Here is a 115,343-nt window from a genome sequence, read left to right as displayed (position 1 = left end):
ACCGACACCTGCGACTGGTGGAATTGTCAGGTGTACGGCGGTGCCGCGCGCGACGGGCAGGCGCTCGACCATGGTTCCCGCTACATCCACACCAACACGGCGATCCTCAACACCGCCGGACATATCCGTGTCCATGACAACGGATCGATCGCCTTCGCCGAGTATCACGCTTCGAGCGGCGGCTGGACGGCCGGGCTCGACGAGGGCTCGCGATTTCCCGGCGTTCAGGATCTCGGCGACTCGACGGCCGGCAATGCCAACCATGCATGGGAGATCCGGATCAGCAGATCGGATATCGAGGCCGCCTACCCGAGCATCGGCAGCCTCGTCTGCATCCAGGTCACGCACCGCAATGGCAATGGCGCGTGGGGCGGGCGGACCCGCGGCATGCGCATCGTGGGCACCGACGGCATCGAGGACTTCGAGGGGCACTCCGGCGTGGAGAACGGGCAGTGGAATCGCTGGGCACGCGATCCTTTCCGCAAGAGGTTCTCCCTGCGGTCTGACTGGTACCGCTTTCCCCAGTTTCCTGACGGCCAGCCCTGCGAGCGTCCTGTGTCCGCGGACCCGGATCCGACGACGGAGGCGACTGACCCGGGCCTCTGGGTGCTGAAGTCAGACGGCACCGTTCTCGCCGACGGATCCGCGGAGCATCTCGGCAACGGCACGCCGCCGTCTTCGTCTGAACGGTTCACCGCAATGGCTGCGCATCCGGCCGGTGACGGCTACTGGCTCGCAACCTCCGGCGGCGACGTCCAGTCGTTCGGCAGTGCCACCTATCACGGAAACTCCGTCGGTGCGGGGAGGGGCGAGCGCGTCGTGGCCATGGCTGCGCATCCGGCCGGTGACGGCTACTGGCTCGCGACCGGCCGGGGCCACGTGTTCGCCTTCGGCGCGGCCGGGCACTGGGGCGCCATCGCGCATCTCGGGCTGGCTGCGGACGTGGTCGACATCGAATCCTCGCCCACCGGCGACGGCTACTGGATGGCGCTCGATGACGGCCGCGTCCTGGCATTCGGCGATGCGCGGGATCACGGCTGTGGGCCGCTGCTGCGCGCCGGCATGGTCGGGATCGGTCTCGCCGCCGCACTGGACGGTGCGGGCTATTGGCTCGCCGGCGCCGACACGGCCGTGCACGCCATCGGCACGGCAGACCATCACGGCGATCGCGCCGACCGCCAGAATCGGCTGCGGACCGTCGGATTCGCCGCCACCGCCAGCGGCGACGGCTACTGGCTGGTGTGGAGCGACGGAACCAGCTTCAACTACGGAGACGCGCCCGACTACCGCACCTCACGGGCGGGACCCGGCGTCGTCGCTGCCGAATCGGTGCGCTGAGGGGGAGCGCGGCGGTGGGAGAAATGAGCTGCCCGTGAGTTCGCCGACATCGGAGGAGCTGCCGCTGCCCGTTGCAGCGGAACCGGCCGTGCCGGCGCCGCCGCCGGCGGTTGCTGCCATCGTCACCGCGGGCTCGCGTTGGTCCGATACCGAGGCTGCGTTGCGCGCGCTCGCGGCGCAGGATTACCCGCGGCTTGCCGTGCTGGTGTTGTGCGACGCGGCGGGCGAGCAGGGGCGTCGGGTCCGCGAGCTGCTCCCCACCGCCGCGGTCGCCGATCCGGTGTCGTCCCGCAGGGGTCGCCGCGGCGCGCATCGCCGGCGAATGGGCGCCGTAAACAATCGGGGATCGTCGCTGGTTCGTGGAGCCGACTACCTCCTCTTCCTGTCCGATCGCGTCGCGCTGGCACCCGATGCCATCAGCATCCTGATCGACGATGCCGAGAACGTCCCGGGCCGGATCGTCGGCATCGCCGGTCCCAAGCTGCTCGACGCCGAGGACGGCTTGACGCTGCGCGATCTCGGCGGCACCGCTGACCGTCTCGGCGTCCGGATTCCCGTCGCCGGACAGGACGAGCTCGACCAAGAACAGCACGATGAGGCCCGTGATCTCTTCGTGGCGCCCACCGAGGCGATACTCGTGCGGGAGGACATCTTCCGCATCGTCGGCGGCTTCGATCCAGCGCTCGAAGGCGACGGCGCTGTCGTCGATCTGTGCTGGCGGATCCAGCTCTCCGGCGCGCGGGTCCGAGTTGTGCCGTCTGCAACCGGGACAGTGCGGTTCCACACGGCGCCGCCCACCCACGGGCCCTCGGCGCGCCAGCACGAGCATCGGGCCCGCCTGCGCAGCATGGCGAAGTGCTACGGGTGGGTGCACTTGCTGCCAGCCGTGGTTCTCGCGGCAGTGCTCGCTGCTGGCGAGGTGCTCTTGGCCACGCTGCGCGGGCGGTTCGCTCAGGCCTCAGACGTCGCACTGGCATGGCTCTGGAACGCGCGCCACCTCGGGGGCACGTTTGCCCTGCGCGGCGCTGCCAAGCGCTACCGGCGGGTACGAGACGCAGATCTGCGCCGGCTGCAGCAGGGCGGCTCGGTACGTGTCGCCGACTGGTTCCGCTACCGCTTGAGTCCCGAAGGCGGCCTCGCGGCACGGACCACGATCGACGAGAGCATCCTGGGCACCTGGAGACGCAACGCGCACCGAACGGTGTGGGTGGTCTGGCTGGGGGTGCTCGGGCTGATCGCGTTCGGTTCACGCCACTTGCTCACCGGCGGTATCGGCGCATTCGGCCAATTCGCACACTTCCCCGATGTCGGCACCATGCTCGGGGCGTACTCGGATGGCTGGCGTGACAGCGGGGTCGGTGCCGCAGGGATCGGCCCTGCGGCGATGGGATTGCTCGGCGTCGGCGGCACTGTGCTGCTCGGTGCCGTCGGATTGCTGAGAAACATCGCCATATGGGGCCTCGTGCTCGCGGGCCCCGTAGGCATGTGGCGATTGTGTGCTGCCGGAGCAGATGGGGACGGGCCGAACCGCAATGGCCGGCTGATCGCTCTCGTGCTCTACGCCGTGTGCCCATTGCCGTACAACGCCCTGGCGGCCGGCCGCTGGGATGTGCTGCTGGCGTACGGAACTGCACCTGTGATTGTGCTGCTCACCAGCCGCCTGGTGGGCACGTCGGCTGCTCGACCGCCACGCGACGGATCTCGGCGCGGCACCGCAGCCAGAGTGGCATCGCTCGCTTTGCTGCTTGCTGTTGCGGCAGCTTTCGAGCCGTTCATCGTCGCGCTGGCCGCCGTCGCGGGGGTGGTGCTCACGGTTGTCGAACTGGTGCGTCGCGTGCCACGCCGCGAGCCGCTCGGTGCGCCGATTGCGGGATTGCTGCGGGTCGCGTTGGCTGTGGCGCTTGCGGGGGCGGCGCATCTTCCCTGGCTGCTCGAGTTCGGTTCATTGCGCGCCTACCTGGATGTCTCGCTCGGCGGCCGCACCTCGTCGACGCCGTCAACGCTCGGGGAGCTGCTGCGGTTCCAGACCGGCCCGCTTGGTGATCTGCCGCTCAGCTGGGGTTTGCTGGCTGCTGCCGCAGTGCCGCTTCTGGTCGGCAGCGGAGGCCGGCTGTGGTTGGCGGTGCGTGGCTGGCTAGTGGCGCTGGTCGGCTTCGCGCTCGCATGGGCCATCGTGGCCGGCTGGGCGGATGAGCTGATCGGCGGCGCGACGCCAGGGCTCTCGCTCGCCGAAGTGTCTCTGGCACTCGGGGCAGTCGGCTTGTGCTGGGCCGCCGCAGGAGGACCTGCAGCCTTGGCGATCGCCGACGGAGATGCACGACCCCGGATCCGCAGCGCCATGATATTGCTGAGCGGGATCGCGGTGGGCGCCATGGTGCTCCCCACGGCGTGGGCATCGATCGACGGCGATTGGTCGGCGCCGAGCTTCGACCACCGGGTGCCGCTGGGACTGGTTGATGACCGGGACGTCGGGCCTGACTACCGGGTGCTCTGGCTCGGCGCTCCTGAGGTGCTGCCGTTGCGAGGCACCGATGTCGGCGTGGAGGGACTCGCCATGGGGACGTCGGTGCGGGGGTATCCCGACATCCGGCACTCGTGGGCGACACCGCAGGCACCCGGCGATGAGCGATTGGCAAACGCCGTGCGGGTCGGGTTGGCAGGTGACACGCTGCGACTGGGACGGCTGCTGGGATCGTTCGGCGTCCGGTATGTCGTGGTGGTAGAACGCTCCGGGCCCTCCTATGCCGACGGATGGGTCCGGCCGGTGTCCGCGGCGGTCTCCGAAGCGCTCGCCTCGCAGATCGATCTGCGCCCGCTGGCAGCGGATCCCTCGGTGCAGGTGTTCCGCAACGAGGCGTGGTGGTCGTCGCGGTCGCAGTTCTCCCAACCGATCCCGGCGGGTTTCGCTGCGGACCCGGTAGATCTCGTCGTAAGCGATTTGACCGACGGGATCGGCGTGCTCACCGACTACCGGTCGGCGACGAGCCAGTTCGGACCGGTTGGTGCCGGCACCGTGCTGGTCGCCGACTCCTACGATCCGGGCTGGCGACTCCACATTGACGACGCGAACGGCGCGGGCTCTGCAGCAGTCGAACCGGCACCGGCGCTGGGCTGGGCGATGCGATTCGATCCGCCCCAAGCCGGCCCGGCTGAGCTGCGCTTCCAGCGGTCGGCCGTCGTGTCCAACCGGATCGCTGCACAGGTGTTGATCTGGCTGGCGCTGATCTGGGTGGCGATCGGCCAGCCCACCCCCCTCGTCGACCGCCTCTCTGTACTCAGGAGACGGGCGGCTGGGCAGTCGGAGCGGCGCGGCGTCGCTGGCGGGTCCGCGGTGGACAGAGGCAGGCACTGATGGGCGTGGTCCGGTGGCTGCCCAGGCTGCTGATTCCGCTGGCGCTGGCGACGGCGCTGGTGGTCGACGCGCGCGACGACCGGGCACCGGCCTCTGTTGCGGTCGAAGGGCCGCAGGCTCAGGCGCAGGTCGCAGTGCCACCGCCCGATGCGCTGACATCGAGTTGGTTCTGTCCCCTTGTCGGCCTGCGAGGACCTGTGCCGGGCTTCGGCGAAGTCACCACAGAGGTGCTGCTCACGAACATGACCGCCGAGGTGGCATCGGCGTCGGTCGAGTTCCGGGGACGCACAACGGGGCGGCAGTATGTGATGGCCGACGTTGCGCCCCACAGCACTGGGGTGGTCACGACGTCTGACTACGTGCGTGACGAGGTCACCGGAGCGCTAGTGGAGGCTTCGTCGGGCGGGCTGGCGGTGACGCGCAGGTTCGTGTCTCCGCTCGGGATTGACGAAGCTCGCTGCTCAAGCGTGCTTGCTCCGGATTGGTATGTGCCCGTCGGCGATACGCAGGCCGACGCACTGACCGTGCTGGCCATCATGAATCCGTTGCCACGTGATGCGATCGTCGATGTCACGTTTGCTTCGGAAGCAGAATTCGGCCCGTTCGTGGCACCGGCGCTGACCGGGGTGGTGGTGCCGGCGTGGAGCACCGTCGCCGTCAATATCGGTGAGCACGCGCGTCGTCGAGACGTCGTGGCGGCATCGGTGCGGGCCCGTGCCGGCCGCATCGCAGTGGACTCGCTCGTGGCCTACGACGGGAGCGTCGGTCGCCGTGGCCTCGCTGCGGAATTGGCCTCGGTGGCCACAGGCGAGCGCTGGCTCGTGCCGGTCGCCGGCATCGACGATGACACCCAGGTCTGGGTGCGGATCTTCAACCCCTCCGACGATGTGGCGGAGGTCGCTGCGTCGGTGATATCCGACGACCCGCTGGGCGACCGTCTGGCCTTTGCCGTGGCTTCGCACGACATCGTGGAGTTGAAAGTCGAGCCGCCTGGTGAGCTGACTCCGGGGCTGGAAACACTCCTCGCTGCTCCCGGACTCCCCTTCGGGGTGTCCGTCGCCTCGCAGAACGACGTGCCTCTCGTCGTGTGGGCAGAGACGCTGGTCGGCAGCGCGGCGAGTCCGCTCACCGACATCAGGACCGATTCGGATCTTGCCTCCGCCGCTGCGGAGCAGGAAGCAGAATCTGTCACCGTGGTTGCCCAAACCGGCGGTGCAACCGGCGACGCCGCGCCCGGCCGCGCTGACGGGGCCGTCGACGAACCGTCAGTCGAGGTCCGCCCGCCGGTGCTGCGGGCGCAGTCGGGATTGGCTTTCGTGCCGGGCGTCCTCCAGACGGGCGACCGGTGGCTGGTCGTCATTGCGCCGCAGTCCGGTGGTGAGGCGTTCCTGACGATCATGACCGACTCGTTCGCGGCCGGCAACGCCGGGGCTTTGGCTGACGTCGCTGAAGCAGCCCCCACGAACAGCGATCGTGGCCCTGTCCAACGCGTTCGGGTCGGAACGCTCAGCGGCGAGACGGTCGCGGTCATTGACGTGCCGGCATCGGGTGTCATCACTCACCGATTGGCCAGCGGCACAGCCCGACTCCTGGTGTCCGATACGCCGTTCGCAGTTCTGGTGTGGCAGGCTCGAGTCTCTGATGCAGGCCTGAGCGTGGCGCATCCGGTGGCCTGGTGAGCAACTGATGGAGCGTCTGGCAATTGCCGCAATCCTGATCGTGGTCGCGATCGCGGTCGCGTCGCTCCTCCAGCGCCGCCGCAGTGCATCGGCCACGGCGGTGCCGCGGTCGGAACTGCCCCCTGCCATCGATCTTGTGGGGGTCGGCGTCCCGGAAGGTCCGGCACTGGTGGTGTTCACTGAAGAAACCTGCCGCACCTGTCAGGCAGCCCTTGCCGTGGTGCGGGGTCCCGCCGGCGCCGGGCTGCCCGTCGCCGAAGTGCCGTTCGGCGCCGGGCGGGGATTGCATCGCCAGCACAGCATCGACACTGTGCCGACGACGGTGGTGGCCGATGCGGACGGCCGTGTGGTGGATGGCTGGGTCGGCAGCGTCGATCTGTCCGGCCTGGCCGCGGCCCTCGCGCAGGTCGCGCCCCGCGCCGACTAGCCGGCCACGAGCGCGGTGATCTGCTCGCCCGTGATGGTCTCGTGCTCGAGCAGAGCCGCTGCGATCCGGTCCAGCGCCGCCCGGTGCTCGACGAGCGCGTTGCGTGCCCGGTCCTGCTGTGTCCGCAGGATCCGCTCGACCTCCTCGTCGATGACCCGGGCGGTTTCGTCGGAGTAGTCGCGCCCAGACACGAGATCCTCACCGAGAAAGACCTGCGCGTGCGACCCCCAGGCCATTGGCCCCACGCGGTCGCTCATGCCCCATTCGGAGACCATCTTGCGTGCCAGCTCTGTGCCCTGCACGAGGTCGTTCGCCGCCCCCGTCGAAGTCACGCCGAACACGGTTTCCTCGGCCATGCGGCCGCCGAACAGCACTGCCAGCCGATCCTCGATGTACTCCTGGCTGTAGGCGTGGCGTTCCTCGGGCAGCTGCATGGTGACGCCGAGCGCCTGACCGGTCGGCAGGATCGTCACCTTGTGGACAGGGTCGGCGTGCGGGAACAGGGTGGCGATCAGCGCATGCCCGCCCTCGTGGTAGGCGGTGACTTCCCGCTCTCGCTCTGTCAGCGCCACCGACTCGCGACGCTGGCCCATCAGCACCCGGTCCCGCGCCGCTTCGAAGTCTGCCTGGGCGATCGATTCCGAGTCGCGCCGCACCGCGTGCAGGGCCGCCTCGTTGACCAGGTTCGCCAGGTCGGCGCCGCTCATGCCGGGCGTGCCCTTCGCCAAGGTGTCGAACTGCACGTCGGGGTCGGTCTTCTTGTCCTTCGAGTGCACCTCCAGGATGGCGAGCCGCTCGGAGAACTCCGGCAGCGGCACTACCACTTGGCGGTCGAAGCGGCCGGGACGCAGCAGAGCGGGATCCAAGATGTCGGGTCGGTTGGTCGCCGCCATCATGACGATGCCGCCGCTTTCCTCGAAGCCGTCCATCTCGGCCAGCATCTGGTTGAGTGTTTGCTCGCGCTCGTCGTGGCCGCCGCCGAGACCTGCTCCTCGCTTGCGGCCGATCGAGTCGATCTCGTCGATGAAAATGATCGCTCGCCCCAGTTTGCGGGCGCTCTGGAAGAGGTCTCGCACACGGCTGGCGCCGACGCCCACGAACATCTCCATGAAATCCGAACCGGTCACCGACAGGAAGGGCACACCGGCCTCTCCCGCGACCGCCCTGGCGATGAGCGTCTTGCCGGTGCCCGGCGGGCCCACCAGCAGCACCCCCTTGGGGACCTTGGCGCCAATCGCCGTGAAGCGTTCGGGAGTTCGCAGGAAGTCGACGACTTCGGTGATCTCCTGCTTGACGCCGTCGTAGCCGGCAATGTCGTCGAACTTCGTCGAGGGGCGCTCGGTGGTGTAGGTCTTGGCCTTGCTCCGGCCGATCGACATGATCCCCGACATCTGGCCCTGCGCCCGCCGCTGCATCCACCAGAACAGCAGGAATATCAAGCCGAACGGCAGCAGGAACGGCAGCAGGCTGACGAGCAGGTTGGGCCGGTCCGTGTGGAACTCGATGGATACTTCCTGCCCGCGCAGCAATTCCAGATCGGTCTCGGGCAGCTCAACAGGCCCCTCGGAGGAGAACCTCGTGCCGTCGGTGTACTCGCCGGTGATCGCGCCGGTGCCGTTGGTCACCTTGATGCTGCCGACGGTTCCCGACTGCACCTCGGCGATGAGTGCGCTGTAGTCGATGGGCTCACCACCTTCGCTCCGTAGCAGCCCGGGCAGGAACATCACCGACAGCAGCACCATCGCGAGCAGCCAGATCGACCAGCGCGGCCAACGCTCGCTGCGCCGGCGAGTCCCGGAACCGGCGGGCGACGGTCCGCTGTGCCGCGGCCCGTCGCTCGGGCTGTCATCGGCTGGCGCGTCAGGAGGCTCGCTGGCGCGCGGCTTGCGCGCGCGGGAGTGCCGCTCGCCCGAGGGCACCTCTGATGCCATGGGTTCATGCTAAGAGGCTGAGCCGCTATGCGGCGATGCCGTGGCCCGAGCGGCCCGTGAGCCCGTATCCAATCGAGATTGGGAACAAGAGCGGGGAATACGGGGCTTGGCAGTCACCGGACCCCTGTTGGGCGGTCCGTGTCGTTGCCCCTCCGCTCTGCCTCTAGCCTGCGCGGGTGGCCGCACTGACCACGCGCCCCCCCTGCGCGGGGTCGGTGCTGCGAGCGTGGGTCGAGGCTGCGGTGGTCGTGGCGAGCTGCGTGGCAGTGGTGGCGTGGCTCGACCCGGGCGGCATCGTGTCGGCGTCGACGCCGACCGGCGGCGACATGGGCGCTCACGTCTGGGGCCCGGCGTTCTTGCGCGAAGAACTGCTGCCGGCCGGCTCGCTGCGCGGCTGGTCGCCCGAGTGGTACGCGGGCATGCCGGCGATGCAGTTCTACATGGTGCTGCCGTACCTCATGATCGTGGCAGCGGATCTGGTGCTGCCCTACGGCGTTGCGTTCAAGCTGGTGGCGATCAGCGGCGTGGTCTCGATGCCAGCAGCTGCCTGGCTCATGGGTCGGCTGGCGGGGTGGGCGCAACCGCTGCGGATGCTGCTGCCTGTTGCGCTGCTGCTGTTCGTCTTCGATGTCAACTTCACGATCTACGGCGGGAACGCGGCCTCGACGCTGGCAGGGGAATTCGCGTTCTCGATAGCGCTGTCGGCGACGCTCGTGTACCTAGGCATGCTCTGGCGCTCTCTGGAGCGGGGGACCGGGCGCGCTCGGGCGAGCCTCGTGCTGGCATTCGTCGCCTTGTGCCATCCGATTCCGCTGGCGTTCGCGGTCGCCGCCAGCATCCTGATGGTGGCGGTGCGCGGCCTCCATGCGCTGCCTGATCGCATCGGCCCCCTCCGGTCGCTGGGTGCAGCCATCGCAGCAATCATGCTGTGGGCCGCCGTCTGGAATCTTGCTGAGTCTCCGCTGGCTCGTCTGGCCGTGCCAGCCGGTGCCGTTGCGGCGCTCGTGGTGTCGGAGTGGCGCCGGTCGTGGCACGCGCTGGTCATCGGCATCATCGGCGGCGCGCTGTCGGCATTCTGGACGGTGCCGTTCCTCGCCCGGCGGGCCTACCTCAACGACATGGGCTGGGAACGGCTCACGGAGGTGCGGGAGCACCTGTTCTTCACCGACGAGATCGGCGGCGACGGAGCGCACCACAGCATCACCTGGCTGCTCGTGCTGGCAGGCGTCGGCGCCGTCGTCGGCCTCGCACGCTGGTACCGCCCGGCGCTGATGTGGGCGTTCATCGCCTTCACGATGGCCATGGGGTTTGTCCACTGGCCCCAACACCGGCTGTGGAACGCGCGCATCCTGCCGTTCTGGTACTTGGCGGTGTATGTGTTGGCGGCGATGGGCCTGTGGCTCATCGTTGATGCACTGACCCGTCGCAGCCCCCCGGCTGCCGGTTCTCCGGAAGCGGACGCTCCGGCTGCCGGTGTCCCGGCTTCTGGTGGGCGGGCACCTGTGGCACACGGAGATCGCGCGTTGCCGTGGGTCCGTGTGTTTGTGCCGGTTGCCGCGCTGGCCGCGGTGGCAGGCCTGCTGTCACTGCAACTGGGCAATGCGCCCGGTGCGAGGCTCGACGCCGACGGCGCCTATCGCTGGGGCCCGTTCACGGTGTCCGCAGAGGACCGCAATTTCGTTTCCGGCTGGGCCCGCTGGAATTTCCGCGGCTACGAGGGCCGCCCGGCGTATCGGGAGTACCACGAATTCGTGACTGCGATGAGCGACATCGGCGAGACGCCTGCATACGGTTGCGGGCGCCTGCTGTGGGAGTACGACCGCGACATCGTGGGCGCGTACGGCACGCCGATGGCCCCGATGCTGTTGCCGCACTGGACGGATGACTGCATCGCCTCCATGGAGGGTCTCTACTTCGAGTCGTCGCCTACAGTGCCGTTCCACTTCCTCATGCAGTCGGAGCTGTCGGCGTCGCCGTCGCGTCCGATGCGCGGCCTTCCCTACAGCGCTCTGAACTTCGATTTGGGCGTTGCGCACCTGCAGATGTCGGGTGTGCGCTACTACGCAGCGTTCAGCACCGAAGCGACCGCAGCGGCCCAGGATTCTGCTGACCTGCAGCACATCGCCTCGGCGGGACCGTGGTCGATCTACCTGGTCGCCGACAGCGATCTGGTGTCACCGCTGCCGTTCGAGCCCGCCGTGGCCGAGGATGTGTCGCACGCTGGACGAGCGTGGACCGATCCGGCTGCCATCTGGTGGAACGACCCAGCGGCGTGGGCTGTGCCGATCGCTGCGGACGGACCGGAGCACTGGTCGAGGGTGTCGCTGCTGGCGCCTCCCAACCCAGACGGCGCGCCGCCTGCGTCGCTGACACGGTTCAGCGCGGCACCCCGGCACGCCCTGCCGCCGGTTCAGATCAGCAACGTCGAGATGGGAAGGGATTGGCTGTCGTTTTCCGTGGATCGGCCCGGCGTTCCGGTGCTGGTGAAGGTGTCGTATTTCCCGAATTGGTCCGTGCGCGGTGCTGAGGGTCCGTACCGGGTGACGCCCAACTGGATGGTGGTGATCCCCACCGATGAGCGAGTCGAGCTGACCTATGGCGCGACAGCGGTGGAGTATCTCGCCTGGCTGGCAACGCTGCTCGGCGCGGCAGCGCTCGCGCTCGTCGCCGTGCGGCCCCCGGTGCGATTCGACCGCTCGCGCTCAGCCCGATCGAGCGAGCGGCCGCCGGCCGGAACCGAGCGGGCAGGCGCGCTTCGGTCCTATGACGTCGAAGCACGGCGAGCGGCCGGCGAGCACGATGACCCCTGGTTGCCGGCGGTCTCGGTCGTGCTGCCGGCCTACCAGGCAGCGCACCTCGTCGGCGCTGCCGTCACAGAGATCAGCGCGGCCCTGGGCGGCCACGAAGCCTTAGACGGCCCGCTCGAGATCGTGGTAGTCGATGACGGCTCGACCGACGGCACGGCTGAGGAGGCGCGCCGGGCAGGGGCCGATGTGGTCGTGCCGCTGGAGGCCAATCGGGGCAAGGGTGCAGCGGTGCGCGCGGGGATGCTGGCAGCGAGCGGACGTCTGCGCCTGTTCACCGATGTCGATCTCGCCTACCCGCCTGGACAGCTCACCTCGCTCATCGATGCGCTCCGTGACGGGGCCGATGTCGCGCTGGGCAACCGGCGCCACGCTGAAGCACGCACGATCAGTCCGGCGCGGCCTGCCAGGGCATTCGCGAGCCGGACGTTCAACGCCTTCACGCGCCTCGTGCTCCTGCGTCGCTACCGCGACACGCAGTGCGGCTTCAAGGGCTTCACCGCCGATGCCGCGCAGGAGATCTTCAGCCGCGCTGTCATCGACGGGTTCGCCTTCGATGTCGAGGTGCTCTATCTGGTCGAGCACCTCGAGCTGACGGCCACCGAGGTGCCCGTCAGCGTGGATCACTCAGCCGATACCACCGTCCGGCTAGTGGCTCAGTCGCTCCAGGTCGTGGCCGACATCGGCCGCATCCGCCACCGCGCAGCGGCCGGCGCCTACGACTCGGCCTCACCTGCTCAGGCTTGGGCGTCCTGAACTGCGGGTGCCGGGCCGCTGGTTGGACTCTTGGGGTGCGGCCTGCGCTCATTGCTCGCAACGACGGCCATGAGCGGCGCAGGTCGTGCTTGAGGTGATGTGCGCCCCTTCGGCGGTGCATGGTGTCGTGATCGGGATCGCGGAATGGTCACGCCGCTGGGACGCTGCTGGGAGAACAGGCCCGCTTCGTCGAGCAGAACCCGGTCCTCGTATTCGTCGAACCACAGCGCTTCGGGGTTCCGCCCGACGATGGTGACTTTGCCCCGGTCTGGAGCATGAGCCGGATTTCGCAGGACCTTGAAGATCACCACGCCCTTCTCGGCGCCCGGCAAGCCGGCAATCGGCTCATCGGTCACCGCTGAGACCTCCGTCTTGCCCTTGTAGTGCACGATGGTGAGCCGGGCGTGCGATTCCACCCCCGACAACCCGCGCTGCGAATCGTTGAGGAGCTGCCAAGCGGTCTCGATGGGCACATTGAATGCCTTGTAGGCAACGATGTTCCGACCGCAGAAGAAGTAGTGGTTCTCCACGCCGACGCTCTTGAGCGTGCGCTGGAGGATCCGCAGTGCGTCAGCGTCGTCGTTGACTCCGGCGATGATCGGAGTCTGGTTCTCGACGCTGATCCAGCCGCGTTCGACCAGCGAATCGACTGCCTGCTTTGTGTTCGGACGCCACTGAAGGAATCCCTTCTGATCGGCGATATACCGCCCGTCGGCATCTTTCAACAGGAACTCGTCGGGATGGTTGAAGTGGATCATGAACCGCATGGCGACATCGGGATACACCTCATGGAAGCGGTCGATCATCGCGAAGAAGGCGTCATCGAAGCGATCCGGGTAGAACGCCAACTCCTTGGTGCCCACCCGGATGGCCTCGGCGCCCGCTTCGGCCAATGCCGTGAACCATGCCGCCAGCTTGGAATTCGGCAGCACCATGGGGTCACCGCCCGACAGGAGAATCTCACGCAGCTTCGGCCTGCCGGTTTCCGGATGAGTACCGCCGTTGGCTGCAACAGCGGCATTGTGTGTCTGGATGTACTCGGTGATCTCGCCGACTTGGGCGAGGCCCTTTTTCTTGACTGTGCCGTCCGAACGCTCAATCTCTTTGCGCCCAATCAATTCCTCGCGATAACAGAATCGGCAATGGGCTGAGCACGTCGAGATCACATACAACAGCGCCATTTCATACTTGTGCAGCAGTCCTTCGATAGGGCTGTAGTCAAGTTGATTCGCTGGGTCTGGATCACCCTCAAGATCCACTGTTTCATCAGGTGATGCCTTGACCAGCTTTTGTAGTGCTGGGCTCGACTTGGCCATTTCAAAATAATGCCGCGTCAGTTTGACGGGCATTCTTACTTCTACGTCACGATCAGTCCCACGCAGTTGGCTTAAATCGCTGAGCTCTTTCTCACTATAGAATGTGCGGAAATCCTCAGGCGCGGAGCCGCTCATGAAGGGTTCGAGACCATTGACAATTTGACGGTCGTACCTGGGGTTCTCGACCTCGTCAAGCACCAATTGTTCCCGTTCTGTTGGCTGGTATTTGCTCTTCGTCATCGCCTCTCTCGCTTGCTTCAGGCAGGGTCGCATCCCACTCTCTGCTCCCACCCTAGGGAAACGAAGGTGCAGATTGCAAGCGGCTTGTCCGCAAGGGCCGCGCACTGCTGCGCGGTCTTTTAGGCTTTGCGAGCGTATGACGGCCCGAATCGACCCGGTAACTGCTGGCGTATTGGCAGGCATTGTCAAGGCATATGACATACGTGGTATTTGCCCTGAGGAGCTCAGCCCGACAGTCGCGCGCGGCATCGGTTACGCATTCGGGGAGTGGTCGGCGGCACCGCAGATCGTCATCGCGCGGGACATGCGGCCAAGCGGGGTTTCGCTGGCTGAGGCGTTTGCCGATGGCGCCCAAGCTGCCGGGGTCGATGTGATCGACATCGGGCTGGCTTCCACGGATCTGCTCTACTTCGCCTCCGGCCACCTGGGCATGCCAGGCGCGATGCTGACGGCGTCGCACAATCCGGCGTCATACAACGGCATCAAGCTGTGCGGGCCGGGTGCCGCGCCGGTGGGCGCGGGCAGCGGGCTCGGCGAGATCGCTGAGCGAGCCGCACAGGGCGCCTCCTCGCCGCTTGGGGGCGGCCGGCTCAGCCGCCGCGATCTGCTCGAAACGTTCGCCGGCCATGTGCGCTCGTTCGTCGATGTCTCGGGGCTCAGCTCCCTGCGCGTCGTGGCGGACACTGCGAACGGCATGGGAGGCCTCGTGGTGCCCGCAGTATTCGACCCGCTGCCGTTCGAGTGGGAACTGATGTACGGCGAGCTCGACGGCACCTTTCCCAACCATCCGGCCGACCCGATCCAGCCGGAGAACCTGGTCGATCTGAGCGAGCGCGTGCTCAGTACCGGGGCCGACGTGGGCTTGGCATTCGACGGCGATGCCGACCGGGTGTTCCTTACCGACGAGCGCGGCAGGGCGGTCAGCGGATCGTTGCTCACTGCGCTGGTAGCCCAGGCCATGCTGCGCCGCGACGGGCCGGGCCCGATCCTGCACAACCTGATCTGTTCACGCGCCGTGCCCGAGGCAATTGTTGAAGCCGGCGGCCGACCCGTGCGCACCCGGGTGGGTCACAGCTTCGTCAAAGCAGAGATGGCGCGTACCGGGGCCGTCTTCGGCGGTGAGCACAGCGGTCACTACTACTTCGCAGGCAACTACCGGGCAGATTCCGGCCTCATCGCGGCGCTCATCGCACTTGAGCAGTTGAGTGCCGCGCAGGTGCCGCTCTCAGAACTGTTGGCGCCGCTCGACCGGTACGCATCCTCGGGTGAGATCAACACCCGTGTTGCTGATGTCGACGAGGTACTGCGGCGGGTCGGTGCACACTTCGCGCGGTTCGCCCACGACTGGCTTGATGGGCTGACGATTGACGGCGGCGACTGGTGGTTCAACCTGCGGCCGTCCAATACCGAGCCTCTGCTGCGGTTGAATCTCGAGGCGCCTGACAGCGAGGTCGTTGGGGAACGTGTGAGCGAGATCAGGGCGTTGCTGGCATGATCGCCGCATGGAACCGCAGACGCGGCCGCACGACAGCGTCACGGCGCGCCCGGGACGCACGCGTGGGCATTGATCCGGTCGTCGCGGGAATCTTGGCCTGTCCGCAGGACAAGGGACCGTTGTACTTCGTGCCCGGTGACGATCTGCTGTACAACCCGCGCCTGCGCAAGACGTACGCCGTCGACGGCGGCATCCCGGTGCTGCTGATCGACGAAGCGACCGATGCCGACCCGGCGTCCGCTGCGGCGCTCGACGCCCGCATTGCGAGCGGCGAACTCACCCCGACGCAAGATGCTGAGCCGGCAGGCGAAGCCGTGGCCCGAGCGGCCCGTGAGCGGAGCGAACAAGAGCGGGACGCAACCGGTGATGCGACCGAAGGTGCCGCCCGGTGACGACGGACCCCGAGGCCGCGGTTGATTCCCTCCGCTTGGCGCGAGCGGTGGCCGACCTGCCCGAGCAGATGGAGGCCGCGCTCGCTTCGTCACAGGCCACACAGGGCGCAGTCGACGGCAGCCGCATCGCCAACGTCGTGGTCATGGGCATGGGCGGTTCGGGCGTCGCAGGCGACGTCGTCTCGGCGCTTGCGGCCCCCCTGATGCCGGTGCCGGTCACCGTTGCCAAGGGCTACGAGTGTCCGGCATTCGTCGGCCCGACCACGCTCGCCTTCGCCGTCTCGTTCAGCGGCAACACCGAGGAGACGCTCATCGCGGCCACGGCGGCGCAGAATTCGGGTGCCTCGGTGGTCGCCGTCACATCAGGCGGGCGCCTGGCCGAGCTGGCTGGGGAGTGGGCTGCACCGCTCTACGAGGTGGACGCCACGATCCCGATGCCGAGGGCCGCGGTGGGCGCGATCTCCGTCGCCCCGCTCGTCGCTCTTGAGCGAGCCGGTCTGCTGTCCGGCATTGCCGGTTGGGTGGACGCGGCGGTCTCCCAGCTGCGCATTCGCCGGGCCGGTGCCGGGCCCGCTGCAGACTCGCTCGACGGCATTGTGAGCCCAGTGGGCCACGGCGAGATGACGCCCGTTTTCTACGGCGGAGGTCCGCTCGGTGCGGTGGCTGCGGGTCGTGCCAAGGCCCAGATCAACGAGAACGCCAAGATTCCCGCCTTCGCCAGCTTCATGCCCGAGCTGTGCCACAACGAGTTGGCCGGATGGGATCAAGCCGGTCGCTTGGTCGACGGCTCGCCGTTGGCGGTGATCGCGCTGCGCCACGACTTCGAGCATCCACAGCTCGGTCGTCGCTACGACTTCACCAGCGGTGTGCTTGACGGTGCCCGCATCGCCGTGCCGCATGCCGAACTGCACGCTGCGGGCGACGGCCCCATGGCCCAGTTGTTCGACCTCATTTACCAGGTCGACGTGCTGAGCCTTCGTGTCGCCGCAGCCGCTCGGCGCGACCCCGGCCCGATCCCCCTGCTCGAAGAGCTGAAGGCATTTCTTGCCTGAGACGGCAGGCTGTCGGCCGACTGCGAACGAGGTGATCCCATGACCCAGGCGTCGAGCCTGATCGATGATTTCGAAGTAGCTGATCTGAGCCTCGCGGCTGCAGGACGGCTCCAGATCGAGCTGGCAGAGACCGAGATGCCTGGGCTCATGGCTCTGCGCGCGCAGCACATGGATGCCCGGCCGCTGCAAGGCGCGCGCATCACGGGCTCCCTGCACATGACGGTGCAGACGGCGGTGCTGATCGAGACGCTGGTTGACCTTGGCGCACAGGTGCGCTGGGCGTCCTGCAACATCTTCTCCACCCAGGACGAGGCCGCGGCTGCCGTCGTGGTGGGGCGCGAGGGCACAGTGGACAGCCCGCAGGGTGTGCCCGTGTTCGCATGGAAGGGCGAGACGCTCGCCGAGTACTGGCGATGCAACTTCCGCGCGCTCCGCTGGCCCGACGGGCCCGGCCCGACGCTGATCGTCGACGATGGGGGGGACGCCACGCTGATGGTTCACCTCGGTGCTCGCTACGAGTCCCAAGGCGGCGTGCCGAGCCTGCCTTCCGACGGCCCGGATGCAGCATCGCCCGACGAGGTGGCGGTGCACGAGCTGCTCCACGAGATCCAGCGCACCGAGCCCGGCTTGTGGGCCGAGATCTCGGCGGGGCTGCGAGGAGTCTCCGAGGAAACCACCACCGGCGTGAACCGGCTCTACGAGATGGCCGCACGTGGGGAGCTGACCTTCCCGGCCTACAGCGTCAACGACTCGGTCACGAAATCCAAGTTCGACAATCTCTACGGCTGCCGGCACTCCCTGATCGACGGCATCAACCGGGCCACCGACGTGATGCTGGGCGGCAAGGTGGCCTTCGTGGCGGGCTACGGCGACGTCGGCAAAGGATGCGCGCAGGCATTGCGAGGCCAGGGTTGCCGGGTCATCGTCTCCGAGATCGACCCCATCAACGCGCTGCAGGCGGCCATGGAGGGCTTCGAGGTGGATCGGCTCGAGAACGTGCTCGACATCGCCGACATCTACGTGACGGCGACGGGCAACCGCGACATCATCTCGGCCGAGCACATGTCGGCCATGAAGCACCAGGCGGTGGTGGCCAACATCGGGCACTTCGACAACGAGATCGACATGGCGGGGCTAGCGGCGATGTCCGATGTCCAGCGTCGTTCGATCAAACCGCAGGTGGACGAGTTCGTGTTCCCGAGCGGGAACTCGGTGATCGTGCTGGCCGAAGGCCGCCTAGTGAACCTGGGCTGCGCGACCGGGCATCCGAGCTTCGTCATGTCGATGAGCTTCACGAACCAGGTGCTTGCCCAGCTTGAGCTGCACACCCATGCCGAGGAGCTCGAAGCGGATGTTCACGTGCTTCCCAAGCGGCTGGATGAGGAAGTGGCTCGGCTGCATCTTGATCGGCTGGGGGCGCGGCTCACGCGGCTGACGCCTGGGCAGGCGTCGTATCTCGGTCTGGACGTTGACGGTCCATACAAGGCCGACCGCTACCGCTACTGAGACACAAAATCGCTTCAGCGAGGAGCGGGGCTGGTTCTACGGTCGGGCAGTGCTGTTTGAGGTTCGCTGCCCTGGGTGTGGGTCATTGGGGTGGTGCCCGTGTGCAGGGTGCATCGAGGCGCTTGTTGATCCTGAGCCGGTGACGGTTTCTGGCGCAGACTCGGTCGCGCTGCTGTTCGCCCACGACGACGTTGGGCGCGAGTTCATTCATGCGCTGAAGTACCGGGGCGAGCGGGCCATCGCCCGTTGGCTCGGCGATTCGCTGGCGCTTGCTCATCTGGACGCGCGAAGGCAAGCGGCGCCCTGTGACATTGCGCAGGCTGGGCCGGCGGCTGTCGACACCGTGACGTGGGCGCCGACCACTGCGGCGCACCGGCGAGCCCGGGGCTTCGACCAGGCCGAGACGCTGGCGCGGGCCGCTGCCAAGGCCTTGCGCGTACGCCCAGTGCGGTTGCTCCGCCGGCTCGGCTCGACTGCACAGTCGGGTGCCGGCCGGGCAGAACGGCTAGCGGGACCTCGCTTCGATTGCCGCGCCCGCGCAGCGGGACGCCGGATCTTGCTGGTGGACGATGTGGTCACCACCGGTGCCACGCTGCGCGCCGCGACTGCTGCGCTGACCGATGCCGGTGCAGCGGCTGTCCATGTGGCAGCGTGTGCTCGACGGGGTCGCGACCGCGACGCCGCCGATGCCTAACATGGCACTCCCTTCAGTTCGGGCAGAACCGCAAACGCTGTGCAACTGCTCAGAAAGCCGAGGCAATGCAGATCACGATCACGGGTCGCAAAGTTCAGGTTCCCGACGATGTGCGGGCTGCGGTGGAGCGGAAGATCGGGGCACTGGATCGATTCGTCAGCGGGTTGGATCGTGCTGAGGTGGTCTTCCGTGAGGAGAAGAATCCTCGCATCGCCGAGCGGGAGCAGGTGGAGGTGACGCTGCTCGGCCACGGCCACCGTGTGCGCGCCTCGGTCGCCGGCGTCGATCAGCATCAGGCGGTCGATCTGGCGGTTGGCAAGCTGGGCAAGCAACTGCGCAAGCTCAAGACCCGCGTCGTGCGCCGGCACCGTCCCAATCTGCACCGCGACGAGGCGCATCACCCGCTTGCACGTCTCGAGAACGACCTCGTCAACGGTGCTCCGGCGCCTGAAACCACTGCCGGTCCTGACGATCCCGAGTGGGTGCCGCGGATTGTGCGGCGCAAGAGCTTCGACCTGGAGCTGATGGACCCCGCCGAGGCCGTCACCCGCATGCAGCTGCTGGACCACGAGTTCTTCCTTTTCGTGAACGCAGACACCAGCAAGCCCAGCGTGGTGTACCTGCGCTCCGACGGCGATGCCGGTCTCATCGAGATCGACGCCTGAACGCGCGAGCCGAATGGCACACATGTCATAGCGGCGGAGGCGGCAGGGAACTCTGCGAGGTTGGAACCTGCCGGATTCCCGGAGCAGAGGGCGCTGCCGCCTCCGCCGCGGTGCAGTCGTCGCAACGCGCGATAATCGTCGGCTATGGCGCCGGGGGGCAGCGGTAGCCTGCGATTGTGGCTCTGTTTCAGCGCGTGCTCCGTGCCGGGGAAGGCAAGAAGCTTCGCCTGCTGACCGAGTTGGTGCCCGAGATCAACGCCGTCGAGCCGGAAATCGAGCGCCTCTCCGACGACGGGCTGCGAGCTCGCACGAGCGAGTTCCGTGCTGAGATCGATCGTGGCGCAGATCTCAACGACGTCCTCGTCGATGCCTTCGCGGTCACCCGCGAAGCTGCCCGCCGAGTCATCGGCCAGCGCCACTACGACGTACAGCTCATCGGCGGGGCGGCGCTGCATTTCGGCTGGGTCGCCGAGATGCGGACCGGTGAGGGAAAGACGCTGGTATCGACGCTGCCGGTGTACCTCAATGCGCTCAGCGGCAAGGGCGTTCACGTGGTCACCGTGAACGACTACCTGGCCGCGCGCGATGCCGAATGGATGGGACGCATTCACCGGTTCCTGGGGCTCGACGTGGGGCTGGTGGTGCCCGGCCCCTACGACGCAGCCCACAAGCGCCGCCAGTACGAAGCCGACATCACCTACGGCACCAACAACGAGTTCGGCTTCGACTACCTGCGAGACAACATGGCGCCGTCGCGGGGCGCTCAGGTGCAGCGCGGCCACAACTACTGCATCGTCGACGAGGTCGACTCGATTCTCATCGACGAGGCCCGCACGCCGCTCATCATCAGCGGCCGGGTGGCGGACGCCGCCAAGCTCTACCAGCAGTTCGCGCGCATCGCCGCCACCATGACCCGCGACGTCGACTACGAGGTGGAAGAAGACAAGCGCAACGTTGCAGTGCTCGAACCGGGCATCTCCAAAGTCGAGCGCGCGCTCAACATCGACAACCTGTACGACCAGGTCTCGGCCAACCTCGTCCACCAGATGAACGCGGCGCTGCGGGCCAAGGAGCTGTACCGGCGCGACAAGGACTACGTCGTGTCTCACGGTGAAGTCAAGATTGTCGACGAGTTCACCGGCCGCATCCTGGAAGGGCGGCGCTGGAGCGAGGGCCTCCACCAGGCGGTCGAGGCCAAGGAGGGGGTGGCGATCAAGGAGGAGAACCAGACGCTCGCCACCATCACGCTGCAGAACTACTTCCGCCTCTACGACAAGCTCGCCGGCATGACCGGCACGGCCACCACCGAGGCTGCCGAGTTCAACGGCACCTACGGACTCGATGTGGTGCCGGTGCCGACCCACCTGCCCGTGGCGCGCGACGACCAGGGCGATCTGATCTACAAAACCACCGCAGCCAAGCTGGATGCGGTCGTCGACGACATCTCCGAGCGGATCGGCGCCGGACAGCCGACGCTGGTGGGCACGGTCAGTGTGGAGAACTCCGAGAAGCTGTCTGCGGCGCTCGAACGCCGGGGAATCGACCACAGCGTGCTCAACGCCAAGGAGCACACGCGCGAGGCCGAGATCATCGCCCAGGCAGGCCGGCTGGGTTCGGTCACGGTGGCCACGAACATGGCCGGACGTGGCGTCGACATCCTGCTCGGAGGCAACCCCGAGGGTCTGGCGCGCCGCGACATGCTGCGCGAGAAGCTCGACCCGGACGATCCGGACAACACTGCGGATCTCCTGTCCCGGGCCGAGCGCTACGAGCCCGAGTGCCGTGCCGAAGGCGACGAGGTGCGAAAGCTGGGCGGCCTGTACGTGCTGGGCACCGAACGGCACGAGTCACGGCGCATCGACAACCAGCTCCGCGGCCGTGCAGGCCGTCAGGGCGACCCCGGCGAGAGCCGCTTCTACCTCTCGCTGGAAGACGACCTCATGCGCCTGTTCGCGACGGGTGCCGTGAACTGGGTGATGGACCGCACCCTGCCCGACGACGTGCCGCTCGAGGCGAAGATGGTCACCAAGGCCATCGAACGGGCGCAGAACACGGTCGAGCAGAAGAACGCCGAGGTCCGCAAGAACGTCCTCAAGTACGACGAGGTGATGAACGAGCAGCGCAAGGTGATCTACGCGCGCCGTGAGCAGATCCTCGGCGGCGACGATCTTCGCACCGAGTCGATGGGGTATCTCCGCGATGCCGCCGAAGCTGCAGTGCTGGACCACTGCGCGAGCGAGGTCCCGAACGAATGGGACCTCGACGGGCTGCTGGCCGCGATCGGCACCTATTGGACCACCGAGCTCACGGCCGCCGAGCTCTCGGGTGATGGCGAGCGGGATTGGAGCGTCGACGACGCTGTGGAACTGGTGTGCGCCGACGGCGAGCGCCACTACGAGGCCCGCGAGGCCGAGATCGGTCCCGAGGCGATGCGCGAGGTGGAGCGCCAGGTGATGCTGCGGCTCATCGACCAGCGCTGGCGCGAGCACCTCGCCGACATGGACCATCTGCGAGAAGGCATCCACCTGCGCGGCATCGGCCAGAAGGATCCCGTGGCGGAGTGGCAGCGCGAGGGCTTCGACATGTTCGGCGCCATGCTCGAGCGCGTCTACCGCGACTTCGTGACCTACGTGATGCACGTGCAGGTCACCGCGGCGCCGCCTGACGCCGAGACAGCCACTGATGGCGCAGCCCCGCTGCGGGGATCGTCACGTTCGACTTCGGCGGACGGCGCAGCCGGGACGACCGACGTGCGGTACTCGGCGCCGGATCTCACGCCCTCCACGGTTGGCGCCGGCGACGGCGCAGCGGCCACTCGTGCGGGTCACGGCGCACCGGCCACTCGTGCCGGCAACGGCGCCGCGGCTGCCGGCCCCGCGCCGTCGACGCAGCGGGGTCCCAGCGGGCCATCGCAGTCGCGCCGGATTGCCGCCGCGTCGACCGGCACCGTGGTCAAGTCGGCGCAGGAAAAGCTGGGCCGCAACGATCCCTGCCATTGCGGATCGGGCCGCAAGTTCAAGCACTGTTGCGGTCGCTGAGGTGGGTCGATCGTTCAGTGATCTTGCCGACGCGCTGGCCGACTTGGACCGGCGCGCGAGCGAGGCGCATCAGTACCTCGGGATCGACGAGGCCCGTGCGGTGGCGAACGGGCTGGAAGCAGAGGCATCGGAGCCGTCGCTGTGGGACGAGCCCGACCGGGCCCGGGCGGTCACCACACGCCTGTCACGTGTGCGCGACGACATCGAGCGCTGGGAGCGGGCCCGAGCCGAGGTCGACGACGCTGCAGCACTGGTCGAGCTGGCAGCCGAAGAAGACGACGCAGAGCTGCTGGGTGAGATCGACGAGGTGGTCACCGCAGCCGAGGGCCGGCTCGCCGACATCGAGCTGATGGCGCTGTTCGGCGGCGAGCACGACCGCAACGACGCCGTGTGCGAGATCAACTCGGGGGCCGGGGGCACCGACGCCTGCGACTGGGCCGAGATGCTGCTGCGCATGTACCAGCGGTGGGCCGAGCGCAACGACTTCACCGTGGAGCTGACCGAGGCGACCGACGGCGGGGAGGCCGGCATCAGCTCCGCAACGTTTCTCGTCAAAGGGCGGCACGCGTTCGGGTTCCTTGCGGCGGAACGGGGCGTGCACCGGCTGGTGCGCATCTCGCCGTTCGACTCGCAGTCGCGCCGGCACACAGCGTTCGCATCGCTGTCGGTGGTGCCGTTCTTCGATGAGGTGTCCGACGAGGTGCCTATCGACGAGAGCGATCTGCGCATCGACACCTACCGCTCGTCGGGCGCAGGCGGCCAGCACGTGAACGTCACCGACTCCGCCGTGCGCATCACACATCTGCCCACGGGGACCGTCGTGGCCTGCCAGAACGAGCGGAGCCAGCACCAGAACAAGGACCGGGCGATGCAGATGCTGGCGGCCAAGCTGGCCGATCTGCAGCGACAGGAGCGGGAGGCCGAAGTAGCGGCCCTTGCGGGAGAGCAGCGCGATGTCGCGTGGGGCAGCCAGATCCGGTCGTACGTGCTGCACCCGTACCAGCAGGTCAAGGATCTGCGCACCGGCATGGAGATCGGCAACGTCGACGCCGTGCTCGACGGTGACCTCAGCGGCCTGATGGAGGCGTACCTGCGCTGGCAGCGCTCCCAGCAGCCCGCCGACGCAGCTGGGTGACTGGGTGGCGACGGGCCGCTGGCGTACCGTGGGAAGCGGCCCGGCCCCGACACCGCGACGTGACCTGACGCGACCTGAAGGCACCCATGATCCGCTTCGACAACGTCACGAAGATCTACAAGGGCGAGACGCGGGCGGTCAGCGGCGTGACGCTCAATATCGAGAAGGGCGAGTTCGTCTTCTTGGTAGGGCCGTCGGGTTCGGGCAAGTCCACGATGCTGCGCCTCATGACCTGCGAGGAGAAGGTGACCGCCGGTGACATCCACGTTGCCGGCAAGGATCTGTCCAAGCTGAACAGCTGGCGCGTGCCGTACCTGCGACGGAACATCGGCTCGGTCTTCCAGGACTTCAAGCTGCTGCCGAACAAGACCGTCTACCAGAACGTGGCATTCGCGCTCGAAGTCATCGGCCGCCCCGAGAACGTCATCCGCACGCAGGTGCCGGCCATCTTGGAGCTGGTCGGCCTGGAGGACAAGCACCGGCGGTTTCCCGACGAGCTGTCGGGCGGCGAGCAGCAACGTGTGAGCATCGCCCGGGCATTCGTGAACCGGCCCCTGATCCTGCTGGCCGACGAGCCCACCGGGAACCTCGACCCCGACACATCAGAGGAGCTCACCTCGCTGCTGGACCGGATCAATCGCACTGGCACCACCGTGGTCATGGCCACGCACGACCGCACGATCGTGGATCGCATGCGGCGCCGGGTGATCGCGCTGCGTCACGGCGAGCTCGTGCGTGACGAGCAGCGCGGCGCGTACGGCAGCGAGGCCTACTCGCCGGAGGCGCTTGGCGTCCATCCTGTCGATGGGGCGAGTCCGTGAGCCGGATCCGTTACTTCGCGCGGGAGACCTGGACGAACATCCGGCGCAACCTCACGCTGACATTCGCTGCAATTCTCACCGTGGCTGTCGGCGTGATGCTGGTGGGCATGGGGCTCATGGCGGGCTACGCCAGTGGCAACGCGCTCGACCGCTGGGAGGGCGGCGTCCAGTTCGAGGTGTTCCTGAATCCCCAGATCGACCCCAGCCAGATCGATGCGCTCGGCATCGAGCTGCAGACTCACCCCGAGATCGACCGCATCGAGTTCTTCAGCGCTGAGGAGGCCTACGCGCTGGTGTCCCAGCAGATGGCCGATCAGCCCGAGCTGCTTGCCCAGGTGTCGCCAGAGGCGCTGCCCGCCTCGTACCGCGTGGTACCCCGGTCGGTCGAGGCCGAGCTGATCGAATCGCTGGCCGCCCAGTTCCGCCAACGCCCCGGTGTGATGTCGGTGCAGACGGGCCGTGAGGAAGTCGACGCCATTCGCACATGGTTCACGTCGTTCCAGGGCATCGTGCTGCTGCTGTCGATTGTTCTGTCGGGCGCCAGCGTCATGCTCATCTTCAACTCGATCCGCGTGGCGATGTTCGCCCGAAGGCGCGAGATCGAGGTCATGAAACTGGTCGGTGCCACGAACAGCTTCATCCGGTTCCCGTTCATGCTCGAAGGCATGCTGCACGGCCTCATCGGCGGCATCATCGGGGCCATCGCTGCGGGAGCGCTGCGGGGTCACGTGGAGGGCCTGTTCTCCCGGTCGGACATCCTGGCGTTCTTCCGGTCGTTCGTGGTCACGTCCAATCAGTTCACGACCGTGGTGTTCGTGACGGTGATCGCCGGCGTGCTGGTGGGGATCATCGGCTCGGCGTTCGCTGCCAGCCGCTTCCTGGACGTTTAGCCGGGCCTGAACTCCATCGGCCGCTCGACGCAGGGCGCAGTCGGGCGTGTAGAAAAGCCGCCGACACCGCCGTCCGCCACCCGGGCGGCCATTGCACCAGGGGGCGCTGTGCCGGAGTTCGAGACGATCCTGTACGAGGTTGACGACCGCGTTGCCACCATCACGCTCAATCGGCCAGAGCGGCTGAATGCGTTCAACAGTCAGATGCTGCGTGATGTGATGGACGCCATCGACCTCGTCGACGCCGACGACGACGTCCGGGCGGTGATCTTCACCGGCGCCGGCCGCGGCTACTGCGCCGGGGCCGATCTGAGCGGGGGCGCCGACACGTTCGACTTTGACAGCCAGTCAGATGAGCGGAAGGCCGAGCGAGCTTCCGAGCGGGGCGAAGGCGGCGATCTGGCGTGGATGCGCGATGGTGGCGGGCTGCTCACGCTGCGCCTGTATGAGTGCAACAAGCCGCTGATTGCGGCGATCAACGGCCCCGCCGTGGGTGTCGGCGTCACGATGACGCTGCCGATGGACATCCGGCTGGCATCCACCAAGGCGCGCATCGGGTTCGTGTTTGCCCGCCGCGGCGTGGTGCCAGAGGCCTGCTCGTCGTACTTCCTGCCGCGCGTGGTCGGGCTGTCGAAGGCACTGGAATGGTGCTTCAGCGGCCGGGTGTTCGATGCCGCCGAAGCTCACGAAGCCGGGCTGGTGCGCAGCCTGCACGAGCCCGACGAGCTGCTGCCAGCGGCCCGCGCCATTGCAGCGGAGATCGCCGAGAACACCTCGGCCATCTCGGTGACGGTGATCCGGCACATGCTGTGGCGCATGCTGGCCGCCGATCACCCGATGGAGGCTCACAAGATCGACTCCCGGGGCATCTTTCACCTGGGCCGCGGCGCTGATGCCCACGAAGGCGTGGCGTCGTTCCTCGAGAAGCGACCGCCCGAATTCTCGCTGCGACCGACCCAGGACCTACCCGAGTACTTCCCCTGGTGGGACGAGCCCGAGTTCAGCTAAGAGGTTGAGCCGCGCAGCGGCGAAACCGGGGCCGAGTCGTCGCCCCAGCCGATGAGCGCGACGCTGATGGCGCACGCGGCGACCGCGAGCCCGAAGGCGGGACCGAAGGAGTCGAACCAGTCAGCCAAGGCGCCCCCGACCGGCGGTCCTGCAGCGAGGCCGAGGCCGAACAGGATGGTCGCAAGCCCGTAGGCGGCGCCGAACTCGTCGCCGGCGAGGCTGTCGCTGACACGCGCGGCAATCGAGGCGATGATTCCGCTGAACGCCATGCCGAACGCGATCGCCGACACCCAAGCAAGCAGCGGTCCGACGAAGGCAAGCAGCGGGTACACGGTCGATGTGATGATCGAGATGAACGACACTCCGAAGCCGATGGTGACGCTGCGCCGCCTGCCTATGCGGTCCGCCATGCGTCCGAAGACCGGGCCGCCGGCGATGCAGCCGACGCCGATGGACGAGAACGCCAGCTCAGCGCCCCAAGCAGTGAAGATGTCCGGGTAGCCCTCGAGGTGACCCACGATGAACGTGAGCATCGTGGCGACGATGAAAGCGTGCAGTGCGTAGGCGGTGACCAGCCGACCGGCCTGCGGCACTTTGGCGAGCGCATCCCGGGCGCCCCTGAAACCCGTGCGACCCGGCGTGCGCGCCCAGCGGCGAACTGCGACGGCCAGGACGACCAGCACCACTGCGCCCAAAAGAAACTCGATCAGGTACACGTCGCGCAGATGGCTGCGGCTCGCATCGGCCAGCGCTGCTTCGCTCGAATCCAGACCGCTCGGGACTGCGCCGCTTGAGACTGCGTCGCTGGGGCCCTGCAACAACGCGTCGAGGGCAGCCGCCGCGACCATGCCGCAACCGACACCGCCGGTCAGCCAGCCGGCCGCGGCGCCTCGCTTTCGCGGACCCAGCAGCTCGGCAGCGAGTCCGGGTGTGCCCACCCAGACACCCGCGGCGCTGAAGCCGGTGAGGGCGAGCGCGAGGGCGGCGATGCCCACGTTGGGGCTCCAGGCCAGCAGGGCCAAGCCGACCACGTTCCCGGCGACGCCGATGCGCACGGCACCGCTCAACCCGGTGCGACCGACCGTCAGGGCGACCGCCAGCGACCCCGCGAGGTACATCAGGAGATTCAGCGACCCGAGCGCGCCGGCGACGGTGTTGGACAGTCCGAATCCGTCCCGCAGGTCGGTGAACAGCAGCGAATAGGTGAACCGGCCGAACGACTGCGACACGGCGGCTGCCGCGGCCAGCGTCAAGAGCGTGCCGATGCGGCGTGCGCGGCTGAACCCGGCGGCGTGGGTCGCTGAGGTCATAACCGGCCGGCCGTCTGGCTCATAGCGCGAGACAGGCGAGACCCGGCGTGCACGCTGGTGTGTTGGCTAGTCGTGCGGCCAGGTCACGGCCGGCAGCGGGGGACGCTGGCGGTAGATCGTCTCCGTTGCGATCACTCGCCGCGGCGAGCGCTCGGTGTCGGCGAACTTCGCGACATCGGCACGGATGACGTCGCGGTCGTGGTCATCGCCGAAGAAGCGTTCACGCATATCGTCGAGCGAGGCGAACGCGACCAGTGCGAAACCGTCATAGGACGGGCCGTTGAGGGTGGCCACGACGCTGAGCTGGGTGTAGTCCCACATGCCGGGGTGATGCCGCAGCGCCAGCGGGGCGTGCGTGTCGCGCCAGTGGCTGTCGCCTTGTGCGTGCGTGAGGTCAGGGTGGTGGACCATCGGGAAGATGGCAGTCAGGCCCGGCGAGGGGGCACCGAGATCGGCACCCAAGGAGCGTTCACGGATGACGCGTGAGAACGCCAAGTAGCTGCCGACGGTTGCGGCGGGCGTCAGCAGGTCCGGATTGTCGGTCATGGCCCGCACGAGCGTGCGGAAGGGAAACTCACGACGGTCGCCCGGGTCGGCTACGTAGCACACGCCGCCAACGCTGGCGGCGGCCTCTGCTGCGGCATCGGGATCGTTTCCCGTGACGACGAGTTCGTGCATGCCTGCAACCTAGAGGACGCGCGGGCGGTGGGCCGGCTCGCCGGGCAGGATGGGGGGCGTGCTGGAGATGGACGAGGTTCGCTTTGCCAGCCTTGTGGAACAGGCGCTCGAAGACATACCGGACGCGCTGCGCTCGCTGATGGACAACGTGGCCATCTTCGTGGAGGACCGCGGGGAGGATCCGGACCTGCTCGGCGTCTACGAGGGCATCCCGCTGACCGAGCGCCACGACTACGGCGGCCTGGCGATGCCCGACAGCATCGTCATCTACCGGCTGCCGATCCTGGAGATGTGCGAGACGGCCGACGACGTCGTCGAAGAAGTTCTGGTGACGGTCGTGCACGAGATCGCGCACCACTTCGGCATTGACGACGACCGGCTGCACGAACTCGGCTGGGATTGACGCCGTCAGCCTGGTTCGGGCTCCTCCGTCTATGCAACCTCAGACTCGGCCGAGCGGTCAGATGCGGCCGAAGCCGAGGTCAATCCGACCCCGGGCGATGTTCGCGGCGAGCACCTCGGTGGGTCCTTCGGCGAGCCGGAGTGCTCGCACCCGCCGCAGGATGTCCGCCAGCGGGTGGCCGTCCACGAGCGCAGTGCCTCCGACAAGCTGCACAGCGCTGTCGCAGATCCGGCTGAGCGTCTCGGTGGCCAGCGATTTTGCAGCCATCACCTCGTTGACGGCGTTCTCGCCGGCATCGAGCAGGCGTGCGGTGCGGTAGAGCGCGCTGCGAGCCGCGTAGGCGGCGATCCGCATGTCTCCCCATGCCACCCGCTCCAGGTCGGTACCGACCTGCGCCGGCTCGTCTGTCGACCCGCGCCGCGCGGCCCGCTCGACCAGCGTCTGCTCGACCAGGTCGATGGCGAAGCGGCACTGGCCGACGCACTCGGCCGCGATCGCCAGACGCGTGGCGCTGATCTGGCCCATCGCCCGCCCGAGTCCGCGCCCGGCTTCGCCGATCAGGTGGGTGCCGGGCACGCGCACATCGGTGAAGGTGAACGCAGCGTGGTGGCTGCCGTCCAGCGTGCCGAAGCGCTGCTCAAGCCTGACGCCTGCCCGGTTGGTCTCGATGAGCACCATCGCGGGTCCAGCCCCCTCGACGTCGACGAGCGCATTGACGAAGTCGGCATCGGCGCCGCCGGTGACGTACGACTTCGCACCGTTGATCACCAGCTCGTCGCCGTCACGCATCGCCCAGGTGTGGCGCGGCGCATCGGCCGGTTCGGTGAACCCGAAGCCGCTGCGCAGTTCGCCTGCCAGATATGGCAGCAGGAATTGCGAGCGCAGCGGTTCGCCGACGTTGGCCAGCACGCCGGGCGACGGCCCGAAGATGCCCGGCAGGTGACCGACGTTGCGACTGCCGAGGGTGTCCCGCACGACGGTGAGCGCGAGCGCGCCCGCTTCGGTGCCGCCGAACGATGTCGGTTGGGTCATGCCGAACACTCCGGCCGCCTTGGATGCCTCCCGGACTGCCGCCCCGATGTCGCTCTCGGTGACCGGGCTCGACAGCGCCACAAGCTCGTCAGCCAGGTGTTCGGCAGTGCGCAGCACCTCGGTGTGCTCGGTGTCGAGGAAGTCGGGCATCTCCGGCGGCTCTGCGGTCTGGCGCTATCCAGTATGGGTGCGGACCCAGCCGACGATGATGTCGGCCGCTTCGGCCCGGGCGCCGGCCGGTTCGGTCAGGTAATGGTCGCCGGCGATGGAGTGGAACGGGACGTCAGGCGCGCCCGGCCGGGTGCGTAGCGCGTTGACGATCTTGGCGGTGTCGGAGGAAAAGATGCCCGTATCGGCATCCGCGTCGATGACGATCGCCGGCAGGTCGATGTGCTGCGCCTGGTCGGTACTGCACTGCGAGTCAGCGAGGCTCCACATCGACAGCCAGGTCCGCAGCGAGCTGACGGTGCCCACGCCGAAGATCCCGTAGTTGGCGCGGCGCGGATCGCCGAGGTAGCAGCTGGGCACCGTTCGCCGGCTCGGGTCGATCGAGCCGTCCAGCATCCGAAGGTCTGCCCACAGCCGCGGCACCACGAACAGGCGCTCGCGGTGCCCGGCTGCTGCGAGCCGGTCCAGCTCGTGCTTGCACCAGGCGGTGATGCGGTCGTTGCGGGCACGCTGGGCGCGCCGGTACGCAGCGATGAAGTCGTCGTCGAAGGGAGGCTGCCGATCCGGAGCGAACGGGTCCAGGGCGGGGTCGACGCTGAGCGGATCGTTCTCGTCGGTGACCGACGGATCCATCCAGTTGGTCAGCACCTCGGCGCGGCCGGTGTGCGCCACGATCGAGACGTATAAGTCGCCACCTGCCAGATCCTCGATTGCCGGGTGCAGACCGCGCCGGCTGTACTCCGGAACCAGATTCGGCGCCGTGGCCTGCGCTTGGTAGGTGGCCATGAGCGAGCCACCGCCGCTGTTGCCCAGCAGCACTACGCAGTCGACGCCTCGGCTGCGCAGCCAGCGGACGCCGACGTCGATGTCGGCCAGCGCCAGATCAGCCAGGAAGTAGGGCTCGGCACCCCGGAAGCGAGTGTTCCAGCCGAGAAAGCCCAGGCCCCGCTCGGCAATGTAGGAGGCCAGGTAGTGCTCGCTGAAGTCGATGTTGTAGTGGGTCGCGATCAGGGCTGTGCGCGGCTCATGTCCCTCGAGGCGGTGGTAGACGCCTTGGCAGGGATGCCCGCCCACGCCGGAACGGGGGGCGCCGGCACTCGGCAGCGCGACGAACTCTCGGGTGATGCCCATCTGACTGCCTGACCTGAGCTCAGGCCGTTGCGTCGGCGGGGATGGGGGAGCGCATCACTTCCAGCGCCTCAGCCCGATCGGGCTCGATGCCGGTGGTGTCCCGGCAGAGCTCCACCATGATCCCGTTCGGGTCCACGAAATAGAGCGAGTGGCACCAGCCATGGTCCACTTCCATCAGCGGCTCGATGGAGGCGCCTGCCATGCGCTCGCGGACCGTGTCCTGCTTCTCCGGCGTCGCTCGGACGGCGACGTGATTGACCCACACCGGCAACCCCACTGTCGCGCTGAGGTCGGTGCTGTAGTCGGCCTGCTCGCCCATGTTCTGGATGTAGAAGAAGGCAATGCACTCGCCGTCGCCGATGTCGTAGAAGACGTGCTTGATGTGGCCTGTCGGCCCGCCGTCGGGGTGCGGTCGCTCGGCCTGCTCGGCGTGGACCAGCGGGAATCCCATCAGGTCCTCGTAGAAGCGATGTGTCGCCTCGAGGTCCCGTGTTGCGTAGGCGACGTGGTGAAGTCCCATGGCTCCCCCTGTTGCGGAGTTCACCGCAAGGCTCTCACATTCCAGCGGGCCGATTCGCCCGGGCGTCTGGGCCGGCTGCGTCAGTCGAGCCGGAAGCTCGCCACATCCAGGTACTCGCCCCATGGAGCCGATTCGACCAGGCTGATCTCGGTGACTTCGAAGGTCTCGTCCAAGCGTGGCCAGTCCACCGACGGCCGCCGTTTGCGGAAGCGGGCGATGGTCAGGTGCCCCACGAAGGGGTGATCCGGCGGCGGGTCGCCGATGTAGCGGGTGCAGTCGGTGACGGACGCGGCGAGATCGTCGACGCCGACTGCCGGAAGCATCAGCACGCCACGTCCGAGGCGTTCCGGCGCCGGTCCGAGCGTCACTGATGTCTGGCCGAATGATTGTGTCCCGAGGGTGCTGAGCGCTTCGCCGGTGTCGCATTCGCCGAGAAACCGGAGCGTGATGTGCAAGCGGTGCGGCTTGGTCCAGCTGACACCTGGCTCGGACGGTCTTGGCAGCCCAGCCAGTTCGTCGACGACGGAGGGGGGCGGCCACACGGCGACGAACAGGCGCGGCACGGCGCGAACCTAGCGGTGTGTCCCTGCCGTGCTCGAGACACTCGGCCCTAGGCTCGAGCCCGCTTCTAAGCCGGCGCGGAGGCGGGTTACGCTCGCAGGGGTGATGCAGGTACTGCGCCGAGCGGCTCTGGTCGCTGCCTCGTGCGTCGTAGGTGCGGGCCTGCTCGCCGGCTGCAGCAGCGACAGCGACGAGACACCTCACACCGTTGCTGCCAGCACTGCCGCGCCGGCGGTGGCGACGACCGAGCCTTCTGCGAGCCCGACCACGGCTGCGGTGTCTGGCGAGTCTGCAGATTCCGAAGCCGCCGCAGAGGACTCCGGCAGCACCGACGAGGCTGGCGGCGACGGCACTGAGCAGGCGGCTGCGCCGCAGCCCGACGATGCGGGCGACGACCCGGCCCAGACGGACGACGGCGAGAGTGATTCAGTGGACCAGTCGGACGCAACCGACGGCGAGTCCGGGGAAGCCACAGAAGTGACCGCTGACGACGAGTCGGGCGAGCAAGACGATCAAGGCGGCGACGCCGACGAGGGGGCGACTCAGGACGTCACTGATGATCCAGCCGACGACCAAGGTGACGATGAGACCGAGGACGGGACCGAGGGCGGGACCGGCGAGGGTGATGACGAGTCCGACGAGGGTGATGACGAGACCGGCGAAAGCGGCGACGACGAGAGCGGCGACATCGACGAGGGAGCGACTGGGGACGATGCTGATGATCCAGCCGACGATCAGGCTGACGATGAGACCGACGAGGGCGATGACGAGGCCGGCGGCAGTGGGGTGTCTGGCGAGGAGAACGACGCCGAGGACTCCGAGACGGACGACTCTGCGGACACCGAGGATGAGGGCGATGCCGAGGAGGTCGAGCAAGACCCAGAGGGAGAGGACGCCGAGGAGGCCGTCACTGATGCCGAGCCCACCGAGGATCGACCCAGAGTGCTTGCGCTCGCAGTCCCACAGCTCGACGGCACCACCTTCGAGGTGGACACTCTCGCCGGACGGGATGTTCTGCTGTGGTTCTGGGCGCCCTGGTGACCGAATTGCCAGCGAGAGGCGCCTGCGGTCGCAGCGCTGAAGACTCAACACGGCGACAACTTGGCCTTGATCAGCGTCGGCGGGCACGACACCAAGTCGGCGATCTCGAGCTTCGTGAGCAGGTACGGCCTCGGCCACCTGACGAATCTGCCTGACGTCGACAGCCATCTCGCGCGGACGCTCGGAATCAGCTACCACCCGCGCTGGCTGCTGATCCGAGCAGACGAGGACGCATCGGAGGAACGAGGCAGCGGCGCGATCCCCGATTCCGTCGTGACCGACGCCCTGACCCCGGGCTGATCGAGTGTGCCGCTACTCGGCGGCGTCGGCCAGCAGGTCCCGCAGGAGTTCGGGGGGATCGTCGGCCACCACCAGCGCTTCGCCGATCAGGGCTGCGTCGTAGCCGGCCTCCGCGATCGCCCTCATCGACGTGCCGCCGGGCACGCCGATGCCTGAGGCCGCAATCAGCAGTACCCGATCGTCGATGTGCTCGAAACTGCGACTGACGCGGACGGCCTTGTCGTAGTCGACGGTGAACTTGGTCGACTCGGGATTGTCGCGCTGGTTGATGGCGATCATGTAGGCGCCGAGAGCGACCGCGGTCTCCAGCTCAGCTTCGTCGCGGACCTCGGTGAGCACGTCGACACCGAGCGACAGCGCCAGTTCCTGCATGGGCCGCAGCTGTGCCGGGTCGATGTCGGCGAGGATGACGAGCATTGCGTCGGCGCCCATGGCGTGGCTGTCGCGTACGTCATCGAGCGTGCGCAGGAAGTCCTTGCGCAGCACCGGCAGCCCGGTGACCGCCTTGGCTGCTTGCAAGTCCTCGGGGGAGCCGCTGAAGCGCTCGCTCTCGGTCAGCACCGACAGGCAGGCAGCCCCGCCCGCCTTGTATTCCGACGCCAGATCGGCGGCGTCTGCATCAGCTCGCAGCGCTCCGCGCGACGGCGAGCGCCGCTTGATCTCGGCGATGACCGACAGTCCAGCTTCCCGCAGAGCGGCCGCAAACCGGTGCCCGTGCGGGATGTCGCCGGGCTCGGCCTCGTCAACATCGGCATTGTCAACGTCGTCAGCAGCCATAGACACGGTTTCGCCCCGCTACACGGATCTGTCGGCCTGATCGGCCTCGATGACCTGTGACTCTACGGGTCCCGCGCCGCGGCAGGACTCGACACGCGCCGTGGCACGGGCGCCGGAGCGGCGCTTCTCATGTGTCGATGGGCCGGCGGGCGGAAAATCGCTTGGATATTTGGAACATCATGAAATATATTAATATTCTGTGGCTGACGAGCTCTCGAACGATGACGGCGGTGAGGTGCAGCGCCGCCAGCTCCGGGCGGCCGGGGTGCTGGTCGCCTCCAATGCTCGACTGCGGCCCACCACCACGATGCTCGCTGACGATGAGGCCGGCGACACGGTCGCCGTCGCCACCCTGCTGCTCGACGTGACCCGCCCAGACTGCATCGATCGGGTCGTGAGCTGGTTGCGTGACACCGCAATCCTCCTCGAGACCCTCCGCGAACTCGAGCGCTGAACATGTCCACGGCCGATGCCAGCGCAGTGGTAATACCTAGTTATACTCCCGGCATGAAAATCGCCATCTCCATCCCAGACGATGTCTTCCAAGCCGCAGAGGAACTCGCTGCACAAGAGCGCTGCTCCCGCTCGAGCCTGTACACGCGTGCGCTCAGGCGATTGCTGGCCGAGGTTCGGTATCACGAGATCACGGAACGGCTCAACGAGGTGTACAGCACTGAGTCTTCCGCGCTCGATCCCGTCTTGCGCATCGCGCAAGCACGTGCGCTGTCGAGAGATCTCTGATGCGTCGCGGAGACATCTGCTGGACGGACCTCGGAATACCCATGGGTTCTGAACCTGGTCTGCGCCGACCGGTCGTTATCGTCTCCGACGACGAATTCAATCGCAGCCGAATCGACACAGCCATCGCCGTCGCCGTCACCACCAGTCTCCGGCTCGCGGACGCACCAGGCAATGTGACCCTGCCTGCGTCGGAGTCAGGCCTAGCGCAAGATTCGGTTGTCAACGTCTCGCAACTGGCCACGGTCGACAAGGCACTGCTGTCTGAGCCGGTTGGCGATGTCGATGCCGCCATCATGGAACGCATCGAGCGGGGGCTCTTGCTGGTGCTGGGCTTGTCCTCCCCATTGCAGCGCTGGTAGGGCAGTCGTCAGTCGGGATGTCTCACCCCGTCGCGGGTTCGGAGATTGGTGTGTTCGGTGAGGCTTCTGTGCTGGGTTGTTGGCCCTGGGGTTGCGAACAGCAGGCGTCCAGGCTCGTTGACGACGAGCCGGTGCCACACACCGCGAGGCACGACACACATGCGGCTGTACTCGAGGGTTACGGACTCGGTCGCGTCGCCGTGGTCAAGGATGACCTCGATCGAGCCAGACAGCCCTACCAAGACCTCATCGCCGCTCGGATGCATTTCCCAGTGGCTGTCTTGTCCTAGGTGAACCACGCCGGACAGGCGCCCGTCAAGGTTGCGCTCTGCGAGCGACTGCCAAAAGTCGGGTGCGCTGGCGTCGAGCCGATCGGCATCGCCGTTGGGCGCGAGGTGCAGGAAGGTCTGTTGCGGATCCAGTGACGCGCGCTCTGTCACAACTGCGATCCTCTCACCAATCTGCGGCTTGCAGTGAACTCCGGGCGCGGCTCGGCCGGGCGCGTGGCGGGGTAGCGTCGCCGCGGTGCTCAAGGATCTGCTGGAGCTGCCGAAGACGGTGTGGCCGCGGGCTGTGGCGTACGGCGCTGTGGCGGCTGTGCTTATCGGCATCCCGTCGGACCTGATCGACACGCCCATCTTCGGTCGGCCGATCGAGGCCCGGTGGCTCGACTGGGTGATCCTGGCGACCACTTCGGCACTGATCGGTCTGATCTTCGCCATCCGGCCGCCGTCAGGCGCCGAGCCGGGCGCCGAACACGCCGTCGAGCGTCAGGGCACCACCACACTGTGGGGCGGGCTGGTTTCGTTCCTCGCTGTGGGCTGTCCCGTGTGCAACCAGGCAGTGGTCGCGCTCGTGGGCATCTCCGGCGCGCTGTCGTGGTGGGCTCCGGTGCAACCCATCGTGGGGCTGGCCGCCGTGGCCCTGCTGGTGTGGACGCTGCGCAAGCGGCTGCGCACCTACCGGGCCGTGGCTTGCCCGCTGCCCGCCTGACTAGCTGCGCGCCGATCGCGCCGTGGCCTGCCCGCTGCCGACCCAAGAAGCCGTCTGCCTGACTCAGGTCCCGCCCGAGGGGTCCGGCGGCGCCAGTTCGCTTGCGATGCGGTGGCGGGTGATCCACAGTCGCAGGAGTATGAGCGCTCCGAGCAGGAACGCCGTGCTGCCGTACACCATGATCGGGATCGCCTCCACCAGCGCGCCGTAGTAGCCCCACAAGATGCCCTCGCCGGCAGTGAGCACCCACGTCAGCGGAGCCACGCCGACTGGCGCATACGACCGCCACGCAGCCCACACCGACGGTCCGAGGTACAGGCCATTCGACAATCCGAGCACCGTGCCCAGGACGGTCCAGCCGGCCACAAGCTGCAAGCCAATCGATGCCACCCCCACGACGATGCCGGCGATGACGGCGACACGCACATCGGCGCCATTGCGCCAGAGCAGGAACAGCACGAGACCGAAGCTGATGATCGCGGCCAGAATGGCCGGGATCGTGACCCAGAACTCCTCGGCGATCACGTACGCGATCCAGCCGATGTTGATCACCATGCCGATCGCCGCCCACGCGGGCGAGGCGCCCTCGGTTCGCTTCAGGCGCAGCAGCCGCACCACCTGGGGCACGACCTGCACGAACGTCACTGCGGTGGCGACGACGGCGACCAGATTGGCGAACTGCTCCTGGCTCACGAGATTCCCGTGCCGTGAAGGTCTGCGCTGAACGGCCGCAACACGCAGCGCCGGGTGTTGCCCACGCTTGCCATCGCAAGAGTGTCGCACCCTACGTCGACCCCCGATCACGAAATGCGCGTGCGCCCGACGCTGTTTCCATGTTGCATGGACACCCGTGACCGACATCGGCAGCGAAGAGCGGACCCGTCAGCGCAGGCTGACCGGCGCCGCCGCGGTGGTGCTGATGGCGCTGGTTGCGGCCCTCGCCCAGTCGTTCGGCCGGTTCACCTATGGCGTGCTGCTGCCCGCGGTCCGTGACGATCTCGGCCTGTCGAACACGGTGGCGGGCTCGCTCGCAACCGTGAACATGGCGGCCTACCTGGTGGGCAGCCTGATCGTCGCTACGGCATCCAGCCGGTTCCGGCTGCTGTCAGTGATGCGAGTCGGCATGGTGGTCGCGATCGTCGGCCAGGCGCTGGCAACCATCTCGCCGGGCCCGGTCGTGCTAGGCGTCGGGTTGTTCGCACAGGGTCTCGGCGGAGCCTTGACGTGGATCCCTGCCCCGGTCATCACCGCCGACGCGATCGCTCCCGAACGGCGCGGGCTGGCGGTCGGGTTTCTGGGCGCGGGCATGGGCCTCGGTGTCGTCTTCGCCGGCCAGCTGTCTGGCATCGTCCGCTCGACGATGGGGGACGCGTCGTGGCGAACCGTCTATTTCGTGCAGCTCATCATCGGTGCCGCTGTCGTAGCCGTGGTGCTGCTCGCCATCGGGCACCGCCAAGAACGCCTCGCATCCCGAACCGGACTCGGCGGGTTCAGCGCCCTGCGGCGCGTGCCCGGCTGGGCGCCGCTGGTGTCGGCATTCTTCGTCTTCGGTCTGCTCTACCTGCTGATCATCTCGTTCCTGACCACCCGGCTGGAAGACGACAGCGGCTGGACGAGCACTCAAGCATCACTGGCGTTCACGCTCGTCGGCGTGGCCATGATCTTCGGAGGGCCACTGTTCATCGCGCTCTCTGAGCGCATCGGAGCCCGGTCCACGCTCGCCATCTCATTCGGCGGCTGGGCCGTGGTCACCACGCTGATCCTGCCTGGCTGGTTCGCACCGACGCTGGCGTTGTCGGCAGCCGTCGGCCTGCTGTTCGCATCCATGCCGTCGGTGCTGACTGTCTATGTCGTCAACAACACCACCACCGACGACTACGGACCGGCGTTCGCTGCGGTCACCTTCTCGTTCGGCATCGCCCAGATGATCTCGCCGCAGATGGGCGGGTTCATCGCCGACACGGCGGGTTCGTTCACGCCGGTCTTCCTGCTCTCGGCAGCGCTGGCGGTGGTTGGCATGTTCACCTCGTTCGGCCTGCCGCGACGCAGCCGGCCGGGCTTCCCGGCCGTACCGGCTCCCGATGCAGCTACTGAGCCTGCCGCCGGGCCGGCAGCCGACTGGCGACTTGTCAACATGACCTTTGACGTCATCGCGGCCGATGCGTCGGCCGAAGCGATGGCCCAAGGATCACCGTCAGGCACAGTCAGCGCATGACCTAGGCTCGGTAGTGGCGCCGCGGTGGCGTGTTCGCGATTCAAGGCGTCGCAACCTCACACTCGAGGACGCGTTTCGCTATGACGAACTTGCGGATACTCAAAACTTCGCTGCTGATCGCAGCCGCGACGCTCTTCGTTGCGTCGTGCGGCGACTCGGACGTCAGCGAAGCGCCAGCGGCTCCCGCGGAACCTGCTCCGACGGAGGCCGCCGTGCCCGATGAGGTCTCGCTGACGCCAGGCGAGGGCGTGTCGGTGACCCTGGGCCGGGCCAACTGGAACAGCGGTTACTTCCAGGCCGAGATATTTCGCCAGCTGCTCGGAGAACTCGGCTACGACGTGTCCGATCCCGCGGAGCTGGAGCTCGGCCCCAACGCTGCTTATGTCGCGATGGCGGAAGGCCAGATGGACTTCTGGGCGAACAGCTGGTACCCGCTGCACCTGTCGTGGCTCGCCGGTGAGCTGCCCGACGGTTCGCTCGTCGGCGATCACTTGACTGTCGTCGGCGAGCAGATGATCGCGGGCGGCATCCAGGGCTTCCTGATCTCGAAGTCCTTCGCGGACGAATTCGGCGTGTACACGATGGACGAGCTCAACCGCAATGCCGACGCGCTCGCGGCCTTTGATGCGGCTGACCCGGTGCCCGGCAACGGCATTGCGGACATCTTCGGGTGTGCGGAGTCCTGGACCTGCGACAACATCATCGAGTCGCAGATCGCGTTCTCGGGCTGGGACAACATTTCGCAGACGATCGCGGGCTACGACGCGATGTTCGCCCAGGCGGTAGACGCTGCGGATGAGGGTGTTCCCATGGTGATCTACATGTGGACGCCATCGGCGTACATCACCCTGCTCCGTCCCGGCGACAACGTGTACTGGCTGGGCGTCGAGCAGATCCTGGACGACTCGAATCCGACCGGCTTCGAGGGCGGCGAGGCGCACGATCAGCGGGGTGCCGACGGGACCGGCGGCTATGCCGCCATCGGGCCAGACCTGTGCCCCGCCGCTGCGGGCCAAGCCGAGGGCCTGTGCCCGATCGGCTGGGTTGCGGCAGACATTCTCGTCACCGCCAACACCGAGTTCCTCGAGGCCAACCCGCCAGCCGGGGCACTCTTCGAGGCTGTGACGCTGTCGGTGATCGAAGTGTCACTGGCCAACGTGGCACAAGACGAGGGAACCGCAGCTGCCGACCTGGCGACAGCGTGGATTGCGGACAACCGCACCACGGTCGATGCATGGCTCGACGCCGCTCGGGCTGCCTCGTAGGCAAGCGCTTCGAGCTGTCGCCTCGCCGAAGCGTCCTCAACAGGGCCGGGGGCGGCACGAACTAGCGTCCTCATCGATGACTGGTCCGAGCGGGCCTCGTGTGCCGACCAGCAATCCGGTCGTGCCGCTGACGCCGTCAGACATCGCTACGCAGGTATCGCACCTGGCCATACGCCGGGCAGCGCTGAGCTTCGGATCGATGTCGGTGCTGGCCGCGATGGCCGGCGTGTTCGTGGCGCTCGGCGCCATGCTGACCAGCACGATCTCGGCGTCGTCGAACCTCGGCCTCGGCCCCACCCGGCTGCTGATGGGTATCGGGCTGTCGACGGGGCTGTTCCTGGTGGTGATCACCGGCGCGGAGCTGTTCACCGGCAACAACCTCATGGTGATCGGGCTGCTCGACCACCAGATCACCGTCCGCCAGCTCATCCGGAACTGGATCTCGGTGTACCTGGGCAACTTCATCGGCGCCTTGGCCGTGGTGCTGGTGGTGTTCTGGTCGCGCTGGTGGGAGATCGCCGACTTCTCGTTCGGCGCCGCCGCGCTCACGAACGCACACGCCAAGATCGATCTCGGGCTCGGCACCGTGTTCGCCAGGGGGATTCTCGCGAACGTGTTCGTGTGCCTGGCGCTGTGGCTGGCCACCGCGGGCCGCTCGCTCATCGACAAGCTGGTCGCCGTGGTGCTGCCGATCTCGGCATTCGTGGCCGGCGGGTTCGAGCACAGCGTGGCTGACATGTACTTCGTGCCGATCGGCATGCTGGTCTCGGGTCAACCCGAGGTCGCCGAAGCAGCACAGCTCTCCTCAGCCCAGCTGGACGGCCTGAGTGGGGCGTGGTTCGCCGGCTTCCTGGCGATCGTGACGCTGGGCAATGTGGTCGGCGGCGTCGCGGTGTCGCTGGCCAACTGGTTCGTGCACCTGCGGAGGATCCCGACCGTCGGCTGAGCCTCCGCAGATCTCGGCTCGGGTGCGCTCAGCCGCCCCCGGCTGCTCCGGCGGGCTCGAGCATGACGATGGGGAATTCGCGGTCGGTCTTGCGCTGGAAGTCGACGTAGTGGTCGCCCTGGCTGGCGATGTGGTCCCACAGCGCTGCACGCTCGTCGCCTTCGGTGAGCCGAGCGGTCATCTGCTGCGTGCCATTGCGGTTGCGCACGGTGACTGCTGGATTGTCACGCATGTTCAAGAACCACGCAGGGTGATGGTCGGAGCCGCCACGCGAGCCGATGACTGCGAATGCACCGTCCCGCTCGGCGACCGCGGACAGCAGCGTCGTGCGGGGCTGACCGCTGCGGCGACCGGTCATGGTCACCTCGATGATGGGTGTGCCCTTGTGGATCCAGCCGAGGCGCCCGCCGCTCAACCGGATGGCCGAGCGGTTCAGCCAGTTGGCCGCCTTGAAGGTGAAATCGTTCGTCCACATGGGCATCTCCGAAGATGAGCAATTCCACGCCTACGGTACGTGCGGTCGCGCTGCTGCTCACGCCTCGGAGGCCCTGTGCCATGACCCGTCCCACCGAGCACAATGGCGCGCAATGCCTCCGGAGGTGCGCGCAGTACTGTTGGCCGCGTGACGTCACAGCCCGAAACGGCCACTGTGGCCGAACTCAAAGAACTCCTGGCCGATCCGGCGTGCCGCATCGATCTCCACGACTTCGTCAGCGACGAGACGCTGCGAACCATCGATGCCCTCCGCGGCGCTGACTGCGAGGGCTACGACGAGTGCCTGCGGGCGTACGAGCAGGCGTCCGCCGACCTGATCGGGCTGCTCGTCACCGGGGCGTACTTCTCCAACAGCGTCGATCACGACAAGGCCTGGGCGCACGCGGTGCGCCTGTTGGCCAACCGGATCCCGTACACGAGTTCTGACGGCGGGCCCGCCATCAATCTGCAGCACCACGTCACGCTGCTGGCGATATACGCAGTCGCATTCGGCGCAGCTGCGGCAGATCGGATCGATCCGCTCGCGAGGATCATCGGCACGGTGCGAGCCGAGGAGGACGGCAGGATCGGGAGGGTCACCTACCTGGTCAACTGCGACCGCCTGAAGAAGCCGGACGAGGCACCGATCCAGGCCTCTCTTCGGCTGTGGATGACGCTGCGCTCGATGACTGACGAGTTCATCCCCAGGACCACCGAGGACACGCTGTTCGATGCGATGCTCGACGAGATCGAGTACTTGCTCGGCGTGACGCACGGGCGCGACACCGCAGAGGGGACCGGGCCCGTCGGCTACGGGGCGATCCAGGTGCTGGCGACCCGAGTGGCGCCCGATCGTCTCGTGCGGCGCAATCTGGACCTGCTGATCGCCCACGAGGCCTTCCAGAGCGCCGACGAGTTCTACATCTGCCGCGAGCGGTACAACAAGGCCTACGCCGCCGAAGCCCGCGTCTGAGCCGCTCGACGTCATGCCGATGATCCAGGGAGACGGGGTCGAGCTGTACGCGGAGGACTGCGGCGATGGACATCCCATCGTGTGGCTGCACGAGTTCGCCGCCGACTGCCGCACGTGGGAGGGCCAGATCCGGCGGTTCAGCCGCAGCCATCGGTGCATTGCGTACAACGCCCGCGGCTATCCGCCGTCGGATGTGCCCGACAGCGATGCCGACTACACGTTTGAGCGGGAACGGGAGGACTTGCGGGCCGTCCTCGACAGCCTCGGCATCGAGCGTGCACACATCGTGGGTCTCAGCATGGGTGCCTACACGGGGCTGATGTTTGCCCTGCGGTATCCGGAGCGGGTCACGTCGTTGCTGTTTGCCAGCGGCGGGTCTGGCGCATTCGGCGACACCCGTGAGGCATTCCTGGCCGAGGTCCGTGCGGCCGCCGAGGCGATGATGAACGAAGGGATGGAGGTCGCTGCCGAGCGGCTGGCGGTGGGTGCCACCCGTGTCCAGCTTCAGAACAAGGACCCGAGGGGCTGGGCGGAGTTCAAGCAGTACCTGTCGGAGCACTCGGCAGTGGGCTCCGGGCTGACCATGCGCAACTTCCAGGCCGGGCGCCCGTCGCTGTACGACTTCGAAGTTGAGCTGCGCCAGCTCGACGTTCCCGTGCTGCTGGCCGTCGGCGACGAGGACGACCCCGTCATCGAGACGAACGTCTTCCTCAAGCGAGTGCTGCCTCGGGCCGGCCTGTGGATCGCACCGCGTACCGGCCACGGCGTCAACCTGGAGGAGCCCGCCGCGTTCAACCAGATGGCGGCGGAGTTCTTCAGCGCAGTCGAAGCCGGTCAGTGGACCCGCCGCGACCCACGCGCCGATCCCGCCCACTCCTCCCTCGGCGGTGCCCGCCCTGGGAGCTGAGCCGTCGAGCGCGCAGGGAGCGGGACGGTGACTTCTGAACGAGAGAGTCAGCCAGTCAGGCCGCAGCGGCTGCGGCGGATGGAGCGCCGGACGCCGGTCTGGGAGGCCCCCGACGAGATCATCGAGTTGATGGGCGACGTGTCGGGCAACGAGCTGAACGGTTGGGGCTCATCTGAGGTTCGGCAGCCGACGCTGGTCATGTGGGCTCATCCCGCCACAATCGCCCACGGCCCGGTCCAGGAGCGCATGACCGAGGAGTTCATGGCTCATCCTCAACTCCGCACGGTGCTGCGAACCGATGACCGCCACGAGCCGGCGCCGGTCGATCCGCGCAGGATCGATCGCACGCCGGCGGAACGGCTAGCGGACATCACCGAGTTTGCGACGAGCGAGCAGGGCCACAGCGTCGAACTGGTGGCGGTCGTGGCTGCCCGACGCGAGTGGTTTTTCGAGGGCCGCGAGTCTGACCTTCCCTGGGCGATCCTGCTGGCCGTCGCGATGGACCACGGCGAGTTGGCGACCGCGCCCGAGTACACGTCGGCCATGGAGGTCCACCGTCAATACAACCGGGGAACCGCTGCTGCGAGGGCGCTGGCCGACTGGATCCGCAACCGAGGATTCGAAGCGGTCGGCCATGGCGGCCCCGGCGCGGGACCCATGCAGATGGTCCCCGCGGCGATCGCCGCCGGGCTCGGGGAGCTCGGCAAGCACGGCTCGATCATCAACAGCGAACTCGGGTCTTCGTTCCGGCTGGCGCTGGTGCTGACAGACGCGCCGCTCGTCGCGACGCCTCCGGACACCTTCGGTGTCGACGAATTCTGCAGCGGCTGTCGTGTCTGCACCGATGCCTGCCCGCCCGACGCCATCGCTCCCGACAAGCGCCTTGTGCGAGGTACGGAGAAATGGGCGGTCGATTTCGACCGATGCCTGCCGTATTTTGCCGTCAGCTACGGGTGCGGCATCTGCATCGCTGTGTGCCCGTGGTCCACACCCGGCGCCGCCCCGCGGCTCGCCGACAACATGCGCCGCAAGCTCGCAAGAAACCAAGCGGACGAGCCTCCGACGCAGGCCAACTGATTTCAGGGGCTCGTCGCATCGCAACCAACGGCCTCCCCACGTCCTTCAACGATTCGGTGAGTCTTCTCCGAGCGCAGTCGCTCCCTCGGGTCTCGCTCGATTCCAGCTAGAAAACTCGGATGGGCAAGATCGTCATCACCGGATCAGCCGGCGGGATCGGCCAAGCGACCAGGGAGCGGCTTGTGCGCGACGGCCACGAGGTGATCGGGGTGGATCTCCGGGACGCCGAGGTCATCGCCGATCTGTCCACGGCCGAGGGCCGCGGCGCGATGATCGATGCGGTTGCCGCCGCCAGCGGCGGGCGGATCGACGGCCTCGTGGCCGGCGCGGGGATCTCCGGACCCGACCCGGCGGAGGTCGTCTCGATCAACTACTTCGGTGCAGTGGCCACCATCGCGGGGCTGAGGCCGCTGCTCGTCAATGGCGCTGACCCCTCAGCAGTCGCGGTCAGTTCCAACTCCAGCACCGCCATGCCCGATCTGCCCGAGGATCTGGTGGATGCCTGCTTGGGAGACGACGAAGCCGAGGCTCGTGCGCTGGCGGGTACTGAACCCATCGTGGCCTATGCCGCCAGCAAGCTCGCTTTGGCTCGATGGGTTCGCCGAACCGCTGTCGGCCCGGATTGGGCCGGCTCCCGAATCCGCCTGAACGCAGTGGCGCCGGGGCTCATCGACACGCCCATGACGGCAGACATGATCGAAGTCGTCCTGTCGCTCGGCGACCTCTACCCCATCCCGCAGGAACGGGCGGGACGCCCCGAGGAGGTGGCGAACCTGCTGGCGTTCCTGCTGTCGCCCGAAGCGGGCTTCTTCTGCGGATCGGTCGTATTCATGGACGGCGGCAGCGATGCCGCCCTGAACGCCGATGCCTGGCCCGCTAGCCCGCGGGGCTCGAGGCCTTCGCCCGCCGTTTCCTGATGCGAATCGTGTCGATGCCGTGATCACAGCCGTCGACGATCCAAAGAACGCTCGCCCCAATGAACGTTCCCATCGCGAGCGAACTGTCTGGGTTCGCGGCCCAGACAGCGCCCAAGACAGCGATGGTGATGAGCTTCAAGATTGCTCGCCACAGCGTGACGACGAAATAGCCCCTGATCGCGTTCAAGCTCAGCCTCTCCGCCCAAGCCGCATGTATAGCATATTCGAGTCATATACATACCATGTTTGTGGTGTTTCATATTCCGTCCCAAGGCGGGGGAAGGCTCTGCCGGCATATTGCTGTCATACTCAATGGGCACAGCGACACTCATATGACACATATGACGCGCATCTTCAGGCCAGCGGCTAGCGGTCTGTCGCAGCGCTCAGCACCGAAGAGGGGTTCGGGGGACCAGTGATGACCGTTCCGGTGACACGGGATGACATCTTCGCCTTACTCGCCGTCTCGCGCTTCGGTGCCTGTGCAACGACAGCTGACGGCACCGTGGTGTTCTGGAACCGGCGAGCGGAGCAAATCCTCGGGAGCACTGCGGGACAGATGCTCGGTTTGCGGCTGACCCAATCCCCGGGGGGGGGGGGGTCGCATCCACCGGCACCGCGCGAATCCGAAGGCGGTCGATATCTGGAGCCGCGCACTGTTTCGATCCCGGGCGCGTCTGGCGAGCACCGGCGGCTCAGTGTCACGACGCTCACTGTCGCCGGCCACACTGAGCACGCGGAGCTGCGGCTGCACCTCTTTGACGAACCGGTCGGAGAGGTGCAGCCGCAACGACACGCGGTGCCAGGCGACGCCCACGGCACCTCGCCGGAGCTGACTGCAACGTCAGCAGCAGCCGGCGAATCCGGAACGACTGCGCCTGCACCGAAGCTCTCGGCTCGCGAGACCGAGATACTGCGGCTGGTTGCGGCGGGTCACAGCTCCGACCGCATCGCCCGCGACCTGGATATCAGCATCCACACCGTCCGCAATCACGTCCGCAGCTTCCGAAGAAAGCTCGGAGCCAAGACCAAGCTCGAAGCAGTCGTGACTGCCATGCACCACGGCGTTCTCTAGCCGACTACTCCATGACGCGCAGCGTGCCCGGTATGGACATCTTGGTCATCTTGCGCGCCGAGAATACGGGTGCCAACGCAACTGCGATGAGCGCGACGGCGAAGTACAGCGCCATCTCTATTGGGTTGACCGATACGAGCGGCCCGATCTCGGGAATGGCCGTCGGCATCAGATACAGCACCATCCACAGCAGCAGCGCATAGCCGAGCAGAACGCCGAGCACAGCGGCTGCCGCGCAGAGCAGCAATCCCTCCATCGAGAGGTTGGCGATGACCCGCCGAACGGGAACGCCGTAGGCGAACATCGTCGCGTGGTCGCGGGCGCGTTCGTCTGCGTTGATGCTGGCGGTGTTGAACGCGATGAGCAGCAGCAGCAGCACCACAAAGCCCCGGAAGACGATGAAGAAGCCCGCGACCTGATCGAGGGAGTCCTCGACCGACTGGAACGATTCGTCCAGGCCCTGCACGCGAGCGACGCCGTTGCCGCTGCCGAACAGCGACCGTTTCACGTCGTTCAGGCTGCTGCCGTCGGCCGGCACGCCGGTCACGATGTTGGCGAGGCCCCCGAGGCCCCACGTCGATGCCTGCGAGAGGTCCATGTAGGCGTTGAGCCTCAGCGGATGCGGATGGATCGCGGCGATCGGCACGGTGCGTGTGCTGTGGGCGAAGACTCCGTCGACCTGGGCGGGGTGCGTCAGCATCACCCCGTCGCCGACTTCCACGCCCAGGTCTTGCGCGGCCTTGTCGGCGAGCACGATGCCCGGCGCTCCCGCAGGCGGCGTTCCCTGTGAAGTCGTCGGCGTCCACACGGTGCTGCCGAAGTCCACGAAACGGACCACAAGATCCAGCTGCGTCGGCTCGCCGTCGTCAGCGTCGGGCTCGCCGGCGACGACTCTCGCCCCGAGCACTAGTGCCGGCTCGCCGAGCTGCACCGTCGGATCGGTGAGCGCGCCCTGCACTTGCGGCGAATCGACGGGGTAGAGGGAATCGAGCCGAATCATGAAGCGCTCGGGATCGTTCCCGAGCAGTTCTTGATTGCCCCGATCGAAGGTCGCGGCAAAGGAACTGCTGAACCCCACGATGGTGAACAACGTCGCCAGCCCTATGGAGAACGTCAGCAGCGTCATGAACGTACGGCGAGGCGTGCGCAGCAGGTTGCGGAACGGCATGCGCGCCAGGCTGCGGCCGGGCAGCGGCACGCGACTGATGACCGGGCCCAGGCTGCCGCCTCGAGATGCCAGATGGCCCGACCGGATCGCTTCCACCGGTCGGACCCGGACAGCGCGCAGCACCGGCCACAGCACCGCGAGGAGCGGCACAGCGAAGCCGATCGCGGCAGCCCGCGCATAGATGCCCAGCTTGAACGGCTGCTCGAAGACCGGGTAGGTGAACGCCGCTTCGGCGACCGCCACAGCCTGGCTGGAGAGCAGGAAGCCCAATGCGACGCCCCCGATGACGCCGAGAACGCCGATCTGGACACCGATGAGCACCGGCCGCATGGCGATCGACCTCGGAGCCTCACCGAGCGCCATCGATACGCCGATCTCTCGCCGCTGGGCCTCCACCATCCGTGAGGAGAAGTTCAGCGCAGCGAAACCGGCGCCGACGAACAGCAAGAGCGCCATGGCACCGGCGAAGTCCTGGTCGGCCGCGGGGGCGTTGACCAATCCGATGTATGACGGCGTCTCATCACGGGTGATCACATCCAGCGGCATCGCGGCCAGTGACGCTGCGGCATCGACCAACTCCCGCCGCACTGCGTCGGCATCGGCACCGGGTTCCAGCGTCACGACCAGGTCGTTCACCGCGCCGGAGCGGCCCGAGAGGTTTTGCGCCGTTGCCAGCGGGGCGAAGAGCGCAACAAAGTTGGACTGACCGAGCGAACCGTCTCCCTCGACGATCAGGAAGTACTCCGGCGATGTGGCGTGGCCGACGAACTCGACGCGGGTATCGCCTCCGACGGTCAGTGTGCCGCTGTCTGGTAAGCCGTGATAGCGGGCAAATTTCGACTCGATCAAGACGCGGGGTTCGTCCGCCGCCGACTCGGGCAAGCCGTCGCCCTTGATGACCTCAACGCGATTTACCCCCCCCCCCCCGTTGATCGGCTCGACGCCGATGATGCGCCCATGCGCGAGCAGCTCTTCGCCGTCCGCGATCGTCTCGACCTGCATGTCCACGACTAGGCGCTCGCTGTACTCGTCGATGCCGTCGATAGCTCTGGCAAGCCGCGCGAGAGCGCCCGCAGGCACGTCGCCGCCCTCGCTGACCGTCGCCCGCAGGTCGTACATGTTGGTGAAATCGAGGCTCGCTTCGGTCGCGTCGAGCCGCCAGTCGATGGCACTGGCGGGTCCGGCGTAACTGCCGATGCCGATGGCGAGCGTGAAGGCCACGCCGACGATCTGGATCCAGCGCCTGCGTCCTTCCCGCAGAGACCAGCGCAAACGAAGAAGCGACACGCTCGCGACCTACTGGTGCCGTTGGGTCAGTGAAGCCACGACGCTCGCGGTTGGGACGTCGCCAGCCGCCCGGAGTCGCGTGACCCAGATGCAGACGGAACCGCTCAGCGCCGGTATCGAGCGTTGGCACAAATTTGGCACATAGAAGTCATCGATTAGCCTCATTTGTGGCATGCGCCGGACTCTAGTGCCACGCCATGCTCGCGGCAGTTACCTCGCTAGGCGGATCGCGGCGCCGCCGCCCTGAACGCCGATGCCTGGCCCGCCCGCATTGCACCTGCTTGGCGCTGACGGGCGCCGGCTGTTGTCAATCCCAGTCAGCGACTCCGTCGACGCCGGTGATGCTGGTCGGACGCAGTCGTATCAGGCACTCGCCCGGGCCGGAGTTCCGCTCGCCGAACGCCTCGGCCTGGTCTGCGCCCATGTAGCGGCCGCCGGCCAGCGTGGATACTCGCCGGATCTCGTCCAGGTCTGTGGAGATCTCGACCACCCCGTCCACCTTCACGAACGCGTAGGGCGGCGTCTCAGTGTCGACCACCAGCGAGACACGAGGCTCGCGAGCCATGGCAAGCGCTTTGCCGCTGCGTGCACCGGTAGCGAAGAGCAGGTCGCCGTCTTCGACGATGAACCAGATCGGCGCAACGTGGGGTCGCCCGTCGGCTGCCACCCATGCCAGCTTGCCCGTCCTCGAGCCCTCGGCCAGGAACTCCAACGCCCCAGAGTTGCTCATCGGGCGCATGGCGTGTCCCTTCGTGCCGCCGAGCGGTGGGCTGTCGGCCAGATAGTTCCTGCAGGTCAGACCGTGCAATTCTGGCGATAAGCCTGAGCTGCACAAATCTGAGCGTTGAGCTCCACAAAGGACAGTGCGAACTCGCAGGTCAGAAAGGGTATCGCTGTCAGCTTGGCTGCACCCGCTGCGAGTCGAGAATGGGTGCCGAATTGGACGGGTTGACCCATCTGCAGTGCTTGTTCGAGACGCAACAGCGACGAGATTCGCACGACGACCGGTTGCAGGACTAGCCGCTCACGGCTGCCGCTGTCCGCGTGGCTGCGAGTCGCTCCGCAAGGACTCCGCTAGCGGCCGATCGAACTCCTTGAATTCAACCTCGCCCTCAATGCCGCGTTCCAGGACAACCACAAGTGACGCAGCGGGCTCAGCGCGATCGACGTGCCAATCCCACGCATGCAGCACATGCCCGCATGTTTCGCTGATCGAGAAGCGACCACGCTTCTCGACGCGGGACTTGATCTGGACATACCTCGGCCGATCCCCCTCAAGCGACATGTCCTCGAAGCCTTCCGGCACAAGAACGCGAGCATCAATCGCCGCTGACGCAACCAGCGAAGCCAGCCATGCCCCAACCGCATCTTGAAAGTGGAAACCGCGGCCCGACCTCGCGCCCTGTCTCGTGCGTGCCCACTCCTCCGCTTGCGCTGTCGTCTGGCCGTCGGATCCCGACGAAGCGCCACTGCGTCGTGCCGGCCGTCTTCTACGAGCCATCTCAGCATTCTCGCCGGAACATCAACGTGCCGATACGTCATCACGTTTGGCATGTAGTCGAGCTCACTCGTTCGGGTCCCGAAGTCGATGGGCCCAGCATTGGCCGGACGACATCTGTCGATCCCGTTCGGAGGACCAATTCGGCATGACTTGGCCGATCTTGGCACCGATGCGCAGGCGCCAGAATCGCCCGAGTCCCCGCCCATTTCGGTAGTTCCCGAGCCTCGCTTGCTCGAGCAGTGCTGGCCGTGGATTCGATCCTCGGTACTCGCGGCGACCCACCGAGGACAGCGATGCCGCTGGTTGGAACGGTCAACCAGATCCACCTCACCCTCGGACCGAAAGCGATCCCATCACTGCTGCACGGTGCCCCGGAGCAGGTCCATCTGGCGGCCCATGACGGACTAGGCAGTGCCGGTCTCGGCTTGCTCGACCAGCAACCACCGCTCAGCGGGCGTCAAGCGAGTGTCATCTTGAGACATCGAGTGTCCTGTCGTCGTGGTAGTCGACTCAAGCGTCAGGCTTCGACACGAGGCTCGAGCCGTCACGCTGTTGCGTGGCGGCAGGCTCGATGTTCGTGTCGCCGACACCCTCACCTGCCGAGCAGGGAACGACGGTGCGACGCCATGCGTCACTTTCTGGGACAGACTTGCGCTACCTATCCGCGCTGCTTGGCGCTGACACGGTTACGTTCTGGGTCCTTGATGTTCTCCGAGAGCGGTCTCTTGCGGGGGCGCCTGCCATTGCCTCGCCAGCGAGGCTCTGGTCGGCGAACGCTGAGGGGTCAAACTCCGTCCCGCAGAGCCGGCCAAGCTCGTGGTCTTTCCCGCCCGGCGGCGACAAGTGGGTCAAGTGCCCCCCATGAGATGCGCAACGGCAGCTCTTCGCTGGCTTACGCGGAACTTCTTGATCGAGAACCTCAGCGTCATGATCTGGTACTCGGATTGGTGGGTGCGATCGGGACCGAGTGGACGCGCATTATCGATGCGTTTCGAACATCGCATCAACGGTTCGGTTACAGAACTGAGGTCATTGATGTCAGCAAACTCTTGGATGGTCTCGACTACAAACCGTTAGGTGACCTGCCTGTCGAGAGGTCGGTTGAGTACTACATCAAGCGGATGAACGCCGGCGATCAATTGCGACGAGATGTCAAGACCGGGTCCGCGATGGCTGTGCTTGCAATACAGGAGATCGCACGTCTGCGAGAGCTGCGGGAAGAGGCAGGTTCCGAATCCGGTGATCTCGATGCAGATGGACTTCTCGATCAAAGTCCGGCATCGGAAGAAGGCAACTTCATTCAAAAGCGTCAGCCGGTTGTCTATCTCCTCAAGAGTCTAAAGCACCCTGACGAAGTCGATCTTTTGCGTAATGTGTATGGTCAAGCGTTCTCTCTAGTGGCGGTCGTAAGCAGTCGAGGGGACAGGCGCAGAGAGCTTGTTCGATCTCTGGGCTTGGAGAATACTCCTACTGCAAAGGCTGAGGAGTTGATCGCTAGGGATGAAGCCGATACATCCGATCCATATTTCGGGCAAAATGTCAGGGACACGTACGCTATGTCCGATGTCTTTGTCCCAGGCGACATCGGCATGAATTTGTCCAGAGACATTGATCGTTTCGTGGATGCCTTGTTCGGTCATCCATTCCTGACGCCGACTCCGCACGAGGAGGCGATGCAAGCGGCGCAACATGCGGCGCTTCGTTCTTCTGCGCCGGGGCGCCAAGTTGGGGCCGCTCTAGTGACAGCCCTCGGTATGCCTGTCGTGACGGGCACCAACGAGGTACCCAGGCCCGGTGGAGGACAGTTCTGGGAAGGCCACACTCCCGACTATCGCGATTTCCAACTTAGGGAAGACCCGAATCCTGTGTACATACGCCAGATAGTGCAGGATTTCCTTGAGAAGCTCGTCAAGTTCAAATGGCTCAAGAAGCCTTACCGTCAAATGAACGGCGAACAACTGCTCAAAGCCGCTTCCGAACACAATGATGCTGGTGATTCGTTGATCGATGAGATACGCGCAAAGGACCTAATCGAGTTTATACGATGTCTACATGCCGAACAGGCTGCAATAGTCGGCGCGGCCCGGTCTGGAACAAGCACGGAAGGTGCCAAGTTGTTTTGCACCACTTTCCCTTGCCACGAATGCGCAAAATTGATTGTCGGCTCGGGGATCGTGGAGGTGTACTATGTTGAACCTTATCCCAAGAGCCTCGTTGAGCGGTTGTACGGTGACCTTATCGACCTTGCCCCATCAATGACGGGCGCTCCTAGAACCGCATCAGACAAGGTGCCCTTCTACCAGTTCATTGGCATTGCGCCGCGGATGTACTCGCGCGCGTTCACGGCATCGACCCGAAAGATCGGTATCGAATTCGTCGATTTCGACCGATCTCAAGCACATCCAGAAGTGAGGAACTACTCGGAAGGCACCATAGTGGAACGTGAGCTCGCCATAGCGTTCGACATTACCGAAAAATTGGACTCACTTGTGCTATCCTCATCGAAAGGGAAATAGCGGTGTCGTAAGTTACCGTCAACAGAGCTTTTGCCGCCAACGTCGTACAAGTCGAGAAGAAATGCAATTTGGTCGAACAATACAGGGGGATTACCAAATGGAATCAAAGAGTGATATGAACCGAGCATTCGCCCAAAGAGCTTTGCGACGATTGCAGGAACGCCCATTAGATTCCCTTGGACCAGCAGCAAGGTCTGTAGTCATCCGAGCGGGCGCCCAGAATACATCTGCGTCGGAGTCGGATAGATCGCAAAGAGACATCGTCTAATTGGTTTCCGTCGATCAGTCCCCACCAAGACTGTCGGCCGTTAGGTGTTCTGGACATAGAGGTTGGTAGCAGGTGATGGGTTGAGCCTCCTGTGCGAGCGTGGTGTCTGAGAGGACATCCACGATCACATCAGGAGGCTCGATGTCTCACGCTAATGCTCGTTTGACGCCCGCTGGGCGCCGGTTGCTGGTGGAGCGGATCGAGGCGGGAACGACCCAGGCCGAGGTGGCCCGCCAGATGGGCCTGTCGCGGGGCACGGTGGCCAAGTGGTGGCATCGCTACCAGGCCGAGGGCGTAGCGGGGCTGGTTGATCGTTCCAGTCGGCCGCATCGGTCGCCGCGGCGCACGGCGGCGAAGGTCGAGGAGCGGATCTGTCGGCTGCGCCGCTCGTCCAAGCGGGGCCCGGTGTTCCTGGCGGCTCGCACCGGGGTGCCTGCCTCGACGGTGTGGCGGGTGCTGCGCCGTCACGGGCTGAACCGGCTGGCGTGGATGGACCGCCCCACCGGTCGGGTGATCCGCCGCTATGAGCGCACTGCTGCGGGCGAGCTGGTCCATCTCGACATCAAGAAGGTCGGCAAGGTCCCCCCGGGCGGGGGCTGGCGGGTGCACGGCCGAGGATCGCCCAAGGCCAAACGGCGGCGCCGCCGCAAGCGCCGCGGCTACACCTACTTGCACGTCGCCGTCGACGACTACTCCCGGGTCGCCTATGTCGAGGCGCTCGACGACGAGAAAGCCGACACGCTGGTGGGGTTCTGGCAGCGCGCCCAGGACTGGTTCTGGTCCAACGACATGGCGGTCGACGAGGTCCTCACCGACAACGGCCCCAACTTCTGCTCCGACGCGTTCGCCGAGCTGCTCGCCGAACGGCGGATCACCCACCGCCGCACCCAGCCCTATCGGCCCCAGACCAACGGCAAAGCGGAGCGGTTCAACCGCACCCTCGCTGACGAGTTCCTCTATGCCCGGATGTTCCGCTCAGAATCCGACCGCAGGGTCCGCCTGAGTCGCTGGGTGCACGACTACAACTGCCACCGGCACCAGACCGCCGTCGGCGGCCCGCCCGCATCACGCGCACACAACCTCACGCGAACCGACAGTTAGGCCCCAGCATTGAGACGGTCTGGCTCCAAATGAGACATCACTTTTGGCAGGCCAGAGACTGCCTCTGACATCGTGAACTGGAGTGACGCCTAGGTGTCGGTTCACCTGAGGTTGTGTGCGCGTGATGCGGGCGGGCCGCCGACGGCGGTCTGGTGCCGGTGACAGTTGTAGTCGCGCACACAGCGGGCTAGGCGGACCCCACCGTCCCTTGAGACAGGCCCTTCTGCTGAGCCAGCTCACCCCGGGTCGTGTCGGCTTCGATCCGGATGACCAGCCGGCGTCGCCGCACAGTGCGCCTCAAGCGAGCGTCGGCGTGAGGCATTGAGCCTCCTGTTTCGCATGCCCGTGGTCGTAGTCGCCAACGCCACACACGCATCGGAGGCTCAACTTCACTTCCTGCCAACAACCTCTATGTCCACGACACCTAGCCCTCGTCGCGCGTCGTCGGGACGGCTCGTTCGGCATAGCGGAGCTCAATGAGGGCGGCGTGGTAGCCGAGCCGCTTAAGTACTGACAGCGGAGTGTCTGGACCGTGCTTGTGGGATTCTTGGCTCTGTGTGCAATTATAATCGCCTATTATTCATGAATCTCAGGCAGACCCAAAACCCCCGAAGTCCAGAAGCGCTGCGCCAAGCAGATTCAGGAGCGGTTGCGCGCTGCGCTGGCAGCCAGAGAGATGTCAGTTGAGAAGCTTGCGCGGGACTCGCGCTTGAACCGGCGCAGCCTCGATCAGTACTTCCGGGGGGATTCGCCGTCGCCGTCGTTCTTCGTCATCGTGACGATCGCTCGTCATGTCCGTGTGGATCTGAGTGAGCTCGCAGACTTCGTGGAGGAGTCGGAGTGACGGGCGGTTTGTTCGACGGCGAGTGCGTGCACGGCGTGCAGATCGGCACCCAGACCGTCGATGTCTGGATCAGGCTTTATCAGGATGAGATCGTCCGTCGCCGTGCGCTCGGAGTGGGTCCGATCACGGACCGTTTCTTGCCGCGAGCGTTGATGGATCTGCCGCACTCAGAAGTGGTGCCGTTCGGCCGTGTCGACGGCGGAACGCTGTTGGCGCTCGAAGAACTGCTGGCCATAGGAGCGGTGGAGGCTCGCGACGAGGGAATAGTTCGCACAGCGGTGCCTGCGGTAGGTCTTGTTGGGATATCGAAACCCGCATCGAAGCTGTACGACGCGCAGCTGATCAATTGGCTCGGCTGTCACGCTCCGCTGTTCGTCGTTGTTACCGCACGGCTGGCGAGACATGCGTTGCGCGCTGTGCATCCTCAAACCGGTATCGCCTTGATCGATGGTGAGATCTGGCGTGTGCTCAGGCCCGCGGGGCGAGAACGGGTCGTCCCGAGCTGGCAGAGATGGTCGATCGCGGAGACCGTGTTCGACCGGTACCTTCAGCAGATCAGCGCAGCACCTCAAGCCACGACTTCAGTCCATCGGGCTGCTTGAGGCCCGGCATGCCTGCCTCGGTGAGTGCGCGGAATGCTGCTGCGGACTGCTCACAGATGCGTTTCCATGCCTCGACGCGATCCTGGGCGTCGAACACGATGTGCACGAGTCGCATGGCCGCAGCGACCGAATGCAACTCGATTGAGCTGTCCGATGCGCCGACGAGTGATCGCATGTCGCCGTCAGGTCCGCATGCGGCGCACTCGCATTTCCACAGCTCGTCGTCAACGGCGTAGTTGCCGGCATCGACCAGACGTGACTTGTCGATCCAGGCAGCCGTCGACGGAACGAACACTGGGCTCCTCGGAGTTCGCTTGCCTGGCGTTCTCGAAGGGAGCCACAGATGCCGCACCGCGGAACTGGTGCCGATGGCGGCCGCCGCAGCGCCGTGCGCCACGAGACCGCCCGCTGCAACGTCACAACGCATGACGAGAGCGAACTTCGCTGCTGCGATGAGATCGAGAGCGCCTTCAATCCGGTCGGGTTTGTCGAGAGGGTCGCGGAATCCGGCGAACACCGTCGCGATCGGCAATTCCGACTCCCGGACCGAGGTGACCCACCGTCGATCTGCGAGTTCGTCGAACCGAACGACGATCGGCACGATCGCAGGCAGATCCGGCGCCTCGAGTTCCGCGGTCTCGACAAAGTCCCGACCCTTCACGAGCAGTTGCTCGATGCTGTCCGGTCCGCGATCCCTGGGAAACTCCGAGGGCGCCAGCAGGCACGCGACGCCTGCATCGAGCTGCTGAGTTATCGCCTCGGACGGAGTCGGCGGAAACAGACTCTCGCCTTCGCGCTGGTCTCGCTGCATCAAGTAGAACTCGGGATCGACTAGCCGGCGAGTGTCGCCGGTATACCTGGCTTGTCGGTAGCCGTCGCCGTCCTCCAGGATGACGCCGTCGGAGAGCTCTGCGATTCGGTTGACTTGCGTGGTTGACCCGACGTATGAGAAGACCATTTCGTGCAGCGCGAGCCGGAGTCGATGGTCTGCCGCAGTTGCCAAGGTCGGAGTTGCCATGTCGGGTCCTTCTGGCAGCGTGACAGTTGATGAGCGGCCGTGTCGGGCCGATGCTCATGCCGCCACGAGTGTCGGTTGGCTATGCCGGTGATCGAAGAGCATTGACATGTCAGCACAAACCCTTCGGTTGACGGTGGATTCAAGCCGGCAGCCGACAGCACCCCGCGTAGCCCGGCGGCCCTGTCTGAGTGCCCTGAAGTCGTGTCGTCGCGGTATGCCACACGTGCTCCTGCGCAACGGCCCAGAACTGCACGGCGAGTGTGACGGCGATGGAGATGATCGTATGGCTCACCCGATGCCTCAAGTTTGAGGTCCATCTGATTGCGTTGCCGACCATGCTCCAGCAATGCCTGACACACCTACAACAGCACTGACGTCCACTGTCGGTGCGGTCGCTGAGTCCGACTGCCCGGACGAAGCCACTGCCAAGCGAGCCGTCAGCATCGCTCTGCGACGGATCCCTGACGCGTGAGCCTGCCGAGATGCTCTCAGCCACAGTCGAAGTCATCCGACGGCAGTATCAGCTGATCACGCTTCTCGAGGAATGCCGGAACGAATGGCAAGGACTCGCAGAGGACGCCTTCGGTCTGCTGCAACGAATGGCTGCCAACATCGGCAGCCAGATGGACATGGGCGTTGGTGACTCGACCTTCATCTTCGATGGGCAACTGCCCGGCGAGAGTCACCGGACTGCCCAACGGGCCGCTGCAACCGAACAGTCAGGGTGACGCGTCAGCAAGCCCGAAGACACCGTGTTCTCGGAGGCGCGCACTGGGATGCCTGCTTCCACGATCAGGCGGGTCCTGTGTTGTTATCGGCTGATCTCACTTAACAGCGATGTTCACCCAGCAGGCGTGAGGCAAGAACCAGCGTCAGACTTCGAGGCTCCTGTCGTCGTGATTGTTCTCGCAAACGTCACGCTCGCACAGGGAACTCAACCCGGCGCCCTGTTTCTGATTGCTATGTCCACGACAGCCTTCTGTCTCTCGCTGCGAGGTATGCGACTTCAGTGCCGTTGAGTCATTGCTGCAGTCTCATCGGACGGGTTCGAGTTCTGTCAGCCATTTCTCAATGTCGCCTTTTCGCCAACCCCTTGCGCTGGAGTCGGTTCCTCCTAGGCGCAGGGGCTGTGGGAACGAGCCCTCTTTGACTCGGCGCCATATCGTCGAACGGGACAACGAAGTCAATTCGATAACGGCAGGCAGGCGAAAAATTGTCAGATCGTCCATGTTGCTGGACCTTTCAGTCAATAGTGCTCAATACGTGCGTGATGAGCCTCAATCGGCCATATTCGGACTTTGTGTTGAGCCGTCGTCGGACACTGTTGGCTTGCAAGATTGCGGCGGAGACTAGTTGCGCCATCGCCACCGGCGGGATTCTGCGCGCACGCAACCTCGGAGAGCCGGGAACTCTCTGTAGCAGTACTCTGAACGTGTCCCAGCTGAGGCCTGTAGCTCTCGCGAAGAGACCTTTTCCGCGACGCAAGTTCCGCAGGCGGCCGCCTCGGCTTCATCTGCGCAGACCATTGGATGCTCAGCCACTACGGAGCCCGGCTGATCGGCATTCTTGGGTGATCGCGGGACGGGGGATCGCTCCGTCTGCACCTGCTTGTGTTTACTGTCCGTGTGAGTTCTGCTGAGGCGCTGGCCAGCATGCCGTTCGTATTTCGGACGAGCGAGTTCTGTGCGCGTGCCGGCATCGAGCCATCGTCTGCGTCGCGCGCACTGCGGGCTGCCGCCGCCGACGGTTCCGTCTCGAGGGTCGTGCGGGGTCTGTGGCAGCGCAACGACAGGGAACCGCCAGTTGCTGACTGCTACTCGTCGCATCCGTTTGCGCCTGCTTGGATGAACACCAGCGAATGTCTCATGGATGCTGTATTCGGCCGCGGACCGCGTCGCATCTCGCGCATGACGGCGCTCGATGCAGCGGGCGTGCCGCTGGTCGCCTGGCCGCAACTGTCGTTCCCGCATGAGAGCGCTGGAACGAGTCTGCCTGGGCGTATCACTGTGTTTCGCGAGCGCGCTGATCGTGTCTGCCTGTTCGCTGCGAGGCTGACCGAGCGGACGTGGATGTCGTCCGGGACGCGCGCGGCCATCGAGATTGCCCAGCACCAGAGGGCAGCGCCTTCGTGGGACGTACGCATCGCGTGGGCGCTTGCCGACGGCGGCACGATGTTCGATGTTGAAGAAGCCGTCGAGATCGGCGAGGCGCTGCAGATGCGGGCCGGCTTGCGGCGCGTGGCGTCCATCGAGGACGCACTGCGCCGTCTCGCCGCTGACGCCCCCGACGGCTGCTTGGATGATGTTCCCGGCGAATGGGCTGACGCTGTGACCGCCCGGCGTGGCGACACGTGGATTCGCCTGCACCCATCTTTGCGGAGACCGCGCGAACCGTCCGATGCCGCGTGGGTGGACCGTGAACGCAAAGTGCTGTGGCGGCGGCACCCTGAATCGCTCGTGGCGGCCCTCTTGACATGACCCCGCTGCCGGTCGACGGCGGCGAGGGATTTGTCGGCCAGTTGGATTCACGAGGTTCGCTGCGTGGTGCCAGCCCGATCGGGTTCCGCGCGTCACGCATAGGCTGGTTTGATTTCCTCCGGGTAGCAGGCCTTTGCACACTGAGTGGATGTTCTTGGACGACGAGGGAAACGACATCGGTAAGCAAAGCCCGGCTGCGGACGCAGCGGATCAAGACCTAGTCACCTTTGCCGCCGTGGTGCCGGAGGGTGTCGGATTCCCAATCGTCGTGTTTGACAACAATGCTGCGTTGAGAGCGGCGATCGTGGATCGCGGCACAGCTCGACACCTCGGCGACGAATGGCGATCTGGCGGGCTGTATCTGCTTCTCGGCCGGCGCAACGCGACCGGCGAGTGGGGAGCCTCTATCGGTACGGCGATCTCGGACCTAGCCGAACAAGCGACGAGCCGTTTCTGCGACCAGGACGACTGGTATCGGGCGCTGCTGGTTCAGCGCGACACGACCTACGGGTTCACCTCAGCGCAGCTCGATTGGCTCGAAGGACAGCTGCACGACGTCCTCGCAGCAGCACAGAACGTCCGCTTGACCAACAAGACCAAGCCGGTGGAAGCGACTCTCGGCTCGTCTGAGCCCCAAGTGCTCGAACTGGCGCTGGAGTCCATACGGCGGGTGCTGAGACTGATCGGACATGACACATCCCATGGCGACGACACCGACCCCGCTGCAGGTTGAAGCTGCCAGGGCCATCACTTCGGCCTCACTCTGGCCGCGCCTTCAACGCCGAAACTCGAAGCCGAGGTGTTCATAGAGGCCGGACGCCCTCTCCCACAGGTAGTTGTCCGGTCCGCTGACCTGCCGGTAGGCGCTGAACGATTGGATCAGCAGCAGTTCGAATGAGAAGGCCTCGATGTTGTCGACATCTTTGCGGTAGCCGGTCACGGCGCGTGCGCCGGTGCGCTTGCGGAACTCCGCGATTCGGTCTGGTGCGGCTCGCATGACAGAGCACGAGCTGAAGTGGATGACACGGCCGCGGGCGCGCCCGTCGATCATCTCTTCGAGGTCGCCCAAGCGGACCCGCCGGTTGTCGTCGAGCCACAGGTTGCCTGCGGTGCCGTGGAAGCCGAAGTACCCGATCTGGTAGTGGTCGTAGTCGTCGAGCCACCGGTCGATGTAGTGCCGCAGCTCTTCTTCGGTGCCGATGTCGCGGCGGATGAAGTCGATGCTGACGCACTCCTGCAGTGTCTGCAGCAGCGTCGCGATGCTCGCCCTATCGCTGAGGTCTGCTTCCCAGTTGCCTTCGAACGCGAACAGGCCCGTCGCGATCGGTCGCGACGGTGGGCGTCCGCGGCGTGACGCTGCGGTCGGCTGCTTTTCGGGCACTGTTGACTCCCTCAGTCGTCAGGCACAGTGGCTGTGCGTCGGGGCTGCTCAGCATCCGATGCAGGTGTCCCAGCAGTGCGTTCCGGTCGGAACCATCCCCAGTCGGTCTCCTCGTCGCGGTCGAGCATGCCCGCCTCGGCGACCTCAAGCATGTTGGCGATCTTGCCGAGCGGCATGGACTGGGCATCCTCCCACCAAGGCGGGGACACCGCGACGACACCGATGAATGCGGCCTGCACCGGCGGCAGGCTCCGGATGAGATCGAGCAACGCGCAGCCCCAAGTGATGCTGTCGGGAACGATGCCTTCATTACTCGACGCTGGCGCTCCCGGTTCGGGCGGCGGGCCGTTCCAGCAGTCTCCGAGACCGAGATAGGACTCGATGTCCAGCGCTGCTGCTCCTTGATCGCTCGCGTCGAGGTAGTTCAAGACGATCCGCGCCGCTTGATGATCCATGTCTTCGCTCATGCGTCCTTGGCTGTCCTGGTGTTACTGCTTGCTACTCAAGTTCTGGAGGCGTCAGGCTGACACGGCGAATCAGCAGTGCGTCGGATTCGACCTGCGATGCCATGGACGAGCAATTGCATTGCGGGGATTGAACCGTGCCGACCGCTTTGGCGGACTCGGCGTCGGCGAGAACGCGGCTCGATCAATCGTCTTGAACAGTTTCCAGCACGGAGCGCATCTCGGACATCCGAGGCACTGGAGCAACGAACTCGGCACGTAGCCGTCGAGTTCAACCAGTACCGCCCAGCAGGCATCAAGCGGGCATCCGCGCAAGACATCGCGCATCCCGACATCGTGGTCGTTCTAGCGAGAACAGCGCCCGCTCGGGAGGCTCAGGACATCACCCTGCTGCCAACCTCTATGTCCAAGACTCCTAGCTGGCGCATAAATTGAGAGCCGTGTCGGACGCCGCCAGCCGCTATGAATCCGGTGCCGAGCTGACTACGCCAGAGCCGAAGAAGCCGTCGCGGCGCCCCCTCACGATCTTCCTTGCAGTTGCCATCGTGGCGATCGTTGCCGGGGCAACGTTCTTGGCCGCGGGTGACGACGCGTTCGACCTCTGGGGTTCCGAGCCCGAGGCCTGTGCGGTCGAGTCCGCACCCAGGTCTGTGGAGTCCTCTGCACTTCCGAGTGCGCGCCAGAGCCTGTCGGATGAGCCGATCCTGCAGTGGAGACAAGTTGAGCCACCCGTTGATGACCGCTCTGCGTATGCCTATTCGGACCTTCACAGCACCGATGATGGACGTGTTGCAGTGGTCGTCGACGAAGGCGGCGTGCACCGGCTCGAACTGACGGTCGACGGCGTCGAATGGGAGTCGCATCCGCTCCCGCAGGGAGTCGACCCGCGACAGATGCACATCTCAGACGACCGCTGGATCATCGTCGGGCGAGTGCTCGAAGACAGCGGCGCAAGAGTTGACGGATTCGGTTTTCCTCGCGTGCTCCTCTCGGATGATCGCGGAGCTTCGTGGACCGAGGTGCCGCTCGATCCGGGGACGCCGCCCTTCTTCGAGGACGACTACACGGGCACGATCGGATTGCATGTTGCGGCAGATCGAGTGCTGCTCGTCTCTTACATCTGGCCCGTTCCGCAGTTCGCTGAGCTGATCGCCGACCGAGGATTGATCGACAGCACCGATGACATCGAGCACCTGGGCCTCGGAACCCACAGCGTGACCCTGTGGATGCGTTCCGACGAGTCTGACGAAGACTCCCCGGTCATCGAGATCTCACACGACGATCTTGAACTCTCCCCCAGGCAAGAGTTGCTTCTGAATCGTTGGGTGGCGATCGTGACCTCGACTGAAGGGCTGACCGGATATGTCCGCACGTACTCGGGGGACGCGAATGGTCTCTCGGTGACCGGCGACTTTGATCTTGATGCCGATCTGGTCAGCGGCGTCGCGACCCGCGACGGGTTCATGCTGAGCCTCGGCGAGCGTCAGGGAGCATCTCGAGTATTCGCGTCGGCGGACGGACGGGACTGGAGCGAGGTTCAGATTGATCCGCCGATTCGAACCCACTTCGCTGGCGCTCGCGGGGGTGAAACCATGTGGGCAGCGAGCTTCAGCGACGGGTCGTCGAGCTCAATCGCCTCGTTCCGGTGCGGTCAGGCACCTCGAACGACGGCGGTGCTCGAAGGCCTCGCCATGGGACCGCCATACGATCCGGGACTCGCGGTCGGCGCCGGCGGCTTGGCGGCGATCGCGCGATCCGAGCTGTCAACGGACCCAATCTGGGTGGGTTGGTCGACCGACGGCGTTGTCTGGGACTGGCAAACCGCAGTCGATGCGTTCGGGTTCGAGCCTCTGGACACCGGCATCCAGATAGCCGTGGGCGAGGGCTTCGTACTCGCCTCCGTAGACGGCCCATACACGGAAGACAGCGGGTGGTTCGTGGCTGAGACGCCCTGACCCAACCGGCTGCGGTGATCAGACAGGTGCACATATCCGGTTTCCCAGTGACCGCGCGGATGACAGCGGTCAATCCAGACTTCGCGAGAACGAGGTTTCCTGAGCAATTGCAAGCAATGGGCGCCGATGTCGAACGCGCCTCGACCAACAACCGGGCCCAGAGGGCGCCTCGCGAGCGTCAGGTTGACACATCGAGCCTCCTGTCGTCGTGGCTGTTATCCCAGACTCCACGCTCTCGCTGGAGGCTCCGCCGGCCTCCTTGATGCCGATCGGTGTGTTTAGGACAGCTAGCTGTCTGATGTGACCACCGCGAGACGTGCGCCGGCTCGTCCGACTGCTGCGTCGGTTGAGAGCAAGAGATGATCGAGACGCCGGAGTCGGGAACGGTCGCCGTGGACTTGCTCCTGGGAGATTGTCCGAGCGTTCGCCAATAGGGACTTTGTTACGTGGGGCTGAAGAACGTTGGCGACCACTTCAAGGTTCGCACGCGGCTTCTTGAGCGCCGCTATCAGCGATTCGAGATTTGATGACAGTTTGCCGTCGAGCCAGAGCGGTCCTCGTCGGCCTCGCGGCAGCCGCGCGGTGAGTTCGTTCGCCAACGCCTGAGGTTTCAGGGACGGAATGTTCTTCTGCATCTGGGCACAGACGTGCTCGTATGGGACAGCTGCGATAGAGCGCTGTGAGCCAGACTTGCAGGCCTTGACGTGCCAGATAGACAGCCGTTCTGCCGCTGGGTCCAGATGGACGAAGTCGAACAGTTCGTCAGAGCCGTCGTCGCAGTAGAGCCAGCCGGATCGGTGGTTGCGAATGATCCAGCCGAATAGCGACGTGTCGTTGTCCTTGCCTCCGAGCTTCTTGATCGTTGACCGTTTTCCGTCGCCGGGCTTCTCGGCACTGATGTCGACGCCGTTGAGTGACACGAATCTCCAGCTGCTGAACGGCACGTCGGCGAATTGCTCAGCGACGATTCCGCGCTTGCTTACGGAGTGCCCCGATTCGTAGAAGAGCATTGGCGTGGCTTCCTTGAGCTCCGCGCAGAATCTGGTTGAAGTCTCGGTGCTTCCTGTGTCGCGGACGCCGCGTATCGTCACCGACTTCTTCCGCTGTTCGGGCTTCAGGACCATCGTGCACTCGGCGTTTCCGTCGGTGACCCGAACACGTGCCGATTGCTCGTCTTCGGGCTCGATGAAGACGACGTGCTGAGAGAGCCAGTCGAAGGCATCGATCTCGCTCTGGGTGGGTATCTTGCCCGACTCCTCCCAAGGCGCGTCAAATGAGAGGTCGTATGGCCGTGCCACGGGTTCGAGGTCGTCGATATAGCGCGCGAAGACTGACAATCTCTCGTCGCCGCCTGCGCCGTCCGAAGCGTTGTTGATCGCTGCCAGGATTCTCGAGGTGATCTGGACGAACTCCGTCCAGTTCTTCGCCCGGCGAAGCCAGAATCTCGACTGATCTAGGTTCGCGCCGATGACTCCCTCACGAGAGCCGCCGAGCAAGTCCTCGCCTGCCGCTGCGCGCGCGCCGGAGAGCGTGTGGCTCTGATCGGCGACCGGATCGATCGAATCCCCCAGGTTGTCTCCGTGGTGCGTCTTGCTTCTGGGCCCCGGACGTCCCCTGCCGGCAGCGCCCTGGCCCATCCACAGCGTCGCTATTTCGCCCTGCAGGAGAGCCCGCTCTAACGCTGACCGTTCGACGAGCTCGACTCCCTCAAGCTCGTTTGACCGCTGCAGTCGCAGGAGATGCTCACGAAGTCGCCCATCTGTCGTGTGGAACGCCACGAGCGGTTCGGCCTCGAACACCACGGCCAGATGAAGCGAGAATTCGGCTTCCTCGGACTTGTCGCCCGATGAGGGCAGACCGCCCCAGGAAGGATCATTCTTCGTTCGGTATGCGACGCACAACTCAAGGGTGGCACGATCCGCATCTTCTTCGGCTTCGCCGGCCGCATCTCTCTCGGCTTGGTTCAGCCCGTTTGCGATCAGTTCGGAACGCTTGTCTGTTTCGATCCACTTGCAGATCGCATTGCAGACGTCGTCCGCCGATCCACCGTCGGCCGATTGCGAGAAAACGGTGAATGAGATGTACGGCTTGAGCCGGCTCTCCTCGAGCGCACGAAGATCATCCGACATTCCGCATGCCCACCATGGCTGCGATGGTAGCCACACGGTCTCGGACAGCAGCGGACGCCGTCGATTCGTCCCTGGAGGACGGACGAGGACCTCGGCAGGCACGGCCCAGAACTGCGAGCAGTCTGGATCCGCGACATTCGCATCTGTCGCAGGCACCTCTGCGTGCAAGCAGAACACGTATATGTCGGCGAATCGCCGGGGTTGGTCATGATGCGTGACGGTGTCGGTCGCTGCTGACCAAGATGTTTTCTTCTGCTCGATGCCGAATCTGACGGGTGCTGAACGGTCGGGGTTCCAGCTTTGGCTGCGACCGGCTGCTTTGACTTCAATTCGCTTGTCCCGGTACAGAGGGGGACCGTATCGGAAGAGGAGGATCGTGGCGGCTGTCAGTCCTCGACCAGAGTCCACATCCGCTTGAGGGGGAGCTCGGCCTGCAGTTCCTTGTCGAGCTGGTCGTAGTTCCTGAACACGGCCTCGAGCAAGTCATCCGCATCCCACACACGCACGCGGAAGAACTGACTGCGCATTTCTCTGCGGGCGGGCTGGTTGACGCCGCCCCACGCGACCAGCAGGCCTTGGTCCGCGTCCTGGCTGCTGAGCACGCCGTTGAGTTCGCGTACCACCTTCACATCCACGGGCGCCGGGCTGGATTTGACTTGCACAATCAGACGCGGACTATCGAGTCCGAGCGGGCCTCGACCGGCGAACACATCGATGCCGCCGTCTGGTCCCGGGGGAGCAGTGTCCACCGTGAAGCCCTCGGCTCTCAGGATCTCGGCCACGAGCCGCGACAGCTCGTGGCCTGCGAGGTTCTCGGCAATGTGACTTTGGATGCGGTCCTTGCCGATGCGTTCGAGATCGATTGCGGATTCGGCAGAGTCCGTCGTGTCCGAATCGATGTCCACAACATCCGTGTCGGTGTCTCGGATGGATGCGGGCGTGGCTCTGGCGCCCGGATCAGCTCCGGTCTTGAGAAGTTGGTGCAGCCGCCACTTGCCGTCGTTGCGTGTGATGGTGCAGATCGTCAACGAGGAGCCAAGCGAGTACAGCAAGTCCTGTCTGACAGCTGTGCGGGGGACATCGGTGCGCCGCCAGTCGACCTGTACGACATGGCGCCAGTCCGGTTCCGGATCGTTGTTGTAGCGGTACTCCTGGGTGACGATCCCGAAGGCGATCTGCGACGTCGCTTTGCGGGGCAGGACCACAAGATCGCCCACTCGAACTCGGTCGAACAGCGTCCACAGTTGATTTGCCCATGTTGAGATCGACTTCTCGCGTGCATTCGGTGCGGCCGACTGCATCATGCGCTTGAGCTCGTCACGACCTGAGAGTTCCCGGAGATCGGGAATGTGGCCCCAGCCCATGCTCGCTAAACCATGCTCAAGATTGAAGTCCTCGCGCTCCCCGGACTTGCCGGCCCTGATCAACCAGGCCGTAGACAGCTCGGTCCCGTCATCGCTTGACACCCGCTCGATTCCTTCCGCATGCATGTCGGTCCGCCTGAGGTTATGGGCGCGTGATGCCAGCGGGCCGCCGCCGACGGTGTGGTGTCGGTGGCGGGGACATCAGCACGAGTGCGCTATTAGCCTCGTCCTCAACATGACATCAACAAGCTATCCTCGCCGCGCACCCGAAGTCCCGATCGAGCGTGTCTCGTACACCGCCGCTGAGAGTTCTCTTGCGCTGAACCTGGCCCGGTTTCAGATTCGGCCGGCGGGGGCACGCGGGTTACGATCCCTGATGAGCGATTGCGTCTGCTGTGGCGCCGAGCGGCGGTGGTACTGCCGTGCCGCTGGCGGCGTGATGCTCGGGTGCAGCCAACCGACGCATATGCACGAGTGAGCCGTGGTGGATCCCAAACGTCAAAACGAACTGGACTACCTCGCCCGCCAGATCGCGTCCGAACATGCCTGGCAGGCAGCCCAGCGCGAACAAGCAGACACGATGGCCGCGAGGGCGGAACACGAGAATCGTGTCGCAGCCGAGAGAAACCACCGGGAGAAATCGCAGCTTTCGCGGGAGCAGAGGAGCCAGCACGACGACCTGGAGCGCGCCGTCGATGAGGCAATAGCTGCTAAGTCGCAGGCAGACAGCGCCACTTGGAAGGCGGCAAGCGCTGCCCGCAGATTCCGCCGCCGAGCCTGGGTGCCGGCCTGGATCGCTGTCCCCTTCCTGGCTCTGCAGATTCTGCTCAACACAATCGGACCGGGCGGCGCGGACCCGATCACGTGGCTCGTTTTCCTCGGGGTCCTGTTGTCCACAGTCCCCGGCTTGATACGGCGCCACCGGGACAAGCACTTCGCCGAAGCCGGCGCAGCCAAGATGAGATTCGAAGCAGCCCGACTGCGCGACCGAGCAACGCGTCTCCATGCTCGAGCTCAGTTCAACAAGACGAGCAGGCTGCAAGACAAGGCCGCCAGGCTCCAGCTGTCGTAGGAGCAGGCTTACCTGAGAGCACTTCTTGCCAAACTGCCTGGTCTCTTCGCCTGACGGGTGTGACCTCAAGCGATCGGACGTGGCTTCCGATGGCGATCGCCGCACTTTCGTCAGCAGCTGAACGAGAAGCGGATCACGCCTCTTCGACGCTGACGATGTGGTCGACGTGCAGCAGCGTCGACTCAAGTGTGGAGATCGTGCGGTGCCTCACTCTCGTGAATGGGCTCTCGTTGGTTCTGAGGTCGATGTTGAGATGTATTTGATACAATTTTCTCTCATGAGCACTGCCCAGCTCGTTCGTGACCACGTCGCAGGGGTTCCGGAGCGCTCGTTTGTGTCCAGCAGCGAGCTCAATGCCCCGTCTCATGCGGTCGACTGCGAGCTGTCCCGCCTGTCGGATCGACGCGAGCTCGTGCGCGTCCGCAAGGGGCTGTACTGGAAGGGTTCCCGCACACGGGCCGGGATGACCGGTCCGCCTGCGATGCAGGCAGGCTTGGAGGTGGCGGGCGACGGTGCGGGGCCAGCGGAGTTCTCGGCTGCAGCGGCGCTGGGATTGACGACGCAGGTTCCTTCCGTGGAGGTTGTCGCCGTCCCGGGCCGCCGGCGGGTGCCTCCTCGCGGTGTGCGGTTCGTGTTGCGTTCGGTCGAGCGTCGGATTCGGCAGTTGAGTTTCGTCGAGGTCGCTGTCATCGAGTTGCTTCTCGACGGGCCCCGGTTCATCGAGGTGCCTTGGAGCCGCGCAGCGGAGGCCATTGCGCTGCATGCCCGCGACGGCTCCATCCGGGTATCCGTGATCGCCGAACAGCTCGCCGATGAGCGCCACCTCGCCGCCCGCGACCGCTGGCAGCAGCTCGGGCTGCGGGAGCGCGTGTGACATTTCGGCTGCGCGACAACCCGGATGAAGTTGAGGGATACGCGGATGCCGTGGCGCAGATCGCGCAGATCCCGCGTGAGCACGTGGAGAAGGACTTCTGGATCACCGAGGTGCTGCGGGGAATAGCGGCAGCATCTCGCGAGACCGGGTGCACGGTGGTCTTCAAAGGCGGCACGAGCCTGTCGAAGGCAACATCGACCCTGAAACGACAACCAAGGGCGTCAAGCGCACACTGCATCTGGACTATCCCTCGGCACACCAGCACACGGGCCTCAGACGCTCAGTGCTCGTCGAGATCGGCTGCCGGGGTCGGGGAACGGGGCCTATGCGGCGGCGCTGAATGGCGGGTACTTGTCGTTCAGCGCGTGGATGTACGACAGGCAGCGCGTCTGGGCCCGGTAGAACCCGATCACGAAGTTGCGCATTCCCGTGGGCCAGCGACCGGTGAACAGGATGATGACGTAGGCGATCGTCACCACAGCCGCCACGAGGTAGGAGTAGACGATCACGAAGACGATCTGCGGCAGCCCGTAGATCACTCGGAACAGCGACGTCAGGCGGTTGCGGTTCTCCAGCTGCGCTTCGATGTTGACCGCCACCGGTGAGCCGCCCGGGTCCTCTGCGGCGGATGAGAACTCGAACTTCGGGTAATGCTCGTGGATGATGTGCAGGAACGAGAGCACCCGGTGGTAGTGGCGCACGTACATCACTTGGAAGTTGGCGATGCCCGCCGGCAGCTTGCCGGTGAGGAAGATGACGATCCACGTCAGGACCGACAACAGCCAGGCCACGGTGACAAAGACCATCTGGATCACCTGGTGCGGAAGCAGCAAGATCCAGTGAACGAGCGGCCGCCAGTTCGCTACGCGATCCGGCGCGTCGACGGTAACGGAAGCCGGGTAGTCCATACGGCGAAACTACTCCCGTCCCGACATGGGGCAGTGACACATCCGGTCCAGACACGAAGCCGTCAGGCGGCCGTACGTGTGCTAGCCAGGACCGCAGTCCTCGTCGGACAGCCGGCGGGGGAGCCACCGGCGAGATCTTCTAGCGCCGCGATCTCGCCGCGGGCAGCGTCATTGCGATCCAGCAGTCCGCCAATGCGCGACAGTTCAGCGAGCCTCGTTGCCGCGGCGTCGGGCTGGCCCCACAGGTCGGACCGGCTGGCGAGGGCGGTCAGCTCAGCAGCGCGCTGGCGCAGTCAACGCTCGTCGACCGCGTCGGCCACAGCCGACACGCGGCAGAGAGAAGGTCGATGCGTGCTGAGAAGTTCATCGCAGTGCTCCCTCGCCGTCGTCATGACGATTCCATCAGCCTAAGCAGGAGCGGCCAGAGCTGCGCTCCGCATCGTCCTCCTGCCTGGCTGTTATCGCTCGAGGTCGCGGTAGTAGCCGGCGATGTCGAGGAATGCACCGATGTTGCCGCACTGCGGGCCGTCGCTCGTGGGTGAGCACGTGTGGGTCTCGACCACGACGCGGTGGTCGATCATGGTCGAGACCGTGACGTTGTGGACAGATCCGTCGCCGGCGAGTTCGACTTGCTCGACGATGCCGACTCGTCCGTGGGCAGGGGCATCGGCTCGCGACCACCACGCGACATGGCCTTCCGCGGGCGTCTTCATTCGCGGGATCCTCAGCCGGTCGGCCTTTGCAGCCCAGTCGCCGGCATGGCCCCAAGCAGGCTCCGGAAGCGTCGGAGGGGAGTTGTTGTTGAATGTGTCGTCTCCGGGGAGTGCGCTGTTGAGTCTCGACGCAACATACGAGGTCGAGTAGTCGATGAAGAAGCACCACTCGTCGATCATGAAGCTCTCGGTACGAGGGCACTCGCCAGGATCAATTGCATTGCGGTACTCGGTTTGCAGAGTGCTCGCGAGCGAGGCCACTGTGCCAGGCGAGTCCGGTGCGGATGCGATCGAGGCGTTGTCTGCGACCGTTACGGGCGCTGTTGAGGTGCTCGCTTCATGCGGTGTCGGGCCGACTGGTTCGGGCGTCGACGGCAGCGTGCCGGCGCTAGTTGATGTGGGGCGAGCGGCCGGAGTGGTGCTCGCTGGTCCTGCGGCCGTCGTCACCTCAAGCTGGCTCGGCACGTTCTCGGTCTCCGATTCCGAGCTGCCCCACCAGCCCAGGACCCATCCCGCCAAGCCGAGAACCAAGAGGAAGACCGCGGCACCCACCTTGTAGAACAGGCTGCCGAGGAACGCCTCAAAGCCGCCACGCAGGCGATCCCGAATCCACTGGCCGGACTTGCCTGCCGGCTCGGATTCAGGACTCGAGGTCATGGCACCGATTGACGATCCTCCGGCCTCCCGATGGGCTTTCCGGCCGTGTGTTCAGGCGCACGACGGCGATTGTAGATCTGGATGTCCACGGCGAGCACAGGCGACGGGCGGGTGCGCTGTTCTTGCGCAGCTCAGACGGTCAAGACACTGCTCTGAGATGTTTTTCTTAATTTTCAGTGTGTTTTGATATACTAAGGTATGCTGGCATGTACGTGCCGATTTCGGCCGAACGTGACACGAACCCATGGAGGAGACCCCAGTGCCTGCTGATCACATGCCAACGATTCCCGCATCGCCGGCAGGCGCCGAGGACGCCGCACCGGCTGCACTGCGGCTTGTGGGCGGTACCTCGACGGCGCCCGGCGCAGTGCTGGCGAGCACAGCGGGGCCGCTGCGCGTGCTGTGCGTGCGACCGTGGGATGACCCCGGGCTGGCCCGTCGCGGCCACGATCCGCGTTCGGCCTACGTGGAGCGTTTCTGGGTTGCTGTCCTGGGTCCCAGCGCCGTGTGGTTCCTGCGATTGCTCGCACGCGAGTTCGACGAGCTGGCGCCGGGCGAAGATCTGCGGCTGGATCTCGACTCCACCGCCCGCAGGCTCGGGCTGCAGCACCGCGGCGGTCGCACGAGCACCTTCATGAGAACTGTCGACCGCTGTGCCATGTTCGGTCTGGCGTGCTTCACCGACGGCGCAGTGCTGATGGTGCGCAGGCATCTTCCGTCGGTGCCACGCCGGCTGCACGACCGTATCCCCCCAGAACTGCGTGACGAGATCGGGCGCTGGTGCCGCACCGACGGGCACACCGACTTCTCGGTCGGCGAGACCCGCCTGCTCGCTTCATGCATGCTGATGCTCGGCCACGGCCTGCACGAGTCAGCCGAGCGCCTGGTCACGCTAGGACTCGCGCCCAACGCCGCCAACGAGGCAACCGCGTGGGCATGGGCGCAACGATGCACCCGACCCCGCCCACGCCAGCACCGCTGACTGCCCACTGGGCCTTGACCGACCGGCAACCAGTCATCCAACAGACTCCATCGGATCCGGCTCGGCTCCTCGAAGCCGTCGTGATCGCTGAGTCGTCAAGGCTCCGGGCTTGAATTTCTGGATGAGCCGGGTATCGACATTGCCCAGCGAGGCATGCTCCTCACAGCCCGTCGGCGGGGACTGCTTTGGCGACGGATGCAGCCCGCAGCGGCGCAGCGTTGGCAGGCGCCCCGAGGTGACGCGCCAGCCACCGACGCCGGATGCCACAGGGTGCTGACACATTTTGACTTTTGTGTAGTACACACGCGCGTGTACCCACACAGATAGGTCAAAACAATGCAACTGAACCCGACACCGAGAACCACCGTTGGAATGCACCGGCGATTGAGAGCGGCAGCCATGGCAGTGGTGTTTGTGGCTACAGCGCTCGCCGCTGTAGTGCTGCTCGCGAGCAGTGCCGAGGCGCACCCCCAACGCGTTCGGCGCTGCTCGTACGGCCCATTTCCCGTGTGCTGGTACGTGAACGTTGCTCACACTCATGAAGCGCCGCCCACCACCGATCCCCCAGATCAGAGTGATCCTGACGAGACTGACGCTGACCAGCCGGACGTTGATGACGATGAGGGCCAGGACGGAGGTCAGAGCGAGGGCGATCAGAGCCAGGACCGCCCTGACGAGACTGACGTTGAGCAGCCGGACGCCGATGACGATGAGGGCCAGGACGGAGGTCAGAGCGAGGGCGATCAGAGCCAGGACCGCCCTGACGAGACTGACGCTGAGCAGCCGGACGTTGATGACGATGAGGGCCAGGACGGAGGTCAGAGCGAGGGCGATCAGAGCCAGGACCATCCTGACGAGACTGACGCTGACCAGCCGGACGTTGATGACGATGAGGACCACGGCGGCATCCAAGCGGACGGCGGACGTCCCGGCGGAAGCGACAGCGAGGACACCGATCTGCCACCGTGCAGCCGAGACCAACTCCCGAGCTCCAATCAGGAACGGATGCTGCGAGCCCTGTGATGACCAGCGCGGTGAAGCGCCCTCGGGGAGGAAGCGGCGGATTGAGGCCGATGTCGCCGACGAGGCGCGCTACTCCGTCGAGTTTGTTGCACGTTCAGGCTTGTGTGTCCATGCGTCTGGATGCTGAATCAGGCCGACATGTTTGTGTGATCTGGTTGTGTAGGGTTCGCGGTCATGAGAAACGCTCGTGTATTTCAGCTGGTGTTGGCAGTCGCGGTCTGGGCGGCCGTGGTCGTCACGTCCGCTCCCGGGGGGGGGGGGGGTCGGCGCCCAGGGAATGGGCTCCGACGAGGAGTCCGTGGGCCCGTGCGCTCGCGTCGCTGCGGCCGAGGTAGCTGCTGCGGCTGATGACGATGAGACGGTGACGGTCCCCGATCCGGTGCTGCTGGAAATGCTGGAGGATCATCTGGGTCTCGGGCCCGGCGAGCCGGTCACCCGCGGCGCTCTGCGGTCGCTGCGGAAGCTGTCGGCGTCGCGACTGGACACCCAAGCGGCGCCGATCCGGATCCTGGAGGGACTGCAGTACGCGACGGGGCTGCGCGAGCTGTCGCTGTGGGGCAACGAGATCACCGATGCGGGGATGATCAGCTTCGCGGGTTTCGACTCGCTGTGGTACCTGTCGCTGGGCGCGAACCGGCTCACCGAGGTCGACCTGTCAGAGCTCGGGTCGCTGGAGACGCTGTCGCTGAAGGCCAACCGCATCACGTCGCTGGACGACCTCGACGGCCTGGGCGACCTGTCGCGGCTGAAGCGGCTGTATCTGACAGCGAACCCGCTGTCGGGCCCGCAGTCGGTGCCGAACCTCGAATGCCTGGAGATCCTGCACGTTCGCGAGGCCGGGCTCAGTGGCATCACCTTGGCGAGCCTGCCCAAGCTGCGCGAACTGGACCTGCGGGGCAACACGCTCAGCGCGCTGAGCCTGGGCGACAAGCCCGCCCTGGAGACGCTGGTGCTGACTCGCAACCGGGTCAAGTCGTGGGCGCTGCCCGCCCAGAGCGCCATCCCGTCGCTGACGAAGCTGCTGATCAACGACCAACGGGTCGCCTACACCTCTCTCGACGGGGACCGCATGAGCATCACCTTCCCCAACGCCAACAGCACACTCGAAGACCTCCATCTTCAGTACAACGACGTGCTCAACGATCTCGACATCGCCAATCTCACCGGGCTCCGAACTCTCGACATCACCGCGAGCCGAATTTGCAGCACCTATGGAGATACGAGTCCCAGCACAACCACGACGAGCAAGAAAAGATCACGAGTTACTGTCAATGCGGGGAGCGCACAGAGCGGGTTCGCAGACTCTCAATCCCCGCACAGCATTTCGGTGCCCGGCGGCAACACCGTCTCCATCAGTCGCGAAAGGTCTGCCGAACTCCGGCACATTGAGTGCCCGCCGAGTTCCGTTGCGCATTCTCAGCTTCAATCGACCACCGCCGACTATGTCGGCGGGCTCTGAGCCGGGTTCGCCGCTGCGCGTGCCGGGCTCGACCGACGCCGCCGATCACGGAAGCCGCGCTGGGCGGATCGTGGCAGGAGCGAGTCCGCATAGTTCGCCCGGCGGCGGAGGTGGCACCGAGCGTCCGCAAGGGGCGTGAGCAGCCGCGGCGCAGGTCGTGCCGCAGCGGCGGCGGTGCTGCTCGTGGCGAGCTCGTGGCTCGCGATCGGCGCCGGCGCCGACCCCTCGGGCGCAGCCAACACCGCCGCCGAATACCTGGTCGACGGCGACGACGACGGGGTCGCCGGCAGCCGGCCGTTCGCCGGCCGCGATCGCTACGACACGGCGCTGCTGCTGGCGCGCCGGTATGCCGCCGTGCGGGGCGGCCTGGGCTCGGTGCGCACCGCGATCGTGGTGTCCGGCGAGTCCCCGCCCGACGCCGCCGCGGTCGCCGGCCTCGCGGGCGTCGAGAACGCACCGGTGTTGCTGGTGCGGCCCGGCGGACTGCATCGGGCAGCGGCGGAGTTCCTCGAAGACCACGACGTGAAGCAGATCTTCGTCGTCGGGGGACCAGCAGCGGTGCCCGCTGAGGTCGTGGCGCAGCTCGCCGGCCTGGTCTCGCAGCCGCAGGTGACGCGTCTGGCGGGCGAGGACCGGTACGCGACAGCGGCAGCGGTCGCGTCCCATATCGGCGGCAGGGCGACCTGGTGCACCTCCAACGACTCGACCGCGGTGCTGATCAACGGCGATGAGCGCTCGGCGATCGATGCGGCGGCCATCGGACCTCTGACATACGCCTTGGGGCTGCCGACCGTGCTGACACGCACGTCGCGATTGCCCGAGGCAACAGCACGGTTCCTGCGAGAGCACGACATCGACCATGCGGTGGTCGTCGGCGGTGCTGACGCAGTGGCTGAGTCCGTCATCACCCAGCTCGGCCATGCAGGAGTGCCACGGACAACGCGTCTCGAGGGCTCAGGCGCCGCGCAGACCGCAGCCCGCATAGCCGACCTGATGCACGGCGACTGCGCCTTCGCGAGCGGCCGGCGCGCCTCGCTGGTGGCGCTGGTCGGGCGTGAGGCGGCGATGGACGGTCTGGTCGCAGCACCGCTGCTCGGCGAGGGCCTGGGCAGCGGGCGGGCGCTCCCCGTGCTGGTTGCCGGCGACTCGCTTCCCGCCGACACGGCGACGTGGCTGGCTGCCACGCCCGTCGAGGTGGACCGGCTGAAAACCCACCTGCGCATCGTGGCGATCGGCGGCAGCGGCGCCGTCAGCAGCGAGGCGATGGCCGCAGCCGTGAAGGCCGCCACGACCGGGGGGCCGTTCACCGCGACCATCGCGGCGCGCGCCGGCGAGCGCAGCTTCACCATCACCACCAGCGATGCGCTCAACGTGGAGCTGCCCGACGCGCAGGGCAAGGCACATGACCTGCTGTACATCAACGACGTGCCCGTGCATCTCGCGCCCGTGGGCGGCCTCGACGTCCTCCCGGGCGAACCGTGTCTCGAGCCCCGACGGTTCAAGATCAACCTGCGGCACCCGCTCGAGGCCGGCGACGTCATCGAGCTGCGGCCGACCGAGGTCAGGTTCGGAGCGCGCGACGACCGGAGGCCCTTCAGCCCGGCGAGGCTCGTGGTGCCCGAACCGGCAGTTGACACTGCGGCGCCCAAGGTCCGCATCGTCGCCCCGGCGGGCAGCGAGTCCCTGCTTGCGGTCATCAGCGACGACAGCGATCTCGACGAGATCATCGTCAATCCCCGCCAGGTCAGAGTGATCACACGACGCGGCACGGCGGTCGTCGTCGCCGAAGACACCCCGGAGGTGCTCCCCCTGCACGAGGCTGCAGTGTTCGCCCTGAGGCTGACCGCGCCGACGGGCTACACACGCCCCGCGGCCGGCGGCAGCGGCAGCGGCAGCGAACTGGTTGCACCGGGCGGCGCATACCGGCTCGAACCCGGAGACCGGATGCTCCTGCGTCACGGCGTCGCCGTCGACGCGGCCGGCAATCGCAGCAGGGCCGGCAGTGTCAACGTGACCGCCCCGCAGCACTCGCTGCGGGCGGTGAGCATCAGCGTCGCTGCGGCCAGGACGCGCGACGAGGCCTCCACGGACGCGGTCTCTGGCGACGCCGACGACGACCTCTCGGGTGCTCAGGCGCTGCTGGCCGGCACGCTGCGCATCACGGCACGAGACAGCGGCGACGCAGCGGGAGCGCTGGGCAACACCTGGGAGGTGCGCACCAGCCGTCTCAGCACGCACGATCCCGCCGCCGAGCAGATCGGCATCGACATAGCAGTGTCGAGCCGCGACAAGATCATCAGCATCCGGTTCGCCAGCGGCACGCCGAATTTCGGCCAGCTCGCCGACGCGCTCAACGCCGACGCCGGCTTCGCACGGCACTTCGAGGCGGACGCCACCGGGGGGATCTGCGCGGGCCGCGCTCAGACCGTCGACCTCGCCCATCCCGACATGGACGGCGCCACCCGACTTGCCGGCGGGATCACCGTCGCCGAGGTCACCGTCCGGTTCAACAATCTTGTCCGCGGCTACCGCAGTGAGAGCCAGAACCTGCCGTGTCCTCGGGCCGAGACGGGGGTCGGCCAAGAGGCTGTAGCGGACGCGGAGGCTGGGGCACGCGAGTTGGTCGAGCACGTCCTCTCGGGCATCGTGACCGATTTCACCACCCTCGCCGCCGCAGAGGGGGCTGGCGACATCTTGTTGTTCGAGGCGCCGGTGCCCTATGACCAGATGAAGTTCAGGTACACCACGCTGGACCCCTCACGCGGCTCGCTGCTCGGTGTCTCCCGCTACGACGTGGTCGAGATTCCCGCCGGCGCGGTGTGCGGCTATGGGGCCGATGACCCGGCCACCGGCGAGGACGAGAGCCTCAGCGTCAGTTCACGGCTGAGACCGCAGCGACGCTGAATCGCCCTACAGATCGCACTGTCACCCGGGTGCTTCCGTGCGCTCGGCGACCATTCCGTGGCCCTTGAGCCCAGCGGATGGCCTCGCTGGAGGCGGGTGCCGGTGCTGTGCCGATCGTGCCGTGCTGACGGAGCCATGCTGATGCTGTGGTGATGGAAGAGTGCTGACCTGAGTGTGCTGTAGAGTCGGCCCAACAGTGTCGGCAGCTACTCGGTGTCGGCAGTTGCTTCGAAGGAGCGAGTGGTGGACGGTGCGATCGGGCGTTCTGTGCGGGGAGGATCAGCGCGATCGGCGCGCCGCCTCGCAACGGTCTGTGTGGTTGCGGCCGCGCTCTTGGCAGCCGGCTGCACCGCAGACGACGAGCCGCAGGCCGACATGCCCGACGCGTCCGTCGTCGAGACCGAAGAGGTCACTGCGGCGACGGCCGCCCCAGCTACAGCACCGAGTGCGACGACATCGACGCCGGCAAGCGCAGAAGCCGAGCCGGAGCCGGCGGGCGATGATGTCGATTCAGAGCCGGCGGGCGACGATGTCGAGGCCGAGCCGGCGGGCGACGACGCCGAGGCTCAGCCTGACGAGGCAGCGGTCAGCGACGGGCCGCCGCCGAAGTCGGATGCCGCGGCCTACACCCGGTTCGTCGTGAGCCAGGCCATCGACCTCTACGACAGCGCAGGGCTGGACGCGCTGCTTGACGAGGTCAACAGCCCCGACAGCGTCGACGGCCAGTGGTACGTCTTCGTCGTCGACTCCGACGACACGATCATCGGTCACTACGACGACAACCGCCTGGGGGCTGACCTGAACGGCTGGATCGGCACCGACGTCAACGGGTACGTCTTCGGAGCCGAGATGCTCACGGCCACCCAGGCCGGCAAGTGGGTGCCCTACGTCTTCTCCAATCCGGCGAGCGGCGCACTCGGCGACGAAGACTCGTTCGAGTTCAAGAACGCCTGGGTGGTGCGCCACGACGGCCTGTTGTTCGGCTCGGGCTGGTACGTCGACACCGAGGAGTTCGCGCCTCAGCTCTTCTCGGAGGCGGCCGAGCATTTCCGCAGCGGCGGGCTGGAGGCTTTCCTCGAGTTCTCCACCGAGCCCGGAGGCGTCAACACAGGCCTCATACCGCTCGCGGAGTACTACAACCGCACCGTCACGCTCGACGGGCTCTTCACGGGAATCGCCGCTGCTCCCGACGGCACGATCCTGGCACACATCGATCCCGGGCTCATCGACACCGACATTGAAGATCTCCTGGGGCCCGCAGTGCGCAATGCCACCGCCGAAGGCGGCTGGATCACCGCCGACGACAACCCTGAAGGCATCGGCCCCGAGACCATGCGCATGTGGCTGATCGACGTCGACGGAACCCTCATCGGCGGCGGCTGGTACCGCCTCGCTGAAGGCGGCTGAGCCGCGAATGGGGGACAGCTCTGCGCCCGCTCAACGGAGACCGCTCGTTCTGCAGACGCCGCGAATCGTCCGCGGCACCGCCTGAGAAAGGAACCGTCATGGACAGGTCGATCCGCGAAGCTCGCCAGCGCGAGGGTTCTGCTCGGAATGCGCTCGCTCATTGGCGAACGATGCTGTCGCTTCTTGCAGCATTCGTGCTCATGGTGGCGACGACGGTGAATCCCGTCGGCGCTCAGGAATCGTCCGAGTCGTCGCCCGAAGACTCTGTCGGTGACGATTCAGAGACGCAGACAGAGTCGATGCCGCCGCTGGTGATCGGCGGGGGCAACTCCGCCGAAGTTCCCAGCGGGTTTTCTGGCGTCTTGGGGCGGTTCCACATCGTGGCGGATCGTGTCGTAGCGGATGACGACTCCGCTGTCGGCGACTCTGCTGACAGCGACTCGGCGGATGACGACTCCGCTGACACCTGTGCGGACGACGACAATGCTGACGATGAGGTTCAATGGTCGCTGTCCGGCCCCGACAGCGACCTCTTGCAGATCAGCAACAGCGGCGTGCTGTGCTTCGCGGCGCCGCAATATGCGCAATTCGTGGGCGGAAACGACGCCAATGGCGACGACGTGTTCGAGGTCACGGTAGAAGCCAGCACCAGCGCTGGCCGCTCCGGGTCCGCCGACACAAGTGTAGGCGTCATCGGCGACGGACCCCGGGTGATCGACATCCATCTGGGTCCTCCGAACCCCGACGAACGCTTGATCCTCAAGGGCGAGCGTTCTGTCTACTATCCCGGCGACACCATCAGCGCCACGGTCACGTTCGGCTACGGCGACGCTCCGATATCAGTTCGTGTCGGGGGCTCACCTCGGCTGATGCTGAATGTCGGAGGCACAACCCGAGTCGCCGAGTACAGCTCGTCGCATCAATCGCAGGTCTTCTTCGAATACACCGTTGCCGCCGACGATGAAGACGCTAATGGAGTTTCGATTGACAAGAATTCTCTGCGCCTCAATGGCGGTTCGATAGCCGACAGCAACGGAAGCAAGTCGCCCTTGACGAATTCCCAGGTGGCATCCAGTCCCGATCACGTGGTGCGTCCGGTGCCCTTCGAGATAACGGGTCCGACATCGTTGACGAGGTACGGGGGGGCCAAATTCGTCTACAGGTTCACCACGGCTGAAAACAAATGGGTGAGGTGGATTCTGATTGGCCCAGACAGCCAGCACTTCCGAGCATCAGGCGAAGTCGGTGACAGCGGCAAAAGAGTCGATCTGCATTTTGCCAGCCCCCCAGATCACGCCACGCCGCTCGATGACGACGGCCAAAACGACTACGAAGTGACCATCGTCGCCATTGCGGAAGAAGACATCCTCCATGCGGAAGAAATCGGCTTCGACATCGGCAGAATTGGGGGATACGAGGCGTCTATTGACCTCGTGGTGACTGTCGTCGCTCCTCCTCCCGAAATCGACAATATCTCCTTCGGTCAGAGTCCTGGCAGGAACGTCTCATCGGGTACGAGTCTTGATGACGGCAACTACGCCGTCGGCGACGTCATCACGGTGAATGTCGAATTCGACACGAGCGTCACGGTCACGGGCACGCCTCAGATAGCGCTGGACATCGGCGGGGTCGAACGCCTGGCCGATTACCACAGCACTGACGCAGCGGTGGTCGTGTTCCGCTACACGGTCGTCGAAGGCGACGCCGACAGCGACGGCGTGACGATTCCTGCGAATTCCCTGCGGCTCAACGGCGGCACGATCGCCAACGCCGATGGAACCGCAGCCGAGTTGAAGCACACCGCGGTCGAAGGCGGCTCCTCTCAGAGAGTCGCCACCCCAGGCGGGCTGTAGAGCCCCGATAGATCTGGTCCGCAAGCAAGGAAGTTGACATGGACCGGCCAAAGACCCAATTTCGGAGGCCCCACGCCGAGAGGATTGCCGGGCACAACAGCTTCCTGACTTCGGTATCCCGGCGGCTGATGCAGCTTCTTGCTGTGCTGGTGCTACTGCTGGCAGCGGCGGTGAGTCCCGCCGGCGCCCAAGAATCAACTGAATCGCAGCCCGAGGACGCTGGCGGAGAAAGCGCCGTTGACGACCGTGCCCGCACGCTGACGCCATGGCTCCACAGGGTGAGTGAGTCGGGCACCGAGACGAACCGCACGACAGTGCGGGCTGACTTCATTGTTCGTGTCGCATTTCTTCGCGACGGGTCAGCAGTGCAAGTGACGGATTTCGACTTGGACAGTGTCGAAGTGGTCAATGGAACCGTCTTGAGAGCCATCGATCATCATCGCGGCCCGCATATCAAGTTCTTCGAGATTCGACCCGACTTCGGCGCCGACTCTGAGACTTTGACGGTGTCGGTTCCGGCAGGGAGTGTGGAGTTCGAAGGCGAGACGAATGAGGCGGGCTCGATTGAGTTTACGATTGGCGCCCCGTTGACAGTTGCTTGGGAATTGCAGTCTCCCGAGCCGATTGCCGCTGCCGAATTCGATGTTCAACTGCGCCTTTCACACCCGGTGGTTACTACCGCTGATGATGGTACGGCCTTTGAAGCATGGTCGGATATCGACGTCACGGGAGGCTGGATAAGCGATGTTCGGGGCCTGAGCGATCAGCTGTACCACCTCACGCTACGTCGGACTGATCTCGGCCGAGGGTCGGTAACGCTCCATGTGCCCGCGAAGCGGTTCGTGATACGTCAGGCGAGCCAGGTTCATGAGTGGAATCAGGAATCGGAAATCCTGACGGTGACGACGCACCCAGTGCCGCTGACGCTCCAAGGGCGCACGTCCTATGCGGTCCCCAGCGGGTTCAGCGGCGACGTGGGGTCTTTCAGTGCGACAGGTACCAGCGAGAACGTCGAATGGTCACTGTCCGGTCCTGACAGCGACATGTTGCAGATCAGCAGCGACGGCGACCTGGGCTTCGCCGCCGCGTACCAGTACTCAGGCGGCGACGACGCCGACGGCGACGATGTGTACGAGGTCACCGTGGAAGCCAGCACGAGCGGCGGCCGCTCCGGGTCTGCCGACGCAACCGTCACGGTCCAAGGCGACGGGCCTGCGGTGCTTGGCCTCGATTTCCGCCTAGCTGGAGGCCCTGTGTTCTACCCCGGTGACACCATCCGCGTCAGGGTCCACTTCGGCGACCCCGCGGCTCCGCAATGGGCTCAGCTCGAAGAGCCAGTGGTGGTCGATGGTGCACCTCAGTTGCTGCTCAACGTCGGTGGCACTGCACGAACCGCCGAATTTCTCTCCGCACGCGGGCCATATGTATTTTTCGAATACACCGTTGTCGACGGCGATGAGGACAACAACGGCGTCTCGATTGACTCCACTTCCCTGCGGCTCAACGGAGGCTCAATCACTGACAGACGGGGAAGGCACTCGCCGCTGACGCACGGCCCAGTGACGGACAGTGCCCCACACCTGGTTCAGCCGCCGCCTTTCGAGATACTGGGTTCGTCATCGGCGACGGTCTACACCGGAACCGACGAGTCAGTCGGCACCTTCAGCGTTACGAATTACGGCGCGTATGTGTCTTGGTCCTTGGAAGGCGCAGACAAGGACGACTTTCGACTCACCGACGTCGATGATGGGGTTTCACTGGAGTTCGCCAGCCAGCCGCATCACGCCGAGCCACTCGATGCTGACGGTGACAGCGACTACGAGGTGACCATCGTTGCCATGTCGCAAGTCTTCGAGGGTTACGAAGCGACGCTCGACGTTGTGGTGACCGTTTCGGCAGCTCCTCCCAGGATCCAGAGTGTCGAGTTCAGTTCGAGTCGCGCCGGCGGCAACTATTTCGTCGGCGATGTCATCACGGTGAATGTCCGATTCGATTCCGGTGTCACGGTGACGGGCACCCCGCAGATTGCGCTGGACATCGGCGGAGTCGAACGCTTGGCCGACTACGCAGGCAGCGACGGCGCAACGGCCGTGTTCCGCTACACGATCGTCCAAGGCGACTCCGACAGCGACGGCGTGACGATTCCCGCTAACTCTCTGCAGCTCAATGGCGGCACGATCGTCAACGCCGACGGAACCGCAGCCAAGTTGAAGCACAGCGCGGTCGAAGGCGGCTCCTCTCAGAGGGTCGCCGCTCCAGGCGGGCTGTAGGCCCCGACAGGTCACCGAGAACTACCGAGAAAGCGAAGTCGGCATGAACAAGAAAGGCATCCTGATGCAAGGGTCAACAGGCCGAGACAAGAAGTACAGGTTGACAGCCGGGCGAGCCGGCCGGCCGTCCCGACTGCTGATGTCGCTATTGGCTGTCTTCGCGCTCCTGGCGGCGACGGCAGTGAACCCCGTCGGCGCCCAAGACTCGACCGAGTCGACGCCCGAGGAGTCCAACCCAGACCGGGATCCCTCGCGCGATCTTCTGAACCTTGACGATGACGGCCGTCAGTCTCCGATATTGCACGGCATCTGGTCCGACGGCAGCACCGTGTGGGTGAGCGACGGGCATATTGCCGACAAGATATTTGCTTACGACTTCGATTCCGGCGAACGCATTGCCGACAAGGACAATGACGGGCTGCGAGTCGACTGGCACAGAAATGTTCGTGACATGTGGTCTGACGGGACTATCATGTGGGTGGCCATAGATGACAGCCGCGATTGGCTGTTCGCCTACGAGCTAGAGTCCGGCTCGCGCCGGAACGAGCGAGACATCGACCTCAAAGACCCCTACGATGGCGTGTCATCAGCGGAGTGGGCGGCGTACCGTAACGGTAAGCCGAGAGGGTTGTGGGGGGACGGCACCACCCTGTGGGTGTCGGACCACAACGGCGTCATTTTTGCCTACGACTTGGAGACCGGCGCCTTCTCAGACGAACGGTCCTTCAGCACCGGCTTTGGCTTGAAGGACTGGGTGAGGGGCATTTGGTCTGACGGACTCACCATGTGGCTCCTCGAGGGCAAGACCAAGCAGATCTTGGCCTACGAGTTGGCCACCGGCCGCCGTCAGCCACACTATGACATCGACGCCGACGTCGAGGCCTTCTCGCATTACAACTACGACGGCGAGTTCGGTCCTGCAGGCCTCTGGTCTGACGGAACCACGATGTGGGTGCCTATCGGAAAGTTCAGTTCCAACAAGGGAATCTATGCCTTTCATATGCCCGAACGGCCGGCCCTGAAATCGCTCGGACTGAGCGACGCCGGCATGTCGCCCCGGTTCTCGACCGAGACCACCAGCTACCAGAGCGGCACTGTGCCCACCTGGCTCGACTCCGTCACGGTCACCGCCGAGGCGACGTCATTGACCGTCTCCGGCGATGCTCCTTCGGGCATTGTTTCCATCGAACCCGCCGACGCCGATCCGGACGAGGACGGCCACCAAGTAGACTTGAGTCCGGGAGCCAACACGATCACCGTCACTGTCACCGCAGCAGGCGGCGCAGCCAAGGTATATTCGATCGAGGTCGAGCGAGACCATCCCGAGACCTTCGACCGGGTGCCAGAGCACGATGTCGAGTTCTCGCCAGAATTGGTCCAATCTCACGGGGGAAATATCAGTCCTGGCGGCCTGTGGTCGGATGGCACCACCATGTGGGTTGGCGATTATCATTCAAACAGTGTGTTTGCCGTGAACCCCAAGACCGGGGAGCATGAGCCCGCACGCGATATAGGTGTCAGCTACACGATATGGTCATCGGACGGCTTGTGGTCGGATGGCACTACTATGTGGATATCCGACCCGTCTAACCCGAATGAGAGGCGGTTGGCCGCTCACAATCTCGAGTCCGGAGACCACGAGCCTGAGCATGACATCGAACTGCCAGTCGAAAACAGGCGTCCGAGCGGATTGTGGTCTGACGGCACAACTATATGGGTAGCCAATAGATCCAGCCAGAGGATCTTTGCCTATGACCTCGCGACCGGCGTTCTGGATGACACTTTGAGCTTCGAGACGGCCAGCGGCAATCGGAATCCGTCCGGGTTGTGGTCCAATGGAACCACGATGTGGGTGACCGATGACCAAGACAAGACGACGGTCTATGCCTACGCGCTGGAGAGCGGCGCCGCGTTGACCAACTTCTGGTTCCACCCGGATGGCGATGGCGCCAACACGACGAAGCGCTCGCTGTGGTCTGACGGAGACTTCATGTGGCTGGGAGAATTCGCCGAACCCGAAGGCGACGACTTCTTTGGCACAGGCTCGCTCAAGGCCTACAAGATGCCCCCGAGTGCTGCGCTGGAATCACTCGAGATCGGCAGGGCCGTCGATACTGGGAGCGGAAGCGGAAGCTCAGCCAAGTCATCTACTGCCGCGACACCGGCAGAATCACAGATTGAGTACATCGACTTCGGCACGTTCGCGCCGTTCACTCCGAACTACCGGGCGACCGTGAACAACCGCGTGAGCAATGTGTTCGTATCAGCGACCAGTGAGGTGAGCGACGCCACTGTGCAGATCGAGCCCGGCTCCGGCACTGGAAATCGGCACCAAGTGAACCTGGACGTGGGCGAGAACGAGATCACCATCTTGGTTCATTCCGCGGACGGCTCGAACTGGCAGACCTACACGGTCACGATTCACCGGAACCCCGTCGGGGGGCTCTAGGAGAGGCACTGTCAGACCGTCACCCCCCGGAATGACGGCCCTGGCAACCCCGACAGTGACACCCGGGAAGTTTGTGTAAGCGGCGTGGTCTGAGGGTCCGCAGCTGAGGGCAGCGGGGCGTCTTGTTGCGGCTGTGGCGGGTTGGTTCGGGCGTGCTGTTGGCTTGTTGACGTGTGAGACACATCTGGTCTGGCATGCTTGGCTCATGCGGTTAGTGCGTGGGTGGGTGTCGGTGGTCGCGGTTGTGGTGTTGGCGGTGGGTGTGGTGCCGTCGGCGGGTGCGCAGTCGGAGGGTTCTGGTGGTGTGGTGTTGGTGGTGGTGAATGGTTCGTCGTTGGCTGATGTGGGTGTGGCGGCGGGGTTGGTGGCTGGTGGTGTGGGTGATGTGGTGGTGGCTGCGGGGTCTGCTGGTGGTTTGGGCGAGGCGGCTGTGGGGGTGGTTCGGGCTGCGGGGGCGGTGTCGGGTGTGGTGCTGGTGGGGGGCACTGCGGTGCTGGGCGAGGCTGTGGTGGGGGAGTTGGAGCTATTGGCGCCGGGTGTCGCGGTGGAGCGTGTGAGCGGCGCGGATCGTGTGGCGACGGCGGCTGCGGCGGCGCGTCGGGTGCTGGCGGGCCGTTCGGGCGGCGCCGGTGTGGGTGTGGTGTTGGCGGATGGGTGGTCGTTGGCTGATGTGGGTGTGGCGGCTGCGGTGGTGGCTGCGGGCGGCGCGGACGTGGTGCTGTACTCGGACTCAGGGTCGTTGCCTGATGGGACGCGGCAGCTGCTGGCCGATGCGGCGGTGAGCGGGATCGTGGTGGTGGGCGGCGCGGCGGCGGTGCCTGACTCGGTTGTCGCTGCGGCGGCCGGGGCGGCCGGCGGCGCCGGGACAGAGCGTGTGGGCGGCAAGGACCGGGTCGCGACCGCGGCGAGGGCGGCTCGCCGGTGGGCGCCCGATTGCGCGGAGGCCGCTGTGGTGGCGAACGGCTGGTCGCAGGCCGATGTGGGCACGGCTGCGGCGCTGGCGGCGGCGCTGGGCGACAGCGTGGTGCTCTACACGGCGAGCGCGGACGGGCTGGGCAGCGACACCCGCTCGGCGCTGGGACGCATCCGCCCCCAGCTCGCGATACTCGTGGGCGACACCGAAACGCTCAGCGACGACATCCCCGCCGAGCTCGCCCGGCTCGGCCACCCCGCCATACGCGTCACCGACGCTGCTGCTGCTGCCCGCTACGCCCTCGACAACGAACTCCGCAACTGCCGCACCGGCGGATCAAGCGGCCGCAGCAGCGGCGGCAGCGGCGGCGGATCAGGCGGCGGCAGCGGCGGCGGATCAAGCGGCGGCACAGGCGGCGGCGGATCAGGCGGCGGCAGCGGTGGCGGATCAGGCGGCAGCAGCACCCCACGAGACAACGACGACGCCCCCGATGTGGTCGTCAGCTTCGCCGAGGGGTCCTACCGGGTCGAGGAGGGAGGCCCGCCGGTGACGGTCACCGTCGAGCTGTCCGCGGCGCCCCAGCGAGAAGTCTCGGTGCCGCTCGAGGCCACCTTACGCGGCACGAACCGGGCGAACCGGTACTCGTTGTCGCGCAGCGCGTTGGCGTTCGCGGCGGACCAGACCAGCGCGACGTTCACCGTGACCGTTCCCGACGACAGCATCAACAACGACGGCCACCGTCTGTCTGTGAGATTCGGCGACCTGCCGCCGGGGTTCCGTGTGGCAGTCCCGACCACCGCGACCGTCGAAATCGTCGACGACGACATCGAAGTGAGACTGGAAAGAGCGCGCCCGTACGCGTACGAGGGCGGCGACGCCGTGCAGGTCCGTGTCCGCCTCGACAGCCCGCCCGACGAGCCCGTCACGATTCCGCTGACAGCGCGGATGCGGGGCGGCGCTTCTCCTGGGGACGTCAGCTACTCCGTCGAGGACCTCAGCTTCGACTTCGGCGTGGGCGAGACGGTCAAGACCTTCACGGTGACCGCCGTCGACGACACCGACCACGACGGCGGCGAGCACCTGGTCTTCGCCTTGGGAGATCTGCCCCCCGGCTTCATCGGAAGGTCCTCGGTCACGATTCACCTCATCGACGACGACGGACCGTTCTCGCGCCAGGTCGGCAAGGACGTCTCTCCGGTGCTTCCGCGAGACCAGGGCGGCGTGACCGATCTGTGGTCCGATGGGACCTCGGTCTGGGTGCAGGTGAACTCCTATTGGGTCTACGAGCTCGACTTGGACACCGGCGCCTGCCTCAACGTCGATTCAAACTCCGGCGCCTGCCTCAGCACATTCGCTTATCAACAATTGCTGGATCGAAATGTGAACATCAAGGGGTTCTGGTCTGACGGTGAGACCATGTGGCTGGCCGACGACCTCGGCACTGCGGCCAAAGTCGTCGCCATCGACTTCGACACCGGCAGCAGGCTTGCCGACAAGGAGATCGTGCTCCCGCGATTCGACTATCCGGCCGATCCCGAGTCGCTGTGGTCTGACGGAGTCCTCATGTGGGTGCTCGACCAATTGACCATGCGCATACATGCCTACGAAGTCGACAGCGGCGATCATGTGAGTTCCCGCACCATCACTCTTGACCCGCAGATCGCGAACACGCGGGTGGCTCAGGGCATCTGGTCAGACGGCGTCACCATGTGGGTCGCGAACAGCTCCAACAGCAAGCTGTTCGCCTGGGACTTGGCGACCGGCGCCAGGCGCAGCAGTCTGGACTTCACCACCCTGTCGAGGTCGGGCAACAAGCGGATCCAGGGAATCTGGTCCGACGGCGCGACCATGTGGGTTGCCGGGTGGCCGGACGGCTCAGACAGCAAGGTGTTCGCCTACAACATGCCGACTTCGGCGGCGCTGAAATCGCTGTCGGTGTCGGGTGCGGAGCTCGGGGTGTTCCAGACCGGCACGTTCGCCTATGAGGGCACCGCAGCAGCCGGCACCACGTCTGTGACGGTGACCGCGACGGCGGCGTTCGCGGATGACGCGTCGGTGTCGGTCGCGTGGGAGGCTGCCGACGGCACGACCGGCACGGGGGCCTCTGCGACGCTCAGCGCTGGCGACAACACGATCACGGTGACGTCGTCCTATGACGCCGACGGCGACGCGGACACCGACAACGCGGATGTGCGCGTCTACACCGTCACGGTCACCGTGCCCCCGGCAGCCGACAACAGCTGACGAGCGGCACCGAGCACACGCCGTTTCGGAACGAGCGGTGACACGCCGGCGGGCGCTCGGGCGACTGACGCGCCGAGCCCGCGCGAAGCCGCACCAGTCAATAGCATGTCCCTACCAGCACTTGAGTGTCGGCACAGATGTAAAATCGGCTCAGGATGAGCCCGAATCGGATCGTAGGTGGGATGCTCATGGGAGCCTTGGACAAGTCATTGCGGAGCGTCTGGTCGCCACGCCGGACCGCTCGTCGAATAGCTGTTGCGGCGCTCGCAGTAGGGCTGCTGGTGGCCGTCGTGGCGGTCGGACCCGTCTCCGCGCAGGACGAGGAGACCGACTGCGCTGCGAGCACGGCGACTACGTGCTCGGTGACCGTTGGCGGCGCTCAGGTCAGCGGCACGCAGACGTCTGACGACGACGTGGACTGGTTCTCTTTCTCGGCCACAGCGGGACAGAGCTATCTGGCGATCCTCGGGTCGCAGCGGTACCTCACCGGGGTGTATGACAGCACGGGCAATTTGCTGCCGGGCACGAACCGGCCGTACCAACAGAATGGCGGCCTGGGCCAGATCAGCTACGCGTTCGACGAGCGGGACCGCCTTGGCAACTACCAGGGCTTCTCGGTCAGCGAGACCGGTACGCACTACATCTCGGTGAACAGAGGGGGCCTCTCGTTCCATGACTCGTATTACGTGGAGCTCAAGACGCTGACCGACGACTTCACCTCGACCACTGCGACCACCGGGACGGTGGCCGTGGGCGGCTCCATTGACGGGAACGTCGACTTCAGCTTCGATGTGGACTGGATCAAGGTTGTCTTGGAGCAAGACGTCGACTACGTCGTGACCATGACCGCCCGTCCCTTCAGCTCCGCTATGCGTTACCACTTCGGGCGGTCCCACATGATGGCGGAGATCGTCGGCATCTACGACTCCTCGGGCACCAAGCAGGCGAGGACCTCGGCAAAGCCGGCCAATGAGATCGACTACGACTTCGACGAGGCCATCGTCAGGTTCGAGCCTGCTTCGGCAGGGAACTACTTCATCGCCGTCACAGGGCACGGCACCGACAACGGCCCCTACGCGGTCTCGGTGGTCGGGGATACGGCGATCAAGTTCGGCTCGCCGGCCTATGCGGCTGTGGAGGGCGGCACCGCAGTCACCGTGGAAGTGGTCGTTTCCGAGGCTCCCACGACAGCGGTGACGATCCCGCTGAACGTCTCCTATGGCGGCGACGCCACAGCCGAAGACCACTCCGCGATCCCCGCGTCGGTGACCTTCGACGTGGCTGCGACCACGGCGACCTTCACCGTTTCGGCCAGCAACGACAGCGACGACGACGACGGCGAATCGGTCACGATCAGCTTCGGCGACCCGCCGTCGGGCTACGCCGCCGCGGGGCCCACCACGGTGAGCTTTGTGGACAACGACGGCCCGGTCCTGGTCGGCAATACCGGCCAAACCGAGAAGTCCGCCGAAGCCCTCGTCGACCATGACTACGCGCAGCGGTTCACAACCGGCAGCAACACCGGCGGCTACAACTTGACCAGCGTCGATGTCCGCCTCGAAACCGAGCGCGGCAGCAGTGTCGCTGCCCCGACGGTGAGCCTCGTCAGCGGCACATCACCCAGCACCGGCACCGCGACCGCGCTCACGGCTCCCGCCTCGCTCGATGCAAGCTCGGCCCCCAAGAAATACACCTACACCGCCCCGTCGGGCACCAGGCTTGACGCTTCCACCAGCTATTGGATCGTTGTCGAATCTGCCGCGACCGGCGGCGAACACGTCCATTGGACGGTCACCGAGTCCGACGGAGAGGACCGCTTCTATCCCGGCTGGAGTATCGAGCACGAAGTGTGGCGCCGCAGCGCATCCGCCGTCGGTTCCTACACGGCCCAACCAGACCCAGGCCGTTCCATGATGCTCCAGATTCACGGCACGCCAGTCGGCGGTCTGTAGCTCCACAAGGTCGGGTGGTGATGACTCGGTTGGGTGTGTTCGGGCGAGGCTGGCTGGGCCGGGCGGCGCGGCTGGTTGCGGTTGCGGTCGCGGCTGGGGTGGTGGTGCCGGTTGGGTCTGGTGGCGCTGGCGCGCAGGAGCCTGCGGCGTTCTCCCGGTTGCCGGATGCGGAGCTTGACACGCTGGCTGCGGCGGGCAATGAGTATCCGAGCGCGTTGTGGTCGGACGGGGCGACGCTGTGGGTGGCTGATCTGGTCGAGGACAAGGTGTTTGCGTACGATCTCGCGACTGGCGTGCGCCGGCCTGGCGATGATGTGGATTCGCTGCGTGGGGCGGGCAACACGTATCCGATGGGAATGTGGTCGGACGGGTCGGTGCTGTGGGTGTCCGACGGCGCCGATTCCAAGGTGTACGCGTACGATCTGGCCACCGGTGCTCATCTGCCGTTCTTGGGCATCGAGACGCTGGCTGCGGCCGGCAACAATTGGCCGCGGGGGCTGTGGTCGGACGGCTCGACGCTGTGGGTGGCCGATTACTGGGACAGCAAGGTGTACGCGTACGATCTCGCCACCGGTGAGCGTCGGCCTGATGATGATGTCGATTCGCCTGATGCGGCGGGCAATGACCGTCCTACGGGGTTGTGGTCGGACGGCTCGACGCTGTGGGTGGCCGACATGGCCGACGACAAGGTGTACGCGTACGACTTCTCGACGGGCGCGCGGCGTCCTGCTGGGGATTTCGACACCTTGGCCGCTGCGGGCAACGGCCGTCCGGCGGCGCTGTGCGGACGGGTCGACGCTGTGGGTGGCCGACAGCGGCAAGTCGAACGACGACGGCGAGTCGAGGCTGTTCGCGTACCGGATGCCCGACAGCGCGCTGCTGCGGTCGCTGACGCTGAGCGGCGTGGACTTCGGGGTGTTCTCTGCGGGCCGGTTCTCCTATTCGGTGCGGGTGCCGTCAGCGACGACGCAGACGACGGTCGCTGCTGCGGCCGCTGCGGGCTCGGGAGCGTCGGTTGTTATCGCGCCCGCGGACGCCGACAGCAGCACCGACGGCCACCAGGTCGACTTGTCGCCGGGCGCGAATGCCATCACGGTGACGGTCACCAACGGGACGCTGACCGAGACCTACAACGTGGCCGTGGAGCGCTCCTCGCTCGGCGCGGTCGACGACGACGCGTCGCTGAGCGCCTTGAGCCTGAGCGGTGTGGACATCGGCACGTTCGACGCTGCCGATCGCCGCTACGAGGCAGTCGTGCCGTCCACGGTCGCTTCTGCCACGGTGACTGCCACCCCCACGGACCCCCATGCGTCGGTCAACATCACGCCCGCGGACGCGAACTCCGATCCCGACGACGGCCATCAGGTAGCGCTCGGGGCGGGCGCCAACAACGTCGCCGTCACCGTGACTTCGTCGGATCTGACCGTGTCGGCGGTGTACACGGTGCGCGTCACCCAGGTCGACGCTCCCGCCGTCACCGACGACGCTTCGCTGAGCGCGCTCACCCTGGCCGAGACCGACACCGACACCGCAGTCGGGATCGGCACCTTCAGCGCCGACGCCTACTCATATGCCGCTGCGGTGGACAGCTCGGTCGGCTCGGTCACCCTCGCGGCGACGCCTGCTGACCCGCACGCGTCGGTCACCGTCACACCCGGCGACGCCGACACCGCAACTGACGGCCACCAGGTCAGCCTCGCCGCGGGCGCCAGCACCGCCGTCACCGTCACGGTGGTCTCCTCTGACCTGTCCGCCACCGCGCAGTACACGATCAGCGTGGGACGCGCCTACACCGACGGCGTCATCCGCCTCGACCCCGACACCACGCCCGTCGCGTCGATGTGGTCCGACGGCGACGTCTTGTGGGTCACCGGCCCCGACTGGGTCCACGCCTACGACCTCGACACCGGCGCACGCCAGACCGACCGTGACTTCCGGCTCACCCACGTGCACGACATCCACGGCGACGACCTCAACGCCGGCAGATTCGAAGGAGGAGGCCTGTGGGGCGACGGCGAGAACCTCTACGCCCTCGAAGGCCTCTACGGCGGGCTCTACGCCTACGACCCCGCCACCGGCGCACGCCGACCCGCACACGACCGCAACGGAACCAGACCAAACCGGCCGTCGCCGGTGGTGTTCCCGATCGCCGATTATGCGCCTGAGGGCATCTGGTCCGACGGGACCAACATGTGGATCGCCGACAGCGAGTTTTCGCAGATCTTGGTCGTCGACCTCACCACCGGCAACTACCGTCACGGCGGGCGGCCCTTCAGCACTATCGGCAGCATCGGCGGGCGCTTCGGCAACCGTTCCCCACGCGATGTGTGGTCAGACGGCGAGATCATGTGGGTGCTCGACGACGACGACGACAGGATCTACGCCTACGCCTACGACTGGGACTACGTCGACCGCCGGACCAGCTTCGAGATAGGCACGCTGGGCAGAGTCGGCAACGACGATCCCGCTGCCATCTGGTCCGACGGCGACACCATGTGGGTGCTCGACAGCGAGGACCTCATCGTCTACCCCTACCCGATGGCACCGCGTGCGCGGCTGGCGAGCCTCTCGTTCACCGACGTCAGCTTCCGCGGACTGCGCCCGAGGGTCGACACCTACAAGGCCGCGGCCGACAACACCGTGAGCGCCACCACCGTCGCCGCAGCCGCCACGGAATCCGACGCGACGGTGACCGTCAGCCCCGCCGACGCCGACAGCAACACCGACGGCCACCAGGTCGACCTGTCGCTGGGCTCCAACACCGTCACCCTCACCGTCACGCTCGGCACCCAGGTCAGGACCTACACCGTGAACGTGGTCAAGCACGACGTCGCGACCCTTTCCTCGGACGCATCGCTCAGCACGCTCAGCTTCAGCGGCGCCTCCACGTTCAACCCCGATGATTGCCCCTGCAGCGCCCAAGTCGACAACGACGTCACTCAGACCACCATCACCGCTGCTGCGACGGACCCCAACGCGACAGTGACCGTTTGGCCCTATCACACCAAGAGCGATGCCGGCTACCAGATGGGCCTCGCAGAGGGCGGTAACCGCCGCTTCACGATCACCGTGGTGTCCTCGGACCTGTCGACGACACGGCTGTACACCGTGAACATATATCGCCCTCCTGCAGACAGGTTGCCGAAGAAGAGCACTGGCCCGAGCCTGCGCGGCTTGTGGTCCGACGGCGAGGTCATATGGGCGGCCGAGCAGGAGTCGAACACGCTGTTCGCCTACGACTTGGAGACCCTCGCGCGCCTGCCTGACCGCGACTTCGGCGGATTGGAGAGCGGCCACGACACGGTGGTCGGGTTGTGGTCCGAGGGCGACATCATGTGGGTCGCCGTCACTCGCTACGGAATGGCCCGCGCCTACGAGTTGTCCACCTGGGAGTACACGTCAAATCGCGACGTCACTATCTCGTGGTTCACCCCTGCGCGCCCGGCAGGCCTGTGGTCGGACGGAACGACCATGTGGTACACCGACCGGAAGCACCAGCGGATCTTCGCCGTCGATCCGGCCACCAATCAGCGGGTCGGGACCAAGGACATCCTCGGTCTGGGAAGACACGGCAACGACACTCCCGGCGATCCGTGGTCCGACACGGTCACGATGTGGGTGCCCGACTACTGGGATTCGAAGCTGTACGCCTATGAGCTCGCCACCGGCGATCGCCAGCCGCAGCGCGATGTGGAGGTGCGGGGGCCGAACGGCGAGGTGGTCCGCCCGCAGGGAGTGTGGTCTGACGGTCACACCATGTGGGTGACCGACCATCTCAGCGAAAGCATCGTGACCGTCGATGCGCCGGTGAGCACGCTGCTGACGTCGCTGGCGCTGAGCGGCGTCGACTTCGGCACTTTTGACAAGGGGACGAGGGACTACTCGGCGACGGTGGCCGCCACAGTGAGTTCGGCCACGCTCACCTATGAGGCGTTCGACCCCGAGGCCGAGGTCGTCGTCTCGCCCGCCGACGCCGACACCGGCGCCGACGGCCACCAAGTCGACCTTGCCGAAGGCGCCAACACCTTCACGGCGACGGTGACTGCGCCCGACGGCACAACCACGGTGTACACCGTCACCGTCGAGCGGGCCGCGGCGTCGCCGCCTCCGGATGTGCGATTCGTGCCCGGTGAAGACCTCACTGCGCAGAAGCAGTCCGAGGAGCAGCAGTCCGAGGAGCAGCAGTCCGACGAGCAGCAGTCCGAGGAGCAGCGGTCCGAGGATCCTCAGCAGGGGGAGTCAGAGTCTGGTGAGGAGCCGTTGGGGGTGTTGGAGCAGCGGGTGCTGGCGCCTGATGAGATCGGCTCGGTGGTGGTGTCGAGCGGTGCGCCGGGGGAGCTGTCGGTGTCGTGGGCGGCGCCGGGTTTGGCGCCGTTCGGGTATCGGGTGATGTGGGCTCGGGAGGATCTGGGGTATCTGTCGTATTGGCAGGCCGATGAGACCCATCGGGGCAACGTGTGGCCTGAGGGCGACGCCACCTCGGTCACGCTCACCGGCCTTGAGGAGGGCGCTGTCTACAAGGTGCAGATCCGCGCACGGTTCCGCAGTCTGGAGGGCAAGGTGTCGGCGTCGCCGTGGACTGATGAGGTCACGGCGGTGGTGTCGTCGTCGCCGGTCGCCCAGCAGCAGCAGGCCGACGAGCTGGGCTCCGATGAGCAGCAGTCTGACGAGTCTGAGCAGCAGGCCGACGAGCCCGAGCCCGAGTCGGTATCCGATGAGCCTGAGCCGGTGGGGCCGGCGTTGACGGCGAGTTTCGAGGAACTGCCCGATGCGCATTCGGGTGCGGGCACTGATTTGGTGGTGCGGGTGCGGTTCAGCGAGCCGTTGGCGGTGAGCTATGTGACGATGCGCGACGGCGGTGCGGTGTTCGTGCAGTCCCCGCATCGGGTGGTCAAGGCCAAGCGGGTCGAGGGTCGCAGCGATCTGTGGGACATCACCATCAGGGTCGGCGATGATCGCAGGCTGTCGGTGACGGTGTTCAAGGGCTCCGGCTGTGACGGCGAGCATGCGGTGTGCACTGCGGACGGGCGGCCGGTGTCGCAGGCGGCCCAGGTCTTCATCGAAGGGCCCGACACCAGCAGCTAGCCAGGCTGCGCAGTGACCGGGTCGCCGAGACCACCGCAACCGTGCCCGCGTCCTGAGCATCAGCAAGCCGAATTGTGCTGACTGTGGCATCAGTAAACTGATTGACACATGTCAATGTTGACGGAAGCAGCGCTGAGCGGATTTCCTACGCGAAAGTTGACCATACATGTAGCATGCATGCGTGGCTGAGATCGACTTGTTCGGCGATGCCGTACCTGCTGCCAAAGGACGCAACCTTTTCACACCCGGGTTCGGAACGCCTCCTTACCGGCTGGTCGGCCGCGAGGACGAGATCGGCGAGATCGAGGGCGGCCTGCGCAGCGGGCCTGCCGATCCCAGGTTCGCGTCGTTGCTCCTCGGCCCTAGGGGATCGGGCAAGACCGTGATCTTGAACGAGCTGGAATCGACGGTTGCGTCGAAGGGATGGGCTGTGCTGTCAGCGGACACCAGCGCTCCGGGGATATACGCAAGGATGGAGCGGGCGATCCGCAAGTACGCAACGACAAGCGAGGACTCCCCCGAGGGGCTGCTGCCTCCCGACAGGGAATCTGAGACCGAGGTGTCCGTATCGGTCAAGGTTGCATCCATCAGCAGGCGATCCAAGCGCCGGACCACGCCTTTGCCGAACATCGAGGAATCGCTGGAGATCATGGGGCTCCATGCCCAATCGAGAGGATCGGCTGTCTTGGTGACCGTCGACGAGATTCATTCGGGCGATGTCGAGGAGTTGCGCAGCTTCGCGTCCGACATGCAGCGTCTGATCAAACGCAGGCTGCTGCCGATCGCGTTCGTCGGCGCTGGTCTGCCGAATGTGAGGAATCTGTTCCAGCGCGAGAAGATCACATTTTTCCTGCGATGCCATGATGAGCCGATCGGTTCCTTGAATCAGTCCAGCGTGTTGTCCTTTCTCAGCAACACCTTGACAGACGCCGGTCGCGAGTACACCGCCGATGCTGTGATGGAAATGGCCTCAGCATCCGGCGGATATCCGTACAAGATGCAGCTGATCGGCGACGAGGCATGGAAGATCAGCGGGTCCCGAAGCAAAGTCGTGGACAGTGTGATAGCGGATCTCGCCATCCGCGAGGCGTCCAACAAACTCAGGCAACGGGTCCATGAGTCCCTATGGCACGATTTGCCTCGATCAGACCAAGCAATCTTGAAGGCAGTCGCTCAGCATGGCGGCCTCGTAGCCAGGCGCACGTTAGGCGCATCTCTCCCTCTCGAGTCGTCCCATGTGACTCACAGAATCAAAGAACTCGTCGACATCGGATGCCTCGTTCGTGACGGGCGAGGCCCTATCAGACTCGGGCCTCTCGCGTCGATGCATCTCATCGAAGACATCATGAGCGATGAGAAAGAATCGGCACTGGCCACGACAGCGGAACATGCAGCAGAGCACACTCCGATGCCTGAGCCAAACAGATAGAGGCCCCGGCTCTGATCCCGAAGGCGACTACTCATCGGTGTCTTCGATGAGTTCGGCCAGCAGGTCGAATGCGGGAATGCTCTGGTATCGATACCACGCATAAGACCATATGGACAGACGGAAATCGCCGATGGACCAGCCCTCGGCTGCATCCTGGTCAAGCGATTTCGTGCCCTGAACGACCCATCTCTCGCCCGATGCGCGGAGGTCCTTGTTGTGAATCGTGAACGACAACCAGTACGTGGTGTCGGGCTCGAGGATCACCGAGCCCGACGGCACCGTGAAGACTGCGTCAACGATGGTGTGCACATTCGCGTTCAGCGACCAGCGGTCGCAGTAGGGAAGCGGCAAGAATCGACTCGGATCGGTGAGGGTCGCCAGCAACGTGCCACATCCGCCCCCGTCCCATGGGACTGACCGGTCGGCGGACTCCCATATCACACCGCCGGGCGCGGAGCCGTCGTTGCTGTGCAGCGTCACGAGCGGGTCCGGAGTTGTGCAGAGACTGTCCCCGCGCCGACCGCGTACCTTGATGCCGTTGAACCGGTACCGCCCAGCGCTGCCGGTGGTGAACGAAACCACCTGGGGCGCCGGCCCCACGGTCGCCTCGCCACTTCTGACATAGCCCTCCCACGGCCCGTCGCTGTTGCCGAAGCGAAGATTGGAGACCAAGACCCCTTCGGCCAGCTCGGCTTCGTCGTCGGTGTTCTGCTGGGCGGCGACGGGCTCTTCCTCGTCGTCGTCTTGTTCGACGAACTCGACGAACTCGATCTGCGGTGGGGACAGCTCGATCTGGGGCTCCTCGGCGTCCTGATCGTCCTGGGTGCCCTGCCCTTGGTGCTGGGAAGACTCGCCGTCGTCCTGTTCGTCGCGCTGTTCGGCCTGCTGCTGGGCGAGCAGCGTCGTCGCTGAGTGCACGGTCGCTGTGGTCTCGTTGGTCCACGGCGACGCTGACACCTTGCCCCGGGCGTCGCGGAACCGCGCCCGCAGCTGCACCTTGTAGGCGGCGCCCTCCTCGAGACCGCTCAGGGTCACCGACGTGGCATCACCTGAGGGCCACTCGTTGCCGCGATGAGCCTCGTTCGCGAACCGGAACGACAAGAACTCCAGATCCTCACGCGCCCAGCTCACCCGGTACTCGAACGGCACCAGCACCGGCGCCTCCCACGACACCGTCAACTCACCCGCAGCATCGCTCGACACCACCACCGCGCCGATCTCGTTCTCAGCCCGCACCACCGCCTGCTGCTGATCGGCTTGGTCAGCCTCTTGCTGCTGCTCCTCGCCCTGCTGATCGTCGCCGTTCTGCTGACCGTCGGCCTGCCCATCAGCCTGACCCTGCTGCTGTTGGTCCTGCTGCTCGTCGGCCTGGTCCTGCTGCTCGTCGGCTTGGTCCTGCTGATCTGCCTGCTCTTGCTGCTGCTGCTGGTCCTGCTGCTCGTCGGCTTGGTCCTGCTGATCTGCCTGCTCTTGCTGCTGCTGCTGGTCCTGCTGCTCGTCGCCGTTCTGCTGCTCGTCGGCCTGCCCATCAGCCTGACCCTGCTGCTGTTGGTCCTGCTGCTCGGCGTCCTGCTGCTGACCCTGGTCCTGCTGATCTGCCTGCCCTTGCTGCTGCTGGTCTTGCTGGTCGGTTTGGTGTTGGGTTTGGGGCGGCTGTGCGGTGTTGGGTGCCATGCGGTAGGCGAACACCTGGTGCTGCAGGTGGTCCAGCACCCACATCGTGTCGCCGTCTGACCAGATCCCCGCCGGCTCGGAGTTCCCCGCATCAGCCAGACCGTCGAACCCCGACTGCGGCCTCGCCTCGCCCGACGCCACCTCATAGGCCCGGATCGCCGCCGCGGGGCCGTCGGCGACCCACATCGTGGTCCCGTCGGACCACAGCCCACGCGTGCCCGACCCCACCACCCCCGCCAGCGACCGACCCTCCAGCGTCTCGCCGGTCGCGGCGTCGAACGCCGCCAACACGCCCCCGCCGGGATCGGCCACCCACAGCGTCACACCGTCAGACCACACATCACGCGGCGAGAACCCCGGATCCACCGTGCGCGCCGGCGACAACGCGCCGCTGGCACGATCGAACCCGTACACCTTCTCGCTCGCCAGATCGCTCACCCACAGCACCGACCCGTCGCCGCCGATGCCCATCGGCATCCAGAACCCCACCGCGGACCCGTCCACATCACGGCCCGCGCGGCGCTCGCCCGACCCCAGGTCATAGGCCAGCACGCTGCCCGCCACCGGATCGCTCACCCACAGCGTCACACCGTCAGACCACAGCGAATACGGCAGCACATGACCCGCGCCCAACGAAACATCGCTGCCCCCCACACGAACCCACGCCGCACCGCCATCGCCCGCACCAACATCCTCAGCGCCCGCCGGCGCCGCAACACCGGCCACCAACACGATCGCCAACACCGCCGACCACAACCGACGCACCACACCGCCAACCGCACCCCGAACAGACACCCCAAACCCCCAGCCAAACCAGCCTGACACCATCATGCCAGCCCACACACACCACCAACGCTGCGGAAGCGTGCGCGGACCCGCACCGTGCAGGCGGCACCCTCCTCCTAGCCCGTGAGCGTCACCGAGATGGCTCGGGGGAGTCTGGTCCAATGGCGCGACCACGGCCGACAGGATCATCATGCTCGACGACGCATCATCGGCCGTCGGCGGATCCGAGCTCTGTGCGCCCGCAGGCACTGCGCCCGCCCGACACCGCGTCACCCAGAGCACCCCTATATCGATGGATCGGCATGTATGAGCTGGTCAAATCAAGGTGAGCTAGCCTCGATGGGTGTCCCGGGACACGCAAAACCCGAGGTGAATCATGGCCCCAAACGCCCAGAAGCTCGGTGCGCCGCGCAGGCGCACCGCGATCGCAGTCGGCGTGCTTGGGCTGGCCGCGATGGCCGGTTCGGGGTTGGTGCCGCCGGCCTCGGCGCAGCCGCACACGGCCCTCACCGCGCTTGAGCTGTCGGGTATCGCTCTGCCAGGCGGGTTCTCGGCGGACACCTATCACTACGAGGTCCGGCTGGAAAGCGCCGACTCGGTGTCGCCCACGACGGTGTCGACAACGACAGTCCCCGGTGCCGAGGTTGCGATATTGCCCGGCGACGCCGACCCCGACACCGACGGCCACCAGGTCGAGCTGTCCGCCGGACCGAACACGATCGGCGTGATGGTGCTGCACGACGCCCAGGTCGACGTCTACACCGTGGCGGTCTTCGTAGCCGGCACGGCCCTCAGCGACACGGCGACACTGTCGGCGGTCTCGTTCAGCGGCGCGCAGCCGTTCGATTTCGACGGCAGCGATCTCGACAATGCCGAATATGTGCTGGCGCTGCCCGCGTGGCAGCAGTACACCACCGTGAGCGCGGCGGCGACCGATGCATCCGCCGAGGTCAGGTACTACCCGCGTGACGCGGACATCACCACCGAGGGCCACCAGATCCGTCTCGACCGCTGGCTCGCCACCACCGCGCGGGTGGAGGTGGTGTCGGGAGACGGCAGCACCCGCAACGAGTACGTCTTCCGCCTGGGCCGGGACACGGGCTCGGTCGGCGCCTACGGCGATCTCCATCCTGACAACGACGCTCCGAGGGGCATCTGGTCTGACGGCGAGGTCATGTGGGTCATGGACACCAAGGACGTTCGCGTCTATGCCTACGACCTCGAGACCATGGCGCGCCTGCCCGAGCGCGACATCTCGGATCTCTCCCGTGTGCGCACCGGCGACTCGGCTGTGCCACGACGACCCGCCGGCGGCCTCGCATCGGACGGCGAGCTGATGTGGGTTGCCGAGCGCCTTGTCGAGTCGGGGCTGAACCGGTCTCCGAGGCAGCCCAGCGCGGCCCGGGTCTCCGCTTACCGGCTGGACACCGGCGAGTACGCCGGATCTGAGTTCTGCCTCGGGAAACTGGGCAACTACGGGTATCACTACCAGAACGAGGAGGCCACGGGCCTGTGGGTGCACGACGGCATCTTGTGGTCCGCCGACCCCGAGGTTGCCTGGAACACCAGTCACGAGGCCTCGCTGTGGGCCTACGACATTTCCACCGCGAGCTGCAGCACCGACGTCAGAGCCATCGGCGACTACACCTCGCGCATACACCTCGAGCGTGCGCTGCTCGACACGCTGTACCTCGAAGGCAACACCGACCCCGCAGGCGTGTGGTCTCCCGACGGAAGGCACATGTGGATCGTCGATCCCGCCGACGACCACATCTACGTGTACGACAACACCGCCGAGTCGTACCCCTACGCAGGGATATCGAGACCGTCGCTGGACACGCGCCTCGAGCACTTGGAGATCGACGCGTCGCTCATGCACGCGGTGGGCAACGACGACCCGTGGGGCATCTGGTCCGACGGGTGGCGGCTGTTCGTGTCGGACACGGTCGACCGCCGCGTCTATGTGTACGAAATGCCCACGGCGGCGCTCGAATCGCTCGAGCTCACCGGCATGGACATCGGCGAGTTCGACTCGCTCGAACCCGTCTACGACCTCGTTGCGCCCGCAGTCACGACGTCCACCACGATCGCCGCCGCGGCTCACATGGCGGAGGCGAACGTGACGATCGTGCCCGAAGACGCTGACCCGGCCGACGGCCACCAGGTGGAGCTGGCCGAAGGCGCCAACGAGATCACGGTCACGGTGGCCAACGGCGGAATAGCGCGCACCTACACCATCAATGTCACCCGGCTCGCCGAGATCCCTGCCCAGCAGCAGGGGGAGCTGTTGGGTGAGGAGCCTGAGGAGTTGGTGGCTGCTGAGCAGCGGTCCGAGTCGGGGTCTGACGGGTCTGACGGGTCGGGGTTGCCGCCGTTGACGGCGGGTTTCGAGGGTGTGCCTGATGCTCATGGGGGTGTGGGCACTGATTTGGTGGTGCGGGTGCGGTTCAGCGAGCCGTTGGCGGTGAGCTATGTGACGATGCGCGACGGCGGCGCGGTGCTGGTGAGTTCTGAGCATCGGGTGGTCAAGGCCAAGCGTGTGGAGCGGCGCAGCGATCTGTGGGACATCACGATCAGGGTCGGCAGCGAGGGCACCCTCACGGTGACGGTGCCCGAGGGGTCGGGCTGTGAGGGCGCGAATGCGGTGTGCACCGCGGACGGGCGGCCGGTGGCGCAGCGGGCGCTGGTGTTTGTGCCCGGTCCCGGCTCTGATCCCGACGACCCGCGCGTTGACAGGTTCGGGCCCCACGCCCTCGACGCCGGCTGAGGGCGAGACCGACGCCCACCACCCCGACACCGACAACGCCGATGTCCGCACCTACACGGTGACCGTCACCGTTCCGCCGGCAGCTGACAACAGCTGACGGGCGGCACCTGGCACCCGCAGCGGCTCCGCCGCGGGTGCGTTGAGGTTGTGCGGGGCGTCTACACCAGCACGCCGAGGGGGGCTGCGGCGATCCGGTCGCCGAGCCGGTAGGCGGTCGCGCCGGGGTGCACCACGATGCCGGCACGGAAGCCGTCGCCGAGCCGGTCGCGCAGCGCAGCTAGCGAGCGCGTCTCGGCGGCGCTGACGGTCTGGGACAGCTTCGCTTCGAATGCCACCACGTCTCCCCCCGGCAGGTCGGCCACGAGGTCGATCTCGTGCTCCCCGCCGGCGGATCGCAGATGACTGAATCGCCAGCCGAGACCCTGGGCATCCGCGGTCGCGCTGATCTGGCACACCACGGCGCTCTCGAAGAGCTGTCCGAGCCGGTCACGCCGCAGTTCCAGCACGGCGGCCGTCTCGTGGTGGTCGGCGGCCGCCAGTGCGGGGTCCACGAGGTGTCGCTTCGGGCGACGCGTCAGGCGCTTGAGCAGGTTGTTCGACCAACCGGTCAGCTCCTCGACGAGACCCAGCCGCACGAGCAGATCGTGGTACGTCTCGCCGGTTGCCTTGGAGACGCCCGCAGCATTGTGGATCGCAGCGTGCTCGGCAGTCGTGCCGACGGTGGCGCCGTACGCGCGCACGTAGTTGCGCAGCTTGGTGATGTCCCGCTGCGCTGGCGCGATCTCGGCCAGATCCCTGGCTACCGCCAAATCGAGGTAGGCCCGCAGCGCCTCGTGGTGGCCGGCGGCGCTCATGCCGAGGTAGCCCGGCAGGCCGGACTCGGTGGTCGCTGCCACCTGTTCGGCGGGCGAGAACGGCGAGCGGACGCCTCGGACTGCCTCGATGCCGTGCTCGGCGAGATCGCGGAACGCCACCGCCGGTGCCGTGCCCCGACGCTCAGACAGCGTCATGGGACGCAGACGCACCGGCAGGATGCGTCCGGCGCCTGCATGAACGTCGGTGCGCATCGCGGCCCGGGACGACCCGCTCAGGATGAACCGGCCTGGCGACCGTTCCTCGTCGATGGATCGACGTACCGCATCCCACACTGTGGGCACTCGCTGCCATTCGTCAAGCAGCACGGGCGGCTGCAGGGAGCCGTATGCAGCCTCGGGGTCGTCGGCGACCATTGCGGCGACAGGCGGATCGTCCAGGCGCAGCGTCGATCGGGCGAGGCGCTGCGCGCTGGACGTCTTGCCGGTGCCCCTGATCCCTTCGACGAGGCACGCCGGGTGGACGTCCATGAGGTGCGTGAGGCGTTCGTCGATGTGCCTCCGCAGGTAGGTCATGCACAAAAGGATAATTGACTATCCACATTGCGGATGACAGACCGGGCAGTGTCGCTCGGCAACTCGGCAGGGCGCACGACAGAGTCGGAGCTGTGGCGGTGCGTAGGTGTTGGTACGAATGTGCTAGACGTGGCGCGGCGCCGGGCGGCTGCGGCTCGCCGGGCATGGAGCGGTCATGGAAGGGGTGCGCCGTGCAGGATCGCGTTGTGTCGGCGGTGATGGCGGGTCAGGCGTCGGGCATCGGTGCGCGGCGGGGCCGGCTGGGGCGTTGGCTGGTCCCGGCGGCCGCAGTGGTGTTGTTGGCCGGTCTCGGGGTGCCGGTGGGTGCGAGCGAGTCCGGCCGCGAGATCGGCGAGGTGGTGTTGTCGAGCGGTGCGCCGGGGGAGCTCACTGTCTCGTGGGAGGCGCCGGTGCTGGTGCCGTTCGAGTATCGGGTGAGCTGGGCCCGCGAGGATCTGGAGTTCTTGTCGTTCCAGTCCGAGAACGAAGCCCATCGCGGCAACGAGTGGCTCTCAGGTGATGCCGCCTCGGTCATATTGACCGGCTTGGACGAGGGCGCGACCTACAAGGTGCAGATGCGTGCGCGTTTCCGCAGCGTCGAAGGGAAGGTCTCGGCGTCGCCGTGGACCGATGAGGTCACCGCGGGGGTGTCGTCGTCGCCTGTTGCTCAGCAACATCATGATCAGCAGCAAGATCTGCAGGTTCAAGGCCAGCAGCAGGGACTGCCCGATGAGCAGCAGGGGAGCGAGCTCGGCGAGAACGAGATCGGCGAGGTGGTGTTGTCGAGCGGTGCGCCGGGGGAGCTCACTGTCTCGTGGGAGGCGCCGGTGCTGGTGCCATTCGAGTATCGGGTGAGCTGGGCCCGCGAGGATCTGGAGTTCTTGTCGTTCCGGTTCGTGGATGAGGAGGCTCATCGCGGCAACGAGTGGCCCTCAGGTGATGCCACCTCGGTCACGCTGAGCGGCCTGCAGGGGGGCGCGACCTACAAGGTGCAGATGCGTGCGCGTTTCCGCAGCGTCGAAGGGAAGGTCTCGGCGTCGCCGTGGACCGCCGAGACCACAGCGGCGGTGCTCGCCCAGCAACAGGCCGAATTGAATCGGGTCCTCGCGCCAGGATTCGTGAGGAGTCCGGAGCGTGATGTCCTTCTGCAGCGGCACTCCACCCACCCGAATCCCACCGGCGTGTGGTCTGACGGGGTCACCATGTGGATCGCCGATGACAGAAACCTCGACAGGGCCTACGGCTACGAATTGGCCACTGGAGCCCGTGACGCCGACAAGGACATCAGCACCCTCGACGATGCCGGCAACGACTTTCCGCGGGGTCTGTGGTCCGACGGCACCACCATCTGGGTCGCCGATGCGGGCTACGGCCAAGAGCTCTACGCCTACGATCTCGACACGGGCGCCCGTGACGCCGACAAGGACATCAACGCGTCGTGCTCAGCGGGGAATTGCGACCCCATGGGCCTTTGGTCCGACGGCACAACGATGTGGATTGTCGATTGGGGGGATGCCAAGATCTACGCATACGAACTGGCCACCGGTAACCGCGACGCCGACAAGGACTTCAGCACCCGGCGCGCCGCCGGCAACGGTACGCCGCGGGGTCTGTGGTCTGACGGGCTCACCCTGTGGGTCGACGATGCGTACGACGACAGGATCTACGCCTACGACCTCGCCACAGGCAACCGCCGGGCCGATCTGGACTTCAACACCCTGGCGGCCGCCGGGAACGGCGATCCTGTGGGGCTGTGGTCCGACGGGACGACTATGTGGGTCGTCGACCACCAGGACGAAAAGATCTATGCGTACAACATGCCGGTCTCGTCGGCGCTGAAATCGCTGTCGATCTCGGGTGTGGACTTCGGATTGTTCCAGACTGGCATCTTCGCTTACTCGGGCACGGCAGCGGCAGGAACGATGTCGGCGACGGTGACCGCGGCGGCGGCGTTCGCGGACGACGCAGCGGTGACGGTCGCGTGGGAGGCAGCCGACGGCACGACCGGAACAGGAACCTCGGTGACGCTGTCCGAGGGCGAGAACACGATCACGGTGACGTCGTCCTATGACGCCGACGGCGACCCCGACACCGACAACGCCGATGTCCGCACCTACACCGTGACGGTCACGGTGCCCCCCGCCGCCGACAACAGCTGACGGGCGGCGACCGGTCGACTCTCGGGGCTCGCTGTCGGGCTGAGAGTGTCAGCCTTGGGGGTTGGCGCTTGGGCGGGTGGCGCCGGGCTGGGCGCGTGCTGCTGGGTTCGAGATCGCCAGTGCGGCTGCGCTGCGTCTGTGCTGGCTCGTGAGTGCCGGTATGGGTGTGCTATAGGTGGGCGCGGTGTCGGGTGGGTTCGGCTCGTCGGGCATCGATGAGCACGGGAGGGGTGTGCTGTGAGGGATGGCGCGGTTTCGGAGGGTCGAGACGGCACGGCTGCGGTGCCTGCCGCCGGTGTGTGGCGGCGTCGTGGCCGTTCGGGGCTCGTGGGTCCGCCGGGCCGTTTGGTTCGTTGGGGTGCGCTGGCGGCGGCGGTGGTGCTGGCGGCTGGTGCGGTTCCTGCGGGGGCGCAGAGCACGGACCCGCCTGAGGACTCGATGACGGATCCGCCGCCGGCGGCTGATGATGCGTCGTTGAGCTCGTTGAGCCTGTCGGGTGTGGACTTCGGCGGCTTCTCGGGGGAGGTGCTGGTGTACGCGGCGAACGTGGCGGGCGATGTATCGGCGACGACGGTGACTGCGACGGCGACCAATTCGGCGGCTGAGGTATCGATCCTCGCTGACGACGCCGATACCGAGACCGACGGGCATCAGGTGGGGCTGATCCGGGGCCGCAACTGGGTGCGGGTGTCGGTGACTTCCGCCGACGGGATGGTGCAGCGGCAGTACGAGGTGATGGTGGTGCGCGATCCAGGGGAGGCGATGAGCCGCAATGCCGACGCGGACATCGGCATCCACGGCGACCCGCCGCAGGACGGATGGGCCTATTTCAAGGGCGTGTGGGGCATCAACGACCGGCTCATGCTGATCGGCCATGGCGGCAGCCCCCAAATCCGGGAGGCGTGCACGATCCAAAGCTACGACTTGGCGACGGGTCTGCAATTGGATCCTCGGCTGCTGGATGACCCGTTCCTGCCGGGGTGCAGTCCCTTTCCCACGCTGAACGCGGTCGTCAACGGCGCGTGGTCTGACGGGGAGATCGTGTGGGTCTCGTATCTGCATCAGAAGGTCATCAGGGCCTACAACCTCGAGACAGGAGCGTTCTTGCCTGAGCGGGCGATCAGCACGTCCAAGGCGAAGTCGGGGTCGCAGCTGCTGCGCGGGGTGTGGTCTGACGGCGAGACGATCTGGGTCGCCGAGAACTATGCCTTGAAGGTGTTCGCGTTCGATCTCGGCACCGGCGAGCGCCGGCCCGATGCCGACATCGCGCTGGAGACGGGGGCTGACAGAGTCGACGCCGGGCTGGCGGAGAGGTACAAGATCTTCGGGCTGTGGTCCGACGGGAAGACGATGTGGGTCGGCGAGGGCTGGGCCGCCTCACAGATCTTCCCGGGACCCAACCGCATCTGGGCCTACGACTTGGCGACAGGCGAACGAAAGAGCGACCTGGACATCCCCGACCCGCTCGGCACCAACAGCACCGCATACGACGGAGCCAACATGGCGGGGTTCTGGTCTGACGGTGCGACGTTGTGGGTCAGCGAGACCCGGTATTCCGAGTCCATCAGGGCGTTCAACATGCCCGCCAACGCGCTGCTGACCTGGCTCAGGCTCAGCGACGCCGACATTCCGTTCTCCGCGGACCGGTTCGAGTACTCGGTGCGCGTGCCGCTGGAGGTGTCGCGGGTGACGTTGTCGGCTGCGGCGGCGTTCTCCGACTCGGAGGTGTCGTTCTCTGTGGCGGACGCCGACGCGGAGGTGGGCGGCGTGCAGGTGGACTTGGCGGAGGGGCTGAACACGGTGGTGGTGACGTCGGCGAACGGCGGCGATACCCGCACCTACACCGTTCGGATCAATCGCGCTGACCCGCCGCCCCCGCCGGTGCCGTTCAGCGCGGAGCTGTCGTCGTTGGCGGTGAGCGGTGCGGAGCTGACGTTCTCGGCGGATCAGCTGATCTATGAGGCCGAGGTGGCTGCGGATGTCGAGAGCGTGACGGTGTCGGCTGTGGCTGCTGATGAGCGGGCGTCGGTGACGGTGCTGCCCGCAGACGCCGATCCGGTTGCCGATGCGCATCAGGTGAGCCTGTCGGTGGGCGCAAACGTGGTGACCATCACCGTGAGGGCGGGCAAGGAGATACTCACCTACACGGTGGTGCTGACCCGACCAGCCGGCACCGGCGACGACAGCGACGACGCTGTGGGCGGCGAGAGCGACAGTGACGGTGACGGCGGTGAGGGACCGGTTTCGCTGCAGAAGGAAGAGCCTGAGGAGTTGGCGGCTGCTGAGCAGCGGTCCGAGTCGGGGTCTGAGTCTGAGTCGGGGTCTGAGTCTGAGTCTGAGTCTGAGTCGGAGTCGGGGTCTGAGTCGGGGTCTGAGTTTGACGGGTCCGAGCCGGTGGGGCCGGCGTTGACGGCGGGTTTCGAGGGTGTGCCTGATGCGCATTCGGGTGCGGGTTCCGATGTGGTGGTGCGGGTGCGGTTCAGCGAGCCGTTGGCGGTGAGCTATGTGACGATGCGCGACGGGGGTGGGGTGTTCGTGCAGTCCCCGCATCGGGTGGTCAGGGCCAAGCGTGTGGAGGGTCGCAGCGATCTGTGGGACATCACCGTCAGGGTCGGCGATGATCGCAGGCTGTCGGTGACGGTGTTCAAGGGCTCTGGCTGTGACGGCGAGCATGCGGTGTGCACCGCGGACGGGCGGCCGGTGTCGGAGGCGGCCCAGGTCTTCATCGAAGGCCCCAGCAGCTAGCCAGTCGCCCGACGGCGACCGCCGCGACGGTGACCCGGCAAGGCTGGGAAGCGCCGCTGCTCGCTGCGGCTGGATGTGCGTCGTATCGGTAACAGTGCGCGCGTCGTGTTGGTGCAGTAGAGGCCGTCGGTTTGGTTCGATAACGTTGCCCGGAATGGGGCCGGGAGTGCCGGACGGCTATTTGCCGCGGATCGTGGACAGCGAGCTCGACGTGCTGTGCGCCGAGCTGCCCGCTGTCGCGTTGGAGGGACCGCGGGCGGTCGGCAAGACCGAGACTGCGCTGCGCCGGGCGACCACTGTGCATCGCTTGGACGACATCGCCGAATTCGACATCGCTCGCGCCGATCCCTCGCGTCTTGCCAAGGGCCATCCGCTGGTGCTCATCGACGAGTGGCAGAGGTTGCCGGAGTCGTGGGATGTCGTGCGCCGTGCGGTGGACGCTGACCCCCGTACGCCTCGGTTCTTGCTGACCGGCTCCGCAGCGCCGGCACAGGCGCCGACGCACTCAGGTGCAGGCAGAATCGTCACGGTGCGCATGCGGCCACTGTCGCTCGCAGAGCGCGGCCTTTGCCCCCCCACGGTGCGTCTCGGCAGCCTGCTCGCAGGCGGCGGCGCGGCGGTGGAGGGAGCTAGTTCGCTGCGGCTGGAGGATTACGCCGAGCAGATCACCGGATCGGGCTTTCCTGCGCTTGTCGGGAGTTCCCAGCGGGCAGCAAGGGCCTTCTTGGACGGTTACCTGGACCGCATCGCCGAGCGTCACGTCCACGAGCAGGGCCGCACGCTGCGCAACCGGGCAGCCCTGCGTCGATGGATGGCCGCCTATGCCGCCGCTACCTCGACAACCGCGGCATTCGAGAAGATCCGGGACGCGGCATCGCCGGGCGAGGCTGACAAGCCGACCAAGGCCACCACTATCGCCTACCGCGCGGCGCTGGAGGGTCTGTGGGCGATCGAGGAACTGCCCGCGTGGCTGCCCTCCCGCAACCATCTGCGCCGGCTGGCCGCAGCACCCGTGCACCAGCTGGCCGATCCGGCGCTCGCAGCGCGCCTGCTCGAGACCGATGCCGACGCCCTGCTCGAGGGGCGTGACAGCGGCCGGCGCATTCCCCGCGACGCCAGTCTGCTCGGCGCGTTGTTCCAATCGTTGGTCACCTTGTCAGTGCGCGTGTACGCGCAAGCGAACGAGGCCAAGGTGTTCCATCTGCGCACTCAGGGCGGAGAGCACGAAATCGACCTGATCGTCCAAGGAGCAGGCGGTCGCGTCGTGGCGCTGGAGGTGAAACTCACCCAGACCGCCTCCCACAGCGACACCCGTCACCTGCGATGGCTCGCAGAACGCATCGGACCCACGCTCGCCGATGCCGCAGTCATTACCACCGGGCCCGAGGCGTACCGGCGACCCGACGGCATCGCTGTCATCCCTGCCGCACTGCTCACCGCTTGAGCACCGCTGTGCACGTCCATGCCGTCTTGACACAGACCTGCCTGTCGCCGCCGCGAATAGACTGACATCAGTGCGCCAGCACGGGGTATCGCCATCACGAGCGCGCCGCAGACTCGAGCGGTTGCAGAGCGCATCGCGGCTCTGAGGCATCGGGGAACAACATGATCAATCGCAGCAGTGCGGGATTCGGCAGCCTCGTTCGGCAGCTGTTCGGTTCTGCTGCAGGACGAGGGCCACGTCGGCCGCGTCGCGCGATGTGCGCGCTGGCGGCATGCGTCGTGGGGTCAGCGGTGCTGGCGACAGCAACGGGGCCTGCCTGGGCACAGAGCAGCGACGCGACCCTCTCGCAGCTTTCGATGAGCCACGTCCGCAGAGGCGTTTCCGTCACCGGCTTCCATGTCGGCAACCCCCAGTACTTCGACTACACCACGCTGGTCGGTCCCACCGTCGCTGAGGCGGTCGTCACCGCAGAGGCGTCAAATCCCTCGGACACGGTGACGATCAGCCCTGCTGACGCCGACCCCGACACCGACGCGCACGAGGTCGCCCTCGCCGTCGGCACGAACGTCGTCAAGATCGTCGTGCAGCCCTCAGACGACTCCGAGCCCAGCACCTACACATTGACGGTGACCCGGCTGTCGGATGCCCCCTTCGAGCGTGACACCACCGAGGAGCACTTTTTCGGCTGGGAGATCGAAGACCCGTACTCGGTGGCATCCGACGGAATCCACATGTGGGCCGCCGGCCCGCTCTCGGCCACCGTCGTCGCCTACGACCTGGCGAGCGGCGAACGTCGGCCGGCTCTGGACATCAGCCCCGAGGCCCATCCGCACGTCGGCTCGTCCCATGGAGTGACGGTGAGCGGGACAACGCTGTGGGTCCTCGACCCCTCGAACCAGAAGATTCATGCATTCGACGCGGCCACCGCCGCGCCGCTGCCCGGCCTGACCTTCGACTCGCCGGCGTCGCCGGGCGAGGCGTGGACCGACGGCGAGACCTTCTGGGTGCACAACGGCGGGCTCGACAGCATCGCCGCCTTCGATGCGGTGACCGGCGAGCATCTCCCTGACAAGAGCCTCACGACGCTCGTCGAGGCGGGCAATACCGCGGTGGGGGGCTTCTGGTCAGACGGCGACACCATGTGGGTCTCAGACTGGAACACCAGCAAGATCTTCGCTTACGACCTGGCCACCGGCGAACGACAGCCCTCCAGGGACTTCGACACGCTCGCCACCACGCTTGCCGGCATCGGCAACCATCTCCCCGCCGGATTGTGGTCGGACGGGAACACCATGTGGGTCTCCGACTTCCGGGTCGACAAGGTCTACGCCTACAACATGCCGCCTACAGCGATGCTGTCGACGCTGGAGATCGAAGGGTTCGACTTCGGCTCGTTCCGGCCCGGCCGGCGGCACTACTCGCTGCACCTGCCGATGAGCACCGCCTCGGTCACCCTCAGGGCCTCGGCAGCGTCGCGCAGCGCCCAGGTGTCGATCAGCCCCGCCGACGCCGACGACACCGTCGACGGGCACCAGGTCGAAGTGGGCACTGACCCAGCCGCGGTGACCGTCTCGGTGGTCGACGGCGACGTCTCCACCTCGTACACCGTCCGGCTGTCCCGCTCTCAGCACGCCACGGTGTCCAGCGACGCAACGCTGTCAGCGCTCGAGCTGACCGATGTCGACCTCGGCGTCTTCGACAGCATCGACTACGACCATGCCGGTACCGTGGACAACAGCGTGTCCCGCACCACGGTGACCGCAACGCCTGCCGACCTCGGCGCTTCGGTCACCATCAGCACGCCTGACGCCGATGCTGCCGACGGCTACCAGATCGACCTGGACGTCGGCACCACTTCGTTCGAGGTCACGGTGGACTCCTCCGACGGTCAGCGCACCCAGATCTACCGCGTGAGGGTTGATCGAGCCGCAGTCGGCGACTACGGCTGGGCAGCTCACCGCGACATCATGCTCGACGACATCAGCGCCACCAATGGGGGTTCGTCCCATGCGGGCGGCGTGTGGTCTGACGGCACGATCGTGTGGGTCGTCGACCAGAGCCGCAGCGTCATCTTGGCGTACGACCGCGACAGCGGGACCCGGCTGCCCGAGCGGGACATCGTCGACCTGCGCACCTACGACGAAGACTGGAACTTCACCGGGAACTGGGATCCCCGGGGCATCTGGTCAGACGGCGACGTCATGTGGGCTGCCGACTGGGTCGACGACAGCGTGTTCGCCTATTCGCTGGCAGACGGCACCCGCCGGGCCGAGGCCGACTTCGAGTTGGCGTACGAGAACAATGAGGCCAGGGGCATGTGGTCCGATGGCACCACCATGTGGATTACCGATGTCCACAAGGTGTTCGCCTATGTGCTCGAGACCGGCCAGCGCGATCCCTCGAAAGACCTTGACGGCCTGAGCGAGGCCGGCAACTCGTCGCCGTGGGGCCTGTGCTCCGATGGCGAGGTCTTGTGGGTGACTGACACGAGCGATGCCAAGACATACGCATACAGCCTCGATGACGGCTCGCGGCTCCCCGAGCAGGACTCCCCAGTCCTCGCGGCCGCGCCGCGGGGCGCGTGGTGCGATGCCAGCCATCTTTTTACGACCAGTTCCGCACGTCGCGTCCACGTGTTCAACATGCCCCAGTCCGAGGAGGAGCAGCAGAGCGAGCAAGAGCGGTCCGACGATCAGGAGTCGGAGTCTGAGGGGCCGTTGTTGGTGTTGGAGCAGCGGGTGTTGGAGCCTGATGAGATTGGTTCGGTGGTGGTGTCGAGCGGTGCTCCGGGGGAGTTGTCGGTGTCGTGGGGGGCGCCGGGTTTGGTGCCGTTCGGGTATCGGGTGATGTGGGCTCGTGAGGATCTGGGGTATCTGTCGTATTGGCAGGCTGATGAGGCCCATCGGGGCAACGTGTGGCCCGACGGCGGGGCGTCCTCGGTGACGCTGTCGGGTCTGGAGCAGGGCGCGAGCTACAAGGTGCAGATCCGCGCACGGTTCCGCAGCCTGGAGGGGAAGGTGTCGGCGTCGCCGTGGACCGGTGAGGTCACGGCGGTGGTGTCGTCGCCGGCCGCCCAGCAGCAGGCCGACGAGCCCGATTCCGCCGAGCAGCAGGCCGCCGAGCCCGAGACTGAAACGGACGAGGCCGAAGCGGTGGGGCCGGCGTTGACGGCGGGTTTCGAGGGTGTGCCTGATGCGCATTCGGGTGCGGGTTCCGATGTGGTGGTGCGGGTGCGGTTCAGCGAGCCGTTGGCGGTGAGCTATGTGACGATGCGCGACGGGGGTGGGGTGTTCGTGCAGTCCCCGCATCGGGTGGTCAGGGCCAAGCGTGTGGAGGGTCGCAGCGATCTGTGGGACATCACCGTCAGGGTCGGCGATGATCGCAGGCTGTCGGTGACGGTGTTCAAGGGCTCTGGCTGTGACGGCGAGCATGCGGTGTGCACCGCGGACGGGCGGCCGGTGTCGGAGGCGGCCCAGGTCTTCATCGAAGGCCCCAGCAGCTAGCCAGGCTGCACAGTCTCGACTCAGTTGGTTGCCGCGCAGCGGGTCAGCGAGACCCGGTGGGCCGAGGCCGTGTGTTGTGTCGCGGTGTGGTGGGTTGGTTCGAGCGTGCTGTGGTGCGTCGGTGGGTGTCGGCGGCGTTCGACGCGGCGACCGGCGACGCGTCGGAGGGTCGGTCGCTGGCGGGAGTGGTGGGGTCGGGCACGCGTGGGCTGTGGTCTGATGGGGCCACGATGTGGGTTGCCGACGGCCCCGCGGCGCGTATCGACGCGTACGATCTGGGGTCGGGCGAGCAGGTGCCGGCGTTGGGGTTCGGCGGTCTGGCGGACGCGGGGAACTCTGAGCCGGCGGGGATCTGGTCTGACGGCGACACGATGTGGGTACTGGACCATCTGCAGCACCGCGTGTTCGCCTACCGCATGGCACCCAACACCGCACAGACACCCACCGACCAGCAGGACCAAGCCGATCAGCAGAACGCCGACCAGCAAGCCCAAGGTCAGCAGCAAGACGCCGAGCAGAACGCCGACGAGCAGCAGCACGGGCAGGCAGATCAGCAGGATCAGGCCGACGAGCAGCACGGCGACGAGCAGCAGCAAGAGCAGGCAGATCAGCAGAACGCCGAGCAGCAGCACGGGCAGGGCGGCGACGAGCAGCAGGACCAGCAGCAAGAGCAGGTGGTGGTGCGCGCTGAGGACGAGATCGGCGAGGTGGTGCTGTGGAGCGGTGCTGCGGGTGAGCTGACCATTTCGTGGGAGGCGCCGGTGCTGGTGCCGTTCGAGTACCGGGTGAGCTGGGCGCGGGAGGATCTGGAGTTCTTGTCGTTCCGGTTCGCCAACGAGGCTCATCGCGGCAACGAGTGGCCCGCCGCAGACGCCACCTCGGTGACCCTGTCGGGTCTGGAGGAGGGCGCCGCGTACAAGGTGCAGCTGCGGGCGCGGTTCCGCGACGCCCGAGGCAAGGTGTCAGCGTCGCCGTGGACCAACGAGACCGCCGCCACCGTGCACTCGGCGGCGTCGCTGCTCGCCCACCAGCAAGCCCAACAGCGCGACGAACAGCAGGGCGTCGACGAGTCGTCTGTGCACCAAGAGCAGGGCACCCAGGACGATCAGGACGCCGAGGAGCCCCAGATCGAGCTGCCCCCGCCCCAGATCGAGTTCGTGGAGTTCGTTGAGCAAGAGAACGGCGACGACGAAGAGCCCGTCGCCGCCCAGCAGAACACCGATTCCGAGCCCGCTTGGACGCTTGTCGGCAACCTCGGATCGTGGGGCAGCGCGACCTGCAGCACGGTCATTAGGGATGCTCACCTGGGCCTCTCGGGCTGGGCTGTGTACTTCAATACGGGCACGAACCCCGAGGGATGGGAACTCGATGAGATCGAGATGGACTTGCTCGAGGGCGTCGGCATCGATGTCGAGCAGTGCCCGGCGGCGCATTGGCTGGGCGTTGATGTGCCGTGCATCGCTCTCGAGGGGCCGAGTCCGATAACTGAGGGGCTGAACACGTTTGTGCCGACGACCGACGGCGTGGTTCTGTCGGGTGATTCCTCTTATGCCATCGTGTTCTCCCGCCGGTCGGGGCTGTCGGAGGTCACGCCTCGGCTGAGCTGGACCAACGCATACTCGGAGGGCGAGACCCACAGTGCCTCGGCGGGCTGGACCTTGGCCGAGCTTCATCGGAAGAAGTATGATGACTCGTGGTCCAGGCTGCTGAACACGCAGGATGCGCAGGTTTCCGGCGTGCACTGGACCAAGGAGATCCCGTCCAATCTGGTGTACCGCACCGAGATTCCGGGGTACGACAATTTCGGAGGCGAGCTGCGTTTCCGGGTCGTGGGCAGGCCGGTGGGCGGTCAGGTGAATCTGGCGCCGTTCTTCAGGGACTGGAAGGTACCGGACGGTGCGGACCCGTTGTCGTTCGCGGTGGATGAGGACCGCGGTGGGGGCGCGGCCGTCGGCTCTCTGAGAGCGCGCGATCCCGACGGCGACGCGTTGAGCTTCACCGTCAGCGGCCAAGATGTCGACGCGTTCAACGAGGACTTCGTGATCGATGCCGCTGGCAGGGTGCTGGTCGCGCCGGGCCGCAGCTTGGACTATGAGAGCCGGTCGCGGTACTCGGTGCGCGTGAGTGTGTCCGACGGGGTGGACGAGGCAGGGCAGATCTCCGATTCGTCCGATGACGAGGTCGCGTTGACCGTCACGGTGAGAGA

The 115,343-nt window shown here is 66.2% G+C and carries 84 protein-coding genes and 1 pseudogene (1 of these 85 running past the window's edge); 61 read left to right on the top strand and 24 right to left on the bottom strand.

Annotated features, from left to right (window positions below):
* The 4 genes in view from ACOGI5_RS00425 to ACOGI5_RS00410 are tightly spaced (at most 34 nt apart) and all read left to right on the top strand, a layout consistent with a single transcriptional unit that may run on beyond the window.
* Positions 1-1,338, top strand: the 3' portion of a protein-coding gene (locus ACOGI5_RS00425) for a SpoIID/LytB domain-containing protein (RefSeq protein ID WP_419862501.1). Its footprint begins 852 nt before the window's first position; the window shows 1,338 of its 2,190 coding nt (coding positions 853-2,190); its start codon lies off the left edge, out of view; the stop codon is at positions 1,336-1,338.
* 34 nt (positions 1,339-1,372) lie between these two features.
* Positions 1,373-4,690, top strand: coding sequence for a hypothetical protein (locus ACOGI5_RS00420; RefSeq protein ID WP_419862500.1), 3,318 nt, complete (start codon positions 1,373-1,375; stop codon positions 4,688-4,690).
* On the top strand, positions 4,690-6,369 hold the full coding sequence (locus ACOGI5_RS00415; protein ID WP_419862499.1) for a hypothetical protein: 1,680 nt from the start codon (positions 4,690-4,692) through the stop codon (positions 6,367-6,369). Before ACOGI5_RS00420 ends, ACOGI5_RS00415 begins: the two co-directional genes overlap by 1 nt.
* A 7-nt stretch (positions 6,370-6,376) precedes the next feature.
* Complete coding sequence (locus tag ACOGI5_RS00410) at positions 6,377-6,796, top strand: hypothetical protein (RefSeq protein WP_419862498.1); 420 nt, start codon at positions 6,377-6,379, stop codon at positions 6,794-6,796.
* Here ACOGI5_RS00410 and ftsH read toward each other — a convergent pair.
* The gene (ftsH, locus tag ACOGI5_RS00405) at positions 6,793-8,727 is read right to left on the bottom strand and encodes an ATP-dependent zinc metalloprotease FtsH (RefSeq protein ID WP_419862497.1); all 1,935 of its coding nucleotides are present in this window, start codon (positions 8,725-8,727) and stop codon (positions 6,793-6,795) included. The genes ACOGI5_RS00410 and ftsH overlap by 4 nt on opposite strands.
* Before the next feature lie 176 nt (positions 8,728-8,903).
* Here ftsH and ACOGI5_RS00400 point away from each other — a divergent pair, with 176 nt between their 5' ends.
* Positions 8,904-12,287, top strand: coding sequence for a glycosyltransferase (locus ACOGI5_RS00400; RefSeq protein WP_419862496.1), 3,384 nt, complete (start codon positions 8,904-8,906; stop codon positions 12,285-12,287).
* Here the strand turns inward: ACOGI5_RS00400 and ACOGI5_RS00395 are convergent.
* On the bottom strand, positions 12,269-13,843 hold the full coding sequence (locus ACOGI5_RS00395; protein WP_419862495.1) for a KamA family radical SAM protein: 1,575 nt from the start codon (positions 13,841-13,843) through the stop codon (positions 12,269-12,271). The genes ACOGI5_RS00400 and ACOGI5_RS00395 overlap by 19 nt on opposite strands.
* A 136-nt stretch (positions 13,844-13,979) precedes the next feature.
* Between ACOGI5_RS00395 and manB the strand changes: the two genes are divergently transcribed.
* The 11 genes and pseudogenes from manB (at position 13,980) to ACOGI5_RS00340 (ending at position 26,539) form a co-directional block, all read left to right on the top strand.
* Complete coding sequence (manB, locus tag ACOGI5_RS00390; RefSeq protein WP_419862494.1) at positions 13,980-15,338, top strand: phosphomannomutase/phosphoglucomutase; 1,359 nt, start codon at positions 13,980-13,982, stop codon at positions 15,336-15,338.
* A 62-nt stretch (positions 15,339-15,400) separates the two neighbouring features.
* A pseudogene (locus tag ACOGI5_RS00385) lies at positions 15,401-15,613 on the top strand (Trm112 family protein); the annotation flags it as partial.
* 113 nt (positions 15,614-15,726) lie between these two features.
* Positions 15,727-16,782, top strand: a complete 1,056-nt coding sequence (locus ACOGI5_RS00380) for an SIS domain-containing protein (protein ID WP_419862493.1) — start codon at positions 15,727-15,729, stop codon at positions 16,780-16,782.
* A gap of 39 nt (positions 16,783-16,821) precedes the next feature.
* Positions 16,822-18,288, top strand: coding sequence for an adenosylhomocysteinase (gene ahcY, locus ACOGI5_RS00375; protein ID WP_419862492.1), 1,467 nt, complete (start codon positions 16,822-16,824; stop codon positions 18,286-18,288).
* Between the two features lie 139 nt (positions 18,289-18,427).
* Positions 18,428-18,982 carry a ComF family protein gene (locus ACOGI5_RS00370; RefSeq protein ID WP_419862491.1) on the top strand — a complete coding sequence of 185 codons (555 nt, stop codon included), beginning with the start codon at positions 18,428-18,430 and terminating at the stop codon, positions 18,980-18,982.
* A 65-nt stretch (positions 18,983-19,047) separates the two neighbouring features.
* Positions 19,048-19,647, top strand: a complete 600-nt coding sequence (gene hpf, locus ACOGI5_RS00365) for a ribosome hibernation-promoting factor, HPF/YfiA family (RefSeq protein ID WP_419862490.1) — start codon at positions 19,048-19,050, stop codon at positions 19,645-19,647.
* Between the two features lie 173 nt (positions 19,648-19,820).
* The gene (secA, locus tag ACOGI5_RS00360) at positions 19,821-22,685 is read left to right on the top strand and encodes a preprotein translocase subunit SecA (protein ID WP_419865409.1); all 2,865 of its coding nucleotides are present in this window, start codon (positions 19,821-19,823) and stop codon (positions 22,683-22,685) included.
* A gap of 1 nt (position 22,686) precedes the next feature.
* Positions 22,687-23,820: a peptide chain release factor 2 gene (prfB, locus tag ACOGI5_RS00355; protein ID WP_419862489.1), complete on the top strand. Its 1,134-nt coding sequence runs from the start codon at positions 22,687-22,689 to the stop codon at positions 23,818-23,820.
* Positions 23,821-23,906: 86 nt separating this feature from the next.
* Positions 23,907-24,641: a cell division ATP-binding protein FtsE gene (gene ftsE / locus ACOGI5_RS00350; RefSeq protein ID WP_419862488.1), complete on the top strand. Its 735-nt coding sequence runs from the start codon at positions 23,907-23,909 to the stop codon at positions 24,639-24,641.
* Entirely contained in the window at positions 24,638-25,531 is an 894-nt protein-coding gene (locus ACOGI5_RS00345) for a cell division protein FtsX (protein ID WP_419862487.1), read from the top strand. Before ftsE ends, ACOGI5_RS00345 begins: the two co-directional genes overlap by 4 nt.
* 108 nt (positions 25,532-25,639) lie before the next feature.
* Positions 25,640-26,539, top strand: a complete 900-nt coding sequence (locus ACOGI5_RS00340; protein ID WP_419862486.1) for a crotonase/enoyl-CoA hydratase family protein — start codon at positions 25,640-25,642, stop codon at positions 26,537-26,539.
* On the opposite strand, the gene ACOGI5_RS00335 is transcribed toward ACOGI5_RS00340, so the two are convergent.
* Positions 26,536-27,849, bottom strand: a complete 1,314-nt coding sequence (locus ACOGI5_RS00335) for an MFS transporter (RefSeq protein WP_419862485.1) — start codon at positions 27,847-27,849, stop codon at positions 26,536-26,538. The genes ACOGI5_RS00340 and ACOGI5_RS00335 overlap by 4 nt on opposite strands.
* Before the next feature lie 66 nt (positions 27,850-27,915).
* Positions 27,916-28,527 carry an EthD domain-containing protein gene (locus ACOGI5_RS00330; protein WP_419862484.1) on the bottom strand — a complete coding sequence of 204 codons (612 nt, stop codon included), beginning with the start codon at positions 28,525-28,527 and terminating at the stop codon, positions 27,916-27,918.
* Positions 28,528-28,585: 58 nt separating this feature from the next.
* On the opposite strand from ACOGI5_RS00330, the gene ACOGI5_RS00325 reads away from it, so the two are divergent.
* Positions 28,586-28,930 (top strand): metallopeptidase family protein, encoded by a 345-nt coding sequence (locus ACOGI5_RS00325; RefSeq protein ID WP_419862483.1) that lies wholly within the window; start codon positions 28,586-28,588, stop codon positions 28,928-28,930.
* A gap of 57 nt (positions 28,931-28,987) precedes the next feature.
* Here the strand turns inward: ACOGI5_RS00325 and ACOGI5_RS00320 are convergent, their stop codons facing one another.
* The 4 genes from ACOGI5_RS00320 to ACOGI5_RS00305 form a co-directional block, all read right to left on the bottom strand.
* Entirely contained in the window at positions 28,988-30,112 is a 1,125-nt protein-coding gene (locus tag ACOGI5_RS00320) for an acyl-CoA dehydrogenase family protein (RefSeq protein ID WP_419862482.1), read from the bottom strand.
* Positions 30,113-30,136: 24 nt separating this feature from the next.
* On the bottom strand, positions 30,137-31,261 hold the full coding sequence (locus ACOGI5_RS00315; protein WP_419862481.1) for an alpha/beta hydrolase family protein: 1,125 nt from the start codon (positions 31,259-31,261) through the stop codon (positions 30,137-30,139).
* 19 nt (positions 31,262-31,280) lie between these two features.
* Complete coding sequence (locus tag ACOGI5_RS00310) at positions 31,281-31,781, bottom strand: VOC family protein (protein WP_419862480.1); 501 nt, start codon at positions 31,779-31,781, stop codon at positions 31,281-31,283.
* An 80-nt stretch (positions 31,782-31,861) separates the two neighbouring features.
* The gene (locus ACOGI5_RS00305) at positions 31,862-32,344 is read right to left on the bottom strand and encodes a 2'-5' RNA ligase family protein (protein ID WP_419862479.1); all 483 of its coding nucleotides are present in this window, start codon (positions 32,342-32,344) and stop codon (positions 31,862-31,864) included.
* A gap of 103 nt (positions 32,345-32,447) precedes the next feature.
* Between ACOGI5_RS00305 and ACOGI5_RS00300 the strand changes: the two genes are divergently transcribed.
* Positions 32,448-33,383 carry a hypothetical protein gene (locus ACOGI5_RS00300; protein ID WP_419862478.1) on the top strand — a complete coding sequence of 312 codons (936 nt, stop codon included), beginning with the start codon at positions 32,448-32,450 and terminating at the stop codon, positions 33,381-33,383.
* A gap of 60 nt (positions 33,384-33,443) precedes the next feature.
* Positions 33,444-33,683 carry a hypothetical protein gene (locus tag ACOGI5_RS00295; RefSeq protein WP_419862477.1) on the top strand — a complete coding sequence of 80 codons (240 nt, stop codon included), beginning with the start codon at positions 33,444-33,446 and terminating at the stop codon, positions 33,681-33,683.
* Between the two features lie 12 nt (positions 33,684-33,695).
* Here ACOGI5_RS00295 and ACOGI5_RS00290 read toward each other — a convergent pair whose 3' ends face one another.
* A complete protein-coding gene (locus ACOGI5_RS00290) occupies positions 33,696-34,460 on the bottom strand; it encodes an indole-3-glycerol-phosphate synthase (protein ID WP_419862476.1) in 765 nt (254 codons plus the stop codon).
* 199 nt (positions 34,461-34,659) lie between these two features.
* Between ACOGI5_RS00290 and ACOGI5_RS00285 the strand changes: the two genes are divergently transcribed.
* Genes ACOGI5_RS00285 through ACOGI5_RS00275 form a run of 3 tightly spaced genes read left to right on the top strand, consistent with a single transcriptional unit; the run spans position 34,660 to position 35,560 of the window.
* Positions 34,660-34,914 (top strand): hypothetical protein, encoded by a 255-nt coding sequence (locus tag ACOGI5_RS00285; protein ID WP_419862475.1) that lies wholly within the window; start codon positions 34,660-34,662, stop codon positions 34,912-34,914.
* A gap of 53 nt (positions 34,915-34,967) precedes the next feature.
* Positions 34,968-35,201 carry a hypothetical protein gene (locus ACOGI5_RS00280; protein ID WP_419862474.1) on the top strand — a complete coding sequence of 78 codons (234 nt, stop codon included), beginning with the start codon at positions 34,968-34,970 and terminating at the stop codon, positions 35,199-35,201.
* Positions 35,201-35,560, top strand: coding sequence for a type II toxin-antitoxin system PemK/MazF family toxin (locus ACOGI5_RS00275; RefSeq protein ID WP_419862473.1), 360 nt, complete (start codon positions 35,201-35,203; stop codon positions 35,558-35,560). Before ACOGI5_RS00280 ends, ACOGI5_RS00275 begins: the two co-directional genes overlap by 1 nt.
* Positions 35,561-35,568: 8 nt before the next feature.
* On the opposite strand, the gene ACOGI5_RS00270 is transcribed toward ACOGI5_RS00275, so the two are convergent.
* Entirely contained in the window at positions 35,569-36,000 is a 432-nt protein-coding gene (locus ACOGI5_RS00270; RefSeq protein WP_419862472.1) for a hypothetical protein, read from the bottom strand.
* Positions 36,001-36,085: 85 nt separating this feature from the next.
* On the opposite strand from ACOGI5_RS00270, the gene ACOGI5_RS00265 reads away from it, so the two are divergent.
* On the top strand, positions 36,086-36,553 hold the full coding sequence (locus ACOGI5_RS00265) for a hypothetical protein (RefSeq protein ID WP_419862471.1): 468 nt from the start codon (positions 36,086-36,088) through the stop codon (positions 36,551-36,553).
* Positions 36,554-36,616: 63 nt separating this feature from the next.
* Here ACOGI5_RS00265 and ACOGI5_RS00260 read toward each other — a convergent pair whose 3' ends face one another.
* Positions 36,617-37,246, bottom strand: coding sequence for a PQ-loop domain-containing transporter (locus tag ACOGI5_RS00260; protein ID WP_419862470.1), 630 nt, complete (start codon positions 37,244-37,246; stop codon positions 36,617-36,619).
* A 157-nt stretch (positions 37,247-37,403) separates the two neighbouring features.
* Between ACOGI5_RS00260 and ACOGI5_RS00255 the strand changes: the two genes are divergently transcribed.
* The 3 genes from ACOGI5_RS00255 (at position 37,404) to ACOGI5_RS00245 (ending at position 40,979) form a co-directional block, all read left to right on the top strand.
* On the top strand, positions 37,404-38,768 hold the full coding sequence (locus ACOGI5_RS00255; protein WP_419862469.1) for an MFS transporter: 1,365 nt from the start codon (positions 37,404-37,406) through the stop codon (positions 38,766-38,768).
* A 212-nt stretch (positions 38,769-38,980) separates the two neighbouring features.
* Positions 38,981-40,033, top strand: coding sequence for a glycine betaine ABC transporter substrate-binding protein (locus ACOGI5_RS00250; RefSeq protein ID WP_419862468.1), 1,053 nt, complete (start codon positions 38,981-38,983; stop codon positions 40,031-40,033).
* A 76-nt stretch (positions 40,034-40,109) separates the two neighbouring features.
* Positions 40,110-40,979 carry a formate/nitrite transporter family protein gene (locus ACOGI5_RS00245; RefSeq protein ID WP_419862467.1) on the top strand — a complete coding sequence of 290 codons (870 nt, stop codon included), beginning with the start codon at positions 40,110-40,112 and terminating at the stop codon, positions 40,977-40,979.
* A gap of 28 nt (positions 40,980-41,007) precedes the next feature.
* Here the strand turns inward: ACOGI5_RS00245 and ACOGI5_RS00240 are convergent, their stop codons facing one another.
* Complete coding sequence (locus ACOGI5_RS00240) at positions 41,008-41,454, bottom strand: nitroreductase/quinone reductase family protein (protein WP_419862466.1); 447 nt, start codon at positions 41,452-41,454, stop codon at positions 41,008-41,010.
* 147 nt (positions 41,455-41,601) lie between these two features.
* Between ACOGI5_RS00240 and ACOGI5_RS00235 the strand changes: the two genes are divergently transcribed.
* From ACOGI5_RS00235 to ACOGI5_RS00215, 5 genes are all read left to right on the top strand, one after another.
* Positions 41,602-42,426 carry a hypothetical protein gene (locus tag ACOGI5_RS00235; protein ID WP_419862465.1) on the top strand — a complete coding sequence of 275 codons (825 nt, stop codon included), beginning with the start codon at positions 41,602-41,604 and terminating at the stop codon, positions 42,424-42,426.
* Positions 42,427-42,439: 13 nt separating this feature from the next.
* Positions 42,440-43,333, top strand: a complete 894-nt coding sequence (locus ACOGI5_RS00230) for an alpha/beta fold hydrolase (RefSeq protein ID WP_419862464.1) — start codon at positions 42,440-42,442, stop codon at positions 43,331-43,333.
* 27 nt (positions 43,334-43,360) lie between these two features.
* Entirely contained in the window at positions 43,361-44,410 is a 1,050-nt protein-coding gene (locus ACOGI5_RS00225) for a 4Fe-4S dicluster domain-containing protein (RefSeq protein ID WP_419862463.1), read from the top strand.
* A 119-nt stretch (positions 44,411-44,529) separates the two neighbouring features.
* Positions 44,530-45,327 (top strand): SDR family oxidoreductase, encoded by a 798-nt coding sequence (locus ACOGI5_RS00220; RefSeq protein WP_419862462.1) that lies wholly within the window; start codon positions 44,530-44,532, stop codon positions 45,325-45,327.
* A gap of 418 nt (positions 45,328-45,745) precedes the next feature.
* On the top strand, positions 45,746-46,402 hold the full coding sequence (locus ACOGI5_RS00215) for a LuxR C-terminal-related transcriptional regulator (protein WP_419862461.1): 657 nt from the start codon (positions 45,746-45,748) through the stop codon (positions 46,400-46,402).
* 4 nt (positions 46,403-46,406) lie between these two features.
* Here the strand turns inward: ACOGI5_RS00215 and ACOGI5_RS00210 are convergent, their stop codons facing one another.
* Entirely contained in the window at positions 46,407-48,857 is a 2,451-nt protein-coding gene (locus ACOGI5_RS00210) for an FtsX-like permease family protein (protein ID WP_419862460.1), read from the bottom strand.
* A 307-nt stretch (positions 48,858-49,164) separates the two neighbouring features.
* Positions 49,165-49,587 (bottom strand): PPOX class F420-dependent oxidoreductase, encoded by a 423-nt coding sequence (locus ACOGI5_RS00205; protein ID WP_419862459.1) that lies wholly within the window; start codon positions 49,585-49,587, stop codon positions 49,165-49,167.
* A gap of 1,637 nt (positions 49,588-51,224) precedes the next feature.
* Here ACOGI5_RS00205 and ACOGI5_RS00200 point away from each other — a divergent pair.
* The 4 genes from ACOGI5_RS00200 (at position 51,225) to ACOGI5_RS00185 (ending at position 55,689) form a co-directional block, all read left to right on the top strand.
* Positions 51,225-52,874 carry a hypothetical protein gene (locus ACOGI5_RS00200; RefSeq protein WP_419862458.1) on the top strand — a complete coding sequence of 550 codons (1,650 nt, stop codon included), beginning with the start codon at positions 51,225-51,227 and terminating at the stop codon, positions 52,872-52,874.
* A gap of 409 nt (positions 52,875-53,283) precedes the next feature.
* Positions 53,284-54,243: an IS481 family transposase gene (locus ACOGI5_RS00195; RefSeq protein WP_419862457.1), complete on the top strand. Its 960-nt coding sequence runs from the start codon at positions 53,284-53,286 to the stop codon at positions 54,241-54,243.
* A 649-nt stretch (positions 54,244-54,892) separates the two neighbouring features.
* The gene (locus ACOGI5_RS00190) at positions 54,893-55,087 is read left to right on the top strand and encodes a helix-turn-helix domain-containing protein (RefSeq protein WP_419862456.1); all 195 of its coding nucleotides are present in this window, start codon (positions 54,893-54,895) and stop codon (positions 55,085-55,087) included.
* The gene (locus tag ACOGI5_RS00185; RefSeq protein ID WP_419862455.1) at positions 55,084-55,689 is read left to right on the top strand and encodes a hypothetical protein; all 606 of its coding nucleotides are present in this window, start codon (positions 55,084-55,086) and stop codon (positions 55,687-55,689) included. The genes ACOGI5_RS00190 and ACOGI5_RS00185 overlap by 4 nt, the downstream gene beginning before the upstream one ends.
* On the opposite strand, the gene ACOGI5_RS00180 is transcribed toward ACOGI5_RS00185, so the two are convergent.
* Entirely contained in the window at positions 55,643-56,707 is a 1,065-nt protein-coding gene (locus ACOGI5_RS00180) for a hypothetical protein (protein ID WP_419862454.1), read from the bottom strand. The two genes, ACOGI5_RS00185 and ACOGI5_RS00180, sit on opposite strands and share 47 nt — an antisense overlap.
* A gap of 346 nt (positions 56,708-57,053) precedes the next feature.
* Here ACOGI5_RS00180 and ACOGI5_RS00175 point away from each other — a divergent pair, with 346 nt between their 5' ends.
* Together ACOGI5_RS00175 and ACOGI5_RS00170 are read left to right on the top strand one after the other, a co-directional pair.
* Positions 57,054-57,179, top strand: a complete 126-nt coding sequence (locus ACOGI5_RS00175) for a hypothetical protein (RefSeq protein WP_419862453.1) — start codon at positions 57,054-57,056, stop codon at positions 57,177-57,179.
* Between the two features lie 10 nt (positions 57,180-57,189).
* The gene (locus tag ACOGI5_RS00170; protein ID WP_419862452.1) at positions 57,190-57,435 is read left to right on the top strand and encodes a hypothetical protein; all 246 of its coding nucleotides are present in this window, start codon (positions 57,190-57,192) and stop codon (positions 57,433-57,435) included.
* Positions 57,436-57,741: 306 nt separating this feature from the next.
* On the opposite strand, the gene ACOGI5_RS00165 is transcribed toward ACOGI5_RS00170, so the two are convergent.
* Positions 57,742-57,936 carry a helix-turn-helix transcriptional regulator gene (locus ACOGI5_RS00165; protein WP_419862451.1) on the bottom strand — a complete coding sequence of 65 codons (195 nt, stop codon included), beginning with the start codon at positions 57,934-57,936 and terminating at the stop codon, positions 57,742-57,744.
* A 396-nt stretch (positions 57,937-58,332) separates the two neighbouring features.
* Between ACOGI5_RS00165 and ACOGI5_RS00160 the strand changes: the two genes are divergently transcribed.
* Both ACOGI5_RS00160 and ACOGI5_RS00155 read left to right on the top strand, forming a co-directional pair.
* Positions 58,333-59,184, top strand: a complete 852-nt coding sequence (locus tag ACOGI5_RS00160) for a hypothetical protein (protein WP_419862450.1) — start codon at positions 58,333-58,335, stop codon at positions 59,182-59,184.
* A 148-nt stretch (positions 59,185-59,332) separates the two neighbouring features.
* On the top strand, positions 59,333-59,917 hold the full coding sequence (locus tag ACOGI5_RS00155) for a hypothetical protein (protein WP_419862449.1): 585 nt from the start codon (positions 59,333-59,335) through the stop codon (positions 59,915-59,917).
* A gap of 42 nt (positions 59,918-59,959) precedes the next feature.
* Here the strand turns inward: ACOGI5_RS00155 and ACOGI5_RS00150 are convergent, their stop codons facing one another.
* Positions 59,960-60,565, bottom strand: coding sequence for a DUF6642 family protein (locus ACOGI5_RS00150; RefSeq protein ID WP_419862448.1), 606 nt, complete (start codon positions 60,563-60,565; stop codon positions 59,960-59,962).
* A gap of 11 nt (positions 60,566-60,576) precedes the next feature.
* A complete protein-coding gene (locus ACOGI5_RS00145) occupies positions 60,577-61,032 on the bottom strand; it encodes a hypothetical protein (protein ID WP_419862447.1) in 456 nt (151 codons plus the stop codon).
* Between the two features lie 437 nt (positions 61,033-61,469).
* Here ACOGI5_RS00145 and ACOGI5_RS00140 point away from each other — a divergent pair, with 437 nt between their 5' ends.
* Complete coding sequence (locus tag ACOGI5_RS00140; protein ID WP_419862446.1) at positions 61,470-62,984, top strand: hypothetical protein; 1,515 nt, start codon at positions 61,470-61,472, stop codon at positions 62,982-62,984.
* A 287-nt stretch (positions 62,985-63,271) separates the two neighbouring features.
* Here ACOGI5_RS00140 and ACOGI5_RS00135 read toward each other — a convergent pair whose 3' ends face one another.
* Together ACOGI5_RS00135 and ACOGI5_RS00130 are read right to left on the bottom strand one after the other, a co-directional pair.
* Positions 63,272-65,113: a hypothetical protein gene (locus ACOGI5_RS00135; protein WP_419862445.1), complete on the bottom strand. Its 1,842-nt coding sequence runs from the start codon at positions 65,111-65,113 to the stop codon at positions 63,272-63,274.
* Between the two features lie 386 nt (positions 65,114-65,499).
* On the bottom strand, positions 65,500-66,603 hold the full coding sequence (locus tag ACOGI5_RS00130) for a restriction endonuclease (protein ID WP_419862444.1): 1,104 nt from the start codon (positions 66,601-66,603) through the stop codon (positions 65,500-65,502).
* Positions 66,604-67,057: 454 nt separating this feature from the next.
* Here ACOGI5_RS00130 and ACOGI5_RS00125 point away from each other — a divergent pair, with 454 nt between their 5' ends.
* Both ACOGI5_RS00125 and ACOGI5_RS00120 read left to right on the top strand, forming a co-directional pair.
* On the top strand, positions 67,058-67,549 hold the full coding sequence (locus ACOGI5_RS00125; RefSeq protein WP_419862443.1) for a hypothetical protein: 492 nt from the start codon (positions 67,058-67,060) through the stop codon (positions 67,547-67,549).
* Positions 67,550-67,826: 277 nt separating this feature from the next.
* Positions 67,827-68,423: a hypothetical protein gene (locus ACOGI5_RS00120; RefSeq protein WP_419862442.1), complete on the top strand. Its 597-nt coding sequence runs from the start codon at positions 67,827-67,829 to the stop codon at positions 68,421-68,423.
* A 323-nt stretch (positions 68,424-68,746) separates the two neighbouring features.
* Here ACOGI5_RS00120 and ACOGI5_RS00115 read toward each other — a convergent pair whose 3' ends face one another.
* Positions 68,747-69,331 carry a DUF4389 domain-containing protein gene (locus tag ACOGI5_RS00115; RefSeq protein ID WP_419862441.1) on the bottom strand — a complete coding sequence of 195 codons (585 nt, stop codon included), beginning with the start codon at positions 69,329-69,331 and terminating at the stop codon, positions 68,747-68,749.
* 458 nt (positions 69,332-69,789) lie between these two features.
* The gene (locus tag ACOGI5_RS00110; RefSeq protein WP_419862440.1) at positions 69,790-70,701 is read right to left on the bottom strand and encodes a hypothetical protein; all 912 of its coding nucleotides are present in this window, start codon (positions 70,699-70,701) and stop codon (positions 69,790-69,792) included.
* Positions 70,702-70,960: 259 nt separating this feature from the next.
* Between ACOGI5_RS00110 and ACOGI5_RS00105 the strand changes: the two genes are divergently transcribed.
* The 12 genes from ACOGI5_RS00105 (at position 70,961) to ACOGI5_RS00050 (ending at position 96,671) form a co-directional block, all read left to right on the top strand.
* The gene (locus ACOGI5_RS00105; protein ID WP_419862439.1) at positions 70,961-71,683 is read left to right on the top strand and encodes a hypothetical protein; all 723 of its coding nucleotides are present in this window, start codon (positions 70,961-70,963) and stop codon (positions 71,681-71,683) included.
* Positions 71,684-72,082: 399 nt separating this feature from the next.
* A complete protein-coding gene (locus ACOGI5_RS00100) occupies positions 72,083-72,706 on the top strand; it encodes a hypothetical protein (protein ID WP_419862438.1) in 624 nt (207 codons plus the stop codon).
* Between the two features lie 298 nt (positions 72,707-73,004).
* The gene (locus ACOGI5_RS00095; RefSeq protein WP_419862437.1) at positions 73,005-74,165 is read left to right on the top strand and encodes a leucine-rich repeat domain-containing protein; all 1,161 of its coding nucleotides are present in this window, start codon (positions 73,005-73,007) and stop codon (positions 74,163-74,165) included.
* Between the two features lie 135 nt (positions 74,166-74,300).
* Positions 74,301-77,069: a cell wall-binding repeat-containing protein gene (locus ACOGI5_RS00090; protein ID WP_419862436.1), complete on the top strand. Its 2,769-nt coding sequence runs from the start codon at positions 74,301-74,303 to the stop codon at positions 77,067-77,069.
* 243 nt (positions 77,070-77,312) lie between these two features.
* Complete coding sequence (locus ACOGI5_RS00085) at positions 77,313-78,476, top strand: hypothetical protein (RefSeq protein ID WP_419862435.1); 1,164 nt, start codon at positions 77,313-77,315, stop codon at positions 78,474-78,476.
* A 98-nt stretch (positions 78,477-78,574) separates the two neighbouring features.
* Positions 78,575-80,329 carry a hypothetical protein gene (locus ACOGI5_RS00080; protein ID WP_419862434.1) on the top strand — a complete coding sequence of 585 codons (1,755 nt, stop codon included), beginning with the start codon at positions 78,575-78,577 and terminating at the stop codon, positions 80,327-80,329.
* A 128-nt stretch (positions 80,330-80,457) separates the two neighbouring features.
* Positions 80,458-82,599: a hypothetical protein gene (locus tag ACOGI5_RS00075; RefSeq protein WP_419862433.1), complete on the top strand. Its 2,142-nt coding sequence runs from the start codon at positions 80,458-80,460 to the stop codon at positions 82,597-82,599.
* Positions 82,600-82,738: 139 nt separating this feature from the next.
* On the top strand, positions 82,739-85,048 hold the full coding sequence (locus ACOGI5_RS00070) for a cadherin-like beta sandwich domain-containing protein (protein ID WP_419862432.1): 2,310 nt from the start codon (positions 82,739-82,741) through the stop codon (positions 85,046-85,048).
* Positions 85,049-85,253: 205 nt separating this feature from the next.
* Positions 85,254-88,205 (top strand): Calx-beta domain-containing protein, encoded by a 2,952-nt coding sequence (locus tag ACOGI5_RS00065; protein ID WP_419862431.1) that lies wholly within the window; start codon positions 85,254-85,256, stop codon positions 88,203-88,205.
* Positions 88,206-88,495: 290 nt separating this feature from the next.
* A complete protein-coding gene (locus ACOGI5_RS00060) occupies positions 88,496-90,157 on the top strand; it encodes a choice-of-anchor R domain-containing protein (RefSeq protein ID WP_419862430.1) in 1,662 nt (553 codons plus the stop codon).
* Between the two features lie 804 nt (positions 90,158-90,961).
* Positions 90,962-95,242: a cadherin-like beta sandwich domain-containing protein gene (locus ACOGI5_RS00055; protein ID WP_419862429.1), complete on the top strand. Its 4,281-nt coding sequence runs from the start codon at positions 90,962-90,964 to the stop codon at positions 95,240-95,242.
* Between the two features lie 181 nt (positions 95,243-95,423).
* On the top strand, positions 95,424-96,671 hold the full coding sequence (locus ACOGI5_RS00050) for an AAA family ATPase (protein ID WP_419862428.1): 1,248 nt from the start codon (positions 95,424-95,426) through the stop codon (positions 96,669-96,671).
* A 27-nt stretch (positions 96,672-96,698) separates the two neighbouring features.
* Here the strand turns inward: ACOGI5_RS00050 and ACOGI5_RS00045 are convergent, their stop codons facing one another.
* Complete coding sequence (locus tag ACOGI5_RS00045) at positions 96,699-99,113, bottom strand: fibronectin type III domain-containing protein (protein ID WP_419862427.1); 2,415 nt, start codon at positions 99,111-99,113, stop codon at positions 96,699-96,701.
* Positions 99,114-99,507: 394 nt separating this feature from the next.
* On the opposite strand from ACOGI5_RS00045, the gene ACOGI5_RS00040 reads away from it, so the two are divergent.
* On the top strand, positions 99,508-101,898 hold the full coding sequence (locus ACOGI5_RS00040) for a cadherin-like beta sandwich domain-containing protein (protein ID WP_419862426.1): 2,391 nt from the start codon (positions 99,508-99,510) through the stop codon (positions 101,896-101,898).
* Complete coding sequence (locus ACOGI5_RS00035; protein ID WP_419862425.1) at positions 101,861-101,995, top strand: hypothetical protein; 135 nt, start codon at positions 101,861-101,863, stop codon at positions 101,993-101,995. The genes ACOGI5_RS00040 and ACOGI5_RS00035 overlap by 38 nt, the downstream gene beginning before the upstream one ends.
* 61 nt (positions 101,996-102,056) lie before the next feature.
* Here the strand turns inward: ACOGI5_RS00035 and ACOGI5_RS00030 are convergent, their stop codons facing one another.
* Positions 102,057-103,286, bottom strand: a complete 1,230-nt coding sequence (locus ACOGI5_RS00030; protein ID WP_419862424.1) for an ATP-binding protein — start codon at positions 103,284-103,286, stop codon at positions 102,057-102,059.
* Between the two features lie 191 nt (positions 103,287-103,477).
* Between ACOGI5_RS00030 and ACOGI5_RS00025 the strand changes: the two genes are divergently transcribed.
* The 5 genes from ACOGI5_RS00025 to ACOGI5_RS00005 form a co-directional block, all read left to right on the top strand.
* A complete protein-coding gene (locus ACOGI5_RS00025) occupies positions 103,478-105,445 on the top strand; it encodes a cadherin-like beta sandwich domain-containing protein (protein ID WP_419862423.1) in 1,968 nt (655 codons plus the stop codon).
* A gap of 237 nt (positions 105,446-105,682) precedes the next feature.
* On the top strand, positions 105,683-108,190 hold the full coding sequence (locus ACOGI5_RS00020) for a cadherin-like beta sandwich domain-containing protein (RefSeq protein WP_419862422.1): 2,508 nt from the start codon (positions 105,683-105,685) through the stop codon (positions 108,188-108,190).
* Between the two features lie 154 nt (positions 108,191-108,344).
* Complete coding sequence (locus ACOGI5_RS00015; RefSeq protein WP_419862421.1) at positions 108,345-109,634, top strand: ATP-binding protein; 1,290 nt, start codon at positions 108,345-108,347, stop codon at positions 109,632-109,634.
* 356 nt (positions 109,635-109,990) lie between these two features.
* Positions 109,991-113,137, top strand: coding sequence for a cadherin-like beta sandwich domain-containing protein (locus ACOGI5_RS00010; RefSeq protein WP_419862420.1), 3,147 nt, complete (start codon positions 109,991-109,993; stop codon positions 113,135-113,137).
* Positions 113,138-113,250: 113 nt separating this feature from the next.
* Positions 113,251-115,343, top strand: a 2,093-nt coding sequence (locus ACOGI5_RS00005) for a cadherin domain-containing protein (RefSeq protein WP_419862419.1), incomplete at its 3' end; no start/stop codon positions are given.

Source organism: Candidatus Poriferisodalis sp. (genome assembly GCF_965208925.1).
Lineage (GTDB): Bacteria > Actinomycetota > Acidimicrobiia > Acidimicrobiales > Poriferisodalaceae > Poriferisodalis.
The sequence above is the reverse complement of the archived record's forward strand: the minus strand, read 5'-3'. Positions and strand labels throughout refer to the sequence as shown.

Coding starts and splice junctions, on each gene's coding strand:
- ACOGI5_RS00205 (WP_419862459.1), bottom strand. CDS start 49,587: ATGAGCAACTCTGGGGCGTTGGAGTTCCTGGCCGAGGGCTCGAGGACG.
- ACOGI5_RS00410 (WP_419862498.1), top strand. CDS start 6,377: ATGGAGCGTCTGGCAATTGCCGCAATCCTGATCGTGGTCGCGATCGCG.
- manB (WP_419862494.1), top strand. CDS start 13,980: ATGACGGCCCGAATCGACCCGGTAACTGCTGGCGTATTGGCAGGCATT.
- ACOGI5_RS00125 (WP_419862443.1), top strand. CDS start 67,058: ATGGCCGCGAGGGCGGAACACGAGAATCGTGTCGCAGCCGAGAGAAAC.
- ACOGI5_RS00135 (WP_419862445.1), bottom strand. CDS start 65,113: ATGTCGGATGATCTTCGTGCGCTCGAGGAGAGCCGGCTCAAGCCGTAC.
- ftsH (WP_419862497.1), bottom strand. CDS start 8,727: ATGGCATCAGAGGTGCCCTCGGGCGAGCGGCACTCCCGCGCGCGCAAG.
- ACOGI5_RS00200 (WP_419862458.1), top strand. CDS start 51,225: ATGCGCAACGGCAGCTCTTCGCTGGCTTACGCGGAACTTCTTGATCGA.
- ACOGI5_RS00180 (WP_419862454.1), bottom strand. CDS start 56,707: ATGGCAACTCCGACCTTGGCAACTGCGGCAGACCATCGACTCCGGCTC.
- ACOGI5_RS00245 (WP_419862467.1), top strand. CDS start 40,110: ATGACTGGTCCGAGCGGGCCTCGTGTGCCGACCAGCAATCCGGTCGTG.
- ACOGI5_RS00215 (WP_419862461.1), top strand. CDS start 45,746: ATGACCGTTCCGGTGACACGGGATGACATCTTCGCCTTACTCGCCGTC.
- ACOGI5_RS00220 (WP_419862462.1), top strand. CDS start 44,530: ATGGGCAAGATCGTCATCACCGGATCAGCCGGCGGGATCGGCCAAGCG.
- ACOGI5_RS00015 (WP_419862421.1), top strand. CDS start 108,345: ATGGGGCCGGGAGTGCCGGACGGCTATTTGCCGCGGATCGTGGACAGC.
- ACOGI5_RS00040 (WP_419862426.1), top strand. CDS start 99,508: ATGGCCCCAAACGCCCAGAAGCTCGGTGCGCCGCGCAGGCGCACCGCG.
- ACOGI5_RS00080 (WP_419862434.1), top strand. CDS start 78,575: ATGGACAGGTCGATCCGCGAAGCTCGCCAGCGCGAGGGTTCTGCTCGG.
- ACOGI5_RS00030 (WP_419862424.1), bottom strand. CDS start 103,286: ATGACCTACCTGCGGAGGCACATCGACGAACGCCTCACGCACCTCATG.
- ACOGI5_RS00290 (WP_419862476.1), bottom strand. CDS start 34,460: ATGGCTGCTGACGACGTTGACAATGCCGATGTTGACGAGGCCGAGCCC.
- ACOGI5_RS00170 (WP_419862452.1), top strand. CDS start 57,190: ATGCTCTCAGCCACAGTCGAAGTCATCCGACGGCAGTATCAGCTGATC.
- ACOGI5_RS00130 (WP_419862444.1), bottom strand. CDS start 66,603: ATGCATGCGGAAGGAATCGAGCGGGTGTCAAGCGATGACGGGACCGAG.
- ACOGI5_RS00310 (WP_419862480.1), bottom strand. CDS start 31,781: ATGGGACTTCACCACGTCGCCTACGCAACACGGGACCTCGAGGCGACA.
- ACOGI5_RS00330 (WP_419862484.1), bottom strand. CDS start 28,527: ATGCACGAACTCGTCGTCACGGGAAACGATCCCGATGCCGCAGCAGAG.
- ACOGI5_RS00100 (WP_419862438.1), top strand. CDS start 72,083: ATGGCAGTGGTGTTTGTGGCTACAGCGCTCGCCGCTGTAGTGCTGCTC.
- ACOGI5_RS00300 (WP_419862478.1), top strand. CDS start 32,448: ATGCAGGTACTGCGCCGAGCGGCTCTGGTCGCTGCCTCGTGCGTCGTA.
- ACOGI5_RS00275 (WP_419862473.1), top strand. CDS start 35,201: ATGCGTCGCGGAGACATCTGCTGGACGGACCTCGGAATACCCATGGGT.
- ACOGI5_RS00395 (WP_419862495.1), bottom strand. CDS start 13,843: ATGACGAAGAGCAAATACCAGCCAACAGAACGGGAACAATTGGTGCTT.
- ACOGI5_RS00315 (WP_419862481.1), bottom strand. CDS start 31,261: ATGGGCATCACCCGAGAGTTCGTCGCGCTGCCGAGTGCCGGCGCCCCC.
- ACOGI5_RS00155 (WP_419862449.1), top strand. CDS start 59,333: ATGTTCTTGGACGACGAGGGAAACGACATCGGTAAGCAAAGCCCGGCT.
- ACOGI5_RS00320 (WP_419862482.1), bottom strand. CDS start 30,112: ATGCCCGACTTCCTCGACACCGAGCACACCGAGGTGCTGCGCACTGCC.
- ACOGI5_RS00145 (WP_419862447.1), bottom strand. CDS start 61,032: ATGAGCGAAGACATGGATCATCAAGCGGCGCGGATCGTCTTGAACTAC.
- ACOGI5_RS00120 (WP_419862442.1), top strand. CDS start 67,827: ATGAGCACTGCCCAGCTCGTTCGTGACCACGTCGCAGGGGTTCCGGAG.
- ahcY (WP_419862492.1), top strand. CDS start 16,822: ATGACCCAGGCGTCGAGCCTGATCGATGATTTCGAAGTAGCTGATCTG.
- ACOGI5_RS00175 (WP_419862453.1), top strand. CDS start 57,054: ATGCCTGACACACCTACAACAGCACTGACGTCCACTGTCGGTGCGGTC.
- ACOGI5_RS00335 (WP_419862485.1), bottom strand. CDS start 27,849: ATGACCTCAGCGACCCACGCCGCCGGGTTCAGCCGCGCACGCCGCATC.
- ftsE (WP_419862488.1), top strand. CDS start 23,907: ATGATCCGCTTCGACAACGTCACGAAGATCTACAAGGGCGAGACGCGG.
- ACOGI5_RS00070 (WP_419862432.1), top strand. CDS start 82,739: ATGTCGCTATTGGCTGTCTTCGCGCTCCTGGCGGCGACGGCAGTGAAC.
- ACOGI5_RS00115 (WP_419862441.1), bottom strand. CDS start 69,331: ATGGACTACCCGGCTTCCGTTACCGTCGACGCGCCGGATCGCGTAGCG.
- ACOGI5_RS00110 (WP_419862440.1), bottom strand. CDS start 70,701: ATGACCTCGAGTCCTGAATCCGAGCCGGCAGGCAAGTCCGGCCAGTGG.
- ACOGI5_RS00280 (WP_419862474.1), top strand. CDS start 34,968: ATGAAAATCGCCATCTCCATCCCAGACGATGTCTTCCAAGCCGCAGAG.
- ACOGI5_RS00230 (WP_419862464.1), top strand. CDS start 42,440: ATGCCGATGATCCAGGGAGACGGGGTCGAGCTGTACGCGGAGGACTGC.
- ACOGI5_RS00065 (WP_419862431.1), top strand. CDS start 85,254: ATGCGGTTAGTGCGTGGGTGGGTGTCGGTGGTCGCGGTTGTGGTGTTG.
- ACOGI5_RS00240 (WP_419862466.1), bottom strand. CDS start 41,454: ATGTGGACGAACGATTTCACCTTCAAGGCGGCCAACTGGCTGAACCGC.
- hpf (WP_419862490.1), top strand. CDS start 19,048: ATGCAGATCACGATCACGGGTCGCAAAGTTCAGGTTCCCGACGATGTG.
- ACOGI5_RS00075 (WP_419862433.1), top strand. CDS start 80,458: ATGCAGCTTCTTGCTGTGCTGGTGCTACTGCTGGCAGCGGCGGTGAGT.
- ACOGI5_RS00195 (WP_419862457.1), top strand. CDS start 53,284: ATGTCTCACGCTAATGCTCGTTTGACGCCCGCTGGGCGCCGGTTGCTG.
- ACOGI5_RS00165 (WP_419862451.1), bottom strand. CDS start 57,936: ATGGACGATCTGACAATTTTTCGCCTGCCTGCCGTTATCGAATTGACT.
- ACOGI5_RS00010 (WP_419862420.1), top strand. CDS start 109,991: ATGAGCCACGTCCGCAGAGGCGTTTCCGTCACCGGCTTCCATGTCGGC.
- ACOGI5_RS00415 (WP_419862499.1), top strand. CDS start 4,690: ATGGGCGTGGTCCGGTGGCTGCCCAGGCTGCTGATTCCGCTGGCGCTG.